The organism is Occultella gossypii (assembly GCF_019947135.1).
Lineage (GTDB): Bacteria > Actinomycetota > Actinomycetes > Actinomycetales > Beutenbergiaceae > Occultella > Occultella gossypii.
In genome coordinates, this window is record NZ_JAGSHT010000003.1 from 1 (window position 1) to 115,343 (window position 115,343).

87 protein-coding genes and 4 pseudogenes (1 of these 91 running past the window's edge) are annotated in these 115,343 nt (G+C 71.1%); 62 read left to right on the forward strand and 29 right to left on the reverse strand.

The annotated features are described in order from the left end of the window. Positions 1-127: pseudogene (locus KCQ71_RS03330) on the forward strand (IS630 family transposase); the annotation flags it as partial. A 1,184-nt stretch (positions 128-1,311) separates the two neighbouring features. Here the strand turns inward: KCQ71_RS03330 and KCQ71_RS03335 are convergent. Next, positions 1,312-3,387 (reverse strand): HNH endonuclease signature motif containing protein, encoded by a 2,076-nt coding sequence (locus tag KCQ71_RS03335; RefSeq protein ID WP_372453912.1) that lies wholly within the window; start codon positions 3,385-3,387, stop codon positions 1,312-1,314. A 753-nt stretch (positions 3,388-4,140) separates the two neighbouring features. On the opposite strand from KCQ71_RS03335, the gene KCQ71_RS03340 reads away from it, so the two are divergent. From KCQ71_RS03340 to KCQ71_RS03350, 3 genes are read left to right on the forward strand one after another with little or no spacing between them, the layout of a single operon-like run. Further along, on the forward strand, positions 4,141-6,558 hold the full coding sequence (locus tag KCQ71_RS03340; protein ID WP_223402832.1) for a metallophosphoesterase family protein: 2,418 nt from the start codon (positions 4,141-4,143) through the stop codon (positions 6,556-6,558). A gap of 56 nt (positions 6,559-6,614) precedes the next feature. Then, positions 6,615-7,367, forward strand: coding sequence for a vitamin K epoxide reductase family protein (locus tag KCQ71_RS03345; protein ID WP_223402833.1), 753 nt, complete (start codon positions 6,615-6,617; stop codon positions 7,365-7,367). A gap of 10 nt (positions 7,368-7,377) precedes the next feature. Beyond that, complete coding sequence (locus KCQ71_RS03350) at positions 7,378-8,151, forward strand: metal-dependent transcriptional regulator (RefSeq protein ID WP_223402835.1); 774 nt, start codon at positions 7,378-7,380, stop codon at positions 8,149-8,151. 135 nt (positions 8,152-8,286) lie between these two features. Here KCQ71_RS03350 and KCQ71_RS03355 read toward each other — a convergent pair whose 3' ends face one another. The 7 genes from KCQ71_RS03355 to KCQ71_RS03385 all read right to left on the reverse strand — a co-directional run bounded on the left by KCQ71_RS03355 (position 8,287) and on the right by KCQ71_RS03385 (position 16,153). After that, the gene (locus tag KCQ71_RS03355; protein ID WP_223402836.1) at positions 8,287-9,333 is read right to left on the reverse strand and encodes a hemolysin family protein; all 1,047 of its coding nucleotides are present in this window, start codon (positions 9,331-9,333) and stop codon (positions 8,287-8,289) included. Beyond that, positions 9,330-10,751, reverse strand: coding sequence for a hemolysin family protein (locus KCQ71_RS03360; RefSeq protein ID WP_223402838.1), 1,422 nt, complete (start codon positions 10,749-10,751; stop codon positions 9,330-9,332). The genes KCQ71_RS03355 and KCQ71_RS03360 overlap by 4 nt, the downstream gene beginning before the upstream one ends. 227 nt (positions 10,752-10,978) lie before the next feature. Beyond that, positions 10,979-11,749 carry a nickel pincer cofactor biosynthesis protein LarB gene (larB, locus tag KCQ71_RS03365; RefSeq protein ID WP_223402840.1) on the reverse strand — a complete coding sequence of 257 codons (771 nt, stop codon included), beginning with the start codon at positions 11,747-11,749 and terminating at the stop codon, positions 10,979-10,981. Then, positions 11,742-12,608 (reverse strand): ATP-dependent sacrificial sulfur transferase LarE, encoded by an 867-nt coding sequence (gene larE / locus KCQ71_RS03370; protein ID WP_223402842.1) that lies wholly within the window; start codon positions 12,606-12,608, stop codon positions 11,742-11,744. The genes larB and larE overlap by 8 nt, the downstream gene beginning before the upstream one ends. 3 nt (positions 12,609-12,611) lie before the next feature. Continuing rightward, positions 12,612-14,057, reverse strand: coding sequence for an NADP-dependent phosphogluconate dehydrogenase (gene gnd, locus KCQ71_RS03375; protein WP_223402844.1), 1,446 nt, complete (start codon positions 14,055-14,057; stop codon positions 12,612-12,614). Between the two features lie 205 nt (positions 14,058-14,262). After that, on the reverse strand, positions 14,263-15,291 hold the full coding sequence (locus tag KCQ71_RS03380; RefSeq protein WP_223402846.1) for a Gfo/Idh/MocA family protein: 1,029 nt from the start codon (positions 15,289-15,291) through the stop codon (positions 14,263-14,265). Positions 15,292-15,325: 34 nt separating this feature from the next. After that, the gene (locus tag KCQ71_RS03385) at positions 15,326-16,153 is read right to left on the reverse strand and encodes a sugar phosphate isomerase/epimerase family protein (RefSeq protein ID WP_372453923.1); all 828 of its coding nucleotides are present in this window, start codon (positions 16,151-16,153) and stop codon (positions 15,326-15,328) included. Positions 16,154-16,297: 144 nt separating this feature from the next. Between KCQ71_RS03385 and KCQ71_RS03390 the strand changes: the two genes are divergently transcribed. From KCQ71_RS03390 to KCQ71_RS03430, 9 genes are all read left to right on the forward strand, one after another. Next, on the forward strand, positions 16,298-17,302 hold the full coding sequence (locus KCQ71_RS03390) for a LacI family DNA-binding transcriptional regulator (protein ID WP_223402851.1): 1,005 nt from the start codon (positions 16,298-16,300) through the stop codon (positions 17,300-17,302). Positions 17,303-17,367: 65 nt separating this feature from the next. Then, positions 17,368-18,786, forward strand: a complete 1,419-nt coding sequence (gene uxaC / locus KCQ71_RS03395; protein ID WP_223402853.1) for a glucuronate isomerase — start codon at positions 17,368-17,370, stop codon at positions 18,784-18,786. Continuing rightward, on the forward strand, positions 18,783-20,165 hold the full coding sequence (locus tag KCQ71_RS03400) for a mannitol dehydrogenase family protein (protein WP_223402855.1): 1,383 nt from the start codon (positions 18,783-18,785) through the stop codon (positions 20,163-20,165). The genes uxaC and KCQ71_RS03400 overlap by 4 nt, the downstream gene beginning before the upstream one ends. A gap of 5 nt (positions 20,166-20,170) precedes the next feature. Further along, positions 20,171-21,733: a gluconokinase gene (locus KCQ71_RS03405; RefSeq protein ID WP_223402857.1), complete on the forward strand. Its 1,563-nt coding sequence runs from the start codon at positions 20,171-20,173 to the stop codon at positions 21,731-21,733. 272 nt (positions 21,734-22,005) lie between these two features. Further along, a complete protein-coding gene (locus KCQ71_RS03410) occupies positions 22,006-23,142 on the forward strand; it encodes an LLM class flavin-dependent oxidoreductase (protein ID WP_223402859.1) in 1,137 nt (378 codons plus the stop codon). Beyond that, the gene (locus KCQ71_RS03415; protein ID WP_223402861.1) at positions 23,139-23,627 is read left to right on the forward strand and encodes a MarR family winged helix-turn-helix transcriptional regulator; all 489 of its coding nucleotides are present in this window, start codon (positions 23,139-23,141) and stop codon (positions 23,625-23,627) included. Before KCQ71_RS03410 ends, KCQ71_RS03415 begins: the two co-directional genes overlap by 4 nt. Continuing rightward, positions 23,624-24,199, forward strand: coding sequence for a CE1759 family FMN reductase (locus tag KCQ71_RS03420; protein ID WP_223402863.1), 576 nt, complete (start codon positions 23,624-23,626; stop codon positions 24,197-24,199). The genes KCQ71_RS03415 and KCQ71_RS03420 overlap by 4 nt, the downstream gene beginning before the upstream one ends. 314 nt (positions 24,200-24,513) lie before the next feature. Beyond that, positions 24,514-27,468 (forward strand): leucine--tRNA ligase, encoded by a 2,955-nt coding sequence (gene leuS / locus KCQ71_RS03425; RefSeq protein ID WP_223402865.1) that lies wholly within the window; start codon positions 24,514-24,516, stop codon positions 27,466-27,468. Between the two features lie 439 nt (positions 27,469-27,907). Next, entirely contained in the window at positions 27,908-29,281 is a 1,374-nt protein-coding gene (locus tag KCQ71_RS03430; RefSeq protein WP_223402867.1) for an MFS transporter, read from the forward strand. Positions 29,282-29,344: 63 nt separating this feature from the next. Here the strand turns inward: KCQ71_RS03430 and KCQ71_RS03435 are convergent, their stop codons facing one another. Next, the gene (locus tag KCQ71_RS03435) at positions 29,345-31,306 is read right to left on the reverse strand and encodes a helicase HerA-like domain-containing protein (protein ID WP_223402869.1); all 1,962 of its coding nucleotides are present in this window, start codon (positions 31,304-31,306) and stop codon (positions 29,345-29,347) included. A 154-nt stretch (positions 31,307-31,460) separates the two neighbouring features. Here KCQ71_RS03435 and KCQ71_RS27525 point away from each other — a divergent pair, with 154 nt between their 5' ends. From KCQ71_RS27525 to KCQ71_RS03460, 5 genes are all read left to right on the forward strand, one after another. Beyond that, positions 31,461-32,519, forward strand: coding sequence for a helix-hairpin-helix domain-containing protein (locus tag KCQ71_RS27525; RefSeq protein ID WP_223402871.1), 1,059 nt, complete (start codon positions 31,461-31,463; stop codon positions 32,517-32,519). Further along, positions 32,516-34,018 carry a ComEC/Rec2 family competence protein gene (locus KCQ71_RS03445; protein WP_223402873.1) on the forward strand — a complete coding sequence of 501 codons (1,503 nt, stop codon included), beginning with the start codon at positions 32,516-32,518 and terminating at the stop codon, positions 34,016-34,018. Before KCQ71_RS27525 ends, KCQ71_RS03445 begins: the two co-directional genes overlap by 4 nt. Before the next feature lie 86 nt (positions 34,019-34,104). Beyond that, positions 34,105-35,118 carry a DNA polymerase III subunit delta gene (gene holA / locus KCQ71_RS03450; protein WP_223402875.1) on the forward strand — a complete coding sequence of 338 codons (1,014 nt, stop codon included), beginning with the start codon at positions 34,105-34,107 and terminating at the stop codon, positions 35,116-35,118. A 165-nt stretch (positions 35,119-35,283) separates the two neighbouring features. Beyond that, complete coding sequence (locus tag KCQ71_RS03455; RefSeq protein ID WP_223402877.1) at positions 35,284-36,255, forward strand: phosphotransferase enzyme family protein; 972 nt, start codon at positions 35,284-35,286, stop codon at positions 36,253-36,255. A 178-nt stretch (positions 36,256-36,433) separates the two neighbouring features. Next, positions 36,434-37,558, forward strand: a complete 1,125-nt coding sequence (locus tag KCQ71_RS03460) for a glycosyltransferase family 4 protein (protein WP_223402879.1) — start codon at positions 36,434-36,436, stop codon at positions 37,556-37,558. A 155-nt stretch (positions 37,559-37,713) separates the two neighbouring features. Here KCQ71_RS03460 and rpsT read toward each other — a convergent pair whose 3' ends face one another. From rpsT to KCQ71_RS03475, 3 genes are all read right to left on the reverse strand, one after another. Then, positions 37,714-37,974: a 30S ribosomal protein S20 gene (gene rpsT, locus KCQ71_RS03465; protein ID WP_154794706.1), complete on the reverse strand. Its 261-nt coding sequence runs from the start codon at positions 37,972-37,974 to the stop codon at positions 37,714-37,716. A gap of 158 nt (positions 37,975-38,132) precedes the next feature. Beyond that, positions 38,133-38,774 carry a type II toxin-antitoxin system PemK/MazF family toxin gene (locus tag KCQ71_RS03470; protein WP_223402881.1) on the reverse strand — a complete coding sequence of 214 codons (642 nt, stop codon included), beginning with the start codon at positions 38,772-38,774 and terminating at the stop codon, positions 38,133-38,135. A gap of 52 nt (positions 38,775-38,826) precedes the next feature. Then, positions 38,827-40,014 (reverse strand): acetyl-CoA C-acyltransferase, encoded by a 1,188-nt coding sequence (locus tag KCQ71_RS03475; protein ID WP_223402883.1) that lies wholly within the window; start codon positions 40,012-40,014, stop codon positions 38,827-38,829. A 270-nt stretch (positions 40,015-40,284) separates the two neighbouring features. On the opposite strand from KCQ71_RS03475, the gene KCQ71_RS03480 reads away from it, so the two are divergent. Both KCQ71_RS03480 and KCQ71_RS03485 read left to right on the forward strand, forming a co-directional pair. Beyond that, positions 40,285-41,049: a CoA transferase subunit A gene (locus KCQ71_RS03480; RefSeq protein WP_223402885.1), complete on the forward strand. Its 765-nt coding sequence runs from the start codon at positions 40,285-40,287 to the stop codon at positions 41,047-41,049. A gap of 3 nt (positions 41,050-41,052) precedes the next feature. Continuing rightward, complete coding sequence (locus tag KCQ71_RS03485; protein ID WP_223402887.1) at positions 41,053-41,697, forward strand: CoA transferase subunit B; 645 nt, start codon at positions 41,053-41,055, stop codon at positions 41,695-41,697. A gap of 4 nt (positions 41,698-41,701) precedes the next feature. Here KCQ71_RS03485 and KCQ71_RS03490 read toward each other — a convergent pair whose 3' ends face one another. Further along, positions 41,702-42,628: a LysR family transcriptional regulator gene (locus KCQ71_RS03490; protein ID WP_223402889.1), complete on the reverse strand. Its 927-nt coding sequence runs from the start codon at positions 42,626-42,628 to the stop codon at positions 41,702-41,704. 116 nt (positions 42,629-42,744) lie between these two features. On the opposite strand from KCQ71_RS03490, the gene KCQ71_RS03495 reads away from it, so the two are divergent. Next, positions 42,745-43,959, forward strand: coding sequence for an MFS transporter (locus tag KCQ71_RS03495; RefSeq protein ID WP_223402891.1), 1,215 nt, complete (start codon positions 42,745-42,747; stop codon positions 43,957-43,959). Here KCQ71_RS03495 and KCQ71_RS03500 read toward each other — a convergent pair. Beyond that, the gene (locus tag KCQ71_RS03500) at positions 43,946-44,287 is read right to left on the reverse strand and encodes a DUF1801 domain-containing protein (protein ID WP_223402893.1); all 342 of its coding nucleotides are present in this window, start codon (positions 44,285-44,287) and stop codon (positions 43,946-43,948) included. The genes KCQ71_RS03495 and KCQ71_RS03500 overlap by 14 nt on opposite strands. A gap of 139 nt (positions 44,288-44,426) precedes the next feature. On the opposite strand from KCQ71_RS03500, the gene KCQ71_RS03505 reads away from it, so the two are divergent. Genes KCQ71_RS03505 through KCQ71_RS03515 form a run of 3 tightly spaced genes read left to right on the forward strand, consistent with a single transcriptional unit; the run spans position 44,427 to position 47,811 of the window. Next, on the forward strand, positions 44,427-46,046 hold the full coding sequence (locus KCQ71_RS03505) for a circularly permuted type 2 ATP-grasp protein (protein WP_223402895.1): 1,620 nt from the start codon (positions 44,427-44,429) through the stop codon (positions 46,044-46,046). Next, entirely contained in the window at positions 46,040-46,972 is a 933-nt protein-coding gene (locus KCQ71_RS03510) for an alpha-E domain-containing protein (RefSeq protein WP_223402897.1), read from the forward strand. Before KCQ71_RS03505 ends, KCQ71_RS03510 begins: the two co-directional genes overlap by 7 nt. Continuing rightward, the gene (locus KCQ71_RS03515) at positions 46,969-47,811 is read left to right on the forward strand and encodes a transglutaminase family protein (protein ID WP_223402899.1); all 843 of its coding nucleotides are present in this window, start codon (positions 46,969-46,971) and stop codon (positions 47,809-47,811) included. The genes KCQ71_RS03510 and KCQ71_RS03515 overlap by 4 nt, the downstream gene beginning before the upstream one ends. Positions 47,812-47,892: 81 nt before the next feature. Here the strand turns inward: KCQ71_RS03515 and KCQ71_RS03520 are convergent, their stop codons facing one another. Further along, positions 47,893-48,558, reverse strand: a complete 666-nt coding sequence (locus KCQ71_RS03520; RefSeq protein WP_223402901.1) for a hypothetical protein — start codon at positions 48,556-48,558, stop codon at positions 47,893-47,895. 114 nt (positions 48,559-48,672) lie between these two features. Here KCQ71_RS03520 and lepA point away from each other — a divergent pair, with 114 nt between their 5' ends. The 3 genes from lepA (at position 48,673) to KCQ71_RS03535 (ending at position 52,888) form a co-directional block, all read left to right on the forward strand. Continuing rightward, on the forward strand, positions 48,673-50,529 hold the full coding sequence (gene lepA, locus KCQ71_RS03525; protein WP_308116601.1) for a translation elongation factor 4: 1,857 nt from the start codon (positions 48,673-48,675) through the stop codon (positions 50,527-50,529). Then, positions 50,526-51,710 (forward strand): radical SAM family heme chaperone HemW, encoded by a 1,185-nt coding sequence (gene hemW, locus KCQ71_RS03530; RefSeq protein WP_223402903.1) that lies wholly within the window; start codon positions 50,526-50,528, stop codon positions 51,708-51,710. Before lepA ends, hemW begins: the two co-directional genes overlap by 4 nt. A gap of 116 nt (positions 51,711-51,826) precedes the next feature. Next, positions 51,827-52,888, forward strand: a complete 1,062-nt coding sequence (locus KCQ71_RS03535) for a Yip1 family protein (RefSeq protein ID WP_223402905.1) — start codon at positions 51,827-51,829, stop codon at positions 52,886-52,888. Positions 52,889-53,112: 224 nt separating this feature from the next. On the opposite strand, the gene KCQ71_RS03540 is transcribed toward KCQ71_RS03535, so the two are convergent. Beyond that, entirely contained in the window at positions 53,113-53,967 is an 855-nt protein-coding gene (locus KCQ71_RS03540) for a DUF3097 domain-containing protein (protein WP_223402907.1), read from the reverse strand. Between the two features lie 150 nt (positions 53,968-54,117). Between KCQ71_RS03540 and hrcA the strand changes: the two genes are divergently transcribed. Both hrcA and dnaJ read left to right on the forward strand, forming a co-directional pair. Further along, positions 54,118-55,146 carry a heat-inducible transcriptional repressor HrcA gene (gene hrcA / locus KCQ71_RS03545; protein ID WP_223402909.1) on the forward strand — a complete coding sequence of 343 codons (1,029 nt, stop codon included), beginning with the start codon at positions 54,118-54,120 and terminating at the stop codon, positions 55,144-55,146. A gap of 63 nt (positions 55,147-55,209) precedes the next feature. Then, positions 55,210-56,334, forward strand: a complete 1,125-nt coding sequence (gene dnaJ, locus KCQ71_RS03550) for a molecular chaperone DnaJ (RefSeq protein WP_223402911.1) — start codon at positions 55,210-55,212, stop codon at positions 56,332-56,334. A 175-nt stretch (positions 56,335-56,509) separates the two neighbouring features. Here the strand turns inward: dnaJ and KCQ71_RS03555 are convergent, their stop codons facing one another. Then, complete coding sequence (locus tag KCQ71_RS03555) at positions 56,510-56,923, reverse strand: DUF2809 domain-containing protein (protein ID WP_223402913.1); 414 nt, start codon at positions 56,921-56,923, stop codon at positions 56,510-56,512. A 301-nt stretch (positions 56,924-57,224) separates the two neighbouring features. On the opposite strand from KCQ71_RS03555, the gene KCQ71_RS03560 reads away from it, so the two are divergent. Next, positions 57,225-58,505: a hypothetical protein gene (locus tag KCQ71_RS03560; protein ID WP_223402915.1), complete on the forward strand. Its 1,281-nt coding sequence runs from the start codon at positions 57,225-57,227 to the stop codon at positions 58,503-58,505. 1 nt (position 58,506) lies between these two features. On the opposite strand, the gene KCQ71_RS03565 is transcribed toward KCQ71_RS03560, so the two are convergent. Next, a complete protein-coding gene (locus KCQ71_RS03565) occupies positions 58,507-60,060 on the reverse strand; it encodes a phytoene desaturase family protein (RefSeq protein WP_223402917.1) in 1,554 nt (517 codons plus the stop codon). A gap of 51 nt (positions 60,061-60,111) precedes the next feature. Continuing rightward, positions 60,112-60,912, reverse strand: coding sequence for a GNAT family N-acetyltransferase (locus KCQ71_RS03570; RefSeq protein ID WP_223402919.1), 801 nt, complete (start codon positions 60,910-60,912; stop codon positions 60,112-60,114). 198 nt (positions 60,913-61,110) lie between these two features. On the opposite strand from KCQ71_RS03570, the gene KCQ71_RS03575 reads away from it, so the two are divergent. From KCQ71_RS03575 to KCQ71_RS27855, 17 genes are all read left to right on the forward strand, one after another. Then, entirely contained in the window at positions 61,111-62,172 is a 1,062-nt protein-coding gene (locus KCQ71_RS03575) for a PhoH family protein (RefSeq protein ID WP_223402921.1), read from the forward strand. Further along, positions 62,169-62,621, forward strand: coding sequence for an rRNA maturation RNase YbeY (gene ybeY, locus KCQ71_RS03580; protein WP_223402929.1), 453 nt, complete (start codon positions 62,169-62,171; stop codon positions 62,619-62,621). Before KCQ71_RS03575 ends, ybeY begins: the two co-directional genes overlap by 4 nt. Next, positions 62,618-63,955, forward strand: coding sequence for a hemolysin family protein (locus KCQ71_RS03585; protein WP_223402931.1), 1,338 nt, complete (start codon positions 62,618-62,620; stop codon positions 63,953-63,955). The genes ybeY and KCQ71_RS03585 overlap by 4 nt, the downstream gene beginning before the upstream one ends. After that, complete coding sequence (gene era / locus KCQ71_RS03590) at positions 63,952-64,863, forward strand: GTPase Era (protein ID WP_223402933.1); 912 nt, start codon at positions 63,952-63,954, stop codon at positions 64,861-64,863. The genes KCQ71_RS03585 and era overlap by 4 nt, the downstream gene beginning before the upstream one ends. Before the next feature lie 61 nt (positions 64,864-64,924). Next, positions 64,925-66,412, forward strand: a complete 1,488-nt coding sequence (locus KCQ71_RS03595; RefSeq protein WP_223402935.1) for an alpha/beta hydrolase family protein — start codon at positions 64,925-64,927, stop codon at positions 66,410-66,412. Positions 66,413-66,538: 126 nt separating this feature from the next. Next, complete coding sequence (locus KCQ71_RS03600; protein ID WP_223402937.1) at positions 66,539-67,402, forward strand: PP2C family protein-serine/threonine phosphatase; 864 nt, start codon at positions 66,539-66,541, stop codon at positions 67,400-67,402. Continuing rightward, a complete protein-coding gene (locus tag KCQ71_RS27530) occupies positions 67,399-69,501 on the forward strand; it encodes an FHA domain-containing protein (RefSeq protein WP_223402939.1) in 2,103 nt (700 codons plus the stop codon). The genes KCQ71_RS03600 and KCQ71_RS27530 overlap by 4 nt, the downstream gene beginning before the upstream one ends. After that, positions 69,502-71,142 carry a serine/threonine-protein kinase gene (locus tag KCQ71_RS03610; RefSeq protein WP_223402941.1) on the forward strand — a complete coding sequence of 547 codons (1,641 nt, stop codon included), beginning with the start codon at positions 69,502-69,504 and terminating at the stop codon, positions 71,140-71,142. It abuts the gene before it with no gap. Between the two features lie 31 nt (positions 71,143-71,173). Beyond that, positions 71,174-71,920, forward strand: coding sequence for an FHA domain-containing protein (locus KCQ71_RS03615; protein ID WP_223403274.1), 747 nt, complete (start codon positions 71,174-71,176; stop codon positions 71,918-71,920). A 165-nt stretch (positions 71,921-72,085) separates the two neighbouring features. Then, positions 72,086-78,220, forward strand: coding sequence for an Ig-like domain-containing protein (locus KCQ71_RS03620; RefSeq protein ID WP_223402943.1), 6,135 nt, complete (start codon positions 72,086-72,088; stop codon positions 78,218-78,220). A 14-nt stretch (positions 78,221-78,234) separates the two neighbouring features. After that, positions 78,235-79,233, forward strand: a complete 999-nt coding sequence (locus tag KCQ71_RS03625; RefSeq protein WP_223402945.1) for an AAA family ATPase — start codon at positions 78,235-78,237, stop codon at positions 79,231-79,233. A gap of 1 nt (position 79,234) precedes the next feature. Further along, on the forward strand, positions 79,235-80,491 hold the full coding sequence (locus KCQ71_RS27535; protein WP_223402947.1) for a DUF58 domain-containing protein: 1,257 nt from the start codon (positions 79,235-79,237) through the stop codon (positions 80,489-80,491). Then, positions 80,488-82,758 carry a transglutaminase TgpA family protein gene (locus KCQ71_RS03635; RefSeq protein WP_223402949.1) on the forward strand — a complete coding sequence of 757 codons (2,271 nt, stop codon included), beginning with the start codon at positions 80,488-80,490 and terminating at the stop codon, positions 82,756-82,758. Before KCQ71_RS27535 ends, KCQ71_RS03635 begins: the two co-directional genes overlap by 4 nt. 47 nt (positions 82,759-82,805) lie before the next feature. Further along, positions 82,806-84,122 (forward strand): nickel-dependent putative hexonate epimerase, encoded by a 1,317-nt coding sequence (locus KCQ71_RS03640; RefSeq protein WP_223402951.1) that lies wholly within the window; start codon positions 82,806-82,808, stop codon positions 84,120-84,122. Further along, positions 84,068-85,852, forward strand: a complete 1,785-nt coding sequence (locus tag KCQ71_RS27195) for an FHA domain-containing protein (protein WP_283248593.1) — start codon at positions 84,068-84,070, stop codon at positions 85,850-85,852. The genes KCQ71_RS03640 and KCQ71_RS27195 overlap by 55 nt, the downstream gene beginning before the upstream one ends. 159 nt (positions 85,853-86,011) lie before the next feature. Next, positions 86,012-87,751, forward strand: a complete 1,740-nt coding sequence (gene leuA / locus KCQ71_RS03655; RefSeq protein ID WP_223402953.1) for a 2-isopropylmalate synthase — start codon at positions 86,012-86,014, stop codon at positions 87,749-87,751. A 291-nt stretch (positions 87,752-88,042) separates the two neighbouring features. Beyond that, positions 88,043-88,495: an RNA polymerase sigma factor gene (locus KCQ71_RS27855; RefSeq protein WP_372453924.1), complete on the forward strand. Its 453-nt coding sequence runs from the start codon at positions 88,043-88,045 to the stop codon at positions 88,493-88,495. Here KCQ71_RS27855 and KCQ71_RS03665 read toward each other — a convergent pair. Both KCQ71_RS03665 and KCQ71_RS27860 read right to left on the reverse strand, forming a co-directional pair. Beyond that, positions 88,429-88,631, reverse strand: a pseudogene (locus tag KCQ71_RS03665) (transposase); the annotation flags it as partial. The gene KCQ71_RS27855 and the pseudogene KCQ71_RS03665 sit on opposite strands and share 67 nt — an antisense overlap. Before the next feature lie 200 nt (positions 88,632-88,831). Then, a pseudogene (locus KCQ71_RS27860) lies at positions 88,832-89,995 on the reverse strand (DUF2515 family protein); the annotation flags it as partial. A 1,089-nt stretch (positions 89,996-91,084) separates the two neighbouring features. Here KCQ71_RS27860 and KCQ71_RS03675 point away from each other — a divergent pair. Continuing rightward, positions 91,085-92,491: an NAD(P)/FAD-dependent oxidoreductase gene (locus KCQ71_RS03675; RefSeq protein WP_154794662.1), complete on the forward strand. Its 1,407-nt coding sequence runs from the start codon at positions 91,085-91,087 to the stop codon at positions 92,489-92,491. A 487-nt stretch (positions 92,492-92,978) separates the two neighbouring features. Here KCQ71_RS03675 and sigJ read toward each other — a convergent pair whose 3' ends face one another. Beyond that, positions 92,979-93,914: an RNA polymerase sigma factor SigJ gene (gene sigJ / locus KCQ71_RS03680; protein WP_223402957.1), complete on the reverse strand. Its 936-nt coding sequence runs from the start codon at positions 93,912-93,914 to the stop codon at positions 92,979-92,981. Positions 93,915-94,065: 151 nt separating this feature from the next. Between sigJ and KCQ71_RS03685 the strand changes: the two genes are divergently transcribed. Next, positions 94,066-94,905 (forward strand): NAD-dependent epimerase/dehydratase family protein, encoded by an 840-nt coding sequence (locus KCQ71_RS03685; protein ID WP_223402959.1) that lies wholly within the window; start codon positions 94,066-94,068, stop codon positions 94,903-94,905. 96 nt (positions 94,906-95,001) lie between these two features. Here KCQ71_RS03685 and KCQ71_RS03690 read toward each other — a convergent pair whose 3' ends face one another. Continuing rightward, positions 95,002-95,331, reverse strand: a complete 330-nt coding sequence (locus KCQ71_RS03690; RefSeq protein WP_223402961.1) for a hypothetical protein — start codon at positions 95,329-95,331, stop codon at positions 95,002-95,004. A 62-nt stretch (positions 95,332-95,393) separates the two neighbouring features. Between KCQ71_RS03690 and KCQ71_RS03695 the strand changes: the two are divergent. From KCQ71_RS03695 to KCQ71_RS03705, 3 genes and pseudogenes are all read left to right on the forward strand, one after another. Continuing rightward, positions 95,394-95,522, forward strand: a pseudogene (locus tag KCQ71_RS03695) (IS481 family transposase); the annotation flags it as partial. A gap of 122 nt (positions 95,523-95,644) precedes the next feature. Beyond that, positions 95,645-96,376: a DNA repair protein RecO gene (gene recO, locus KCQ71_RS03700; RefSeq protein WP_223402963.1), complete on the forward strand. Its 732-nt coding sequence runs from the start codon at positions 95,645-95,647 to the stop codon at positions 96,374-96,376. Beyond that, positions 96,325-97,182, forward strand: coding sequence for an isoprenyl transferase (locus tag KCQ71_RS03705; protein WP_154794658.1), 858 nt, complete (start codon positions 96,325-96,327; stop codon positions 97,180-97,182). Before recO ends, KCQ71_RS03705 begins: the two co-directional genes overlap by 52 nt. Positions 97,183-97,286: 104 nt before the next feature. Here KCQ71_RS03705 and KCQ71_RS03710 read toward each other — a convergent pair whose 3' ends face one another. Genes KCQ71_RS03710 through KCQ71_RS03730 form a run of 5 tightly spaced genes read right to left on the reverse strand, consistent with a single transcriptional unit; the run spans position 97,287 to position 101,091 of the window. After that, complete coding sequence (locus tag KCQ71_RS03710) at positions 97,287-97,910, reverse strand: DedA family protein (protein WP_154794657.1); 624 nt, start codon at positions 97,908-97,910, stop codon at positions 97,287-97,289. Continuing rightward, entirely contained in the window at positions 97,903-98,313 is a 411-nt protein-coding gene (locus tag KCQ71_RS03715; protein ID WP_154794656.1) for a Fur family transcriptional regulator, read from the reverse strand. Before KCQ71_RS03715 ends, KCQ71_RS03710 begins: the two co-directional genes overlap by 8 nt. Positions 98,314-98,315: 2 nt before the next feature. Continuing rightward, the gene (locus tag KCQ71_RS03720; protein WP_223402965.1) at positions 98,316-99,242 is read right to left on the reverse strand and encodes a metal ABC transporter permease; all 927 of its coding nucleotides are present in this window, start codon (positions 99,240-99,242) and stop codon (positions 98,316-98,318) included. Then, complete coding sequence (locus tag KCQ71_RS03725; RefSeq protein ID WP_223402967.1) at positions 99,239-100,024, reverse strand: metal ABC transporter ATP-binding protein; 786 nt, start codon at positions 100,022-100,024, stop codon at positions 99,239-99,241. Before KCQ71_RS03725 ends, KCQ71_RS03720 begins: the two co-directional genes overlap by 4 nt. Continuing rightward, on the reverse strand, positions 100,021-101,091 hold the full coding sequence (locus KCQ71_RS03730; protein ID WP_223402969.1) for a metal ABC transporter substrate-binding protein: 1,071 nt from the start codon (positions 101,089-101,091) through the stop codon (positions 100,021-100,023). The genes KCQ71_RS03725 and KCQ71_RS03730 overlap by 4 nt, the downstream gene beginning before the upstream one ends. A gap of 326 nt (positions 101,092-101,417) precedes the next feature. On the opposite strand from KCQ71_RS03730, the gene KCQ71_RS03735 reads away from it, so the two are divergent. From KCQ71_RS03735 to dusB, 10 genes are all read left to right on the forward strand, one after another. Next, positions 101,418-102,485 (forward strand): hypothetical protein, encoded by a 1,068-nt coding sequence (locus tag KCQ71_RS03735; protein ID WP_223402971.1) that lies wholly within the window; start codon positions 101,418-101,420, stop codon positions 102,483-102,485. A gap of 261 nt (positions 102,486-102,746) precedes the next feature. Further along, complete coding sequence (locus tag KCQ71_RS03740) at positions 102,747-104,135, forward strand: glycine--tRNA ligase (RefSeq protein WP_223403280.1); 1,389 nt, start codon at positions 102,747-102,749, stop codon at positions 104,133-104,135. 13 nt (positions 104,136-104,148) lie between these two features. Then, on the forward strand, positions 104,149-105,546 hold the full coding sequence (locus KCQ71_RS03745; RefSeq protein ID WP_223402973.1) for a YibE/F family protein: 1,398 nt from the start codon (positions 104,149-104,151) through the stop codon (positions 105,544-105,546). A gap of 172 nt (positions 105,547-105,718) precedes the next feature. Next, entirely contained in the window at positions 105,719-106,744 is a 1,026-nt protein-coding gene (locus KCQ71_RS03750; RefSeq protein WP_223402975.1) for a LacI family DNA-binding transcriptional regulator, read from the forward strand. Further along, the gene (locus tag KCQ71_RS03755; RefSeq protein WP_223402977.1) at positions 106,741-108,027 is read left to right on the forward strand and encodes an extracellular solute-binding protein; all 1,287 of its coding nucleotides are present in this window, start codon (positions 106,741-106,743) and stop codon (positions 108,025-108,027) included. Before KCQ71_RS03750 ends, KCQ71_RS03755 begins: the two co-directional genes overlap by 4 nt. Before the next feature lies 1 nt (position 108,028). Next, the gene (locus KCQ71_RS03760) at positions 108,029-108,937 is read left to right on the forward strand and encodes a carbohydrate ABC transporter permease (RefSeq protein ID WP_223402979.1); all 909 of its coding nucleotides are present in this window, start codon (positions 108,029-108,031) and stop codon (positions 108,935-108,937) included. Position 108,938: 1 nt separating this feature from the next. Next, positions 108,939-109,769, forward strand: coding sequence for a carbohydrate ABC transporter permease (locus KCQ71_RS03765; protein ID WP_223402981.1), 831 nt, complete (start codon positions 108,939-108,941; stop codon positions 109,767-109,769). 9 nt (positions 109,770-109,778) lie between these two features. Next, positions 109,779-110,777, forward strand: coding sequence for a glycoside hydrolase family 130 protein (locus KCQ71_RS03770; protein ID WP_223402983.1), 999 nt, complete (start codon positions 109,779-109,781; stop codon positions 110,775-110,777). Continuing rightward, positions 110,774-112,771 carry a twin-arginine translocation signal domain-containing protein gene (locus KCQ71_RS03775; protein ID WP_223402985.1) on the forward strand — a complete coding sequence of 666 codons (1,998 nt, stop codon included), beginning with the start codon at positions 110,774-110,776 and terminating at the stop codon, positions 112,769-112,771. Before KCQ71_RS03770 ends, KCQ71_RS03775 begins: the two co-directional genes overlap by 4 nt. Before the next feature lie 139 nt (positions 112,772-112,910). Then, entirely contained in the window at positions 112,911-114,104 is a 1,194-nt protein-coding gene (dusB, locus tag KCQ71_RS03780) for a tRNA dihydrouridine synthase DusB (protein WP_223402987.1), read from the forward strand. 226 nt (positions 114,105-114,330) lie between these two features. Here the strand turns inward: dusB and KCQ71_RS03785 are convergent, their stop codons facing one another. Continuing rightward, positions 114,331-115,343 carry the 3' portion of a LacI family DNA-binding transcriptional regulator gene (locus tag KCQ71_RS03785; RefSeq protein WP_223402989.1) on the reverse strand. It continues 10 nt past the right edge of the window, so the window shows 1,013 of its 1,023 coding nt (coding positions 11-1,023); its start codon lies beyond the right edge, outside the window; it ends in the stop codon at positions 114,331-114,333.

A 115,343-nucleotide genomic window follows, 5' to 3' on the forward strand; every position in this document is an offset into this window, starting at 1 on the left:
CAACGGCAAGCTCCGCGCCTACATCGAGGGCTGGAACAAACGCGCCCACCCATTCGTGTGGACCAAGACCGCAGACGAGATCCTCAAGAAGGCCAACCGTCCAACAACTTCAAATCCGCGCCACTAGCAACGGGACTTCTTGCTGCGGGCGCAATTCCGGCGTCGGCGGGATCGCCGTACTTCGACCTCGGGGCTGAGGCATTGCCGCTCTACACCGGCGCCCCTCTGTCCTCTGAGACCATCCAGCAGTCGTTCGCCTTCGAGCCCGACCATGGCAGGCTCTTCGTCGCCCAACTGCTTGCGGGCTCCGCCGGGAAGGCCGGCGACCTACGGATCACCGAGATGGATCGGCGCGGGCGGATCCGCGGCTGGATGACGATGCTCGGGTACGGGCATGCGGTCTCCTTCGCGGTGCACCGCGGCCGCCGTGGACTCGACCTGTGGATCGAGGGCCGAGTGAACGACAACGGGTATGGCACCGTGCTCAAACAGGTGCGCTGGCAGCACGGCGCGACGATGGACCAGAACGATCCACGCGCGACTGATCACCGGCCGGTGCCGGGCGCACAGGAATACACGTGCGCAATCGATCACCGCTGGGGCCGGATGGCCATCTGCTACTGGAGCGGGGTCGACAAGCGGGTGGCGATCCTGCCGCTGCGGGAAGTTCTGCTCGGTCGGGTGCCGGACCCGGTCGCCGACTTCGCCCGGCCGGAGGGCCTGGGCACCTTCCAGGGTTACGCGCTCGACGGCGACTCCATGTACACAATCGACGGGAACAGCTATAGCGACACCAACCCTGTGCCCGGGAACACCCACGTGGGACGTATTGACTGGCGCACCGGCGCGCTGGTGGAGCGGGTCCACAACGTCACCGGGGCCGAGTTGGACTTCCGCGAGCCCGAAGGCCTGGCGATCGAATACCGTCAAGGACGGCCCCGCCTCTACCTCGGCTTCGCCTCCGGCGTCGTCGGCGATCGCCGCTCGAACATCTACTACTTGGAGCGGTCCTGACAGACCAGGTCGTTCAGAATGACCAGCGTGGAGCTCGTTCGTCGGCTGGGCCAACGTGTGAGGGAAAACGCATCGCGACAGCGCTGGCGGGCCTGAACGGCTCCGCGACCGACGCCCGTGTCAGCCTGCGCTCAGCGCTGTCTCTCCTCGTACGTGCTGACGAGTGACCTTTCCCGCGTACGCCCTCTGCTCAGGCGATGCTGAGCCAGACGCGACTGGCCGGAACGATCGTTCCGGCCAGTCTCGGCGGCTCACCGGTTGGGCCTGACCCTCCGACCCAGGCTTTCATCGATGCGATCAGTTCCAGGGGTTTCGGGTGGGGAGGATTTCGGTGCCGTCTGGCTTGTAGAAGTGCCATTTTCCGTGGCGTCTGGTCATGGTGATGTTGTGGGTGTGGACCCAGTGGTGGTGGTGGTAGCAGAGCAGGGCTGCGTCGTGGAGGTCGGTGTTGCCGCCGTTGGCCCAGTGGGTGCTGTGGTGTGATTCGCAGCGTTCGGGTGGGACGGTGCAGTCGGGGTGGACGCAGTGGCGGTCGCGGGCGACGTGGGCTCGGCGTTGGGCGGCGGTGAAGAGGCGGTGGGCGCGGCCGTGGTTGAGGATTTCGTTGTCGGGTCCGAAGATGATGCGGTAGATCTCGCCGGCGCAGCCGATGATCCGGTCGAGCAGGTCGCGGGGGACGGGGCCGGTGTTGTCGATGAAGGTCGCCGGTCCCGCGGCCAGCAGGGCGGCCCAGTCCCGTCCGGTGCTGGGCAGGGCGGTGCCGTCGGCACCGGGCACGGTGGTGCCGTTGAGACCGGGCCCAGTGGCGCCGTTGAGACCGGGCGCAGCGGTCGCGTTGGCACCGGGCGCAGCGGTCGCGTTGGCACCGGGCGCAGCGGTCCCGTTGGCACCGGGCAGGGCGGTGCCGTTGACACCGGGCACAGCGGTGCCGTTGACACCGGGCAGGGCGGTGCCGGTGGTGGGTTGGCCCAGCGGTCCGACGGCCGGCGACTGGCAGTCGGGCACACCGGTCCTGTCCGGCGTGCTTGATGGGGCTTGCGCGGAAGCGTCCGGCTCGCCTGCCAGGTCCACAGGCGCCCCTGGGCGCGGCAGGGTGGGTGCTTCGGCAGGTGTGCTCGTGTCGCTCGTCGGCCCGGTGGCATCGGCCGTGTTGGGCCCGGTCGGCGTGGCGGGTGCTGGCGTGGGAGAGCCGGGCTCGTTCGCCGGGGCCGGGGTGGCCGCCTTGCCAGCTGCGGCCGGGCCGCTCGGGCTGCCGTCGCTGCTGTGGGGGCTGGGTTCGGTCGGGTCGGTGGTGTCCAGGCCGGGCAGGGGGTCGGTGATCGGCCGCGGGGGTGCCGTCGGGCTGGCCACATCCGCTCCGCCGGGTACCTCGTCAGCTACTGCTTCCTCGGCGGCTTCCGCAGCTGCTTCCGCGGACTCGGCTGCTTCCTCGGCCTCGGCTGCGTTGGCGGCTTCGGCTGCGTTGGCGGCTTCGGCTGCGTTGGCGGCTTCGGTGGTGTTGATGGCGTCGAGGAATTCGGGGTAGCTGATCAGGACGCCGAGGTGGGGGCGGACGGATCCGGAGGTGCCGACTTTGCCTTGGTCCAACATCATGTGGGCGAGGTCGCTGAGGGCTTGGGCGCGGCGTTGACCGGAGGTGCGGGTCTCACCTGCGGCGGGCTTGCCCATGATCGCTTCGAGGGCGGTGCGGATGTACTGGCCGTGTTCGAGGGTGAGGAACCCGGCCACGTGGTAGCCGTCCATGGTCCGGTCGATGTTCAAGAACTCACGGTCGGCCGCAGCCCGGTGAGCCTTATTGGTGGCGTCGGGGTCGGCGATCGCGACGAAGTGATCGACCAGCCTGCGCAGGTCCTCCGGAGACCGGGTGGCGGCATTACTCAGGAGGAACTCCTCCACCGTCTGCACCCGACCAGCACCCGCGGGGGCGCCGGTGGTGTCGGTGCCACCCACGGCGTCGGAGGACGTGGGGTCGGTCCCGTCGCCGGCGTCGGAGGACGTGGGGTCGGTCCCGTCGCCGGCGTCGCCGGTGCCGGTCGCACCCTCGCCTGCCGGGTCGGTCCCCTCGGCCGTGTCAGGACCGTCGGTGGCGTCAGCGCCGTCGGTGGTGTCGGTGACCGTGGTCGGGTCCGTGTCGCCCGAGCTGGCGTCGCCCGAGCCGTCGTCCCCGGCGAGGTCGGTGGGGGTGGCGGGGTACTGGAGGCCGTCGACCGCGGCTTGGGTGGTGGTGGCCTTGAGCAGGATCTGGGCCTGGTCGAGGCCGATCTGCCCGGTCCGCAACCACGTCCGGGTCGCGGGCAGGCTGTTACGGAGACCGGTGGCCAGGGTGGACATGCGGCGGGCGTTGGCACCGGAGATGCCGTAGGTCTTGGCCACGTAGTGCGGGTAGGTACGAACCCCTTGCTGGTGTCCCAGGTCCCGGCCTCGGCCTCGGCGCCCATCCAGTCCAGCTGGGCACCGGTCAACGCCTGCGTGATCAGGTGGGTCCGTAGTGCTGCGTGGCCCAGGAACCGGGACCCGTACCGGTCGGACTCGGTGATGGGGTCGGCAGTAGCGATGGACTGCGTGATGGCCTCGATCGCGATGAGCTGGTCATCCAACGACCCGGCCATCAACTCCGCCAGGGACAGGTGCATCCGGGAGGCGAGCGCCACACCCGCACCCGACGGGCCACCGCCGGTGCCCGCGCCACCGCCACTGCTGCCAGGGGTACCGGGGCCACCGGTGGTGGTTGTGGTGTCGTCCATGTGTGCTCACCTCCCCATCGAAGTTCCGGGTCCGAAACGCCTGCCGGTTTCGAACGTCTGTTTGACTGCTTGACCTCCACTCTAGGACGCCCCACCGACAGCGCAAGATCCCCGATTTCCGTTGTGGATACAGGGACATCAGCCCGTCGTGACAGCCCAGAATCGGCCTCCGAGACGCCCCGATGCCAGTCCATCCACAGCGCTGAACGCGAGCCTGCGCGGATGTCGTAGCCGTGTCCTTCGGCTACGTCTCGATGGTCGCCTTGATGACAGGATTCGACGATCGATCGGCATGGGCTTGGATGGGTTCGATGGCTGGGATGCTGGACCGACTGGCGGGCCGGGTGCGCGGGAAGTCCCGGGTCAGTGTGAAGATCGACGTATGAGCGACAAGCCCAATGAGTCTGACGACGAACGGAACCCGGGCGACGTCAACGAGCCCAGCGCCGCTGCCGACCCCGACGGCATAGGCGCGCAGGACAGTGACTCGAGCGGACCGGACGCCGCCGGCACGGCGGACAGGGCTGATCGGGTCACGGGTGAGCTGCCGGAAGGTGACGCCAGCGTGGCGGAGGACTCGGACCAGTCAGTGGCCCGTCAAGGGGACCGTGACGCCGCCGCGGAGGTTGAGCGCGACGTCGCCGCCGCAGGACCGACTGGCGACGACGCCGGCACGGCGGCGGATGCTGCTGTCGCCGGGGCTGACGGGATCGACGACGACGCCGGCACGGCGGCGGATGCTGCTGTCGCCGGGGCTGACGCGATCGACGACGAGGCCGGCACGGCAGCTGATGCTGCTGTCGCAGGGACTGACGCGACTGACGACGCAGCCATCGCGACTGCCGGCGCGGGCGCACCGACGAAGGCCGACGGGGCGAGCGACACGGACGGTGCGGCAGCGCCCCCTCGGCACCGCTTCGAGTGGTGGCACCGTCAGCGCCCACGCACGCGCCGCACCATCCGGGCCGTGGTTGCCTTCGTGCTCACCGGATTGCTCTCCCTCCTCGCAGGGGTCATGACGGCCGACTATGAGGGGTCCCTGGGCCCACACCGGGCCGACTACAGCGTGCGCCTCAACGGGGAGGTCACGGTGGACATGGGCCCGCTGGGGGCGCTGATCGTCGACTCGCCGCTGCCGCTGAACCTCGGCGTGGACGTGCTCGTCAAAGAGATCCCGATCGAGCTGAGCACCCCGCAGACCGACCCGGTGGTGGGTCTCACGTCCGACCTCACCAGCTACAGCCAGTTCCTGGCCAACCCGGAGGCCGCGATCTCCGATGCCGCGTACGGTCTCGTTCTGGACGTCGTGTCCCGATGGATCCTGTACTGGAGTGTGCTGTTGGTCGGCGCCGCCCTCGGCCGGCTGGCGGCGCACGGTGTGCTCCGCGACGCTGTCAAGAGCGCATGGGCCCGGCAAGGCGTGCCGGCCGTGAGCGTCGCGTTGGCAGTGGTCCTCGTAGGGCTGCCTCTGGTGGAGGCCACCCAGACCTCGGGTGGGGTGGGGCGAACCTCTCGCATCCTGGCCGACACACCGTTGGCCGAGGCACGGATCACCGGCAGGCTGGCGACCCTCGTGGACCACTACGGCGGGTACGTGGTGGACGCGATCGATGACAACACCGAGTTCTACGCCCGGGCGCAGACGAACCTCGAGGCCGCCTACGCCGCCGAGGCGGACCCGATTGCCCCCGCCGAGGGCGAGACGCCGCAGGAGAGCCCGTCCGGGGAGTCCGGGACCGAGCCGACCGATCTGGCGAGCGACGCGAGCACGGACGGCGGCGATGCCACGGACCAGGGTGGGAGCACCGGTACCGACGGCGCGACCAGCGGCGACGGTTCGGCCGAACCCGGCGATTCGCCGTCGGGCGCCGATGCCGAGTCCACCGACGGCCCGGGCGCCGATGCGGACGCGACCGGCGCCGCCGCGGACGCGACCGACGGCACTGACGACTCAGCCACTGACGACTCAGCCACCGACGACGCCGATGCCACCGAGAGCGAACCCGAACTCGTCACGATGCTGCTCGTCAGCGACCTGCACTGCAACGTCGGGATGGCACCGGTGGTCGGGGCCGCGGTGACTGCCTCGGAGTCCTCGCTGGTGCTGAACGCGGGCGACACGGTGATGGGTGGCACGTCGGTCGAGTCCTACTGTGTGAACGCGTTTGCCCGGGGCGTCCCCGACGGCGTCCCGGTCGTCGTCTCGGACGGTAACCACGACTCGGTCACCACGGCTGACCAGGAGGCGAACGCCGGCTGGACCGTGTTGCACGGCGAGCCGGTCGACGTGCAGGGCATCAGGATCCTCGGCGACACCGATCCCACCCTCACCTCCCTCGGGGCGCCGACCCGCCCGGAGCGGGAGGAGACGATCAACCAGATGGGCAACCGGATCAGCCAGCTCGCGTGCCAACTCCAGGAGGACGACGAGCCTGTGGACATCGTGCTCATCCACAGCCCGTTCGCCGGCCGGCAGTCCGTGGAGGCCGGCTGTGCGACGCTGAGCATCTCCGGGCACCTGCACCGTCAGGTGGGTCCGCGCCAGCTCGGGCTCGGGCTGCAGTACACGTCGGCGAGCACCGCCGGCGCGGGCAGCGGCACGCCCACGATCGGGCCGCTGCAGAACCCGTCCGTGATGACCGTGATCCGCTGGGACCCGGAGGCGGGCCTGCCCGTGGACTACCGGCTCATCACGATCGACCCGGACGCGAGCGTTGACATCTCCGAGTGGTTCGCGTTCCCGGAGACGCCCGAGACGTTCGTGTCCGGGGACGCCGAGGGCGACCCGGCCGATGGGTGAGCGGCCAGCATGTCCCATACTGGAGTCAGGATTCCCGACGTGACGGAGCCAAGACCTTGAGCCTGGATCAACCGACCAGCGCGAGTGCTGACCTGCCGGCCGGCGCAGTTGCGGACGACCCCGACGCGCCCGCCACCACCGACCTCGCCGATGACGAGGAGTTCGACGACGAGTTGGAGCCGATCCCGCCCGCGGGTGCGCGGAGCCTGCCGAGCGAGCACGAGCGCCTCGGCGGCTCCCGTCGCGAGTTCGCGATCCTCACGATCATCGCGGGCTTGGCCGGCCTGTGGGCGTCCATCCGGCTGAACCTGGACTACCTCGCGACCCTCGCCGACCCCAACTTCACGCCCGCCTGCGATATCAACCCGCTGATCGGGTGCGGCGTGTTCCTGGCCAGCGAGCAGTCCAATGCGTTCGGCTTCCCGAACGTGTGGATCGGTCTGGCCACGTTCCCGGTGGTCATCATCACGGGTGTGCTACTGCTGGTCGGGGTGCGCCTCCCGCGCTGGTACTGGCGCGGGTTCTTCGCCGGCACCGTGTTCGCGATCGCCTTCGTGACCTGGTTGCAGGTGCAGGCCCTCACCCAGATCGGGGCGCTGTGCCCGTACTGCCTGGTCGTCTGGGCGGTGATCATCCCGCTGTTCGTGCACACCACGGCGCGCTCGGTGCAGAACGGCGCGTTGCCCGGCGGGCCCGGCCTGCGCTCGTTCCTGGTCGGGAACCGCTGGATCATCACGGCGCTCTGGTACCTGCTCGTCGTCGCGGCCGCGGTGCTCGCGTTCGGCGAGAAGTGGCTGCTGGTGTTCTGAGGTGGTCACCATGAACGAGCCGGCGACGGCGCAGCAACAGTTCTGCGCAGGTCTCACCCTGGCGCCGGGGGTGCGTTGTGAGCATCCGGATGCGGGTGTGGCCGGCGCGCTCGCCCCGTCGGCGGCCGAGGCGAGCGTCGACGGCGGGTCGCTGCGCGTCGACGACGTCGAGCTGCCCACCTCCAACGTCACGCAGGACTACCTCAAGGCGATCTACAACATCGGCGAGTGGGGGCCCGACGGCGCCAGCACCTCCGAGCTCGCCGCCCGCCTCGGTGTGGGCGCACCGACGGTCTCGGAGAACGTGCAGCGGCTCGCCGGCGCAGGGCTCGTCCACTACCGGCCGTACCGCCGCGTCACGCTGACCGTGCAGGGACGCCGGGTGGCCCTGGCGATGGTGCGCCGGCACCGCCTGATGGAGACCTACCTGGCCCTCCAGCTCGGGTACGGCTGGGACGAGGTCCACGACGACGCCGAGCAGCTCGAGCACTCCGTCTCGGACCGGCTGCTCGGCCGGATGGACGACGTGCTCGGTCACCCGGTCCGGGATCCGCACGGGGACCCGATCCCGCAACCGGACGGCACCGTGGCGCTGCCGCGGGCGCACCGCCTGGATGACGTCACGCCCGGGCAGCCGGTGCGGATCGCCAGGATCAGCGACGCCGAACCGGAGCTGCTCCGCGAGATCTCCGACCACGATCTGGACCTCGACACCGAGATCGAGGCCGGCGCGGTGGACCTGAGCACCGAGGCGACCGCCGCCATCTGGGTCACCCGGGCCTGACGCCCGAGGCGACCCGGACCCGGCCGCCGCCCTCGCGACGCGGGCGACCGGCCGCCGTCGGGCCCGTTCGGACTCAGGGCAACCGGCCGCCGTCGGGCCCGTTCGGACCCAGGGCAACCGGCCGCCGTCGGGGCGTCAGCGCGCCGGCAACCGCCGGGAGTCGTCCCGGATCACGCCGACCAGCTCCTCGAGCACGTCCTCCAGCGTGACCACGCCGAGCGGGGTGCCGTCGGTGTCCAGGACCTGGGCCAGGTGCGCCCCGCTGGCCTGCATCGCGGCGAGCACCGACCGCAGCGAGTCGGTGGCCCGCACGTCCGGCAGGGTCCGCACCACGTCGGCCGGCACCGGGCGCTCCCGGAGCACTGGATCGGTCTCGAGGAGGTCCTTGATGTGCACGTAGCCGCTCAGGGTGCCGTCCGCGCGGCGCAGTGGGAACCGGGAGAAGCCCTCCGCGGAGACCGACTCGGCCCCCGCCGGGCTGACCCCCTCGGGCAGCGTCCGCAGCGTTGCCATGGACAGCAGCACCGAACGCACGTCCCGGTCCGAGAACTGCAGTGCGCCCATGAGCAGGCGTTCGTCGTTGAGCTCGATCAGCCCGCCGGAGCGGGACTCCGACACCAGCGACGCCACCTCGTCCCGCGTGAACGTGCTCGCCACCTCGTCGCGGGGCTGCACCCGCATCATCCGCAGGACCAGGTTCGCGAGCGTGTTCAGGACCCACAGCAGCGGGTACAGCACGCGCACGATCACGGTCAGCGGCGGCGCGAGCGCCATCGCCATCCGCTCCGGGCCGGCCAGGGCGATGTTCTTGGGCACCATCTCTCCAAGCACGACGTGCAGATAGGTGACGAGGGAGAGCGCGATCGCGAACGAGATCGGGTGGACCAGAGCATCCGGAACCCCGATCGCGTCGAACGGCACCTCGAGCAGGTGCGCGATCACCGGCTCGCTGATCGACCCCAGCGCGAGCGAGGCGATGGTGATGCCCAACTGTGCGCCGGCCATCATCATGGACACCCGCTCCATCGCCCCCAGCGTGATCCGGGCGCGGCGGCTCCCTTCGAGGGCGAGCGGTTCGATCTTGGTACGCCGAGCCGAGATGAGTGCGAACTCCGCGCCCACGAAGAACGCGTTCAGGGCCAGCAGGGCGAGGGTCAGGGGGATCCCGACGGCGGCGCTCACCGGTGGTCCTCCCGCTCGCTCGCGTGGTCGGTCCGGTGGGCAGTGCTCGCGTGCTCGCCGTCCTCGGGCTCGACCGGCCCGAGCACGGCGATCCGCACGGACTCCACGCGGTGTCCGTCGAGGTCGAGCACGTCCAGCCGGAGCCGCTGCTGGTCCTCACCGGGCACCTGCGCGCTGACCAGCTCGATGCTGTCGCCGACGGCGGCCAGGCGGCCGAGCTCGTCGGCGACCAGCCCACCGAGGGTGTCGTAGGCCTCGTCCTCGGGCAGTTCGACGCCGAGGCGTTCGCTCGCCTCGTCGACCCGCATCAGGCCGGGCAGGTGCCAGCTCCCGTCCGCACCGGCGGCCGGGACGAACTCGTCGGTGTCGTGCTCGTCGCGGACCTCTCCGACGATCTCCTCGACCAGGTCCTCGAGGGTGACCAGCCCAGCCAGCGAGCCGAACTCGTCGATGAGCAGCGCCATCTGCAGGCCGCCGGCGCGCAAGTCGTCGAGCAGTTCGTCCAGCTCCAGGGAGTCGGGCACCAGGGTCGCATCGGTGACCACGGTGGCGACCGGGGTGTGGGCGCGCTGCTCGAACGGCACCGCCAGGGCGCCGCGCACGTGCGCCAGGCCGAGCACGTCGATCTCGGTGTGCCCGTTCTCCTGGATCACCTCGATCACGGGGAACCGGGAGTGCCCGGACTCCTTCGCGGTGGTGATGAGGTCGTCGAGGCTGTCCTGCGGGCGCAGGCTGACCATCTGGGAGAGGGGGGTCATCGCGTCCCGGGCCCGCCGGTCGCCGAAGGCGAGGGAGCGCTCGACGAGCTCGGCGGTGTCCTCGGCGAGGGTGCCGGAGTTCGCGGAGTGGCGCACCAGCGCGGAGAGCTCCTCGGCGGACCGGGCCGAGGCCAGTTCCTCCTGCGGCTCGATGCCGAGGCGGCGCAGGATCGCGTTGGCGGTGCCGTTGAAGAACCGGATCGGCCAGGCGGTCGCCTTCGTGAAGCCGCGCTGGAACCCGGCCACGGCGCGGGCCGTCGCCAACGGGGTCGCGATCGCGAGGTTCTTCGGCACCAGTTCCCCGAAGATCATCGTGATCGCGGTGGCCAGCACGAGCGCGATCGTGAGCGCCACTGAGGAAGCGGCGGACGCGCTCAGCCCGGCGTCCTCGAGGCCGGGGCCGACCAGGTTGGCGATGGCGGGCTCGGCGAGGAAGCCGATGCCCAGGTTCGTGACGGTGATCCCGAGCTGAGCGCCGGACAGTTGTGTGGACAGGGTCCGCAGGGAGGTCAGGACACCCTGGGACTTGCGGTCACCGGCAGCGGCCTCGCGCTCGACGGTCGACCGGGGCACGGTGACCAGGGCGAACTCCGCGGCGACGAACGCGCCGCAGGCCGCCACAAGCACCATGGCCAGCAGGAGCAGTGCGACCTCCGTCATCGGATGGCCGCCTCGCGGTTGAACGGGCCGCGAGGCCCGGGTTGATGGCCCTCCGGATCGTCATCGTCCGGTTGGGGCCAGGGTCTGTGACTCTCCGTATCGGAGGCTGGCGTCTCGGCGCCGGACCCGGTGTCGTCGGTACTGTCATAGTCGCCGGTGGCGCCCATGTTCTCCATCCTGGGTGTGCGTCAGCCCCCGCGGTTCGCGAGGGCCTCGGATCATGCTACCTATGGTTCGGGCCGGAGCTCACGTTCGTCGGCCGCGGTGGCCGCGATCTGGGCGGCAAGGTGACCACCGCCATACCCGTTGTCGATGTTGACCACGCCCACGCCGGGGGCACACGCGTTCAGCATCGACAGCAGCGGGGCCAGGCCCGAGAAGGCCGCGCCGTAGCCGACAGACGTGGGCACCGCGACCACCGGGGCGCTGACCAGGCCGGCGACGACGGCCGGCAGCGCGCCGTCCATGCCGGCCACCACCACGATCGCCGCGGCTGAGCGGAGCAGGTCGAGCCGGGCCAGGACGCGGTGCAACCCGGCCACGCCGACGTCCATCACCAGTTCGGTGCGCCGGCCCAGGTAGCGCGCCGTGAGCTCGGCCTCTCGTGCCACGGGCAGGTCGGACGTGCCGGCTGCGGCCACCACGACCAGGCCGCCGGTGGGCTCGGGCGGCGTCGGCGGCCAGGCCACGAGCCGCGCTTCGCGGTCGTCGACGGCGTCCGGCAACTCGGCGAGGATCGCTTCGGCGTGCTCGGCGCTCGCCCGGGTGAACAGCACGGCCGACGGCGGTGAGAGAGCGGAAGTGGCTGCCACTTCAGCACTCTCGACCGGCCGGGCAGGCCGGTGCCGAGCCGCGTAGGCGGCCGCGATCAGGGCGACCTGCGCGGTGCTCTTGCCCTCGCAGTAGACGGCTTCGGGGTAGCCGCGGCGGGCGCCCCGGTCATGGTCGAGGTCGACGAGCCGGCTCAGCTCGGGTGGGGGAGTCCAGCCCTCAGGCACCGCGGCCCTCGACAAGTGCCATCGTGAACGCGCCGGACTGGATCCCCTTGAGGTCCACGGCGGCGAAAGCGAACCCGGCACCGGTGACGAGCTCCTGGATCTGTTCGCGCAGCCCGGGCTGCGCGGCCCGCGGGATGTCCTCGGCGAGCAGCTCGAGCCGGGCGATCTCGCCGTGGTGGCGCACCCGGGAGTCGGTGAACCCGAGCCGGCGCAGGCCGGCCTCGACGGTCTCGACCTGCCCCAGCTTGGCCGGGGTGACCTCCTGGTGGTGCGGGATCCGCGACGCCAGGCACGGAGCCGCGGGCTTGTCCGCATTCGGCAGGCCGAGGGACCGGGCGATCGCCCGCACCATCGCCTTGTCCACGCCGGCCTCGGCGAGCGGACGCAGCACCCGGTGGTTCGTCGCCGCCTGGGCGCCGGGCCGGTCCGGCCGCTTCGCGTCGTCGGCGTTCTCGCCGTACGCGACGCTCACCAGGCCCTGCTCGGCGACCACCTCGTCCGAGATCCGGTTGAACAACTCGTCCTTGCAGAAGAAGCAACGGTCCACGTCGTTGCGCTGGTAGTCGGGGTTCTCACCCTCGTGGGTGTGCACCTCGACCACGCGCGCACCGATGACGTCCGCCACCTCATGGGCCGCCGTCCGCTCGTCGGCCGCGAGGCTCGGCGAGATGCCGAGGATCGCGACCACGTCGTCGGCCCCGAGGGCCTGCACCGCGAGGGCGAGCAGCACCGTGGAGTCGACGCCGCCGGAGTAGGCGACCCCGAGCGGCCCGGTGCCCGCCATCAGGGCACGGACCCGCTGCGCGCCGGCCTCGATCTGGCCCGGCGTGAGGATGCTCAGCGTGGGCCCGTGCCCCATGGGTCAGGCTTCCTTGGTCTCCGAGCGGTCCGCGGACCACTCGGTGTGGAACGTGCCCTCGACGTCGACGCGCTGGTAGGTGTGCGCACCGAAGAAGTCCCGCAGTCCCTGGATCAGGGACGCGGGCAGGCGCTCCGCCCGGACCGAGTCGTAGTAGGACACGGCACTCGCGAAGCCCGGCACCGGCACCCCGGCCAGCGTCGCGTCGGCGACCACCCGGCGCCAGCCGTTCTGGGCGTTCGCCAGGCCCTCGCTGATGCTCGGCGCGGCGAGCAGCGTGGGCAGGTTCCCGGCGGCGTACTCGGAGCGGATGCGCTCGAGCAGACGGGCCCGGATGATGCAGCCGGCGCGCCAGATCTTGGCGACCTCGGCCACGTCGATGTCCCAGTCGTACTGCAGGCTGCCGGTGCGGATGAGGTCAAGGCCCTGCGCGTACGCGATCACCTTGGACGCCCACAGCGCCTGGCGCACGTCCTCGATCAGGGCGGCGACGTCGTCGGGCGTGAACTTCTGGTCCGGGCCGGACAGGTGCGCCTGCCCGGCGGCGCGCAGGTCCGCGTGCCCGGAGACGGACCTCGCGAACACGGACTCGGCGATCGTGTTCACCGGCACCCCGAGCTCGAGGGCGTTCTGCACGGTCCAGCGGCCGGTGCCCTTCTGCCCGGCGGCGTCCTTGATGACGTCGACGAGCGCCTTGCCGGTGCTCGCATCCACCTGGTCGAGCACCTCGGAAGTGATCTCGATCAGGAACGAGTCGAGGTCACCAGTGTTCCACTCGCGGAACGCGTCCGAGATCGCCTTCGTGTCCAGGCCGGCCGCGCGGAGCACGTCGTAGGCCTCGGCGATGAACTGCATGTCGGCGTACTCGATGCCGTTGTGCACCATCTTGACGAAGTGACCGGCGCCGTCCGGGCCGATGTAGGCGCAGCAGGGCTCGCCGTCGTACTTGGCGGAGATGTCCTCCAGGAGCGGCCCGATCTGGGCGTAGCCCTCCTTGGAGCCACCCGGCATGATCGAGGGGCCGTTCAGGGCGCCCTCCTCGCCGCCGGAGATGCCGACGCCGAAGAAGTGCAGGCCGCGTGCGCGCAGCTTCTCCTCGCGGACCCGGGTGTCCTCGTAGTTGGCGTTGCCGCCGTCGACGACGATGTCGCCCTCCTCGAGGTGGGGCAGCAGCGAGTCGATGGAGGCGTCGGTGCCGGCGCCGGCCTGGACCATCAGGATGATCCGGCGCGGGCGCTCCAGGCTGGCCACGAACTCCTCGACGGAGGTGGCGGGGACGAAGTTGCCGTCGCTGCCATGGGCCGCGATCAGGTCGTCGGTGCGCGCCTGGGTTCGGTTGTACAGGGCCACGGTGTGTCCGTGGTTGGCGAAGTTGCGCGCCAGGTTGCGGCCCATGACCGCCAGTCCGACGACGCCGACCTGTGCGGTGGCGGTGGGGGACGAGCTCATCTTGGTGTCCTTCCGGATGGATGTGGTTGAGGTTCGGACCGGCCCGGCGCGGCGGGCTCGGCAGTTGGTCTAGATCGTGCCACGACGCCGGAACCTGGGCGCGGCCGTCTCAGGTTCGCAGGGCTGCTCTCTGTCGGGCCGGGCCGACAGCGGGGCCGGCGGCTGGGCGGTCGGCGTCACGTCGGGCGCGGGGTGGCGGTCGGCGTCAGCGCGCGCCCACGGGCAGCGCGACGGACTCGGCGGGCGCGCCGAGGTTCGGGGACTGCGCGTAGATGCTCTTCAGGATCGCCAGGGACTTCGCGGCTTCGGCCGGCGAGATCCAGAACGGCTCCGGGTCGTCGAGCTTGTCGTAGAAGTCGCCGATGAGCAGCTCGTGGGAGATGCCCCAGTAGGCACGACCGCTCGAGGTGGCGACGCGTTCGGCGACATGCTCGGTGCGACCGTCGGTGTACTGCACCCGCAGGTCGCCGCGCATCGTCAGGGTCGCACGCTCGGTGAGTACCTCGACGAACACGGGGGCGTTTACCGAGTGCGCGTTCGTGGCGAACATGACGGACCGGGCGCCACCGGAGTGGTCCAGGATCAGCTCTGCGGTGTCCTCGACCTCGATCGCGTCACCGAGCACATGGGTGGCGGCGTGGCCGCGCACCTGCTCGACGTCGCCGAGCAGCCACTGGAGCAGGTCCACGGTGTGGATGGCCTGGTTGATCAGCAGGCCGCCGCCGCTGCGCGCCCAGGTGGCCCGCCACGGCTTGGCCTCGTAGTAGGCGGCATTGCGGTGCCAGTAGACACCCGCGGAGGCACCCTGCACGGCGCCGAGCTCACCGGAGTTGAGCAGTTCCTTCATGCGGGCGTTCGGGGCGTTGTACCGGTTCTGGAGGCAGACGGCCACCTTGACCGGGGCGCCCTCGGCTGCGGCGACGAGCCGCTCGCCCTCGGCGATCGTGTGTGCCAGCGGCTTCTCGGTGATCACGTGCACGCCCGCCTCGATCGCGTCGAGGGCCACGCTCACATGCTGGTCGTGCGGGGTGCACACGTGCACCACGTCAGGGCGGACCTCGGCCAGCAGCTGCCGGTGGTCGGTGTAGGCCGGCACGCCGAGGCGGGCGCCGGTGGCCCGGGCCAGCTCGGGATCGGTGTCCGCGACGGCGACGAGGTCGGCACCGAGGGAGGAGATGGCTTCGAGATGGACGATCGAGATGTCACCACAGCCGATGACTGCCGCCGTTGGCACAGGGGTTCTCCTGACGAGTATTGGTATGCCGGGCTCAGGCGAAGGGGATCTCTTCGGCCTTGAGCATGTCCGTGAAAGCCTGCCATGCCTCGGTGAAGAGTTCGGGACCCGAGAAGCCGCCGAGGCTGTGCGTCACGCTCAGGTGCGGCTCGAGGGAGAAGAACCCGTCGAAGCCGTCGCTCCGCAGCGCGCGGACGGTGTCGAGGAGCTCACCGTCGCCATGACCGGCCGGCACCACCTGCCCGTCGGCGAGGTGGGCGTCCTTGATCTGGATGTAGGCCAGGTGCGGGCGCAGCATCGCGTAACCCTCGCTGAACGGGCGCACGCCCACCTGCACGAAGTTCGCGGAGTCCCAGGCGAGGCGAAGGTTCGGCGAGTCCACGGACTCCACGATGTCGAGGCAGCGCTCCGGGGTGTCCCCGTAGATCTCCTTCTCGTTCTCGTGCAGCAGCACCACGTCGGCCGCGGCAGCCACCTCGGCCAGGGCGCGCATCCGGGTGATGACCTCGTCGCGCACGGCCGCTGGGTCGGTGTCCGGGCGCAGGAAGAACGAGAAGATCCGGATGTACGGCGCGCCGAAGTGCTTGGCGACGTCGGCCGCGTGGCGCATCCGGTCCAGGTGCGGCCCGAAGTCCTCGTCGATGAAGATCTTTCCGATCGGGGAGCCGATGCTGGAGACCTTGAGGCCGTGTGCGTCGAGGATCCGCTTCGCCTCGGCGAGCTGCTCGGCGTCCAGATCGAGGACGTTGGTGTTCCACGCGCTGCGGAACTCGATGTGCGTCAGGCCCAGGCCGTTCGCGGTCGAGGCCTGCAGTTCGAGGTCGGGTGAGATCTCATCGGAGAATCCGGACAGGGTCCACATGGTCATCGCTCCTGGTCGAGGTGGCGGTACGGGCGGGGGACGTCGACGTCGGGGCGCGTCTGCATCCGATTGCTCAATTCAGCCAGCGGGACAGCGGGACGGCAAGCGGTTGCCACTTGTTGCAGTTCCTCTTAGACTCGCCGCGTGGCAGCGCCGCCGGGAGGCAGATCCACAACGATCTATGACGTCGCGAAAGCCGCAGGGGTCGCGCCGTCCACCGTCTCACGTGCCTTCTCACGACCCGGCCGGGTGAACGCCGAGACCGCCGAGCGGATCCGCGCGGTCGCGGTCGAACTCGGGTACCGGGCGAACCCGCAGGCCCGCGCGTTGTCCACCACCCGCACGTCGATGATCGCCGTGATCCTCGCGGACGTGACCAACCCGGTGTTCTTCGAGGTGGTGCGCGGCGCCGAGCTCGCCGCCTACGAGGCCGGGTACACGATGCTGCTCGCCGAGACGCAGGAGTCCGCCGAGCGGGAACGGGCCGTGCTGGAGCGGGCTCTGTCCACGGTGGACGGGATCGTGCTGACGAGTTCGCGGATGTCGGACTCGGCGATCCGCCAGATCGCGAAGGTCAAGCCGGTGATCGTGCTGAACCGGGTGGTCACCGGGGTGCCCAGCGTGGTCACAGACAACCTGCGCGGGATGCGCCGTGCGGCCGAGCACCTCGGCGAGCTCGGCCACGAACAGATCTGCTACCTGGCCGGCCCGGAGGCCTCCTGGGCGGACGGGATGCGGTGGCGCAGCCTGCGTGAGGCCGCGATGGAGCTTGAGCTGCGGGTCCGGCGCGTCGGCCCGTTCGCGCCGACCGTCAACGGCGGCGTCGCGGCCGCGGCGGAGTGGGGCCGCCAGCGCACCACCGCGGTCGTCGCCTACAACGACCAGATGGCCATCGGCTTCATGCGTGGCGTGCGGGCCATGGGCGGTCAGGTGCCGCGGGACGTGAGTGTGGTCGGCTTCGACAACTCCAACATGGCCGAGCTCGTCACCCCCGCGCTGACCACGGTCGCCGCGCCGTTGCACTCGCTCGGCGTGACCGCGGCCCGCAATGTGCTGGCGATCTCGCGCGGTGCCCAGACCCGAGCAACGGAGGCCGTGGTGCTGCCCACCAAGCTCGTCGTGCGGGAGTCCACGAGCGCCCCTGAGTGAGCCCCTGCGGCAACACGTGGCAACGGGTTGCCAGTGCGGCCGGTCCGTCCGCGAGGATGGGGGCCATGTCAGCCACCGCCGCCCTTGACGTCCACCCCGACCGACTGCTCCCCGCGGACCCCTCGCTGCGGTCCGTCGCGCGCCGGCTCTACGAGTCGGTGAAGGACCTGTCGATCATCTCCCCGCACGGTCACGTGCCGCCGCAGTGGATCGCCGAGGACATCCCGTTCCGGGACCCGACCTCGTTGCTGATCACGCCCGACCACTACGTGAACCGGATGCTGCACGCGAACGGGGCGTCGCTGGCCGATCTAGGGGTCGGCCGTGGGCCGCTCTCGGACGCGGACGCCCGCGCCGCGTTCCGGATCCTCTGCACGAACTGGTCCGCCTTCCGCGGCACTCCGGTGCGGTACTGGTTCGAGGATGAGCTCGGTCCGATCTTCGGCGTCACCGAGCGCCCGAGCGCGGCGACCGCGGACGCGATCTACGACCAGATCGCCGCGAAGATCGCGACCCCCGAGTTCCGCCCGCGGGCCCTGATGGACACGTTCGACATCGCGGTCATGGCCACCACGGACGACCCGTGCGACGACCTGTCCGCGCACGAGCAGCTGGCCCAGGACTCGTCGTTCACCCGACGGGTGGTGCCGACGTTCCGCCCGGACAAGTACCTGGACGCCGCGCTGGCCACCTGGAACACGGATGTGGACCGCCTCGGCGAGGTCTCCGGGATCGACACCGGCGACTACGTCGGCTACATCGCCGCACTCGAGGACCGCCGTCGGTACTTCATCGCCCACGGTGCGGTCTCGGCCGACCATGGCGTCATCGACGCCCGCACCGACATCCTCAGCACCGAGGAGGCGACGCGGATCTTCGCCGCCGCTCGCTCCGGCTCGGTCACCGACGACGAGGCCACGGCGCTGCGCCGGCACATGATCTCGGAGATGGCCCGGATGTCCTGTGAGGACGGCCTGGTCATGACGATCCACCCGGGGGTCCGGCGCAACCACCACACGCCCACGTTCGAGACGTACGGCGCCGACGTCGGCTGCGACATCCCGATCGCGGTCGAGTACACCGACGCGCTGCGGCCGCTGCTGAACGCCTACGGCACCCACCCGAACCTGCACCTGGTGCTGTTCACCATCGACGAGACCGTCTACTCGCGCGAGATCGCGCCGCTGGCCGGGTTCTACCCGTCCGTGTACGTGGGCGTGCCGTGGTGGTTCATCGACGCCCCGGAGGCGATCCAGCGGTTCCGCGCGGCCGTGACCGAGACCGCCGGGTTCGCCCGCACGTCCGGCTTCATCGACGACACCCGCGCGTTCTGCTCCATCCCGGCCCGCCACGACATGAGCCGCCGCCTCGACGCCGGGTACATCGCGAAGTTGGTCGTCGAGCACCGGCTGCCCGAGGATGAGGCGTTCGAGGCCATCACCGACCTGGTGGCGAACAACCCGCGAAAGGTGTTCAAGCTGTGACTGCGACCCCTCGGCTGTCCCGATCCCTGCCCGATACGCCGGCCGCCGCGCCGGTGCGCATCGTGCACCTGGGAGTGGGCAACTTCCACCGCGCGCACCAGGCCTGGTACACCCACCACGCCCCGGACGCCTCCGAGTGGGGGATCGCGGCCTTCACCGGTCGCCGCCCCGATCAGGCGGAGGCGCTCAGCCCGCAGGACGGCCTGTACACGCTCGTCGTGCGTGGCCCCGAGGGCGACTCCTACGAACTGATCGGGTCGCTGTCCGCCGTGCACGCCGCGTCCGAGCAGGACGCCTACCTCGGCTACCTGGCCGACCCTGCGCTGGCCATCGTCACGATGACGGTCACCGAGCACGGCTACGTGCGCGGCGAGGGCGACCACCTCGACGCCCGGCGCCCCGAGGTGCTCACCGACGTCTCGGCGCTGCGCGAGGACCCGCGCTCGCCCGTGGCCACGATGCCGGCCAAGCTGGTCGCCGGGCTGCTCGCCCGCCGGGCCGCCGGCGCCGGTCCGCTGACCATCCTGTCCTGCGACAACCTGCCCGAGAACGGTTCGGTCACCCGCACCCTGGTCACCGAGCTCGCCGCGCTGGTCGACGAGTCACTGGTGGACTGGACCGAGGCGAACGTCGACTTCGCCACGTCCATGGTGGACCGGATCACCCCGGCCACCACCGCCGACGACCGCGCGCATGTGGCTGCCGAGCGTGGCTATGACGACGCGTCCCCGGTCCCGACCGAGCCCTTCAGCGAGTGGGTCATCTCGGGAGCGTTCCCGGCCGGCCGGCCCCGCTGGGAGGACGCCGGCGCGAAGGTCGTCGACGACGTCGCCCCGCACGAGCGGCGCAAGCTCTGGCTGCTCAACGGCTCGCACTCCCAGCTCGCCTACGTGGGCAGCGTGCGCGGACACACCACCATCGACCAGGCCATCGCGGACCCCAGGTGCCTGGCCTGGGTCGAGCAGTTCTGGGACGAGGCGCAGGCCAACCTCGGTCTGCCGGACGAGGACGTGAGCGCCTACCGCGCCGCCCTGCTGGACCGGTACCGCAACGAGCGGGTACGGCACCTGCTCGCCCAGATCGCCAGCGACGGCTCTCAGAAGCTGCCCGTGCGCACCCTGCCCACCCTGAACGCCGAGCGGGCCGCCGGGCGGGTCCCGGTCGGTGCGGCCACCACCCTCGCCGGGTGGGTGCTGCACCTGCGCGGCGTCGGTGCCCCGGTCAAGGACCCCGGCGCCGGCCCGGCACAGGAGGCCGCGAACGCCGGCGACCTGGCCGACGTCGTGCCCGCGGTGCTGAACACCCTCCAGGCGGACCTGGGATCGGACGCGGACCTGGTCGCGGCCGTCGTCGCCCAGGCTGCGGCGATCCAGGAGTAGACACGATGGTGGGCGCTCTCCCGGTGCTGATCGGCCTCGACGTCGGTACCACGGCCGCGAAGGTGGCCGCCTTCGAGGTGGCCGACGCGGCCGGGGAGGGCCGCTCCACCACCGCCGTCGGGGCCTCGGTCGCGGAGGCGCAGCGCGAATACCCGCTCGAGCAGCCCCACCCGGGCTGGCAGGTGCAGGACCCGGCCGCGATCCTCACCGGGATCGACGCGGCGCTCGCCGACGTCGTCGCCCAGCTGGGCGAGCGCCGGATCCTCGGCCTGTCGGTGTCCACCGCGATGCACGGACTCATCGGCCTCGGCGCCGACGGAGTGCCGCTCACCCCGCTGATCACGTGGGCGGACGCGCGCTCGGCCGCGCAGGCCCGCGAACTGCGTGCGGCCGGCCGCGGCGCGGAACTGCTCCGGCTGACCGGCACACCGGTCCACCCGATGAGCCCGCTGGTCAAGCTCATCTGGTTCGGCCGGCACGAGCCGGATCTGGCCGCGCGGGTGCGCCGGTGGATCGGCCTGAAGGACCTGGTCCTCGCCCACCTGACCGGACGCCTGGTCACCGAGCTGTCCAGCGCCTCGGCCACCGGGCTGCTCGACGTCCACACCCGCACCTGGTCCCCGCAGGCCCTCGACCTGGCCGGGATCAGCACCGACCAGCTCCCCGAGGTGCTGCCCACCACCGCCACCCTGCCCCTGACCGCCGACGTCGCGGACGCGACGGGCCTGACCGCCGGGCTGCCCGTGGCCGTCGGCGCGGCGGACGGCCCGCTCGGCAACCTGGGCACCGGCGCGATCACGCCCGGGATCGCCGGCCTGTCGCTGGGCACCAGCGGCGCGGTGCGGATGGCCGTGACCGGTCCGGTCACCGACGACGCCGGCCGGCTGTTCTGCTACGCCCTCACCGAGGAGCTGTGGGTCCTCGGCGGCGCCGTCAGCAACGGCGGCATCACACTGCGCTGGGCGGGGGAGACGTTCACGCCGGACCTGCTCACGCACGGCCACGCCGACACCGAGCTCCTCGCCCTCGCGACCCAGGTCCCGCCCGGTGCGGACGGACTCGTGATGCTCCCATACGTGCTCTCCGAGCGGGCGCCGCTGTGGGACCCGGACCTGACCGGCGCGTTCCTCGGGGTGCGCCACCACCACGGCCGGGCCCACTTCCTGCGGGCCGCGGTCGAGGGCGTCTGCCTGCAGGTCGCCACCATCGTGGACCTGCTGGACGCAGTGGCTCCCGTGCAGGCGGTACGTGCCACCGGGGGACCGTTCCGGGCCCAGCTGTGGCGCGAGGTCATGGCCGCCACGATCGGTCGCCCGTTCGCGATCGCCTCGGACGCCGGCGGCACCGCCCTCGGCGCCGCAGCACTCGGCTGGTACGCCCTCGACGGCGCCGCCGACCTGGCCACCGCGCTGCGGGCGGTCGGTGGTCCCGGGCCGGACGACGGCGGCACGCAGGTCCCCGTGTCCGCCGAGGTGGTCGCGGGCTACGACGCGCGCCGCGAGCGCCTGCCGGCGCTGATCCGATCGCTGGCCGAGGTGGCCGACGTCTTCGAGGCCGCCCGCCACTGACCGACCGACCGGCGGGCCGACCGACCGACCGACGGGCCGACCGCCCGACGTCGCGCTCGAACGCGAGGTCGTTGTCCTCTCTCGGCGGGTCGGAGCCAACAACCTCGCGTTCGAGCGGCGAGCCGACCGACGGAGCCGGCCCTGCGCCGTCGACGGCAGTTCGTGACGCACGCCACGACCGGGGCGAGCGATCCGCCGGGAATACCTGACGCCGTCGGGCGTTGACACCCTTAGGATCATGCAAACGCATGAAGATTTGAGGAGGAGTTCAGATGCAGTTCGGGATCTTCACCGTCGGGGACGTCACCACGGATCCGACCACGGGCCGCACGCCCACCGAGGGCGAGCGGATCAAGGCGATCCTGACGATCGCCAAGCACGCCGAGGATGTCGGCCTGGACGTGTTCGCGACGGGTGAGCACCACAACCCGCCGTTCATCCCCTCCTCCCCGACCACGATGCTCGGCTACATCGCCGCGCAGACGTCGAAGATCATCCTGTCCACCTCGACGACGCTGATCACCACGAGCGACCCGGTGAAGATCGCCGAGGACTTCGCGATGCTGCAGCACGTCTCCGACGGTCGCACCGACGTGATGCTCGGCCGCGGCAACACCGGCCCGGTGTACCCCTGGTTCGGCAAGGACATCCGCCAGGCGATCCCGCTGACCGTGGAGAACTACCAGCTCCTGCGCCAGCTGTGGGACTCCGAGGTCGTGGACTGGGAGGGCCGGTTCCGCACCCCGCTGCAGGGCTTCACGTCCACCCCGCGTCCGCTCGACGGCGTAGCGCCGTTCGTGTGGCACGGCTCGATCCGCTCCCCGCAGGTGGCCGAGCTCGCCGCGTTCTACGGCGACGGCTTCTTCGCGAACAACATCTTCTGGCCCAAGGAGCACTTCAAGCAGCTGATCGGCCTGTACCGCCAGCGCTTCGAGCACTACGGGCACGGCACCGCCGACCAGGCGATCGTCGGCCTCGGCGGGCAGGTGTTCATGCGCAAGAACTCCCAGGACGCGGTCCGTGAGTTCCGGCCGTACTTCGACAACGCGCCCGTCTACGGCGGTGGCCCCTCGCTCGAGGAGTTCACCGACGCGACCCCGCTGACCGTCGGCAGCCCGCAGGAGGTCATCGACTCCACCCTTGCCTTCCGGGACTCCTTCGGCGACTACCAGCGCCAGCTGTTCCTGATGGACCACGCCGGTCTACCGCTGAAGACCGTGCTCGAGCAGCTCGACCTGCTCGGCGGCGAGGTGGTGCCGGTGCTGCGTGCCGAGTTCGCGAAGAACCGGCCGGCGCACGTACCGGACGGTCCCACGCACGCCGCGCTCGTCGCCGCCAAGGGCGCCGAGGTCGACCTCACCCCGCGCGAGGTCGTCAAGGACACCGTCACCGGACGCACCGCATCATGACCACCAGGACGGCCGCGCTGGCCTGGGAGGCGCTGTTCCGGACGCAGGTCACGCTGATGCGGCGCTTCGAGGCCGCCCGTGACTTCGAACCGCTCAGCTCGCGTGAGTACGACGTGCTGTTCAACCTCTCCCGGATGCCCGACGGCGCGGCTCGGCTTCGCGACCTGAACGCCCAGTTGCTCATCTCGCAGCCGAGTCTGTCCCGCATGGTCGATCGCCTCGCCGGCGCCGGGCTGGTCGCCCGGCGCGAGGCCGACGACGACGGCCGCGGCGTGGTCGTCGCGCTCACGCCGGCCGGCGCCGAGCTGCAGAAGCAGATCGGTCGGCGGCACGTGCGGCACATCGGCGCACTCGTCGACAACGGTCTGGACGAGGCCGACCAGGCCGCCCTGGCCCGGATCTGCGAGAAGCTGCAGGCCGCCGTCACCGACGCTCCCACCCCCACGAACCGGATCCGCACCAGAACGGAGACCCCGAGCTCATGACCGAGCCCCTGAAGATCGTCGCCCTCAGCGGCGGCGTCGGCTTTCCCTCGACCACCCGCACCCTCACCGACGACCTGCTCTCCGCCGTCGCCGAGTCCGCGACCGCAGCCGGCGCGGAGGTGAGCCTGCGCACCGTCGAGGCGCGCGAGCATGCTGCGGACGTCGCGAACGCGACCGTGCTCGGGCTTCCGAGCCCCGCGCTCGACGCGGCCCTGCACGCGGTCGAGGGCGCGGACCTGCTGATCGCGGCGAGCCCGGTGTTCCGTGGCTCCTACGCGGGCATCTTCAAGGCCTTCATGGACCTCGTGGACCCGGTGGCGATGCGCGGCAAGACCGTGCTCCTTGGCGCCACCGGCGGCTCGTCACGGCACCAGCTCGCCATCGACCAGGCGATGCGGCCGCTGTTCGCCTACTTCGGCGCACTGATCGCACCGACGGCGGTCTACGCCTCCGCGGACGACTTCGGCGTCGCGGGGCGGGCCACGCCGATCCTGGCCGAACGGCTCAGCCGGGCCGGGGACGAGGCGCTCCGGCTCACCGTCGCCACCGCACGGGCCCGCGCGGGGGCCTGACCCCGACTGGTCCGGAGAGCACTGCCGGGATTCGCCCGTGCTGACCACGAAGCGGAGCAGGGCCGCGCAAGCGGAGCTCGCCAGGACATGGTCCCGGCCCGCGAAAAGCGGCAGGGGCGACGAGGTCGGCCTGCGGTAGGCTGATGGGATGTTCTCCACGGAGTTGTTGCTTACCCAGCCGCGCTGATCTGCAGCGGACGCCCACGCGGCGTCGCGTCAGCGCGGCCGACCTCCCACGTTCTGCGGGGGGTCGTTCTCATGTCAGCCTCCGTGACGCCGCCGCCTTGCCGGTGGCCCTGCCCAAGGAATCGCACATGTCTGAGCCCCACGCCGCCGTCACCGATACGGCCGCCACCGACGTCGCCATCCCGGCCCACCGCTACACCGCGGACCTGGCGGCGCACATCGAACTGTCCTGGCAGGAGCGGTGGGCCGCCGAGGGCACGTTCCACGCGCCGAACCCGACCGGTGACCTCGCCGGCGACGGCGAGGTCCCGGCCGAGAAGTTCTACGTGCTGGACATGTTCCCCTACCCCTCGGGCAAGGGCCTGCACGTGGGGCATCCGCTGGGCTACATCGCCACGGACGTGGTCGGCCGGTTCAAGCGGATGACCGGCGCGAACGTGCTGCACGCGCTGTCCTACGACGCGTTCGGGCTGCCGGCCGAGCAGTTCGCCGTGCAGACCGGGCAGCACCCGCGCATCACCACCGACGAGAACATCGACACGATGCGCCGCCAACTGCTGCGAATGGGCCTGGCGCACGACGAGCGTCGCTCGTTCGCGACCACCGACGCCGGCTACGTGCGCTGGACCCAGTGGATCTTCCTGCAGATCTTCAACTCCTGGTACGACCACGACGCGCCACGGCCCGGCGGCGGCGTCGGTGCCGCGCGCCCGATCGCCGAGCTGGAGGCCGCCTTCGCGTCGGGGGAGCGGGCCGCCCCGGACGGGCGCGCCTGGGCGGATCTGAGCGCGGCCGAGCGCGAGGACGTGCTGGGCACCTACCGCCTGGCCTACGTGGCCGACGTGCCGGTGAACTGGTGCCCCGGCCTGGGCACGGTGCTGGCCAACGAAGAGGTCACCGCCGAGGGTCGCTCCGAGCGCGGCAACTTCCCGGTCTTCAAGCGCAACCTGCGCCAGTGGATGATGCGGATCACCGCCTACGGCGACCGCCTGGTCGACGACCTGGACCGGCTGGACTGGCCGGAGAAGGTCAAGACCATGCAGCGCAACTGGATCGGGCGCTCCGAGGGCGCGCGGGTGACGTTCGCGGTCGCGGGGGGCGACGGCGACGCTTCCGCTGGCGAGTCCAGCGCTGCCGGCGGATCCGCAGCTATCGAGGTGTTCACCACCCGCCCGGACACCCTGTTCGGTGCGACGTTCATGGTGCTGGCCCCCGAGCACCCGCTGCTGGACGCGGGCGTGCCCGCCGAGTGGCCCGAGGGGACCCACTCGGCGTGGACCGGCGGGCACACGGCCCCCGTGGACGCCGTCGCCGCCTATCGCGCCGCGGCCGCGGCGAAGACGGACATCGAGCGCCAGGCCGAGGGCCGCGAGAAGTCCGGTGTGTTCACCGGCCTGTTCGCGGTCAACCCAGTCAACGCCGCCCCGCTGCCGGTGTTCATCGCGGACTACGTGCTGATCGGCTACGGCACCGGCGCGATCATGGCCGTGCCCGGCGGGGACGCCCGCGACCACGACTTCGCCACCGCCTACCAGTTACCGATCGTGCACACGGTAGCGCCGCCGTCGGGTTTCGACGGCGGTGCGTACGGGGGCGACGGCGTCATCATCAACTCCGCGAACGACGAGGTCAGCCTGAACGGGCTGGACGTGGCCGAGGCCAAGCGCACGATCACCGCCTGGCTGGAGGGCAAGGGACTGGGCACCACCACGGTCACCTACCGGCTGCGGGACTGGCTGTTCTCCCGGCAGCGGTACTGGGGCGAGCCGTTCCCGGTGGTCTACGACTCCGACGGCCGCGTGATCGCGCTGCCGGACGAGATGCTGCCGGTCGAGCTGCCGGAGGTCCCGGACTTCTCGCCGCGCACGTACGCCGACGACGATGCAGAGTCCTCCCCGGAGCCCCCGCTGGCCCGGGGCGAGGCCTGGGTGAACGTCGAGCTGGACCTGGGCGACGGGCCGAAGATCTACCGCCGCGACACGAACACGATGCCCAACTGGGCCGGCTCATGCTGGTACGAGCTGCGCTACCTGGACCCGACGAACACGTCCGCGGCCGTGGACCCGGAGATCGAGAAGTACTGGATGGGTCCGCGCACCGGCCCGGACGGCAAGCCGACCACCGGTGGCGCCGACCTGTACGTCGGCGGCGTGGAGCATGCCGTGCTGCACCTGCTGTATGCGCGGTTCTGGCACAAGGTGCTGTTCGACCTGGGCCACATCTCGAGCGTCGAGCCGTTCCACAAGCTGTTCAACCAGGGCTACATCCAGGCCTACGCCTACACCGACGCCCGAGGCGTGCACGTGCCCGCCGAGGAGGTCACCGAGGAGGTCGGCTCCGACGGCGACCCGATCTGGACCTGGAACGGCCAGGTGGTGAACCGTGAGTACGGCAAGATGGGCAAGTCCCTGAAGAACATGGTCACCCCGGACGAGATGTACGCCGCCTACGGCGCGGACACGTTCCGGGTGTACGAGATGAGCATGGGACCGCTGGACCTGTCCCGGCCGTGGGACACCCGCGCGGTCGTCGGGGCGCAACGGTTCCTGCAGCGGCTGTGGCGCAACGCGGTCGACGAGGAGACCGGCGAGCTGACCGTCACGGACGCCCCGGCCGACGCCGAGACCCGCCGCGTGGTGGCCCGGACGATCGCGGACGTGCGCACCGAGATGTCTGCGATGCGCCCGAACACCGCCATCGCGAAGCTGATCGTGCTGAACAACCACCTGACCTCCCAGGCCAATGTGTCCCGCGAGGCCATCGAGCCGCTGGTGCTGATGACCGCACCCGTGGCACCGCACATCGCCGAGGAGCTGTGGGAGCGGCTGGGCCACACCGAGTCGCTGACCTACCACGCCTTCCCGAAGGCGGACGAGGCACTGCTGGTCGCCGACACCGTCACGTGCGTGGTGCAGGTGCAGGGCAAGGTGCGGGACCGGCTCGAGGTGCCGCCGACGATCGGCGAGGACGAGCTGCAGGAACTGGCGCTGGCCGCCCCCGCCGTGCAGCGCGCCCTGGACGGCCGCGGCATCCGCAAGGTGATCGTGCGGGCGCCGAAGCTGGTCAACATCGTTCCTGCCTGACGGCGCGACCGCCCGGCGGCCCGGGCGTGCGGCCCGCGCAGCCGGGGCGCCGGCACCTGCACGAGGCGCCGGGCCGGCGGCTCTACTGTTCCACCTGCAGCGCCGGCCGGGCGAAGCGGGCCGAGTCCGCGGACGCCGGAGCAGTTGCGACCGGCTGACCGACGATCGGCCCCGCCGTGACCGGATCGCGTCGATAGCGGGCCGGACTGCGACCACGCGAACGAGATCCTCGAGTCCGGTGACGTAGCAACGTGCGCCACCCGGTGCTACGCAGCCGAGGGCCGAAGGCAACGGACGGCAACCACCGAACAACTCCTGGCAACCGCCCGGCAACGGCTGGCAACAGCTGCCGGGTGGTTGCCGTGCTCTGTCTCAATGGGATCCATACCACCAACACCCATGGCCGTCGGTCCGTCCGGCGGCTGCAGAGAGGCAGATCATGAGTGTGCTCGACGAAGTGAAGGTCGCCGCCGCGGCGTCGACCGCGGCCGCCCCCGGCGAGGTCGCCGCGGCATCCGTGGCCGGTTCCGCCACCAGCGAGGCCCCGGAGACGAAGGGCCGCGGCAAGGCCGTCGGCGCCCTGTCGATCGCCGGCGCGATCGACAACTCCGAGAACTCGCTCATCAACACGTTCTTCCCGCTGATCCGGGACGCGTTCGGGCTCTCGCTCGGCGCGCTCGGCATCCTGGCCAGCCTGGCCCGGTTCGCTCGGATGATCTTCGGCCCGGCTTGGGCGCTCGCCGCCGACCGGTTCGGTCGCAAGAAGGTCCTGTTCATCGTCACCGGCGTCTGGGGCCTATGGACCGCCGCCGGCGGCCTCGCGCCGAACTTCACGTGGCTCGTGATCCTGTACGGCATCGGTGTCATCGGCACGGTGGCCTCCGAGCCCATCGTGAACGGCCTGCTCGGCGACATGTTCGACGACAAGACCCGGGGCCGCGCGTTCGGCACCGTCCGCGGCATCGGGTCCGTCCTGGGCATGGCCCTCGGCCCGGCCATCGCCCTGTTCGCGAACGACCCGAACGGCTGGCGCTACGGCATGTTCACCATGGGTGGCCTGAGTGTGCTGTCCGGCGTCCTGATCCTGCTGTTCGTCAAGGAACCGGAGCGCAAGAGCTCGATCTCGGACGACCCCGACGTGGGCCGGTTCAAGATCACCGACGCGGCCAAGCTGTTCAAGATCCCGACGATCGGCCTGCTCGCCGGCATGCTCCCCCTGGTCACCTCGCTCGTCCTGTTCTCCTTCTTCGTGACCTACATGGTGGACGTGCGCGGCTGGGACATCCCCGGCGCGGCGATCCTGTGGTCGGTGTTCGCAGCCGGCATGGCGGTCTCGGCGTTCGTCGGCGGACTCCTCGGTGACCTCTTCGTCCGCAAGTTCGGGGCCAAGGGCCGGATCATCCTCATGCAGATCTACCTGGTCGCGATGGCCGGCATGTCCTACGTGGCGCTCCAGATGGACTGGGGCAAGGGGGTCGCCGTGTATGCGGTGATCTTCACGTTCGGCCTGATCGCCTCGGTCGGCTTCTCCGCCTGCGTGCTCCCGATGGTCTCCACGGTGGCCCCGAAGCAGCTTTCGGCGACGGCGTTCGCCGTGCTGTTCTCACTGATCCAGGGCGCCATCAGCGCGCTGATGACCCTCGCCATGGGCTTCCTGTCCGACGTCCTCGGGCTGCAGCAGGTGATGCTCTACCTGGTCACCGTCCCGTACCTGATCAACGCCGGCTACTGGTTCCTGTTCTACCGCGTGTATCCCAAGGACGCGGCCAAGCAGGCCGAGCGCACCGCCGCGATCGAGGCGGGCACGTTCTGATCGGACGCTGACCTGCCACACGATCCCTCGCCGAACCGCTGACCGCGGACCGGCGGGGGATCGTCAGCGTCTGCGGGTGCCGAAGATCGACCGGGTGATCTCCCGGCCCAGCACCGAGCCCGCGCTGCGCAGGAACGAGTCGAGTCCGGCGCGGCTGGTGCGGGCGGCCGCGGTCTGCTGCTTCTCGGCCTCCCGCTGCGCCCGCTCGGCCTCCTTCGCCGCGTCCCGGCGCAGCTTCTCCTGCATCTTCTCCAGGTCCGCCTGCTCCTTGGCCCGGTCCTTCTCCGCCTGCTTCTCGCTCTCCGACCGGGCCTTCGCCTCCGCCTCAGCCTTCGTCGCGGCCTCGGCGGCGGCGCGGTCGGAGTCGATCCGCCGGGTCAGCATCTCGTAGGCGGACTCATTGTCGACGGCGGTGCCGTACTTCGCGTTCGACGGCGACGCGGTCACGATCGCGGTGAGCGTCGCCTCGGGCGCGGGGTCCATCGAGGCCTGCGGTGCCCGCAGCCGGGTCCACGCCACGGGCGTCGGTGCCCCCTTCTCGGTGAGGACCGTGACGACGGCCTCGCCGGTGCCGAGGGCGGTGAGCAGTTCCTCGAGGTCGTAGCCGGACTTAGGGAACGTGCGCACGGTGGCCCGCAGTGCCGTCTGGTCGTCCGGGGTGAACGCACGCAGCGCGTGCTGCACGCGGTTGCCGAGCTGCGCGAGCACGTCGGCCGGCACGTCCTTCGGCGTCTGGGTGACGAAGAAGATCCCGACCCCCTTCGAGCGGATCAGCCGCACGGTCTGGACCACCTGGGTCAGGAAGTCCTTGGACGCGCCGTTGAACAGCAGGTGCGCTTCGTCGAAGAAGAACACCAGCTTCGGCTTGTCCGCGTCACCGACCTCCGGCAGGTCGGTGAACAGGTCCGCGAGCAGCCACATCAGGAAGGTGGAGAACAGGGCGGGCCGGTCCTGCACGGACGGCAGTTCCAGGGCGGAGATCACGCCGCGTCCGTCCGAGGCGAGCCGGATCAGGTCGGAGGTGACGAACGCGGGCTCGCCGAAGAACACGTCCGCGCCCTGGGCCTGGAGCGCGACGATCTCCCGCAGGATCACGCCGGCGGTGGCCGTGGAGATCCCGCCGATGCCCTTCAGTTCGCCCTTGCCGTCGTCCGAGGTGAGGTAGGCGATGGTGGACTTCAGGTCCTTGAGGTCGAGCAGCGCCAGGCCCTGGGAGTCGGCCCAGTGGAAGATCAGCCCGAGCGAGGACTCCTGGGTGTCGTTCAGTCCGAGGACCTTGGCCAGCAGCAGCGGACCGAAATCGGTCACGGTGGTGCGGATCGGCACGCCATGGCCCATCCCGCCGAGGGAGTAGAACTCCACCGGGTAGGAGGCGCTGTGCCAGTCCTGGCCGAGGCTCGTGGTGCGCGCGAGGAGCTTCTCGTTGCCCTCCCCGGGCACGGCGAGGCCGGACAGGTCGCCCTTGATGTCGGCGAGGAACACCGGCACCCCGGCCTCCGAGAGACCCTCCGCCATGCCCTGCAGCGTCCGCGTCTTGCCGGTACCGGTGGCGCCGGCGACGAGCCCGTGCCGGTTCATCATCGACAGTGGGAGGCCGATCTGGGCTCCGGCGATCGCTGCGTCGTCCTCGACGAGCGCGCCCAGCTGCAGCATGCCGCCCTCGAACCGGTAGCCGGCCACGATGGCGGCTGCGGCCTCGGACAGGTCGCTGCCCGACGGCGGTGCCGTGGGTTCGGCGGGCTCGGTCGCCGCTGCCGGCGCTGCTTCGGGTTCCGGCGCAGGTTCCGGCGCGGGTTCTGCCTCGGGTTCTGGCGCGCCCTCGGCCTGGGGCGCCGGCACGGGTTCCGGCGCGCGCTCTGCCTCGGGCACCGGCTCCGCCGCGTCACCTCCCGCCCGGGACGATGCGGCCTCGGCCGCCTCGAGGGCGGCGCGTGCAGCTGCCGCGCGGGCCTCGGCAGCCTCCGCCTCTGCCTGGGCGGCCGCGGCCCGGAGGGCGGCCAGGTCCGGTGTCGCGTTGTCGCTCATGGGAACACAGACTAGGGCGCCCCCCGCGGCGCCGACACCGCTCCCACCGTCGGGCCCGACGCCGCGGTCCACAGCTGCGCCGCGATGCCGGAATCTCCCCAGGTCGCCGCGCAGCTGTAGTGCCCCGGTCGAGCCGCATCTAGCGTCGGGAGGTGTGGAGCGTCGAGGAACCGAGCCGCGGGACCGGCTACGGCGCGTGCTCAGGGTGGCCTACGCCGTGCCGGACGCCGTGCCCGCCGATCGGCCGGACCACGCCGGCGCGCCGGGGGAGGGCTGGCCGGAGGGCCTGGCGGACCCCTGGGCCGAGGATCCTGCCGGGACCAGCGGTGGTGCGACGGCGCCATGGCGGTCGGACGAGGCCGGTACGCCACGGTGGCCCGACGAGGCGGGCGCGCGGCTGCGTTCCGACGACGCCGGCACACCGCGGCGGGCCGACGAGGCGGGCGCGCGGCTGCGGTCCGACGACGCCGACGCGCCACGGCGGCCCGGCCAGGCCCGCGCGCCACGGCGGCACGCCAACGGGTCCCGACGCCGGTGGGGCATGCCCGCGTCGATGGCGGCCCGGGTCGGGATCGCGGTGGTCGTTCTGGCCGGGATCGCGCTCGCCATCGTCTGGCCCAGGGGTGAACCGGTGCAGGCGCCCCAGCCACCGCTGGCCACTCCCGGTGCGCCCGTCGTGACCGCTCCGGCCGGCCAGGCCGGTCCGCCCGAACCGGGCCGGTCCACATCGCCGACGCCATTCGAGCCGCCGCCCGAGGAGAACTCCGCGGTCGTCGTCCACGTGGCCGGTTCCGTCGTGATCCCCGGCGTGTACGAACTACCTGCGGGCTCCAGGGTCGACGACGCGGTCCTGGCCGCAGGCGGCCCCGCCGCCGACGCCGACCTCGATGCCGTGAACCTGGCCGGCTCGCTGCAGGACGGGCAGCAGGTCTATCTGCCGGCGGTCGGCGAGGCCGGGCCGCCCGCGGCGGTCCCCGGTGCACCGTCCGGGACCGGCACGGGAGCGGGCGGGGACGGCGGCGAGTTGGTCGACCTGAACGCGGCAACCGCAGCCGACCTCGAGGAACTCCCAGGGATCGGGCCCGCGCTCGCCGAGCGGATCCTCGACTGGCGCACCGAGAACGGCGGCTTCACCAGCGTCGATCAGCTCGATGACGTCTCCGGGATCGGGCCGGCGACCATGGATCGACTGCGCGACCTGGTGACGGTGTGAGGACGCCGCTCGACCTGCGCCTGCTGCCGGCCGCCGCCCTCGCCTGGGCCGGGAGCTGGCTGGTGCTGGTGGTGCCACCCGTGGTCGCGACCGCCGTCGTGCTCGGCCTGCTCGTGCTCACCGCGGTGTGTCTGCACCTGCTCGGGCGCCGGCACCGGGCACGGCACCGGTTCGCGCCCCGGGAACGGGTCCTGGCCGCCTTGGCTCTCGGCGCCCTGGTCGGTGCGGCGGTCATCGCGCTCGCGGCACCCAGGGTCGCGGAACGAGCCGCCGCGGTGGCGCCGCTGGCGGGCGAGCGGGCCGTCGCCACGCTCGTGGTCGGCGGGGAGGCGCAGTCGCTCCCGGGCTGGTCGGGGGCGACGCTGCGGATCCCGGCCACCCTCGTCGCCGCCGACGTCTCCGGGACCACGCACCGGCTCGCGGTTCCGGTGATGGTCATCGCGGGGGAGGGCTGGGACGACCTGCCCGTCGGCGGCCGGATCCGCGCCGAGGCCCGGCTCGCTGCTACCGACCCAGGGGACAGCGCGGCGCTGCTCGTGATCGCCGACGGCGCAGTGGAGACCGAACGCGGACCGCCCTGGTGGCAGGCCCGGGTGGGCGACCTGCGCGCGGGGCTCGTCACGGCCAGTGCCGGCCTCGCCCCACAGGCCCGCGGACTCGTGCCGGGCATCACCGTGGGCGACGTCCGAGCCCTCCCGGCGACCCTCGAGGAGGACCTGCGCACCGTCGCGCTCACCCACGTCACCGCGGTCTCCGGCGCCCACGTGGCGATCATCCTCGGTGCGGTGATGCTCGCCGTCTGGTGGGCACCGCCGTGGCTCCGGGTGGGCGTCGGAGCGGCGACGCTGCTCGCGTTCGTTGCCCTCGTGTACCCGAGCGGCAGCGTGCTGCGTGCCGCCACGATGGGCTCGGTGATGCTGCTCGGGCTCGCGTTGCGGCGCCCCCGGGCCGCGCTGCCGGCGCTCTGGGTGGCGATCCTCGCGCTGCTGGTCGCCGACCCGTGGATCTCGCGCTCCTACGGGTTCGTGCTGTCCGCCGTGGCCACCGCCGGGCTGTTGCTCGGAGCCGGCCCGATCGCGGGCGTGCTCGGCCGGTACCTGCCCCGGCCGCTCGCCCTCGGCGTCGCCGTCCCCCTTGCGGCCCAGGCGGCCTGCGCACCGATCATCGTGCTCCTGCAGCCAGGGGTGGCCATGTATGCGGTCCCGGCGAACCTGCTGGCGGCGCCGGCGGTCCCGCCGGCCACCGTGCTCGGCGTGCTGGCCACCCTGATCGCGCCGGTGAGTCCGGACCTCGCCGCCGTGCTCGCGTCCTGGGCGGGCTGGTGCACCGCCTGGATCGCTGCCGTCGCAACCTCGACGGCGGCCCTTCCGCTGGCCACGGTGCCCTGGCCGGGCGGGGTGGGCGGAGCACTCCTGCTCGCGGTGCTCACGGTCCTGGTGCTCACCGTGCTCGGCATGCTCGTCCACCGACTTCGCGGGCGAGCCACCCGCCCTCAGTGAGCCCGGACCCCATGAACCCGGACGGGACGGTGCTGGTCCCTCGTCGGCGTTCGGTGGGTGTCCGGCCCTCGTGGCAGGCTGGACCCGTGCCTCCCGCTCGTCGTCGCCCCAGTGCTCCCGCCGGCCCCACCTGGCAGGACGTCCCCCTCGCTCCCGTGGTGCTGGTGCGCGGCCAGGAGACAGTTCTGGCCGACCGTGCCGTCGCCCGCGTCGCGTCGCTCGTGCGCGAGTACGGAGGCGACTACGAGCAGACCGTCCTCGAGGCCGCCACCTACGAGCGTGGCCAGCTCGAGACCATCGCCAGCCCGTCACTGTTCGGAGAGCACCGGCACATCGTCGTGAACGGCCTCGAGGCGATGTCGGATGCGTTCCTCGACGACGCCCTCACCTTCGTGGGCACGGCCGGCGGCGAGGTCACCGACGTCACGCTGGTGCTGCGTCACGAGAAGGGCGTCCGCGGCAAGAAGCTGCTCGACGCGATCACCAAGGCCGGCTACCCGGTGGTCACCTGCGAGGTGATCAAGCGGGACGCGGACAAGGTCGCGTTCGCTGCCGCGGAGTTCCGCGCCGCCGGTCGCAAGGCGACGAACACCGCCGTCCAGGCTCTCGTCGAGGCACTCGGCTCCGACCTGCGCGAGCTGGCGTCCGCCTGCCAGCAGCTCATCGCGGACACCACCACGACGATCACCCCGGACGTCGTGCAGCAGTACTACGGCGGCCGCGTCGAGGCCACCGGGTTCCGGGTGGCCGACACGGCGATCGCCGGGCACAGCGCCGAGGCCGTCACCCTGCTGCGGCACGCCCTGGAGACCGGGGTGGACCCGGTCCCACTGGTCGCGGCCCTGGCGGTCAAGCTCCGCACGCTCGCGAAGGTCGCCGCGATGCGTGGCCGTGGCGGGGCCAGTGCCGCCGACCTCGGCCTCGCCCCGTGGCAGGTGGACCGGGCCCGTCGGGAATTGAGCGGCTGGACCCCCGAAGGGCTCGCCACGGCGATCACCGCCGTGGCCGACGCCGACGCCGAGGTCAAGGGAGAGGGCCGGGACGCGGAGTTCTCCGTCGAGCGGGCCGTCCTGCGCGTCGCGGCGGCACGCGGGCACTAGTTTCATCGTCGCGATGGTCGGACCCGTCGCGATAGGTCGGACCCGTCCCGATGCGCGGCACTCGCGCTGGTCGCGCTCGTGGTGCTCGCCGCGAGGAACGGCCGATCGCGCCGTGGGCGGCGCGGTGGGTCGGCGCTCGGGCGGCGACCTGCCTACGATGCGGCAATGTTTCCGTCCGGACTGTCCATGTTGTGGGAACGCGACCATGCGCCCGACGCGCTGCACGCCCGCTTCGGCTTCACCGACGTCGACGAGGCGACCGGCTGGCTGACGGGCACCCTCCGCCGTGAGTGGGGCCTGTCCGTCGTGGACTGCGAACGCGTCCTGATCAGCGACCACAATGCGATCGCGTGGGTCCGCACCGACGCGAGCAGGCTGGTGGTGAAGGTCGGCTCGAACGCGTCCGCCTTCGAGCGTCTCGCCGCGATCGCGGACGTCCTCGGTGATCTCGACGCGGCCGGCCTACCCGTGGCCGCGCCGCTTCCCTCGATCGGTGGCGCGCGGCGCGTGGTGGACCACACCGACCGGCCGCTGTCCGTGGTGGTGCAACCGTTCGTCGAGGGCGACCTGCTGGACACCACCGACGCCGCAGCCGTGCGGGCCGCCGGGACCGCGCTCGCGCACCTGCACGAAGCCACCGCCGGCCTGCCCACGGCAGGGGTCACGGTCAACCGGAGCGTACCGGAGCCGGACCTGCGCCGTCGGCTCCTGACCGGGATCGACACAGCCCGGTCCGAAAGGGCGCCGCGCGCCGGCGCACGGCTGGCTCAGCTGCTCGTGGAGCTCCCCGACATCGACACTGCGCCACAACTCATCCACAGCGACTACCGGGGCACGAACATCGTGATGTCCGGGGCGCGCGTGGCCGCGATCCTGGACTTCGACGAGATGACCGTCGACCACCGCGTCTACGACGTGGCTCGCGCCGCCGTCAACCTGGCCACCCGGTTCCGGAGCTGGCGACCCACGACTCCCGACGTGCGGGCGCAGTTCCTGGCCGGCTACCGTTCCGGCGGCGTGCTCACCGATCGCGAGGAGGGCTGGCTCGAGGCGTTCATCCTCTGGATGGGCGTGGGTTCCGTGCCACCCGGAGACGACCCGGATGGGTGGGCGGACGCCGTGGAGCACGGCCTCTGAGCCCTTTCGCCGCGTCGTACCCGACCGGCAGCCCACGGTCCGCGGCGGCGCACTGTCAACCACGGCTGACACGGCGTTCCTGGCGGCTCGGTAGGGACGCCGATCCGCCACCTGTTCGTCACCTTCCGGCCGTGGCGTCTTGGGACGATCGTCACCCGTGCCGTGGACCGTGGAAGTCGTGAGAGTCGCAGTTGTCACGGAGTCCTTCCTGCCGAGCGTCAACGGCGTCACGACCAGCGTCCTACGGGTGCTGGATCATCTGGCCGCTCGCGGCCACCAGGCGGTGGTCGTCTGTCCCGGCCCCGCACCGTCCACCTATGCCGGGTTCCAGGTCCGCGAGTGCGCGGGCGTGGACTTCCAGGGGTTCCGAGCGGCGGTGCCGAGCCGACGCTTGGTCAAGGCCGTCATCGACCTGGCGCCGGACGTGCTGCACGCCGCGGCCCCGTTCGGGATCGGTGCCCAGGCACTGACCCTGGCCAAGCGCCAGGGGATCCCGAGCGTCGCCGTGTTCCAGACCGACGTGGCCGGGTACACCCGCCGGTACGGCCTGTCGCTGACGGCCCCAGCCGCGTGGCGGTGGCTTCGCCGCGTGCACAACACGGCCGATCTCACCCTGGCGCCGTCCAGCGACACTCTCGCCGACCTGGCTGCGGCCGGGTTCGAGCGCACCCGGTGGTGGGGCCGTGGCGTGGACGCCCAGACCTACCACCCGAACCGGCGCAACCTCGCCGAGGTCAGGGCGCTGCGCGCCCGGCTCGCGCCCGACGGCCAGGTGCTCGTCGGCTACGTGGGCCGGCTTGCCCCCGAGAAGCAGGTGGAACGACTCGCCGCCGCGGCCCGGACGCCCGGGGTCCGGCTCGTCCTGGTCGGAGACGGACCGAGCCGTCCGCTGGTCGAGCGGGCCCTGGCCGGCACGGACGCGGTTCTGCTCGGCCGCCTCGACGGCGCGGCGCTCGCGAACGCCTACGCCGCCATGGACGTGTTCGTGCACGCCGGCACCCAGGAGACGTTCGGGCAGACCCTGCAGGAGGCGGCGGCCGCGGGCCTGCCCGTCGTGGCGCCCGCGAGCGGGGGGCCGAAGGACATCGTCAAGCACGGCCACACCGGTTTCCTCGTGCGGCCGGACGACGATCGCGCGATCGCCGACGCCGTCGCCCGGCTCGCCGCTGATCCCGGCCTGCGAGCCCGGATGGGCGAGGCCGGCCGACGCGACGTGCTACCGCGGTCCTGGACGGCGCTGGGCGACGCCCTGCTCGGACACTACGAGGACGTCATCCACGCCCGCCAGCTGCAGCCTGCCTGACGCACTCGGGTGCTCTCGTCGAGCACCGGGCACGATGTCGAGCACCGGGCACGATCGGCGCGTCGTCGCGGCACCGGCCCCATGACGAACGGCGCCACACCCCGGGAGGGGAGTGGCGCCGTCGGCGTCCGTGCCCGCGGTGCGGGCGGTGCGACTCAGAGAGCCGCGACCTGCTTCGCCAGGGACGACTTGCGGTTCGCGGCCTGGTTCTGGTGGATGACACCCTTGCTGACGGCCTTGTCGAGCTTGCGGGAGGCGTTCTTCAGCGCGTCGCCGGCCGCCTCCTTGTCGCCTGCGTCGACGGCCTCGCGAACCCGACGCACGTGCGTCTTGAGCTCGGACTTCACGGCCTTGTTGCGAAGGCGTGCCTTCTCGTTGGTGCCGATCCGCTTGATCTGGGACTTGATGTTTGCCACGTGGACTCTCTTGTGTATTCGCTCGCGCGATCTGACGTCGGTGAGGGCTCTGGCCTGACCGGGACTGAGGCGTGGGGATACCTGCGACGGTCAGAGGTAAGCCGCATGCCGTGGGGTGGCCGCAGACTCAACGTCCGAGTTTACACGGAATCGGCGGATCAGCGGCCATGGAGAGCGTGGAGCGCGTCACTCACCTGGTCGTACGTGCGCCGGTCGACCGCGGCACCCTCGCGCCGCACGGCATCCGCGGGCAGGAACAGCACCCGGTCCAGGCGCACCTCGGACGGGCGGCCCTTGGAGTCCCAGTCGCCCGAACCGATGTCCAACCAGCGCCGGCCCCAGCGGGCCTCGTCCTCGGCGTCCCGGTCGTGGTCCTTCGACGTCAGCTGGAGACCGAGGAAACCCCTGTTGTGGCGCGCCATGATCAGGACCGGTCGGTCCTTGCCCCGGCCGTCGTTCTCGTCGTAGGGAACCCAGGCCCAGACGACCTCGCCGGGATCGGCGTCGCCGTCGTCGCTGGGGGAGTAGGTCAGCGGCGGTAGGCCCCGGCCGATCTCGAACTCACGGGTCGTCTGCGGGTGCTCGGTCCGCTGGTCGCCTCCGCCGGCCGGGGGCCGGCCGGTGTCGGAACCCGACGTGGGCCGCCCCGCATCGGAGCCCGACGGTCCCCGGCCGCCCGAGCCCGGCTTGGGCTTCGACCGCCCACCCGAGGGGCGGGAACCGGAGTTCCGGTCGGTGGAGCGGAGCAGGTCACGGGCGACGGTCCCGGCCACCCTGAGGGCGCGATCGAGCAGGCTCATGGTCGGTGAGCCTAACGTCCGGGCCCGGGATGGCGGCCCGGGGCGGGGCTGGTCAGGCGCGCAGCAGCAGGGCCTCGCCCTGGCCGCCTCCGCCACAGAGCCCGACGGCGGCCCGTCCGCCGCCGCGACGGGCCAGTTCGTGGGCGGCGTGCACCACCAGTCGGGCGCCGGAGGAGCCGATCGGGTGCCCCATCGCGATCGCCCCGCCGTGGATGTTGACCCGTTCGGGGTCGACGCCGAGCTCGGCCTGCGAGCGGCACACCACGGCCGCGAACGCCTCGTTGATCTCCACCAGATCGAGGTCGCCGACTGTCCACCCGGCCCGGGTCAGCGCCGCACCGATCGCGCGGGCGGGCTGGGAGTGCAGCGAGTTGTCCGGGCCGGCCACCTGACCGGCCGCGTCGACGACGGCGAGCACCGGTGCACCGCGCCGCTCCGCCTCGGCGCGGGAGGTCAGCACCACGGCAGCGGCTCCGTCGGAGAGCTGGGAGGAGTTGCCGGCAGTGATGGTGCCGTCGGCCGCGAACGCCGGCCGGAGCCCGGCCAGGGTCTCCTCCGTGGTGTCCGGACGCACGCCCTCGTCCGCGTCGACGATCGTGTCCCCCTTGCGACCGTGCACCGTGACCGGGGCGATCTCGGCGGCGAGCACGCCGTCGGCCCGGGCTGCCGCGGCGAGCCGGTGCGAGCGGGCCGCCACGGCGTCCTGCTCGGCCCTGGTCAGCGCGAACGCGGCGTTCCCGCGCTCGGTGAGCGCGCCCATGGCGTCCCCGTCGACGGCGTCCGTGAGGCCGTCGTAGGCAAGGTGGTCCAGGGCGGTCCGATCGCCGTACGCCCAGCCGGCGCGGGTTCCGGCGAGCAGGTGCGGCGCCTGCGACATCGACTCCATCCCGCCGGCCACGGCGACGACTGCCTCGCCGGTACGGATCAGCCGCGCCGCGTCGATCACGGCGGTGAGGCCGGACAGGCAGACCTTGTTCAGGGCGATGGCGTGCGCACTCGGTGCGATGCCGGCCGCGAGAGCAGCCTGGCGGGCCGGGTTCTGGCCGGCGCCGGCCTGCAGCACCTGGCCGAGCACCACCACCTCGACGTCCGCGCCGGGGACGCCGGCCGCGGCCAGGGCCGCCGTGATGGCGTGCGCGCCGAGCGCGGTGCCGGGCAGGCTTGCCAGGCCGCCGTTGATCCGGCCGTACGGGGTGCGTGCCGCACCCACGATGACGACGTCGTCGGGGGAGGTGGACATCTGTAGCTCCTTCGCCTGATTCCTGGCTTCCATTGTCACCCCATGCACCGGCCGGGTCCGATCGCGGGCTGTTGGCGGCGCCCGGGCCGGCGATGCGACGGCTCGCCATGACGTTCCCGACCCCGGGGCCTACGGTGAGTCCTGGCGGGTGCACCCGGCATTCGCGTTGTGCAACGACGTCATCGAGGACAACGTGGACCACGACATCTTCGGCTTCGACCAGCCCTCTAGCCGAGCGCGCCCGGCCCCGACCGCTGCGGAGGCGACGGCATGAACGGACTGGACAAGGTGGTACCCGACGCGGCCGAAGCGGTGGCGGACATCGGCGACCGGGCCTCGCTCGCCGTCGGGGGCTTCGGCCTGAGCGGCAACCCGATGGTGCTGATCGAGGCATTGCTGGCCCAGGGCGCGAGCGGCCTGTCGGTCGTCTCGAACAACTGTGGCGTCGACGACTGGGGCCTCGGCCTCCTCCTCGGCGCCGGGCGGCTGGCGAAGATGACCTCCTCCTACGTGGGGGAGAACAAGGAGTTCGAACGGCAGTTCCTCTCCGGTGAGCTCGAGGTCGAACTGACCCCGCAGGGCACGCTCGCCGAGAAGCTGCGCGCCGGGGGCTCCGGGATCGCCGCGTTCTTCACCCAGACCGGGGTCGGCACCCAGGTGGCCGAGGGCGGCCTGCCCCGCAGGTACCACCCCGACGGCACCGTGGCGGTCGCGTCGCCGGTCAAGGAGACCCGCACCTTCGACGGCGAGGAGTACGTCCTCGAGGACGCGATCCGCACCGATTTCGCGCTCGTGCACGCCCTGCGCGGGGACCGCACCGGCAACCTCGTGTTCAACAAGAGCGCCCGCAACTTCAACCCGCTCGCGGCCATGGCCGGCCGGGTCTGCATCGCGCAGGTCGAGGAGCTGGTGGAGCCCGGCGAGCTGGACCCGGACCAGATCCATCTGCCCGGGGTGTTCGTGCACCGGGTGGTGGCCGTGGGCACGGATATCGAGAAGCGCATCGAGCGTCGGACGACCCGGACGGAGGGCTGAGGCATGGCACTGACCCGGCAGGAGATGGCCGCGCGCGCCGCGCAGGAACTGCCCGACGGCGCGTATGTGAACCTGGGCATCGGGTTGCCGACCCTGGTTCCGAACTATGTCCCGGCGGGCCGCACCGTGGTGCTGCAGTCCGAGAACGGGATCCTCGGCGTCGGTCCCTACCCACTCGAGCAGGACGTGGACCCGGACCTGATCAACGCAGGCAAGGAGACCGTCACGCTGCTGCCGGGCGCGTCGTTCTTCGACTCCGCGACGAGTTTCGCGATGATCCGCGGCGGCAAGATCGACGCCGCCATCCTCGGCGCCATGCAGGTCTCCGCGGGCGGGGACCTCGCGAACTGGATGATCCCGGGAAAGATGGTCAAGGGCCCCGGCGGCGCGATGGACCTCGTGCACGGGGCGAAGCGCCTGATCATCCTGATGGAGCACACCGCCAAGGACGGCAGCCCGAAGATCGTGACCGAGTGCAGCCTGCCGCTGACCGGGCGGGGCGTCGTGGACCGGATCATCACCGACCTCGCAGTTCTCGACGTCACGCCCGAGGGACTGGTGCTCGTGGAGCTCTCGCCCGGGGTCACGGTGGACGAGGTGGTCGCCGCGACCGAGCCGCCGGTGCGGGTGGCCCTGGCGGCGGGCTGAGCCGTCAGTGCCCGACGGCGGGGGTTCGGTCCGGTGGTCGCGGCCAGGACCGCTCCAGCTCGCTCAGGACGAGCAGGGTGGCCGGGCTCCGGTACCGGCGCGGGTGCGAGGCCACGTGGACCTCGCAGTCCGGCAGGTCGGGGCCGGCCAGGACCGCGAGCTCGCCGGTGCCGACCTCGGCCTCGACCGAGAGCCGCGGCAGGGCCGTCCAGCCCAGGCCGACCCCGACGCACCGCTTGATCGTCTCCACGCTGCCGAACCGTGCGCGGCGCCCACGTCGGCGGCCGGTCGCCGCGAGCCGGTCGGCCACGAGGTCGCCGTACCCGCAGCCCTCCTCGAGCAGCAGTGCGTCCCGGTCCGCCAGGTCCGGCCACGTCGCGGGCCCGGGCACGAGGCTCGGTGCGCTCGCGGCGTCCGGGTGTGGCCGGTCGACGAACACCAGCGGCTGACTCCCGAGGCGGGTCAGGGCGAGATCGGTGACCGGGGCACGCGGCTCCAGCGTGACGGCCAGGTCCACCGCCCCGCTGCCCACCGCCTCCAGGCCGTCGTGGCTTCCGCCCGCACTGACCCAGATCTGCACCTCGGGTGCGGTGCGGCGCAGCGCGCCGATGACGTCCGGGAGCCAGTAGGTGCACAGCGTCTCTGGGGCCATCAGACGGACGGTCCCGGCCGCACTTCGCTCGCCGCCGGCGGCCTGGATCCGCTCCTGCGCGGCGAGTAGGTCCTCGGCGGGACCGATCACCTCGGCGCCGACCGCGGTCACCGTGACGCGGCCGGGCAACCGGTCCAGGACCGGGCTGCCGAGCAGCCGTTCGAGACGCTGCACGTGCGCCGTCACGGTCGACTGGGTGAAGTTCAGTTCGTCGGCGGCGGCGGTGAAACTGCCGGTCCGCGCCACGGTCAGGAACGTTCGCAGCAGGCGGGTGTCCATTCGTCGTCCCGGTCTCGTCGGGGGATGGGGCTACCGCAACGCTATCGCGATGCGTGATGGACGGCATCGACACTCATCGTTTGACGCGATGAGGCGGACGGCGTGACGCTGGCTATATGGACGAGCGAACCGGGGCGAGGAGCGGGGCGGCGGCGATCCCGGCATCCCAGCGCGGGCACGGCACCCGCGACCTATGGGTCCTGCTGGCTGTGACGTTCCTCGCGTTCGTGAACTACGCGGCCCTGCTGGCCGTGGTGCCGCTCTGGGCGTCCGAGATCGGGGGGCACGGTGGTGCGGGCAGCGTCGCCGTCGGGGCCACGACCGGCGTGATGATGGCTGCCACCGTGCTCACCCAGCTCAGCATGCCCCGGCTGTTCCGGATCCTGCCGCTGCGCGCGATGATCATGCTCGGCGCCGCGATGCTCGGGCTGCCCGCGCCGCTCTACGCGGTCACGGACGCGATCGCACCGATCCTCGTGATCACCGCGATCCGCGGCATCGGCTTCGCGCTCGTCGTCGTCGCAGGTTCCACCCTGCTCGCCGACGTCGCCGGCGCCGGCCGGCTCGCGTCCGCCTCCTCCTACTACGGCGCGGCCGCGGCGCTGCCGAACCTCGCGGCCCTCGCGGGCGGGGTCTGGGTGGCCCGCACCTGGAGCTTCGACGTCGTCTTCGTGACCGCCGGCGCGGCCGGCGTGCTCGCGGCGATCGTCGCCGCGCCGCTCCCGAAACGGATCCGCGGCACGTTCCACCTCGCCTCGACGGCCCAGTTGCGCACGATCGCGAGCCCGGTCGGCCTGTTCCTACTGACCTCGGGTGCGTTCGGCGCGGTGACGACGTTCCTGCCGGTCGCCGGTCCCGCCGCGGGGACGACGGCGGTGGCGTTGTTCGGAGCGTCCGCCGCCCTGATCGTCGCTCGGCTCGGCGCCGGGGCGGTCGGGGACCGGCTGGGGACCGGGCGCGTGCTCGCCCCCGCGGCCGGTCTCGTGGCGCTCGGCGCCGTGACCCTGGCCGTGGCCCTGTCCCTGGACGGCCCGCCGAGCAGCATGCTGCTCGTGCTCGGCGCCACGCTGCTCGGCGGGGGCTTCGGCGCGGCCCAGAACGACTCCTTCGTGATCACCGTGGAGCGGCTCGGGGCCGGGCGCGGCGGGACAGGTGCCACGATCTGGAACATCGCCTACGACGGCGGACTGGGCCTTGGCGCCATGGGTCTCGGCCTGGTGGTCGGTCACCTGGGCTACGCGCACGCGTTCATCGTGCTGGGGGCCGTGATCGCGCTCTGCGCCCTACCCGCGCTCGTCTCGCGCTCGAGGAGCCCGCTCACGCCCGGTTGAGATCGACCGCCTCGCGGACCAGGTCGACGAACGCGCTCGGATCGATCCGATCGCCCTCGCGGAGGTCGATCGCCCGACGCGTGCCGGCGTCGAGGCTCGCGTTGAAGAGGGAGCCGGGATCGGCGAGCGCGGCGCCCTTGGCGAAGGTGAGCTTCACCTTGTCCCGGTACGTCTCGACGGTGCAGATGAGCCCCGAGCAGGAGAAGGTCGGCACGCCGGCCGGGTTCGAGGGCTTCACCCACTTCGCTTCCTCCTCGACGTCCGGCGCGGCCCCGAGGATGAGCGCCCGGACCTCCTTGACGGTGTCCGAACGCCAGTCAGTAGCCATGCGACGGACTGTACTCGGGTGCGTTCGCACCCGGCCGCCCCTGGTCGGCTGCTGCGCGCCTGCCGCCGGTGGTACTCGGCCCGCGCATCCCGACCGCCGTCGACACGCGCCAGACACATCCAGCGGGTAGTTTCCGGACATGGCCGACCTGTTCGAGGGATACCCCGCCGGCGTCGCGTGGGACGAGATGATCGAGAGCGGCGCCGTCCGCGCGCCCTACCGGCACGTGCACCGGACGGTGGGCACCCTCAATGCCGACGAGCTGCGGCTGCGCGCCGACGCCCTGGCCCGCTCCTACCTGGCGCAGGGCGTCACGTTCGACGTCGGTGGGGAGGAGCGACCGTTCCCGCTGGACTCGGTGCCGCGGGTCATCGACGCCGCGGAGTGGGACCTGCTGGCCCCGGGCGTCGCGCAGCGGGTGCGGGCCCTGGAGGCGCTGCTGGAGGACGTCTACGGCGGCCAGCGGGCGATCACCGACGGGGTGCTGCCCCGCTCCCTGATCGTCTCCTCGGCGAACTTCGTGCGTGCGGCTCGCGGGATCAACCCGCCGAACGGGGTGCGGGTGCACGTGGCCGGCATCGACGTGATCCGGGACAGCGCCGGCGGCTGGCGGGTCCTCGAGGACAACGTGCGGGTGCCCAGCGGCGTGAGCTACGTGCTCTCGAACCGGCGCGCGATGGCCCAGTCGTTCCCGGAACTGTTCTCCACGATGCGGATCCGCCCGGTCGCGGACTACCCGCGCCGGCTGCTCGCCGCCCTCAGCGCGGCCGCGCCGTCCGGCGTCGACGAACCCGTCGTGGTGGTGCTGACCCCGGGCGTCTACAACAGCGCCTACTTCGAGCACTCGCTGCTCGCCCGTCTGATGGGAGTGGAGCTGGTCGAGGGCCGGGACCTGATCTGTTCCGGCGGCAAGGTCTACATGCGCACCACCGAGGGCAGGCGCCGGGTGGACGTGATCTACCGGCGCGTCGACGACGACTTCGTGGACCCGGTGGTGTTCCGCCCCGACTCACTGCTCGGCTGCCCGGGACTGATCGGCGCGGCCCGCGCCGGCGCGGTGACGATCGCGAACGCCGTCGGCAACGGCGTCGCCGACGACAAGCTCGTCTACACCTACGTGCCGGACCTGATCCGCTACTACCTCGGCGAGGAGCCGGTCCTGAAGAACGTGGACACCTGGCGGCTGGAGGAGCCGGACGCGCTCACGGAGGTGCTGGACCGGCTCGACGAGCTCGTGGTCAAGCCCGTTGACGGCTCCGGTGGCAAGGGCATCATCATCGGCCCCGCGGCCGGCCGGAACGAGCTCGACGAGGCCCGGGTCCGCCTGCGCGCGGACCCTCGTGGCTGGATCGCGCAGCCGGTGGTGCAGCTGTCCACGGTGCCGACCCTCGCGGGTGACTCGTTGCGGCCCCGGCACGTGGACCTGCGACCGTTCGCGGTCAATGACGGCGAGCAGGTCTGGGTGCTGCCCGGCGGTCTGACCCGGGTGGCGCTCGCGGAGGGTCAGCTGGTCGTGAACTCCTCCCAGGGTGGCGGGTCCAAGGACACCTGGGTGCTCGGCGCGGAGCGCAGGTCACCCGAGCTGCATCCGCACCACGGGGCGACGGCGGCACCCGGCTCGGGCGCTCAGCCGCACCCGGTCCAGGGGGTCCGTCTGGACTCGAACCCCAGCGACGACCGCACCCTGAGCGAACAGACCCAGCAACAGCAGCAGGCACGGCCCGGTGCCTCCGACGCGGACGGAGCGCTCGCATGCTGAGCCGGATCGCCGAGTCCCTGTTCTGGATCGGCCGGTACGTGGAGCGGGCCGATGACACCGCCCGGATCCTCGACGCACACCTGCAGCACCAGCTGGAGGACCCGTGGATGGAGGAGGACCAGGCCTGCCGCTCGCTGCTCGGCGTGATGGGCGCCGCAGCGCCGCCGCCAGGGGTCGAGGTGACCCGGCAGACGGTGCTGCAGACGCTCGCCTACGACCGGACCTCGCCCGGCGCGATCGCCGGTGCGCTCGCGGCCGCCCGGGAGAATGCCCGCCGGGCCCGGGAGACGCTGTCCTCGGAGATGTGGGAGTGCCTGAACACCACCTGGAACTCGCTGCCGGGCCAGATCAGCGCCTCCACCCCGCACGACTTCTTCGCCTGGGTGCGGGAGCGGGCCGCGATCGTGGCCGGCCTGGTGCAGTCCTCGACCCGACGCGACGGCACGCAGCACTTCCTGCTCCTCGGGCGGGCACTGGAACGAGCGGACATGACCGCCCGGCTGATCGCGTCCCGGGCCGTGTCCGGGGCGAACGGCCCGGGGTGGACCACGATGCTGCGCTCGTGTGGTGCCCACGAGGCGTTCCTGCGCACCTACCGGGGCCGGGACTCGGACACCCTCGCCGCGGAGTTCCTGCTCATGGACCGGCTGTTCCCGCGGTCGGTGCTGTTCTGTCTGGAGGAGGCGGAGACGTGCCTGACCCGCCTGGAGCCGGCCGACCCGCGCGGACACTATCCGGGCGACGCGCGCATGATCATCGGCCGGATCCGGTCCGGTATCGAGTACCAGCCCCTGCTCACCCTGCTGGGCAACCTGGCCCCGGAGATGACCCGGCTCCAGCAGGGCTGCTCGGAGGCCAGCGACGCGATCCGGCTGCGGTACTTCCCCTCGGGCGCCACCGACGACTGGATCGGAGGTCGGATGTGAGCCGGCTGCACATCGTCCACACGACCCACTACACCTACGCCCGGACCGTCTCGGCGTCCTACAACGAAGCCCGGATGCGCCCGGCGAACCTGCCCGGCCAGACCGTCCTCGAGTCCCGCCTGACCGCCACCCCGAGCACGTTCAGCACGGAGTACCGGGACTACTGGGGGGCGACCGTGACGGCGTTCGAGACGCTGACCTCGCACGAGGAACTGCTGGTCGTCTCCGAGTCCCGGGTGGACGTGTCGCCGGTGCAGCTCGGCGGGGCGACGGCGGGCTGGGACACGCTGCACGCCCCAGACCTGGTCGACCGGATGTCGGAGTTCCTCGCTGTCACCAAGGCCACGGAACCGGACGAGGAGCTACGCGAGCTGGCCCGGTCCCACGCAGACGGCGCGACACCGCAGGACGCGGCCCTCGCCGTCTGCGGGGCGTTGCGGGAGGCGGTGGAGTACGTCCCCGGCGTGACCGGGGTGCACACCCGCGCCGTCGAGGCCTGGCAGGCGCGCAAGGGGGTGTGTCAGGACCTCGCCCACCTCGCGGCCGGCACCCTGCGCAGCGTCGGCATCCCGACCCGGTACGTGTCCGGCTACCTGCACCCGCGGACCACCTCCGCCGAGATCGGGGTCGCCGTGACGGGGGAGTCGCACGCCTGGATCGAGTACTGGTGCGGCGACTGGTTCGGCTACGACCCGACGAACCTGATCACACCGGAGGGACACCACGTGGTGGTGGGCCGCGGCCGCGAGTACGCCGACGTCACCCCGATCCGGGGCGTCTACGCCGGTGGCGGGGCCTCGACCCAGCAGGTCGAGGTGCGGATCACCCAGGAGACCTGAAGCCCGCCGCCGAGCGAGCACGACTCGGCCGACCGGGACCCGTGCCAGCGCCTGTGTCGCGCCGGCTCGCTCGACCCGGCGTCAGCGGGCGAGCAGCACCAGCGCGAGGATGATCGCCATCAGCGACCCGATCGGGATGGCCACGAACACCCCGAGAGCGGCGGCGAGCGTGACCCGCAGGTCGTCCTTGAGGTAGGGCGCAGCGACCGGCCCGCCGGCCGCGGCGAGCAGAGCGCGCTGGGCCTGGTCCACCCGGGCCAGGGCGCGGCCGATGACGCCGAGCCTGCCGACGCCGAGGATCCGGGTCAGTCGGGCACCGGCGCCCTTCGCCGAGCCGGTCACGGCGGCCTCGGTGAACGCGTCGAACACGGCGTTGACGTCGTCCTCGCCGGCGCGCCCGTGCATGTCCTCCTCGACCTGCTCCACCAGCGCGTCACCGGTGCTCAGACGTGTCCCGGGCTCGATCGAGACGACCCGATGCTCACCGAGCGACGCGACGGCACGCAACCACCGCCGTCGCCGGACCGCCAGGACGACCACCGGCACGGCGAGCAAGGCGGGCAGCGCGAGCAGCGCCACCGATCCGGCGACGCCGGGGCCACCCGGCGAGGTGAGGAGCACCACGTCGAGGATCAGCGCGAGGGTGAGCACCGCCGTCGCCGCGATGATCAGGAACCTGCTCGGGCCGCCGAGCAGCCGAGCCGTGAAGGCGGCCAGGTTCCCCATCGAGTCGCCGAGTGAGCCCATACCCACGATTGTGCCGCACGCCCGCCGATTCCCGGCTCGGAGCTCCGGCGTGGGACGATGGGAGGCGTCCCGTCCAGCAGTTCCCCCAACCATCAGACGTCGAGGTTCCCTGCCGTGCCACCCATCGCCACCCCGGCCGCAAACGCCCGCATCCAGCCGGCGTCCACGCCACCGGAGTTGCTGCGCAACTTCTGCATCATCGCGCACATCGACCACGGCAAGTCGACGCTGGCGGACCGGATGCTGCAGCTGACCGGCGTCGTGGACGCGCGGTCCATGCGGGCCCAGTACCTGGACCGGATGGACATCGAGCGTGAACGCGGCATCACGATCAAGTCGCAGGCCGTGCGGATGCCGTGGCAGGTCGGTGAGACCGCATTCGCGCTGAACATGATCGACACCCCCGGGCACGTCGACTTCACCTACGAGGTGTCCCGGTCCCTGGCCGCGTGCGAGGGCGCCGTGCTGCTCGTCGACGCCGCGCAGGGCATCGAGGCGCAGACCCTGGCGAACCTCTACCTCGCCATGGAGAACGACCTCGCGATCATCCCGGTCCTGAACAAGATCGACCTGCCCGCCGCCCAGCCGGAGAAGTTCGCGGAGGAGCTCGCGACGCTGATCGGCGGGGAGCCCGAGGACTGCCTGCAGGTCTCCGGGAAGACCGGCGTGGGCGTCGAGACGCTCCTGGACGCGATCGTCGCGCAGGTCCCGCCGCCCGTCGGGGACCCGGACGCGCCGGCCCGGGCCATGATCTTCGACTCCGTCTACGACACCTATCGCGGCGTGGTCACCTATGTCCGGGTGGTCGACGGCCAGCTGTCCCCGCGCGAGAAGATCCGGATGCTGTCCACGAACGCCACCCACGAGCTCCTCGAGATCGGCGTGAGCTCGCCCGAGCCGCACCCCACCCAGGGCATCGGCGTCGGCGAGGTGGGCTACCTGATCACCGGCGTGAAGGACGTGCGCCAGTCCCGCGTCGGTGACACGGTCACGAACGCGGCCAAGCCGGCGACCGAGTCCCTCGGTGGCTACCGGGACCCGCAGCCGATGGTGTACTCGGGCCTGTACCCGATCGACGGCTCCGACTACCCGGTGCTGCGCGACGCCCTCGACAAGCTCAAGCTCAACGATGCCGCCCTGGCGTACGAGCCGGAGACGTCCGTGGCGCTCGGGTTCGGGTTCCGGATCGGGTTCCTCGGGTTGCTCCACCTGGAGATCGTGCGCGAGCGGCTCGAGCGCGAGTTCAACCTCGACCTGATCTCCACCGCCCCGAACGTGATCTACCAGGTCACCATGGAGGACGGCACCGAGGTGACCGTACGCAACCCGAGCGAGTTCCCGACCGGCAAGGTCAAGACCGTCACCGAGCCGATCGTGAAGGCCACGCTGCTCGCCCCGAGTGAGTTCGTCGGCACGATCATGGAGCTCGCCCAGGGCCGGCGCGGCACCCTCCAGGGCATGGACTACCTCTCCGAGGAGCGCGTGGAGCTGCGCTACATCCTGCCGCTCGGGGAGATTATCTTCGACTTCTTCGACCAGCTGAAGTCCCGCACCCGCGGGTACGCCTCCCTGAACTACGAGATCAGCGGCGAGCAGGACGCGGACCTCGTCAAGGTGGACATCCTGCTGCAGGGCGAGCAGGTGGACGCGTTCTCCGCGGTCGTGCACCGGGAGAAGGCCTACGCCTACGGCGTGATGATGACCGGCAAGCTCAAGGAGCTGATCCCCCGGCAGCAGTTCGAGGTGCCGATCCAGGCGGCCATCGGCGCCCGGATCATCGCCCGCGAGACCATCCGCGCGATGCGCAAGGACGTCCTCGCCAAGTGCTACGGCGGTGACATCTCCCGTAAGCGCAAGCTCCTGGAGAAGCAGAAGGAGGGCAAGAAGCGGATGAAGAACATCGGCCGGGTGGAGGTCCCGCAGGAGGCGTTCGTGGCCGCGCTGTCCTCGGAGCCACCGTCGGGCAAGTGAGCACGGGGGCCCTGCCCGGCTCCGTCGTCGCCGGCTCGGGAGAGCGTGACTTCGGTGTGTATCTGCACGTCCCGTTCTGCTCGGTGCGGTGCGGGTACTGCGACTTCAACACCTACACCGCCACCGAGCTCGGCGGCGGCGCGTCGCAGGCGAACTACGCCACGACGGCGATCGGCGAGATCGAGCTGGCCGCGTCGGCCATGCGGGACGTCGGTCTGCCGCAGCGGAACGTCTCGACCGTGTTCCTCGGCGGCGGGACGCCCACCCTGCTGCCCGCAGCCGACCTGACCAGGCTGCTGGACGCCGTCGGGCAGGCCTGGGGACTGTCCGACGACGCCGAGGTGACCACCGAGGCCAACCCGGACTCGGTCACGGCCGCGGACCTGGCGGAACTCGCCGGGGCGGGGTTCACGCGGGTGTCCTTCGGGATGCAGTCCGCGGTGCCGTCCGTGCTGCACACGCTCGAACGCACCCACGATCCGCGGCGGATCCCGGACGTGGTCACCTGGGCGCGGGACGCCGGCCTGCGCGTCTCGCTCGACCTGATCTACGGCACGCCGGGGGAGACCCTGGACCACTGGCGGACCAGCCTGGACGCGGTCCTGGCCCTCGAACCGGACCACGTCTCCGCGTACGCCCTGACCGTGGAGCCGGGCACGAAGATGGGCGCCCAGGTGCGCCGCGGACTGTTGCCGATGCCCGATCCGGACGACGAGGCGACCAAGTACGAGATCGCCGCCGCGGCTCTCGCCGGCGCCGGCTACGACTGGTACGAGATCTCGAACTTCGCCCGCACCCCAGCAGACCGGTGCCGCCACAACATCGCCTACTGGCGCTCGCACGACTGGTGGGGTGTCGGACCCGGGGCGCACTCGCACGTCGGCGGGCACCGGTGGTGGAATGTCAAGCATCCCCGCCCGTACGCGGAGCGCGTCGACGCCGGGCAGCTGCCGGTCGCCGAGAGCGAGACGCTCACGCAGCGCCAGCGTGAGGACGAGCGGGTCCTGCTCGGCGTGCGCCTGGCCGACGGGCTCGACGTCGGCCCGGACCTGCGCGGGAGGCTGCCGACCCTCGTGGCCGACGGGCTGCTCGAGGGCGATCCCGCGAGTGCGGGGCGAGCCGTGCTCACCCTGCGCGGGCGCCTGCTCGCGGATACCGTGGTGCGTGCGCTGACCGACTGAGGCCGGCCCAGGTGTGACGATTTTCGGGAGAAACCGGGCAAGCCTTGTGCACGAGCGGGCCAGAAGTCGCTACGGTTACGCCGTCACACGTTTTCCAATCCCAGGCAGGGAGAACCATGAGTCAGCTTCCCCCCGACCCGAACAACCCGAACGGGCAGGGCGGCGTGCCCCCCGTCCCGTCCCAGCCGGGTCAGGGTCAGCCCGGCCCGGGCTACGGCCAGGGCCAGCCTGGACCGAACCAGGGACAGCCCGGCCAGCAGCCGCCGAACTACGGCCAGGGCCAGCCCGGACAGAACCCGGCTCAGCCCCCCGGCCAGCAGCCGCCAAACTACGGCCAGGCACCGCAGCCCCCGGGCGCGTACCCGAGCCCTCAGCAGGGTGGCTTCCCGCAGGCACCGCCCCCCGGCCCGGACCAGTACGGCCAGTACGGCGCCCCCGGCGCCGGCTACGGCGGCCCGCCGCAGGGCCAGGCATGGGGCGGCGACCCGTACGCCCAGCAGATGCAGCAGCGTCCGTTCGCCGTTGGTGACGCGATCGGCTACGCGTGGAAGTCCGTGACGGGCAACCTCGGTGGCTGGCTGCTGCTGATGCTGATCCTCATCGTGGCATCGGTCCTGCTCAGCTTCCTGAACCCGAACACCCGCTTCGTCTCCGAGGGTGGTTTCAACTACTCCACGATGACGGGCGGCGTGACCGTCCTCGGCATCATCGGCGCGATCCTGAGCGCCCTCGTCGCCGCGTTCATCAGCGGAATGATGTACACCGGCGCGCTCCACGAGACCGCGGGCCGCAAGCCGTCCGTGAGCGATTTCTTCTCGGTGAACAACTTCCAGAACATCGCGATCTTCGCGCTCGTCTGGGGCGTGGTGGCCGGTGTGATCCAGGGGCTGCTCCCCGCACTGAGCATCCTGGTGATCATCGCGGGCTTCCTGCTCTGGTTCACCTACGTGTTCATCATCGACCGGAATCTCGCCTGGCTCGACGGCATCAAGTCCTCCGCGCAGCTGGTCACCCAGAACCTCGGCGGCAACCTGCTGCTCGGGCTCGCGATCATCGGTATCAACATCCTCGGTGCGATCCCGTGTGGTCTGGGCCTGTTCATCACGGTCCCGATGACGTACGTCGCCGTCACGTACGCCTACAAGACGCAGACGAACCAGCCGGTCGCCCCGAAGTGACCCTGTCCTGACGAGCATCGCGGCCGCTGAGCCGGAACGCTCGCAGGACACCGAGGGCCCGCGCACCACCCAGGTGGTGCGCGGGCCCTCGCGTCTGCCTCGGCTCGCCTACTCCCAGCCGACAGCGCCGAAGTGGTTGCCATTTCAGCACTCTCGCCACGTGGGTTCACCGCCGAAAGTGCTGTGGTGGCTGCCCCTTCAGCACTCTCGCCCGCCCACCAGCCTCAGGGGGCGGTGACGAAGTCCACGAGCTCCTCCACCCGGCCGAGCAGGCTCGGCTCGAGGTCGCGGTAGTCGCGCACGGTGCCGAGGATCCGCTTCCAGCCGCGGGCGACGTCCGCCTGGTCCTGCGCCGGCCAGCCGAGCACGGCGAGGGTGCCGTACTTGATGTCGGTACCCCTGGGGATGTGCGGCCACTGCTCCAGACCCACGCGGGCCGGGCGGACCGCCTGCCACACGTCCACGTACGGGTGGCCCACCACGAGCACGTGCTCGGCGCCGTGGGGGCGCACCGCCTCCGCCGCGATCCGGGACTCCTTGCTGCCGCGGACCAGATGGTCCACGAGCACCCCGACCCGGCGCCCCGGCCCGGGCCCGAACTCGGCGAGCATCTCGACCAGGTGATCGACGCCGTCGAGCAGTTCCACGACCACGCCTTCCAGACGCAGGTCCTCGCCCCACACCTTCTCGACGAGCTCGGCGTCGTGTCGGCCCTCCACCCAGATCCGGGACGCCCGGGCCACGCGGGCCCGAGCACCGGGAACGGCGAGGGAACCACTCGCGGTGCGCTGCGCCGTCGGCGGCCCCTGCGGCTTGCGGTAGGGGACCAGGCGGACCGGCTTGCCGTCCACCCAGAACCCGGCCCCGAGCGGGAAGGTGCGGGTGCGGCCCCGGTTGTCCTCCAGCACCACCACGTGGGTGCCGCCGCTCTTCTCGACCCGCGCCACGGCCCCGACCCAGCCGGTCTCGACGTCCTCGACGACGAGGCCGGGCTCGGCGGGGGTGTCCACGGTGCGGGGGGTGCGGCCGGCGTGCGGGTCGCTGGACAGGACGTCGGTGCCATAACGATCGGAACTCACCCGAGTGAGGTTACGCACGCGCCGCCGGGAGTTGTCGGACCGACGCGTAGAATTAGCACTCATGGCACAGGAGTGCTGACGTCGGGGCCCAACGGGCCGCGCTGACGTAGGGTCGCGGACAATCGCGTGGAGATCGGGAGGAGGACCCGGATGAGCTCGGAGCGGCAGCTGGATGTGCTGCGTGCGATCGTGCAGGACTTCGTGCGTAGCCGGGAGCCGGTCGGATCGCGCAACCTCGTGGAGCGCCACAACCTCGGTGTGTCCCCTGCCACGATCCGCAACGACATGGCCGCGCTGGAGGACAGCGGGTACATCGCGCAGCCGCACACGTCGGCCGGGCGGATCCCCACGGACAAGGGCTACCGCCTGTTCGTCGACCAGATCTCGGTGATGAAGCCGCTCTCGGCCGCCGAGCGGCGAGCGATCACCGAGCTCCTCGAGGGTGCGGTGGACCTCGACGACGCCCTCGAGCGCACCGTGCGCCTGCTCGCCCAGCTCACCCAGCAGGTGGCCGTGGTGCAGTACCCGTCGCTGCGGCGGTCCACGCTGCGTCACGTCGAACTCGTGCCCACCGGGCAGCGGCGCCTGATGGTCGTGATCATCACGGACAACGGCCGGGTCGAGCAGCGCACGGTCGAGTCGCTCACCGACCTGGACCCGACGTTCATCGCGGAACTTCGGGCCCGCCTCAACGCCGTGGGCGCCGGCCGGCCGGCCGCCCGGCTGCCGAAGGTGCTCGGCGACCTGACCGAGGTGTTCGGCCCCGAGGACCGGCCGCTCGTGGACGCCGTCACGAACGCCGTGGTCGAGGAGGTCTCCCAGGGGACCGAGGAGCGCATCGTGATGGCCGGAACCGCGAACCTGGCTCGCGCCGACCTCGACTTCACCCGCACGATCGGCCCCGTCCTGGAGGCCCTCGAGGAGCAGGTGGTGCTGCTCCGGCTGCTGTCCGAGATGGCCGAGGAGGACGGCGAGCGCCCGCTCTCGGTCCGGATCGGACATGAGACACATCACGCCAACCTGGCCGAGACCTCCGTCATCGCCAGCGGTTACGGTGGGGAGGGTCCCGACGCGATCGCGCAGATCGGGATCGTCGGCCCCACCCGGATGGACTACCCAACCACGATGGCCTCGGTGCGAGCCGTGGCCCGTTACCTCACCCGGCTGCTGTCCGGCTGACCTTCCGGCGGCCCCGTGCCGCCCCCAGCACGTCTCCGATTCCCCAAGCGACGAAAGTGACCTGTGAGCGACTACTACGAGATCCTCGGCGTGTCCCGCGACGCGAGCACGGAGGAGATCAAGCGCGCGTACCGCAAGCTCGCCCGCCAGCATCACCCCGATGTGGCCGGCGTGGCGAGCGAGGAGAAGTTCAAGAACATCACCGCGGCGCATGACACGCTCTCCAACCCGGAGAAGCGCCGCGCGTATGACATGGGTGGCGGCATGCCCGGCATGGGCGGTGCCGGCGCCGCCGGATTCGGTGGCTTCTCCGACATCTTCGAGACGTTCTTCCAGGCGGCGGCCGGCGGCACCGGCCAGCGCGGCCCGGCGCCCCGCTCGCGCCGCGGTCAGGACGCCCTGCTCCGGGTGAGCATCGACCTGTCCGAGGCGGCGTTCGGCGTGGCCCGGGACCTCGAGGTGGAGACCGCCGTCGTCTGCACCACCTGCCAGGGCACCTGCTGCCAGCCGGGCACGCACCCGAAGACCTGTGACACCTGCCAGGGCCGTGGCTCGGTGCAGCGGGTGGCGCGCTCCTTCCTCGGCCAGGTGATGACCACGGCTGCCTGCGCGGTCTGCGGGGGCTACGGCACGATCATCACCGACCCGTGCACCGAATGCTCCGGTGAGGGCCGCGTCCGGACCCGCCGCACCGTACGCGTGAACATCCCCGCGGGCGTGGACGAGGGCACCCGGATCAAGCTGAGCGGGCAGAGCGAGGTCGGGCCGGCCGGCGGTCCCCCCGGGGACCTGTACGTGGAGATCCGGGAGAAGCCGCACCCCGTCTTCACCCGCCGCGGCGACGACATCCACTGCTCCACCGCGCTGCCCATGACAGCGGCCGCGCTGGGCACCATGCTGAACCTGGACACGCTCGACGGCCCTCAGGAGGTGGACATCCGCCCGGGCACCCAGCCGGAGGAGGTCGTCACCCTGCGCGGCCTCGGCGTCGGGCACCTGAACGGCACTGGCCGCGGCGATCTGCACGTGCACGTGGACGTGGAGGTCCCCACGAAGCTCGACGAGGCGCAGGAGGAGCTGCTGCGTCAGCTCGCGACGGCCCGCGGCGAGGAACGCCCCGAGGCCCGACTCTCGGCCGCGAACCCGGGCATGCTCCACCGGCTGCGGGAGAAGTTCGGCGGCCGCTGAGGCGTCCGCGGCGGTGCTCCTTGGCCCCGCTTGGTGAACTCCACACGCTCACCCTGGGCGGCTGGTACGCGCTGGTAGCGTCCGAGGCCCGCCACGCCGCCTCGCCCTCTCCCGTGAAGCGCGTGCGGACTTGCGGCGGATGGGCCCGATGCGCCGCCGAACCGCACCCTCGGCCTCAGCTCGGAACGGCGACCCGTCGCAGGCCGGCGAGCAGCAGCAGTCCGGTGAATCCGCCGGCGACGGCCAACACGATCAGGTCCACCGGATCGAAGTTCGCGCCGAGGAACAGCCGGGCCGCCGGGACCGCCTCGGAAATCGCGCCGGGCAGCGGCGTCAGCTGCGCCACCTCGACGGCGCACACCGCGCCGGTGCCCACGGCCGCCACGGCCCATACCGACCAGCCGGGCCGGACGAGGGCGACGGCGAGGACGGCGGCGACGGCATAGGCGGCCGTGCCCGCGATGTCCGAGCCGGGCAGGTGCCGCACCAACTGCAGTGCGAGCCCTGCGGCGATCACGACGACGAGCGCCACGGCCACGGCCGCCCGCCGTCGCGGCGCCCTCGCACGGGCCTCGGGTGGATGTTCCATGAGCACCATCGAACCCCGGGTGCCCCGGCCCCTGAGTACACGCCGGGCGAACTTCACCAGATCCGCCCAGCACCGGACCATCGCGCGCGCCGGGTGCGCACGCCCCGGCCTGCCGCTCGAGGTTGTCCCCAGGATGTCGAGCCCGCCGCTTCTGGTGGTCGGTTCGAGGCTGCCTTGACTACCTCGGTGGCGTGACGGACGTGGGCGGGCGCGGCGTCGCGAGTGCGCCGGCCGCTGGCGTGGGCAGAACTCACCTGCCGAGTTCCGACCGAGTCGGCCCGGTTGCGGCATCATCGCTTCGGTGAGCAACCCACCTGTCGGCCTGATCATTGTCCTCGTCGTCCTTGTCCTCGGCATCGGTATCGGCGTGTTCTTCTGGCGCCGCCGGGTGGGCTACATCAAGTCGCTCACCGACCGCGGCTGGGCGTTCGAGTCCAGCCCGGCGCTCGCGATCGCCGGCGGGCTGACGCTGCCCCCGTTCGGGCTCGGGTTCGACCGCAGCACCGACGAGCACATCTCCGGCGCCCGCCAAGGCGTCCCGTTCCAGGTGTTCGAGTACAAGAGTCAGGTCGGCAGGTTCCGCGTCGCCGCGATGCGCCTGCAACTGCCGCTGCCGGAACTGTTCCTGACCACCACTGGTGCCCGCCCCGGTGCCCAGGCCGCCCAGCAGCAGTCGACCGGACAGTGGCACGTGCTCAGCGACGACGCCGAGTTCGCCCGTGCGGTCCAGGCCGGCGCCGGCGCGGCGGTGACCGCGTTCGCGCAGGCCAACGGTGGCGTCGACCTCTCCATCGACGGTGACCAGCTCGTGGTGCTCGGTGCGCCGAAGGAGGCCGCGGAGCTCGACCGGTTCCTCGACGCCATGGTGGCCATCGCACGCTCCCTCGACCCCCGCGCGCTCGAGGAGTTCCGCCGCCCGGCACCGGAACGGTGGGTCGGCTTCTACCGGCGGCCGCACTGGCAGTTCCGCGACCGGGACGACCGCTTGATGAGCGTCGTCGACGTGACCCGCGGCGGCCAGAACCACAGGATCGTCAACGTGGTGAGCTGCGAGGTCGGCCCGCTGCCGTTCGTCGCGTTCAAGCACCACTGGCAGACCACCCGGACCGTGACCAGCACCGACTCCAACGGCAACACCACCACGCGCACGGAGACCGACAACCACGAGGAGTCCATCTTCGAAATGAGCCTCGGGATCCCCACCCCGTACCTGGAGGTGACCGGGAACCGTGCCCTGGGCAAGTGGTTCGGGCGCGGGGACCGGGTGGAGTCCGAGCTGGCCGCGTTCAACGACCGTTTCGACGTGCGCTCGGATGTGCCGAAGTTCGCCTCCGACGTGATCCACCCCCGTCAGATCGAGTACCTCATGCAGGTCCAACCGATCCCGTTCTCGATGGGTGGCGGGCGGATCCGCGTGGCGGTCCCGCAGCACGACCTGGCCGTGATCGACCACACCGTCGCATTCATGCACGGGTTCCTCGTGCGGATCCCCGAGTTCGTCTGGCAGGACCTCGGCGCGGGCGTGCCGGACTTCGACGGCGACGGCCGCCCCGGCCCGACGCTCTACTCCAGCGCCTCCTGAGTCAGAGCATCTCGAGCAGTGCGTGCGCGGCGTTGTGCCCGCCGATCCCGCTGACTGCGCCGCCACGCACCGCGCCGCTGCCCGCGATCAGCACCCTCGGGTGGTCCGTCGCCACGCCCCACCGGTGCGCCGGTGAGCCCGGCTCGCCCGCCCGGCCCGGTTCGAGCCAGGGCCAGCTCAGATCGCCGTGGAAGATGTTCCCGCCGGGCATGCCCAACTCCTCCTCGATCTGCCCGGGGCCACGGATCTCCACGCACTCACGGCCCGCGGAGTCGCGCAGCAGCAGCGGCTCCAAGGGTTCGGCCAGGTGCGGGGTGATGCTGCCCAGGAACCGGCGCCAGGCCCGCTCGCGCAACTCCTCGTCTGCGAGCCCCTCCTCGAGCTGATGCAGCCCGAAGTAGGTGAGGGTGTGCGCGCCGGTTGCGGCGAGCTCGGCACCAAGGATCGAGGGGTCGGTCAGGGTGTGGCAGTAGATCTCGCCCGGGCACGGGGTGCCGTCATCGCCGACGGCGGCGCGGGCGTCCGCGGCCATCGCCGCGTGGGCGGACTCCAGCTCGGTCATCGACTCGGCCAGGTGCAGCGTGCCGGCGAACGCGACGTCCGGGTCGATCCCCGACCGCAACCGCGGCAGCCGGGAGAGCACGAGGTTGATCTTCACCTGGGCGCCCTGCGGGCGTGGTCCGGGATGGTCGCCGAGCAGGCCGGCGAGCGTGTACGGGGCGACCCCGCCGAGCACCCAGTCCACGTCGAGAACTCCCGCGTCGGAGACCACCCGGGCTCCGCCGTCGCCGGCCTCGACGGACCCGACCGACGCACCGGTGACGATCCTGGCCCCGGCGGCCCGCGCGACCCGCTCCAGCTCGCCGGTGACGGCGCCCATGCCACCCACGGGCACCCGCCATTCACCGCCGATCACGTGGTAGAGCCAGCATCGGTTCTGCCGCAGGGACGGCGAGTGCAGCGAGGCGAACGTCCCGATCAACGCGTCGGTCGCGACCACGCCGCGGACCAGGTCGTCGGTGAACCGTCGCTCCAACGTCGCCCCGATGGGCGCCTGGGTCAGGTCAGCCCACCACTGGGGGCCGATCAGCGCCCGGGCGCGGTCCGCCGTCGGCAGCGGCTGCAGGAGCGTCGGCGCGAGCGCCGCGGCCAGGTCGTCCGCGCCGGCGTAGAACGCCCGCCACGCGTCGTACTCGGCGTCGGACCCGGTCCGGGCCCGGAACGAGGCGGCGGTGGCGGCACCGGCATGCGTCTCGACGAGTAGTCCACCGGGGCCGTCGGCGGTCGAGTACGGGGTGTACGACGCCGTCGGGCGCGACCGCAGGTCGAGGTCCAGTCCGAGGTCACTCGCCAGGGCCGGCGGCAGCAGGCTGACCAGGTAGGCGAACCGGGACAGCCGGGCGTCCACGCCCGGGAACGGGCGGCCGCTGACGGCGGCGCCGCCGACGTGGTCGCTGCGCTCGAGGATGGTGACCTCGACGCCCTCGCGGGCCAGGTAGGCGGCCGCCACCAGGGCGTTGTGGCCGCCGCCGACGATCGCCACCCGGGTTGCCATATCGGCAGCCTAATGCGGCGCCGGACGAGACAGACCGGTGACCCTGATCGGCTACTCGGACCGACCACTCCTGCGCCACTCGTACGGAGTCGTCGTGGACACCTTCACGAGGCCGGCCCGTTCCAGGATCGGCCGCGAGAACTCGGTGGAGTCGCTGTGGGCGAGCCGCTTGCCGCGGTCCAGGGCCGAGCGCGCGCGTGCGGCCGTGAGGGCTCGGTAGATGCCGCGGCCCCGCCACTGGGGCCGGGTCGCCCCGCCCCAGATGCCGGCGAAGTCGGTGGTTGCCACGGGCTCGAGCCGCCCGGCGCAGACGATCACGTCGTCGACCTCGGCCACCCACAGCTCCATGCCGTCGTCGAGTGCGAGGCGGCGGAGAATGGCCAGGGCGTTGCGCTCGGACGGTGGGTCGCCGAAGACCTCGTTCTGCATGGCGCACATGGCGCGCACGTCCGCCTCGCCGGTCACCCGGCGCAGCGTGACCCCGGCCGGGAGCGGCACGTCGGCGACGAGGTCGCGGAGTTCACCGAGCATGATCGACTCCGGGTCGGCGGGGACGAACCCGTGTCCGACCAGGGCCTCGTGGAGTCCGGGCGCGTGGTCGTGGCCGCGGGTCTTCCACTCGACCCGGGTGATCTCGGGGTCCGCGCGATAGTGGTCGAGGACCTCGCCGACGACGTCAGCGGTCGCGTCGGGGTCGATGCCCCCGAGGTCGCGGTAGGAGACGAAGCCCCGCCCGCCGACGAACGTCGCAAGTCGCAGCGGGCCGCGCCGCTCGACCGTGACCGCACTGGGCGTCTCGGCTTCGGTGCGCAACTGGTCGTCGTAGGCGCTGAGGAGTTCGGTAGGTGTCACCCAGGCATCCTGCCTGGACACATGGTCGGCTGGCGACGGGTGCGGGATCGGCGAAGCGGCCGCATCCCGCCACGGAACCGACGTCGCCCAGGTCCCATTCTCCAGGTCCGCGTCCGACCCGGCCCGGCTAGGATCGGGATCACTGTGTGCGCGCCGCGCACCGCGACCGGAAGGAAGCACGGGCTCCGAGCCCCGCTCATGGATCAGACCAGCGCAGCAGAACCCTCCGAAGCCGCCGGTGGCCCGGGCGCGGCCGGAGCGCAGGGAGCAGGGGCCCAGGTCCAGCACCAGATCACCATCCCCGACTCGATCCCCATGGTGGCGCTGCTCGGTCAACGCGACGAGGTGCTGCGCGCGATCGAGTCCGGCTTCCCGACCGTGGACGTGCACGTGCGCGGCAACCTGGTGACCCTCACCGGGCGGCCGGGTGAGGTGGCCCTCGCCGAGCGCCTCGTGGACGAGCTCAGCGAGATCGCCGCGTCCGCGCAGCCGCTGTCCGCGGACGCCGTCGAACGCGCCATCGCGATCCTGACCGCGTCCACCAACGAACGCCCCGCCCAGGTGCTCACGATGAACATCCTGTCCAACCGGGGCAAGACCATCCGGCCCAAGACGGTGGGGCAGAAGGAGTACGTCGAGGCGATCGACCGGAACACCGTGGTGTTCGGGATCGGCCCGGCCGGCACCGGGAAGACCTACCTGGCGATGGCCAAGGCGGTGCAGGCGCTGCAGTCCAAGCAGGTGAACCGGATCGTGCTGACCCGGCCGGCCGTGGAGGCCGGTGAGCGGCTCGGGTTCCTGCCGGGCACCCTGAACGACAAGATCGACCCGTACGTGCGCCCGCTCTACGACGCGTTGCACGACATGGTCGATCCGGAGTCGATCCCGCGGCTGCTGGCCGCCGGCACGATCGAGGTGGCCCCGCTTGCGTACATGCGCGGGCGCACCCTGAACGACGCGTTCATCATCCTCGATGAGGCCCAGAACACCTCCGCCGAGCAGATGAAGATGTTCCTGACCCGCCTCGGTTTCGGCTCCAAGGTCGTGGTCACTGGTGACGTCACCCAGATCGATCTGCCCGGGGGCACCCGGTCCGGCCTGAAGGTGGTGCAGGAGATCCTCGACGAGATCGACGACGTGGTCTTCTGCGAGCTCACCAGTGCCGACGTGGTGCGCCACCGCCTGGTCGCCGAGATCGTCGACGCGTACTCGCGGTTCGAGACCCGCTCTCCCGCACCGCGGGAGGGGTGGAGCCGATGAGCACCGAGGTCACCAACGAGTCCGGGTACGACCTGGACGAGGCGGAGTTCGCGGCGCTGTCCCGGTTCGTCATCGACGAGATGCATGTGCACCCGCAGGCGGAGCTGGAGATCCGGTTCGTGCCCACCGACGTCATGGCCGAGCTGCACGTGCGCTGGATGGAGGAGGAGGGCCCCACCGACGTGCTCTCCTTCCCGATGGACGAATTGCGTCCCGGGTCCGACGGCGAGCTCAGCGAGGAGGGCATGCTCGGTTCGATCGTGGTGTGCCCGGACGTCGCTGTCGAGCAGGCCCGCGTGGCCGGGCACTCGGCCGAGGAGGAGATGCTCCTGCTCACCACCCACGGCATCCTCCACCTGCTCGGGTACGACCACGCCGAGCCCGAGGAGGAGAAGGAGATGTTCGACCTGCAGCGCCGGCTGCTGCTGACGTTCCTGGCCCGGAGGTGAGCGACTCGGGGCCGTTGCCGCTCCTGATCCTGCTCACGCTGGCCGGCATCGGTCTTGCGGCGCTGCTGTCCGCCGGGGAGGCCGCCGCCGGGCGGATCACCCGCGCGGCCGCGCACGAGGCCGAGCAGTCCGGCGCCCGCGGCGCGGCCCGGGTGGTCCGGATCGCCGAGAACCACGGTGGCGTGGTCCGGGCGGCGACATTCACCCGCGTGCTCGCCGAGATGACGGCGGCCGTGTGCCTGACCCTGATCCTCGCCGGAGCGCTGCGCCAGTGGTGGCTGGTGCTGCTGTGCTCGGTGGTGGCCTCGGCGGTGCTCATGGTGATCGTGGTCGGGATCAGCCCGCGGACCATCGGCCGCCGCGAGCCCGTGCGGGTCCTGGCCTGGGTGGGTCCGCTGCTCCTCGGCCTCGAGACCCTCTACGCCCCGGTGGTGCGGCTCACCGACTCGCTCGGCGCGCGGGCCGGGCGCACCACCCTGGAGGAACGCGAGGCCGACGAGGACGACCTTCGTGACATGGTCGACCGGGTCAGCGAGAGCCACCAGATCGACGACGACGAGCGCGAGATGCTGCACTCGGTGTTCGAGCTCGGCCGCACCATGGTCCGGGAGGTCATGGTGCCCCGCACGGACATGGTCACCGTGGCCTCGGGCACCCCGCTGCAGAAGGCCATGACGCTGTTCGTGCGGTCCGGGTACTCCCGGGTGCCGGTGGTGGGGGAGTCCGTCGACGACCTGCTCGGCGTGCTCTACCTCAAGGACGCGCTGCGGTACCTCACGAAGAAGCCCGAACGGGCCACGGCGCCCGTCGACCGGATCATGCGCGAGGCCGTCTTCGTGCCCGAGACGAAGCCCGTGGACGACCTCCTCGACGAGATGCGGGACGCCGTCGTCCATATTGCGATGGTGTTCGACGAGTACGGCGGCATCGCGGGCCTGATCACGATCGAGGACATCCTCGAGGAGCTCGTCGGGGAGCTCGTGGACGAGCACGACGCCAGCGAGATGGAGGTCGTGGACGAGGGGAACGGGGTGTTCGTGGTGCCCGCGCGGCTGCCGCTGGACGAGCTCGGTGACCTGTTCGACCTCGATGTGACCGATGATGAGGTGGACACCGTCGGCGGTCTGCTCGCCAAGGCACTCGGCAAGGTCCCGATCGCCGGTGCCCGCGCCGTGACCCACGGCGTCCAGATCCGGGCGTTGGATGCCACCGGCCGGCGCAAGCAGATCACCACCCTCCGGGTCCGCGCCGCGGCACCCGAACCGCCCGAGACCGACGAACCCGGCCGCAACGGCCGGAGCCACCAGCTTCCAGACGAAGGACACCGACCATGACCGCCACTCCCGAGTTCCGAGCGGGCTTCGTCTGCATCGTCGGCCGCCCCAACGCCGGCAAGTCCACGCTCACCAACGCCCTCGTCGGCCAGAAGGTCGCGATCACCTCCGGCCGCCCACAGACCACCCGGCACACCGTGCGCGGCATCGTGCACCGTCCCGACGGGCAGCTCATCCTCGTGGACACGCCGGGGCTGCACCGGCCCCGCACCCTGCTCGGCGAACGCCTCAACGAGCTGGTCATCGGCACGCTCGCCGAGGTGGACGCGATCGCGTTCTGCATGCCCGCCGATCAGGAGGTCGGCCCGGGGGACCGGTTCATCGCCCGGCAGCTGGCCGAGGCCCGGACCCCGGTGATCGCGATCGCGACGAAGGCGGACAAGGTCGCCCCGGAGCGGCTCGCCCAGCACCTGCTGGACATCTCCGAGCTCGGCGAGTGGGCCGACATCGTCCCGGTCTCCGCCACGAAGGACTACCAACTGGACGTGCTCATCAAGGTGCTGCTCGGTCACCTGCCCGAGTCCCCGCCGCTCTACCCCGACGGCGAGCTCACCGACGAGCCCGACGCCGTGATGGTCGCCGAGCTGGTGCGCGAGGCCGCCCTCGAGGGGGTCCGGGACGAGCTGCCGCACTCATTGGCCGTCGTGGTCGAGGAGATCGTGGAGCGGGACTCCCCGCACCGGGACGGTCGGCGCATGCTCGACGTGCGCGTCGAGCTGTACGTGGAGCGCGACTCCCAGAAGGCCATCGTGATCGGGGCGAAGGGCGCCCGGCTGCGGGACGTCGGCACCAAGGCCCGCCAGGGCATCGAGGCCCTGCTCGGCGCGGCCGTGTACCTGGACCTGCACGTCCGGGTCGCCAAGGACTGGCAGCGGGACCCGAAGTACCTGCACCGCCTCGGCTTCTGAGGAAGGGGCAGGGGCGCGCGTGGGCGACGGGGCAGTCGGTGGGACGAACTACCCTGGTCCGGTGATCTACCGGAAACTGGCTGTCGTCCTCGGGCTGGTCCTCATCTTCGGTCTGATCGGGTCCCTCTCCGGGCCGGGCTGGAGCCCCCAGCCGATGACCGAGGTCGTGGTGCCGGAGACGGCGGACGTGGCCATCGGCTCGGACGCCGTCACGGACCCGGTCGGCACGTATGAGACCGCCCAGGAGACGATCGAGGTCGAACTCGACGGCGCAACGGTGCTCGCCACGATCACCTACCCGGTGGACGCGCCGGACGGGCGTCCCGGGATGCTGTTCCTGCACGGCGCCGGCACCGCCACCAATCTGAACTTCGCCGATCAAGCCGAGGCGCTCGCGAGTGCCGGGGTGTACGCGATGGTGCCCGAGAAGCGGATGGACACCTACACCACCACCGACCGCGACTACGTGCAGATGGCCCGGGACTACCTGGTCTCGTGGCGCATCCTCACCGAGTGGCCGGGGGTGGACCCGACGGCGGTCGGTCTCTACGGCGAGAGCGAGGGTGCCTGGATCGCGCCGGTCGCCGCCGCCCAGGAACCGGACGTCGCGTTCGTCGTGTTCGTCTCGGCACCGGTGGTGCCGCCGCGGGAGCAGTTCGCGTTCGCCGCGGACTCCTATCTGCGCTCGGTCGGGGTGCCGCCCGCGCTGCTGCGCGCCATCCCGCGCGGCCTCGGCGCGAACATGCCCGGCGGCGGCTTCGAGTACGCCGACTTCGACGCGAGCCCGTACCAACAGCAGATGGAGCAGCCGGTGCTCCTGATGTACGGCACCGGGGACTCCTCGATGCCGACGGTGCAAGGCCCACTGCAACTCATCGACGACATCGCCGAGACCGGGAACACCCAGTACACGCTGCGCTACTTCGAGGGCGCGAACCACGGCATCCGGATCGACGACGCACTCGCTCCGGGCTTCAACGACGCCCTGGCCAGGTGGACGCTCGGTCTGCCGGACACGGCGACGGCGGAGCCTCGGATCGCCGGCGCCCAACCGGTGCAGCGGTTCCGGGCCGCGCCGGTCAGTCACCCGCGCTGGTACGCCGACGGCGACATGTTGGTCTGGTCCATCGTCGGCGCCTTCGCGCTGCTGCTGATCGGCCCGGTGGCCTGGGTGGGCAGCCGCCTGGTGCGCCGCCCGAGCCGCCGCCTGCCGCCGCCGCTGGCCCGGTACAGCGCCGCCACCGCGCTGGCCGCGACCGCGGTTCTGGTGGTGTTCGCCGCGTACATCGTGCAGGTCGCGAACCTGGCGCTGAACTACCGCACCGACGACCTCGCCGTGCAGGGCGGCTGGGTGCTCCTGCAGGCGGTCGGGATCTTCGCCGTCGCCGTCGGGGTCCGCTCGGTCGCGGCGGGCATCAACGCGCGCCGCACGCTCGGCGCGGACGTGAGCGGCGCCGTCGGGCGGATCACCTGGTGGGGGGTGCACCTCGGTGCCACCGTAGTGTTGCTGATCGCGGCGTACTGGGGCGTGTTCCCGAGCGTGTTGTGACGGCGCCGGACCGCCGATCTCGGTGGCCCCGGCGGGCGGCTGACCCGCCGTAGGTGTGACGGGCACCGGTGGGCTGCATAGGATCATGCTCAGATTTCCCTCCCAGGACGGATCGAGGAGTTGCGGGTGCAAGCTGTATGGGGCGTGGCCACCGATGCCGGTGGACGTCGCAAGGCGAACGAGGATTCCGTGCTGGCGACGCCGTCGGTGTTCCTCGTCGCCGACGGCATGGGCGGGCACGTCCATGGCGCGATGGCCTCGGGGGCGGTGGTGGCGGAGTTCTCCCGCTACGCCGACAGCGTCCGGCCCGACGTCGAGGTGCAGCCCACCGACATCCAGGCCGTGGTGCGTGCCGCCCAGCAGCGGATCAGGGCCTCCCTGGCCGACGTCCAGGATTCCGTGGGTGATCATCCGGTCACCGCCGGGAGCACCGCTGCGGGCGTCATCCTCACCCGACACGAGGACTCCCCGTACTGGCTGGTGTTCAATGTCGGCGACTCCCGGGTGTACCGGTTCGCCGAAGGGGCGCTGACCCGGATCAGCGTGGACCACTCCGTGGTCCAGGAGCTGGTGGACTCCGGCGCCATCACCGACGAGCAGGCCCGCAGCCACCCGCAGCGGAACGTGATCACGCGGGCCGTCGGCAGCGGTGCCGACGTGGAGCCCGACTTCTGGATGCTCTACGCGGGCGCGACCGAGCGGCTCCTGCTCTGCTCCGACGGCCTCATCAACGAACTCACCGAGGACCGGATCGCCGGGGTGCTCGGCGCCGGCCTCGGCCCGCAGGACGCGGCGTCGGCGCTGCTCGGGGAGGCCATCGCCGACGGTGCCCGGGACAACGTCTCGGTGATCGTCATCGACCTCCTGCCCGATCACGAGGCCCTCGCGACCACCGCACCGCGCGAGGGCGTCGGCGAGCCCGGCGGCGCGGAGGACACCGTCCCCCGCGAGCAGGGAGCGGCCGCGGACCGGAACTGGTGGTGGGCGTGAGCCTCGAATACGTGCCGGGGGAGTGGACCGGTCTCGCCACCGAGACCGGTGTGGTGCTCCTCGCGCCGACGGTGCCGTCGGCAACGGTGCGCGCCGTGTGGGATGCGCTCGCGGCCGGTCGGCCGATCACGCAGTGGTTGGAGATCATCGCAGGTGGCGGGATCTCGTCGCTTCCCGCGTTCGCCCTCGTCGAACGCACGGCCGACGGCGTCCGGGTGCTTCTGCGCGGTGACGTGGTCGTCGACGTGGACGGCACCGAGGTGGCCGCCCGCGGTATGAGTACGTGGCGCGAGGTGCTGGTCGAGGCGGCCACGGACATCGTGGTGCGCACCCCTGGCGCGGTCGGCACTGCCGGCCCGGTCGATGACTCCTGGCCCCTGGTCGGCGGCGTGGTGCGGGCGGCACGAATCCGCGTGGACCTCGCCGACGCGGCGCCGGCCGAGCCTGCCGCCGGGGCGGGCGCTTCCGCGGAAGCGTCTGCGGCCCCCGCCGAGGCGCCCGCGGCCGGCGTGGATGCGCCTGCGAGTTCGGTGGATGTGCCCGCAGCACCCGAGGCGGCGCCTGTGCTGCCCATCGGCGCGCTCGCGCCCATGGCTGACGCCGATGTGCCGACGCCCGCCGCAGACGCCGTGGACGAAGCGGTGGCTGGCGTTCCGGAGCACGCTGACGACGAGTCGGTGTCCATGGCCGAGCCGGTCGACGTCTTCGAAGAGGCCGGGTTCGGCGTTGCGGCCGATGTGGCTGACGCCGGCGCCGACGACGGCGTGGACGAGCTCGTGGACGCGGAACCGGACGATGCCGCCGCTTCCACAGAAGCACCGGTGCCTGCGTTCGGTGTGGATGCGTCCGCGGAAGAGCCGGTGCCTGCCTTCGGTGTGGACGTCTCCGCGGGAGCACGGGAGTCGGCGGCCGAGGCTGACGACGTTGCCGCGGATGAGCCGGTGCCGGCCTTCGGTGTGGATGCTTCCCCGGAAGCAGCGGTGCCTCCGTTCGGGATGGACACTTCTGCGGAAGCGGCGGTGCCCGCCTTCGGTGTGGACGCTGCAGCCGAATCGCCGGTCCCGGAGTTCGGCCTCGGCAAACACGCTGCTGCTGAACCGGAGGGTCCCGCGCTCGCGGATGACGAAGACGCCTCCGCGCAACCGCTATCGCCGTCCGACGGTGACGTCGACGACCTGGCTCATCACGAGACCTACGTCGGCCCGCTGCCCGACATCGCTACTCCTGGCGCCGAGGAGCCCGAGCAGGAGCAGCCCGACGAGCCGACCGCGTCCGACGCCGACGCTGACGCCGACGCGGACGCCGACACCGAGGCCGACGCGCCCGTGGCCGACGCCTACGTGGCCGGCGGCCAGGGCGACGGCGAGTCCCCGGTTCCACCGCGCCCGCCCGAGGGCACCCCGACCGCCGAGTACGAGCAGGTCGGCCCGGTCAGCAGTGGACTGATCGACTCCCTTCCGTGGAACATGCCGAACGCACGCGCGGCCGACGCGCAGCCCGCGGCGCCGAGCCCGGTGCCGGCCTTCGACCCACCCGCCGTGCACACGTCCGTCCCGACCGCGGCCACCGGCGCCGGGGACGCGGAGATCGAGGGCGATCACGACGGCGAGACGATCCTCGTCTCCCACCTGCGCACCGCCTACGCGCAGGACGCCGCCGACGCCGTACCCAACCAGCCGCCGTCGGCCACGATCGTGCCCGGCGTCGCCGACGACGCGCTGTACGACGAGCCGGGACCGGTGATCATGCTCGCCGTCTCCAGCGGCCCCCGGGTGCCGCTGGACCGCGTCGTGCTGATCGGCCGCGCGCCCGAGTCATCCCGGTTCGCGGGCGCCCTGATGCCGCGCCTGGTCACCGTGCCGAGCCCGCAGCAGGACATCTCCCGGACCCACGTCGAGGTCCGCCTCGAGGGCGACCACGTGGTGGTCACGGACCTGCGTTCCACGAACGGCACGATGGTCGCAGTGCCCGGCAACGACCCGCGCCGGCTGCACCCGGGCGAGGGTGTGCCGGTCCCGGTGGGCTCCCTGATCGACCTCGGCGACGGCATCACCATCGGCGTGGAGAGCTCCGGGTCGCCCCACGGGCAGGGCCACTAGGTGGCGGGCCGCCGGCCGCCGTCGCCACCTCCCGAGATCGCGGGCTACACCCACGAACGCCTGCTCGGCTCGGGTGGCTTCGCCGACGTCTTCCTCTACACCCAGCAGCTGCCGCGCCGGTCCGTCGCGGTGAAGGTCATGCTCGCGCACGCCACCAGCCCGCAGGCACGCGAGCAGTTCGTGGCCGAGGCGAACGTGATGGCGCAGCTGTCCACGCACCCGTCGATCGTCACGATCTACCACGCGGACACCGCCTCGGATGCGCGCCCGTTCCTGGTGATGGAGTACTGCCCGCGCCCGAACCTTTCCGTGCGGTACCGCACCGAGCGGATCGGGGTCGCCGAGGCACTGCGGATCGGAGTGCGGCTCGCCGGCGCCATCGAGACCGCGCACCGGGCCGGGATCCTGCACCGCGACATCAAGCCCGCGAACGTGCTCACCACCGACTACGGCTGGCCCGCCCTGACCGACTTCGGCATCTCCGTCGCCACGGACGCGGTCGAGGAGACGGACACCATCGGCCTGTCCATCCCGTGGGCGGCGCCCGAGTTCTTCTCCGAGGGCGCCGAGCGTGGCCCCGCGGGTGACATCTACTCGCTCAGCGCCACCATCTACACCCTGCTCGCCGGACGGTCGCCGTTCGAGCGTGAGGGCGGCCCCAACGGCGCACTGGACCTGATCACCAGGATCGAGCGGGACCCGGTGCCGGCGATCGGCCGCGACGATGTGCCCGAGTCCCTCGGCCAGGTGCTTGCCCGCGGCATGGCCAAGTCCGCTCGGGACCGGTTCGCCACTGCCGCGGACCTCGCCCGGGCGATCCAGCGCGTCGAGCAGGAGCTGCGCCTGTCGCAGACCACGCTGGACGTGCCGGACACGTCCTGGATCCACGTCCCGGACAACGTCGGCGAGGACCTGCGCACCCGGGCCCGTTCGGTCGTCACGGTCAACCCGCAGGCCCCGGCCACCACCGGCGATCCGCTCGCGGGGGAGCGCACCGTCTTGCGTCCGCAGGTGGTGCCGCAGACCCCGCCCGACGGCGGAGCGAGCCGCCCGCGGGACCCGCACCAGGGCGCGGGGCCGGGTGGGCACGCCCAGTCGGGCGCAGGTCAGGCGGGAGCGCCCGGACAACCCGGAGCCGGCCTGCGGCAGGCCGCGCCAAGCGACGGCGCCCCGGGTACGCCGGGCCAACCGGGCGCCGCGAACCCACCCAGCGCCCGCCGTCGTTGGCCGGTGTGGGCGGCGGTGGGCGGCGTCATCGCCGTCGTCGCCTCGGGCGTCATCATCGGCGCGCTCAACGCCCCCGATGCGCCGGAGCCGACCCCCACCGTGACGCCGACCCTGCCCCCGGACGAACCGAGCGCCGCGGCCCACCCGCCCGCGCCGGCGGATGTGGAGGGGACCCGCGAGGCGGACGGGACCGTCACGTTCAGCTGGGTAGGCGTCGAGGACGACGCGGAGGTCACCTATGCCTGGATGTTCACCCGTGGCGCCCCTGCGGACGACAGCGGTGAGACGCGCGACACGTTCGGCGCGACGTCGGTGAGCGTGCCCGCAGCCGCGGACTATGTTTGTATCAGTGTGATCTCGATATACACCGAGACCCGAACCGTTTCGAACGAGAGTGTTGAGGGATGCGCGTAATGCAGCGCAACGATGGGGGCCCCAGATGAGCATGCAGGTCGAATTCTGCGGCGAATGGTTCGGCGTCGAGGAGGATGACACCTTCCAGATCGGCCGCGAGGGCAACCTCGAGATCGACGACAACCCGTACCTGCACCGCCGGTTCCTGACGATCTCCCACCACGACGATCTGTGGTGGCTGGAGAACGTCGGCAGCCGGCTCTCGGCGACCGTGTCCGACTCCGACGGCAACATGCAGGCCTGGCTCGCGCCCGGTGCGCGCCTGCCGCTGGTGTTCGCGCACACGACGGTGCTGTTCACGGCCGGACCGACCACCTACGAGCTTGGCATCGTCGGCGACTCGCCCACGTTCGAGTCCTCCACGCCCGAGCGGACGCAGGTCGGCGAGACCACCATCGGGCCGGTCACGCTCACCGAGTCGCAGAAGCTGCTCATCATCGCGCTCGCCGAACCGGTGCTGCGCGGACGCGGCTCGACGGCGTCCATCCCCACCTCCGCGCAGGCGGCGGCCCGGCTCGGCTGGGTGATCACCCGGTTCAACCGGAAGCTCGACAACGTCTGCGAGAAACTGTCCAGGCATGGGGTGCGCGGACTGCGCGGTGGGCAGCAGCAGCTGGCCGTGAACCGCCGGGCCCGGCTCGTCGAGCACGCGGTCGCGTCCCGGATCGTGGTGGCCGCCGACCTGGAGCTCCTCGAGGCCAATGCCGAGGCGCACGCCGCCGAGCAGGCCGAGAAGGCCGCAGCTGCCGAGAAGGAGAGCGCCGCAAGCGCCACCTGAGGCTGCGGGCGCCAGGCCGGGTCGATGGGCGCCGGTTCGACCCGTGTGACCGACATCGCGGCCGATGGTGAGGTCTCACCCTGGGCGCACTCAGCAGTGGCAGGTAGCCTATGCCCGGAGACTCGGCCAGTCTCCGACGAATCCGGTACCTGTGGGGGCACAACCTTGAGACTGACGTCACGCCTGGCGCGCAACAAGCGCCAGATCGCGAGCGCCACCGTGATCTCCTTGGTGGTCGGCACCGTGGTCGCACTCAGCCTCAACTACGAGGGTGTCGCCACGGCCGACGTCGAACTCAACGACGGCGGGGTCTGGGTCTCGAACAACAACAGTATCCTCGTCGGCCGGCTGAACTACCCGATCGAGGCGATCGATGCGAGCCTGGCGGCGCCGGGTTCCAACATCGACGTGCTGCAGCGCGAGGACGTCGTGTTCCTGCGCGACCTGAACTCGAACACCCTGCAGCGGGTGTCGACCGCGAACGTGGCCGTCGGCGGTGGCGTGGTCCAGTTGCCCTCCGGCTCGACCATCGGCTTGGGTGACGACACGCTCGGCGTGCTCATCGAGGAGACGGGGGAGTACCGGGTCCTCGGCCTGGACCAGCTCGGGGTGCTCGAGGAGTCGACCGAGGATCCGACCGCCGTGCTCGGTGAGGGCGCCGTGCAGGCCGTGGCCGACGACGGCACCGCCTTCGGTCTGGACGTCCTCGACGGCACCCTGCAGACGTTCACCCCACAGGGCCGGGCCGCCGGCGACGAGCCCGAGGTCGCCGAGATCGACCCGGAACTCCTCAGCGGCGCGGACGTGCAGATGACCGCGGTCGGCACCGACCCGGTGATCCTCGCCCACTCCGAGGAAGCGGACAGCCTGACCCTCCTGCAGCCCGGACGGGACGCCGTCGACCTGTCCGGCCTGGACATCGACGCAGCGTCCGCGACGCTGCAGAGCGTCAGCCCGAGCGGCGACTCGGTGGCCCTGGCCACCTCCGACGCACTCGTGCGGGTGCCGCTGCGGGGCGGCGACCCCGTCGTGCTGCCGGTCGAGACCCCGGGGGAGCCGGCCGCGCCGATGCAGATCGCCGGGTGTACCCACGGCGCCTGGGCCGGTGGCGCGGGCACCTACCTGCGGACCTGCGGCGACGCCGCTCCCGTCCAGCTCCCGATCGACGGGGCGACCGGTGGCGAACTGAAGTTCCGCACCAACCGCGGCCACGTGGTCCTCAACGAGCTCAGCACCGGCAACTCCTGGATGATCGAGGACGCCCTCATCCTCGTCGACAACTGGGAGGACGTCACCCCTCCGCAGGACCAGGAGGAGGAAGAGGAGGAGTCCCAGGACCTCGAGCAGCAGGAGGTACCACTGGACCGCGAGGCGGAGAACCGGCCGCCGTCGGCCGAGCCGGACTCGTTCGGGGTGCGCGCCGGCTCGACGGTCGTGCTGCCCGTCCTGGACAACGACTCCGACCCCGACGGTGACCTGCTGATCGCCTCCGCGTTCGACGCCGTCCCGGAGACGTTCGGCACCGTCGAGGCGATCCTCGGTGGGCGCGCTCTGCAGATCCGGGTGGCCGACGATGCCAGCGGCTCGGCCAGCTTCCAGTACACGGCCGACGACGGTCGCACCGGAGGGACCGACACCGCCACGGTCGACCTCACCGTGCAGCCGAACTCGGTGAACAACCCGCCGGAGCAGCTCCGCGAGATCACGGCCCGGGTGGCCGCCGGCCAGAGCGTCACCGTGAACGTCATGAACGACGTGCGCGACCCCGAGGGCGACTCGATGTTCGTCGATGGCACGCGGGAGGCCGCCGGACTCGTGGTGCTGGCCAGCCCGAACGGTTCGGTCACGATCACCGACCCGGGCCTGGCCACCGGCATCAAGCAGATCGTCGTGCTGGTCAGCGACGGCCGGGACGCGGCCGAGGTGACGATCGACCTCGAGGTGCTCCCGGACGCGCCGGCGCCCCCGCAGGCGGTCTTCGACTACGCCACGGCGTTCGTGGGCGAGACCATCACGGTCAAACCTCTCGCCAACGACCTGGACCCGAACAACCGCCCGCTGCGGATGTCGAACGTGACCGCGGACAACGGCGGTCCCGTCATCGTCCCGGACATGGACGGCGGGACGTTCACGTTCACCGCGGAGGCGGCGGGGGACTACTACCTGACCTACATCCTCGCCGACGACGACGGCCAGCAGTCCACCGGCCTGATCCGCGTGAATGTGCGGGCCACGCAGGAGACGCCGCCGGTCGCGGTCGCGGACACGGCGCTGCTGCCGCCGCTCGGCTCCGTGCTCGTGGACGTCCTGCAGAACGACTCCGACCCCAACGGTGGGGTGCTCGCCGTCCAGCAGATCGACGTCCCGAACATCCCGGGCCTGCAGGTCGCGGTGCTCGAGCACCGGATCCTGCGGATCACCGCGACCCGGACCGTGAGCGCGCCGTTCACCATCGGCTACACGGTCTCCAACGGTCTCGCGAGCTCGCCCGGCCAGGTGCAGGTGCTCCCGATGTCGGGCACCGACGTCTCCCAGCCGCCGGTCGCCGAGGAGGACGTCGCCCGGGTCCGCGCCGGGGACCACGTGACCATCCCGGTCCTGGCCAACGACACGCACCCGAACGGCCTCACCTTCGAACTCCTCCCCGAGCTGGAGGAGGCCCCGGCGGAGGGCCAGGGCCTGATGTTCGTGGCCGGTGACGTGGTCCGGTTCCAGGCACCGGCCGAGGCCGGCACCGTGACCGCCGTCTACACGATCGTGGACGAGGCCGGCCGGGTCGGTTCGGCCCGGATCACCATCTACGTGCAGGCCCGTTCCGACGACGCGAACGGCCCACCGGTCCCCGAACCGGTGGAGACCCGGGCGTTCTCCGGGGAGCGGATCCGGATCCCGATCAACACCTACGGGATCGATCCGGACGGCGACTCCGTGCAGCTGCTCGGCGTCAACGAGGGACCCCAGCTCGGCCGGATCGTGGCGAGTGGACCGACCTACCTGGACTACCAGCCCTACACCGACGCCGCCGGCACGGACACGTTCAGCTACACGGTCCGGGACCGGCTCGGCCTCGTCGCGACCGCACCGATCACGGTCGGTGTGATCCCGCCGCCGGACTCCAACCGGGATCCGGTGGCCGTGCCGGACGAGATCACGGTGCGACCCGGGCGTGCGATCCAGGCGGACCCGCTCGCGAACGACACCGACCCCGACGGCGACCAGCTGTATTTCGATGACCCGGCGTTCGCCGACATGGGCGGGCTCGAGCTGTCCCTCGCGGACGGCCGGGTCGCGTTCGACTCCCCGACGGAGCCCGGCACCTACATCGTCACCTACAACGTGACCGACCGGCACGGTGGTTCCGACACCGGTGCCCTCACCGTGATCGTCGACCCCGACCACGCCCCCCAGCCCCCGGTGGCGGTCGACGACGTGGTCCCGGCCAGCGCGATCCTCGGCGAGACCGTCGTGGACGTGATCGTGCTGGAGAACGACACCGACCCGGACGGCTCCGTCGAGGGCCTGGACGTCTCGATCCCGGCCGGCAACGACACCGCCCAGGCCGTCGGGAACAACGTCCGGATCCAGCTCGCGGACAGCCGTCAGGTGGTCACCTACCAGGTGACGGACGAGGACGGACTGAGTTCGTACGCGTTCATCGACGTGCCTGGACTGCTCGACACCGGCCCGGTGCTGCGGCCGGACGCGCCGCCGATCGAGGTGCTGGCGGGCGAACGCATCGACCTGCCGCTCGAGGACTACGTGGTCGCGCTCAGTGGTGACCCGGTGCAGCTCGCGGACACCACCAACGCCCGCGCCACGAACTCCGACGGGTCGAACCCGGTCGTGGACGCGACCACGCTGCAGTACACGTCGGACCCGAACTACGTGGGCGCCGCGTCGCTGACGTTCGAGGTCACCGACGCCGCTGACATCAACGCGGACGGCATCCTCACCTCGGTGCTCACTCTGGACATCACCGTCACCTCCGACGAGAACAAGCCGCCGCGGATGCGGGCCGGCTCCCTGTCCGCTGAGGTCGGCGGCGAGGAGGTCTCGCTGGACCTGTCCCGCCTGGCCGAGGACCCCGACGGCGACTCCGGACTCCTCGAGTACACGATCGTGGACCAGGTGGACGGGTTCGACGCCGAGATCTCAGACGGCGTGATCCTCACCGTCAGCGCCCACGACGACACCGCCAAGGGCGCCGTCGTGGACCTGATCATCAGCGTCACCGACGGCGAGAGCGAGCCCGTCACCGGCACCGTCACCCTGACGGCGACCGGGAGCACCCGCGAGCTGATCGTCGCCAACGACGACGACGCCAGCCAGATCCACCAGGGCGAGTCCACCAGCGTGGACGTGCTGGCGAACGACTCCAACCCGTTCCCGGACCAAGAGCGCACCATCCTGAGTGCGCAGGTGATCCAGGGCAGCGGGACGGCTACGGTCTCCGGCAACCAGGTGGTCATCACGCCGGCCCCCGAGTACAACGGGCGGCTGCTCGCCAGCTACACCGTGGTCGACGTGACCGGGGACCCCGACCGGGTGGTCGAGGCCCAGATCAGCGCCGCGGTGCTCGGCCGGCCCGACCCGCCGTACGTGCCACTCGTGGAGTCCGAGGGCAACCGTGAGGTGGTGCTCTCCTGGACCGCCCCGAACGACAACGGCGCACCCATCAGCGGCTACACCGTTTCCGGCGGCGGGGTGAGCCAGTCGTGCGCGACCACCACCTGCACCATCGGTGGCCTCACGAACGGCAACGTGTACTCGTTCACCGTGGTGGCGACCAACGAGGTGGGGGAGTCCGACCCGAGCCCCGCGTCCCGGGAGGCGATCCCGGACGTGCGGCCCGAGGCGCCCGCACCGCCGAGCCGCCCGGACTTCGGCGACGGCGAACTGATCGTGAGCTGGACCCCACCGGTGAACGAGGGCACCCCGATCACCAGCTACGACGTGCAGATCTCCCCGGCCACCGGCGGCACGAGCCAGCAGTCGGTGACCGGCACCTCGATGACCTGGGGCGGCCTGACGAACGGTCAGACCTACACGTTCCGGGTGCGCGCCATCAACGACGCTCCCGACCCGGGCGACTGGTCCGCGTGGTCCGAGGGGCAGTACCCCTCCGGCCCGCCGCTGCAGCCCGGGGCCCCGCAGGCGAACCGGGTCGACGACCCGGACGGGCGCCGACTCACGGTGAGCTGGACGCCGCCGAACAACAACGGCGACGCGATCAGCGCGTACTACCTGACTGTGCTCCAGGACGGGAACCCCGGCGCCCCGATCAGCCTGTCCGGGTCCGTCACCTCCCGCGAGGTGCAGGTGGACAACGGCCACGACTACACGTTCACCGTGGTCGCGGAGAACCGGTCGGGTCAGTCGCCGGCGTCCGCGCCGTCGAACCAGGTGCGCTCGTTCGGGCAGCCCGGCCAGGTCACCGGGGTGAGTGCGGCGCCGACCGGCCAGGACCAGCGGGCGACCGTGGCCCACACCGCGCCCGCGAGCAACGGGCAGGCCATCTCCCGGTACGAGTACAGCCTCTCCGGTGGTGGCGCGCAGTCGCTGCCGAGCAGCGGCGTCATCAGCACCCCGGGCGCGGACGGCACGTCGTACACGGTGCGGGTGCGCGCCTGCAACACCTACTGCGGCCCGTGGAGCGCGGCGTCGGCGTCGTTCTCGACGTACGGTCCACCGAGCACCACAGGCGTGAATATCACACCGTCCGCGAACGGGCAGCGCGTCTCGTTCTCCTGGACCGCCCCGGCCGACAGCAACGGCGCCAACATCTCTGCGACCCGGTACCGGATCGACGGCGGCGGCTGGACCGTGGTGAACGGTCGCACCGGGACTGCGTCGACGGGCGGCAACTGGGAGCAGAACCACACCATAGACGTGCAGGTGCAGAATCAGTACGGGCAGTGGAGTTCTGGCAGCGCCTCGCGCAGCCAGCGCGCCGAGGCTGACCCCACGCCACCGGTCAGCATCGGTGTCGATCGCGGCGGGCGGGAGACGTGTGAAGGTGGCGGCACGTGCTACCACGTCGTTCTGACCTACGCGAACCTTCCGGCGGTATCGGGCGGCTACGACGTGAGTTTCGTGGCGAGTCGTCCAGGCGGGGGTTGCAGCATGAGCAGACCTGATTCGGGCAGTGGCTCGGCCTACAACAACCTGAACCTGAGCGGGACCAGTAGTTGGTCGGCCCCAAGTTGGTACGGGGCCGGATGCGGCGGCGCGACAGTCACGTGGACCGTTCAGGGCGGCGGACAGACATATACAGGCAGCGGCACCTGGGTTGTGCCATGACGACAGAAGGATTCATGACCGCAACTGACACCCGCGCTGCCCTGACCGCCGAACAGGCGGGCTGGTTCGCGGAGACCTTCGAACGGCTCGTCGGCAACGTCTCCCAGGCGGTGCTCGGCAAGCCGCACGTGGTGCGCCTGGCGTTCACGTGCCTGCTCAGCGGCGGTCACCTGCTCCTGGAGGACTACCCGGGCACCGGCAAGACGTCCCTGGCTCGCGCCCTCGCGGCGACGGTGCAGGCCTCGCACAGCCGGATCCAGTTCACCCCGGACCTGCTGCCCTCCGACGTCACCGGCGTGACCATCTTCGACCAGGAGTCCCACAAGTTCCAGTTCCACAAGGGACCGATCTTCGCCTCCGTGGTGCTCGCGGACGAGATCAACCGGGCCTCCCCGAAGACGCAGTCCGCGCTCCTGGAGGTCATGGAGGAGGGCCGGGTCACGGTCGACGGCATCCCGCACGACGTCGGCCGCCCGTTCATCGTGCTCGCCACCCAGAACCCGATCGAGCAGGCCGGCACCTACCGGCTGCCCGAGGCCCAACTGGACCGGTTCCTGATGCGTTCCTCCATCGGCTACCCGGACTCCGACGCCACGATCGCGATCCTGGCCGGGAGCGCGATCCGAGACCGCTCGGCCACGCTGAGCCCGGTGATCACCGGCTCCGCCGTGGTGGACATGTCCGACCTCGCCGCGTCCGTGTACGTGGACCCGGCCGTGCTCTCCTACGTCACGCAGATCGCCGAGGCCACCCGCCGGGCCCCGGAGATCGCCCTCGGGGTGTCCGTGCGAGGGGCGCTCGCCCTGGTCCGCTCGTCGAAGACCTGGGCCGCCTCGCAGGGCCGTCACTACGTCATCCCGGACGACGTCAAGACGCTCGCCGAGCCGGTGCTCGCGCACCGGCTGGTCCTGGACGCCGAGGCCGAGTTCGAGGGTGCCCAGGCCGGCACCTCACTGACCCGCATCCTCGCCGAGGTGGCACCGCCGGCGCAGCGGGCATCGGTGACCTCCTGACGTGAGCGGATTCGGCACCGAGGGCGTCCCACGCTCGATCAACTCCACCACCAGCTCGGTCACCCGCGTGGTGGCCGGTCTGGTGACCCAGGTACGGCGGACCACGAGCGTCCTCACCTGGGTCACGCGGGCCGCGTGGGTGGTGCTCGGCGCCGGCGTCGTCGCGCTCGTGGCGGGGTTCTCGTTGAACTGGATCGAGCTGATCGTCCTCGGCGCCGGATTCGTCTTCGCGCTGCTGGGAGCCGCGATCTTCGCGATCGGTCGGCACCCGTACGCCATCAGTCTGCGCCTGCGCGAGGGGCGCGTGGTGGTCGGCGAACGGGCCATGGGCGGCATCGACATCCGCAACACGTCCACCTCGGCCGTGCTGCCGGCGCGCATCGAGCTGCCGGTCGGGACCACCCGGGCGAGCTTCGCCCTGCCCGCCCTGCCGCCTGAGGGTGAGCATGACGAGCTGTTCGCGATCCCGACCACCCGCCGCGGCGTCATCGTCGTGGGGCCGGTGTCCTCGGTGCGCGGCGACCCGCTCGGGCTGATCCGCCGCTCGGTGCTGTGGACCGAGCCGGAGGAGCTCTATGTCCACCCGCGCACCATCCGGATGGGCGGCTCCGCGGCCGGGTTCCTGCACGACCTCGAGGGCCGCGAGACCCGGGAGATCACGAACGCGGACCTGTCCTTCCACGCCCTGCGTGAGTACGTCCCCGGCGACGACCGCCGCTACGTGCACTGGCGGTCCTCGGCCCGCACCGGGACGCTCATGGTGCGCCAGTTCGAGGAGACCCGCCGCTCCCACCTGGTCCTCGCGATCTCCGCCCAGGAACGCGACTACGCGGACCCGGACGAGTTCGAGCTGGCGATCTCCGCCGTCGGGTCCTTGGGCCTGCAGGCCCTCAACAGCGAGAAGCAGCTCACCGCGATGACCTCACACGAGGTGCTCCGCACCTCCGCACCGCGGCTGTTCCTGGACGAGCTGACCCGGCTCGAGACCGTGAAGTCGCCCACCACCGTCGTGGAGATGGCCCGGACCATCACCCGGGACGTGCTCCGCGCCACGGTCGCCGTGCTGATCTGCGGCTCCAGCGTGTCCGCCCGGGACATCCGCGCTGCCGGCGCCGTGCTGCCCGTCGGTGTGCGCGCGCTGGCCATCCAGGCCCGCCTCGGCGCCGAGCCGTCGGTGCACCGGCTCGGGTCGGTCACCGTGCTCGAGCTCGGCGCCCTGGAGGACCTGCCCCGGGGTTTCCGGAAGCTGGAACGATGAGCGCCCCCGTCATGGCCATGGACCCGGTCCAGGCGGACGAGCCCACGCCGGGCCGTGGCCCGCTGCCGGTGTTCAACTGGTTCACCCGAGCCAGGGTGATCAACGCCGTCGTCCCGGTGGTGCTGCTCGCGATGGCGCTGGCGCCGCTGCAGCAGGTCTACCTGACCGGTCACCTGTACATCACGGTCATCGGGGGACTGGTGCTCGGCGGTGGCATCGCCGTCCTCGGTGCGATGCGCCGGCTGAGCACCCTGACCGTGCTGGCCGTGGCCCTGGTCGTGTTCTTCCTGTGCGGAGCGCTCGCCGCACCGACCACCGCGATCGCCGGAATCCTGCCCACCCCCACCACCTGGCGGGTGATGGGCCTGGGCATGGTCACCGTCTGGAAGTCCGTCCTCACGCTGGACCCGCCGCTGGGCACCGGGAGCGGGCTGCTCCTGCTGCCCTACGTGCTGGCCTTCTTCGGAGCCCTGATCTCGGTCACCATCTCGCTCCGCGCCAAGCACTACAGCCTCTCGCTGATCCCGCCGGCCCTGGTCCTGATCGCCTCGATCCTGTTCGGCACCCGGCTCTCGGTGCTGGCCGGAGTGCTCGGCGTGGCCGGGGTGCTGATCTCGCTGACCTGGGTCGCCTGGCGCGCGGACCGGCTGGAGCCGAACCGGGTTCTCGCGGCCTCCATCGTGCTCGGTCTGGCCGCGCTCGGCGGCACCAGCGCGTCGGTGTTCGCGGCCCCGACCACCCCCCGCGTGGTGCTGCGTGACTTCGTGGACCCGCCACCGGACCCGCAGGACTACTCCAGCCCCCTGGCCGGGTTCCGCAACTTCGTCGACGACCAGGCCGAGGACACCGTGTTCACGGTGGACGGTTTGCCCGGCGGCACCGAACGGATCCGCCTCGCCGCCCTGGACGCCTACAACGGCACCGTCTGGAACGTCGCCGGCGGGGACAGTGCGGGCACCGGCGCGTTCATGCGCACCGGTGAGCGGATCGCCGTCGACGTGCCTGAGAACGCCGTGAGCACCTCGGTGGACGTCGGTGAGTACCGCGGGGTGTGGCTGCCGAACGTGGGCAACACCCTGGACGTCGACTTCACCGCCGGCGACACCGACGCGCTCACCGACTCCTTCTACTACAACTCCGCCACGGACACCGGCCTGGTCACCGTCGGGCTGACAGAGGGCGACGCCTACGACCTGCTCTCCGCCCCCGCGGGTGCCGAGCCGGACGACGTCACCCAGCTCGTGGCGTCCCGGATCGCCCAGCCCGCGCCACGCAACGTGCCGGACATCATCGGGTCCCTCGCTGGTCAGTGGGCCGCGGACGCGAACTCCGACTACGCCAAGGTGGAGGCGATCGCCAGCGCGCTGAGCACGCAGGGCTTCTTCTCGCACGGGCTCGTCGGGGAGGTGCCATCGCGCCCCGGGCACGGTGCCGCACGGCTGCTGAGCATGTTCGAGGGCGAGCAGATGGTCGGCGACGACGAGCAGTACGCCGCCGTGATGGCCCTGATGATCCGCGAGCTCGGCTACCCGGCCCGGGTGGTGATGGGCTTCGAGGTCCCCACCGGGTCCGACGCCGGCTCCGTGGCGATCACCGGTGACGATGTGGCCGCCTGGGTGGAGGTGCCGTTCGACGGCGTCGGCTGGTTGCCGTTCTTCCCGACGCCGGACGAGGACCAGATCCCGCAGAGCGAGGACCCGGACCCGGTGGACCGGCCGCAGCCGCAGGTGCTCCAGCCGCCGCCGCCCCCGCAGGAACCGCCGGACGTGCCCCCGCAGGACCGCGACGACGCAGACGTCGAGGACCAGCAGATGAAGGACGAGGAGTCCTTCGTACGCTGGCTCCTGATCGGTGCCGCAGTCGGCGTGCCGATCCTGGTGCTGCTCAGCCCGTTGATGGTGATCGCTGCGCTCAAGGCCCGACGGCGGAAGCGCCGTCGGGTGCGCGGCGCGCCCGTGCAGCGCATCGCCGGGGGCTGGTCCGAGATCGAGGACCAGGCGGTCGACCTGGGCGTCACGCATGGGCCCGGGTCGACCCGGCGCGAGGCCGCGGCGAGCTTCGACGAGGCCTTCCCGGCCGCGGCCACGGTGGCGCTCGCCCGGCGCGCGGACGCGAGCGTGTTCGCGCCGGAGACGGCGGCGGACTCCGACGCCGTGGCGTACTGGCAGGACGTCGGCACGGCCACCGGCCGGCTCCGGCACGGCGTGAACCGGCGCCAGCGCCTGCGGGCCCGTTTCTCGGTACGTTCGCTGCGCCGTCGAACCTGATACTGGTCCGTCGGGACGAGCCCTGCCCGTCCGACTAAGGTGCTGCCATGGTGTGGTTCGAACTTCAGAAGCGGTGGATCTCCCGTCCCGAGATCGAGTCCCTCTGCGACAAGCTCCTGGCGGAGGCGAAGCAGCGGCTCGGCATCGATTCCTACCAGCGGGTCCTGCTGTTGCCGCCGGACATCACCCGCGCCCACGCGGGCGTCGGCTGGATGACGGAGTACCTCTACCACCGCCTCGACGAGGCCGGCGCCGAGGTCCACGTGATCCCCACGCTCGGCCAGCACGTGCCGCACACGCCGCAGGACAACACCTGGATGTTCGGGTCGATCCCCGAGGAGCGCATCCACGCCCACGACTGGAAGAACGGCGTCACGAACGTCGGCACGGTGCCGGCGGAGTTCGTCCGCGAACGCACCGGCGGTGCGGTGGACTGGGAGATCCCGGTCGACCTGAACACGATGACGGTCACCGAGAAGTGGGACCTGATCATTAACATCGGGCACGTGGTGCCGCACGAGGTGCTCGGCTTCGCGAACCACAACAAGAACTACTTCATCGGGCTCGGCGGCAAGCGCACCCTGGGCGCCTCGCACATGGCCTCCGCGGTGTACGGGATCGAGAACAACCTCGGCAATCTGCTCACCCCGGTGCGGGCGTGCTTCAACTACGCCGAGGAGAACTTCCTCCAGGACCTGCCGGACGTGTACCTGCAGGTCGTCATGGACTACGCCGAGGACGGCAAGCTGGCCCACTCCGGGGTGTTCGTCGGCGACGACGTCGAGACCTACTTCGCGGCCGCACGCTCCAGCCTGGGCCAGAACATCACCCAGTTCGACGAGCCCGTGGACAAGATCGTCGCCGTCATGCAGGAGGACGAGTTCCGGGCCACCTGGGTCGCGAACAAGGCGGTGTACCGCACCCGCATGGCGATGGCCGACGGCGGTGAGCTGCTCGTGATCGCGCCGGGCGTGGAGCGGTTCGGTGAGCAGCCCGAGGTCGATGCGCTGATCCGCAAGTACGGCTACCTGAGCAAGAGCGAGGTCCTGGAGCTGTACAAGACCGAGGCGGACATGCAGGACATCCCGCACGGCACCGCGCACCTGGTGCACGGCTCCTCCGAGGGCCGGTTCACGATCACCTACGCGCCCGGGCACCTGACCAAGGAGGAGATCGAGTCGGTCGGCTACGGCTATCTCGACCTGTCCGAGGCCCTGGCCCGGTACGACCCCGCGGTGATGCAGGACGGCTGGAACACGATGCCGGACGGCGAACGGGTCTTCTATATCTCGACGCCGTCGGCGGGCCTATGGGCCACGCGGGAGAAGTTGTCCCAGCGCGCCGAACACGAGCAGCACTCCTGAACGGCGGGCCGACCCTGCAACCCGCACCCGGAAACCCGCGCGCCCGCCTCAGCCTGACCGGTGGGGCGGCCGAGTACCTCGCCGCGCCCGCGGACCGCAGCCTGTGGCCGGACACCTGGACCCTGCAGCGGATCCGCCGGGACGCCCTCGGCGCCCTCGCGCGGGTGTACTGCGGGTGGCCCCGCACGGTGGCAGCGGCGGTGGCCATCCTGCTCGGGGCCGGTGGCGGGTTCCTCCTGGTTCTGGGACACGACGCCATCACCATGGGCGGGCTGGCCGAACGGATCATCGGGTTCGTGCTCGTCGTCGCGGCGATGGCCGCGGGCGGGTACGTGCTGCTGACCGGCGTGCGGCTGGTCGCGGCCATGTCCGCGTGGGGCCGGATCCGGCCCCAGGACCGGGTGCTCACGCCCGGCGCCCTGTTCACCCCGGCGTTCGCTGTCCGGGTGGTCGGTGCCGTGCTGGCCCTCGCCGGTGCGATCGTCCTGATCGTCCGGCAGGCCAACCTCGACACGAGCCTGCCGACCGTCGGTGCCGTCGCTCTGATCGCGACCGGGCTGATCGCCGGCCTCGGGGTGCTCGGCTCCCTGCTGGCGGTGCTGCTCGGGCAGCGTGCACCCGCGGCGCCGGTTGCAGCCGCGACCGGGGCCGGCCAGTTCGCGCCCGGTGGGTACGCCCCGGCGGGCCCGCCTGCCGCGGCCGACCCGCAGCAGTGGCAACCCGATGCTGGGCAGCCCGCTGGTCAGCTGGGCGCGGCCGCCGCGCCCGGGGCGGACCCCTGGGCGGCGCAGCAGCCGCAGCCAGGTCAGGCGGACGCGCAGCCGTGGGCCCAGCACGCGCAGCCGGGTCAGGCGGACGCGCAGCCGTGGGCCCAGCACGCGCAGCCAGGTCAGGCGGACGCGCAGCCGTGGGCCCAGCACGCGCAGCCAGGTCAGCCCGAGCCGGGGGCATGGCCGGCGCCACCAGCGCAGCAAGGGATGGCCGATCAGCAGTGGGCGCAGCTGCCGCAGCCGGGGCAGTCGCCACAGCCAGGTCAGCCGGACGCACAGCCGTGGGCCCAGCCTCCCGCCGAGCCTGGGCAGCCGGGTGCCGCGGCCTGGGCGCAGCCGACCGCCGAAGCTGGGGCCCCGCCCGCCGCGTGGACGGCGCAACCCGCCACGGACGGCCACGGCCCGGGCGCACCCGTGCCCCCGCCGTCGGCGGCTGTTCCGCCCGCCGGACCGACCACGGACCGCCACGACCCGGCCGCACCCGTGCCCCCGCCGTCGGTGGCCGTTCCGCCCGCCGGACCGACAACCGAAGACGACGACTTCGACGACGTCGAGCACACCCGCCTCGTGCACCGTCACGTGCCCGCCGCGGTCCGGGAGGACGCGACCCGCGCCGTGCGCGCTGCGCAGATCCAGGTGCTCCTCTCCGACGGCCGGCACCTGCCGCTGAACGCGACCACGCTGCTCGGCCGCGCACCGCAGTCGCGGTCGGGCGAGGAGGTGGAAGGGCTCCTCGAGGTCGACGATCCCGCCGTCTCCAAGACCCACCTGGCGGTGCGGGTCGAGGGCAACAAGGTCTGGGTCACCGACCGGGCGTCCACGAACGGGACCTCCGTCAAGGGCCCCGGGGGCGAGGAGTCCGATCTGGAACCGTGGCAGGAGACGCTCGTACCCGTCGGCGGCGAGGTGCGGTTCGGCCACGTGGTGCTGTCGGTGCTGCTGGACGAGACGGCGGGTTGAGACGTCCGGACTGCCCGCGCGCCGGGTGGGTTACACTGCCGAACATGCGCGCAGTTGTCCGCTTGCTCCTTCCCTGCCGCGGCGAGGCCCTCTAGGCCGATCCTCGTCGCGGAGTTGTGGTGCCCGGCCCCCACAGCCGAACGAGCGACAAGGACCATCATGAGCAAGCGCACCACCTACGGAATGCCCGTAGCGAAGTACATCCCGTTCCACGACACGAACGCTGTGGACCTGCCGGACCGCACCTGGCCGGGCAAGCGGATCCAGGTGGCCCCGCGGTGGCTGTCCACCGACCTGCGGGACGGCAACCAGGCGCTCATCGAGCCGATGGACCCCGAGCGCAAGCGGAAGATGTTCGACCTCCTGGTCCGGATGGGCTACAAGGAGATCGAGGTCGGGTTCCCGTCGGCGTCGCAGACGGACTTCGACTTCGTCCGGTCGATCATCGACGATGACGCGATCCCCGAGGACGTGACGATCTCCGTCCTGACCCAGGCCCGGCAGGAGCTGATCGAGCGGACCGTGCAGTCCGTGATCGGCGCCCACCATGCCACCGTGCACCTGTACAACGCGACCGCACCGGTGTTCCGGGACATCGTGTTCCGCAACGACAAGGACGCCACGAAGGAACTCGCGACGGCGGGCACCCAGCACGTCATGGACTACGCGGAGAAGCTGCTCGACCCGGGCACCGAGTTCGGGTACGAGTACTCCCCGGAGATCTTCATCGACACCGAGATCGAGTACGCGCTCGAGGTGTGCGAGGCCGTCATGGACGTGTGGGGGCCTGAGGACGGGCGGGAGATCATCCTGAACCTGCCGGCCACCGTGGAGCGTGCCACGCCGAACGTGTACGCCGACCAGATCGAGTGGATGAGCCGGCAGCTGAGCCGCCGCGAGAACGTGTCCCTGTCCGTGCACCCGCACAACGACCGGGGCACCGCCGTGGCCGCCGCCGAGCTGGCGGTCATGGCCGGCGCGGACCGGATCGAGGGCTGCCTGTTCGGCCAGGGCGAGCGCACCGGGAACGTGGACCTGGTCACCCTCGGCCTGAACCTGTACTCCCAGGGCGTGGACCCGCTCATCGACTTCTCCGACATCGACGAGATCCGCCGCACCGTCGAGTACTGCACCCGGATGGACGTCCACCCGCGCCACCCCTACGGCGGCGACCTCGTCTACACGGCGTTCTCCGGCTCCCACCAGGACGCGATCAAGAAGGGCTTCGCGGTCCGGGAGCAGGAGATCGAGAAGGCCGGCGGGGACGACGCGGACGTCGTCTGGACCGTGCCGTACCTGCCCGTGGACCCCCAGGACGTCGGCCGCAGCTACGAGGCCGTGATCCGGGTGAACTCCCAGTCCGGCAAGGGTGGCGTCGCGTACCTGCTGCAGAGCTCGCGGAACCTCGACCTGCCGCGCCGGCTCCAGATCGAGTTCTCCCGGATCGTGCAGCGGCACACCGACGCCTACGGCGGCGAGATGAGCGCAGAGCGGCTCTGGGAGATCTTCTCCGACGAGTACCTGCCGGCCACCGAGGAGAACGGCCTGACGGCGTGGGGCCGGTTCGCGCTGCACGCGACCCAGGTCTCCTCCGCCGGCGACGGCAGCGACGACGTGCTCACCGCCACCCTGCGCGACGGCGAGGACGAGGTCACCGTCCAGGCCCGCGGCAACGGTCCGGTCGCCGCGTTCGTCGCGGCCCTCGCGCAGCGCTCCGTGGAGCTCTCCGTGCTGGACTACGCCGAGCACGCGCTCTCCGAGGGCGGTGACGCCGCCGCAGCCGCGTACGTCGAGTGCGAGGTCGACGGACAGGTGATCTGGGGCGTCGGCATCGACCCCTCGATCACGACGGCGTCGTTCAAGGCGATCATCTCGGCGGTCAACCGCGCCGTGCGCTGAGCGCGCCTGAGCGCGCACGCGGGGCACGCGTGGTGACCGGCTCACGTCGGTCATCGTGACCACGCGCCGACCTCCACCTTCAGGCCGGCGTCACCAACCACCGGCACCCGCCGCACCGAGGCGGGTGACCGGTGCGGGTTCGGCGCGCGGCGGTCCACGACCCCAGGACCGCGCGCGATCAACCCGCGTGAGAGCGCCGTCCCGGCCCATCCGGCCACGGGGCGGCGCTCTCGCCATGGCTCGGGGTGGGCGCTGTGGGAGCGGCACGCAGCACGAGTTCACGCGTACGCGCTGCGCCAACCCGGACCAGATCGAGCACAGGAGATCGTTGCTGAGACGTTTCTCGTTGCGTGGCAGCGGCTCGCATATGTTCCCGGTCACGGCCTGCCGTGGCTGCTCGTCGTTGCTCGCAACACCATCCGACACAGCGATCGGTCTCGGTACCGGGATCGCCTTCTCACGGCAGAGCTCGGCCGACTCATAGAGCTGACCGACGAGCGGGCAAATGCCGGGGCAGTCGTCGCTGAGCGGGATCTCTTGCTGCGTGAGTTCGGTGCACTGCCGCGTCAGCAGCGTGAGGCTCTGCTGCTGGTGAGCTGGGATGGGCTGTCGGTCACCGACGCTGCCAGGTCGCTGGATGCTCGACCGGCACCTTCAAGGTCCGGCTGCAAAGAGCGTGGCGGCGCCTGCAGTGGGCTGGAGGTCAGTGTCCCGTCGGCCGCGGTCTTCTTGCCCGTCCCGTAGGCCTCGAGCCAATGGCGCAGCGTGCCTCGCACGATGCCCAGGTCCTCAGCGATGCCGCAGACCGTGGTCCCGGCGTGGACTCATACGAGTCGACGGCCTGACGACGGAACTCCTCGGAGTAGTTCTTCCTGGCCATGATCCTTGGATCATCTCCCTCACTCCCTGCCCATTACGGGTGCGGGATTCGGCGTGTCCATGAACCGGGGTCAGTCCCCGCGCTCCGGGGCACAACGGCGCCACGCGCCCCCAGGACGCTCGGTCTCTCCTGATCGGGGTGCCACACGGGGAAGAAGCGTGGTTGCGATCCTGGTCGAGGATGCGTCGCAGGATGGCTCGGACCACGTGCGGATCTGCATCGAGGCGTTGGAACCGGGGCACGACGCTCGACACCAGCCAACGCCACCGGTCGTCGTAGTTGGTAATGCGCGGCCACACCCGTCCGCCGAGGCCACGCGGGTTCGTACGGCCGAGGGTGTGGAAGTAGAACGATGTGAAGGACTCGATCGCCTGGCACGGTCCACGTGTCTCGAACGTCGTTGCCGACCCGATCGAGACGACCCGGGCGTACCCGTCGGAGAGGCGATCGAAGTTGGGTTGCACTACGACGCGCTGCTCGTGCTCGAGAAGGAGGAGATTGCCTTTCCAGACAAGATCCCGTGCTCTTTCTCGGGCCGCTGGCGACGTGTTCGCGTCCTCCAGTACCCGGCGGCCCTGGTCGAGTGCTTCGAATCCGGCCAGCACGGGTGCATAGCGACGCTCGTTTCGCAGGAGGGCGCGGAGCAGTTTGATCCCGTCTTCTGAGGTGACGTAAGCGAGGTGGACCCAGAACAGATCGTCGAAGATGTCGTTGTTCGTCGCCCGGATCGTGTTCGCGTCCTCCGTGAGCACCCGCCACCTCCTCGGTCTGTGAATTTGACCAGAGGAACCCCTGAAAGCGGTCTCGATGTGAAGTGGAAGGAGGGCAACGCGGACGTGGTGCGACGCGATCGCCGCCATCCCGGCCCACTTGAAGTACGTGGGCAGAGCCATGTAGGCCCAGGCATAGGACGACGAGATCTCCCGGTTGCGGTGGACGGCGCAGCGTTCGTCCACCAAGATCTCTTCGGCCAGGGCTTTCCAGCCGGCGATCGTGCGAGGAGGGCCCTGCTGCTGGATTTGATCAAGTGCAAGAAGAAGCCGTTCGCCGCCGAAGTCTCCCTCGGCCAACACTCTAGGAGCCCCCACAGGCATGGCCCGCGCCGGGTTGAGGCTGCGCGCCCTGCTCAGCGACCCTTGGCGGTGCTCGCGCCGGGGCAGGCGGGACGAGGGGCGTACCCCCACCGATTGAGCGGCGTTGGTCCCGGTCATTGCCGGGTTCCTCGGACCATGCTGCGGCGGTCGCACGGCGTCGAACCGCGCTCTACCCAAACTCGTCATGTGTGCCTCCTGGATGATGTGAGGGTGAACCCCCTCATGCATATGACCGTTGTCGGACATGGATCGTGAGGCTGTCAGCCGCATCGCGGCCGTGGTGAGAGTGTTTCCACAGCGCCACTTCGAGCGTGACCACACCGATGACACGTCCTTCGTCCCACATCACGAATCCGAGGCCATCCGACGTTTCCTGATCGTGGTCCACGCATCGGCGCCGATGCTCGTGATGGCCAGCTTGACGGCTGGGCCCATCCGGGCGGTGATCGAGACGTTCGCGCCGGCGCCCAGGACCGCCGAGACGAGGGTGGGGGAGTAGAACGCCTAGTCGCCACGCACCAGCACCGTGAGGCGACCGCGTCGCTCTGGCGGACGTGCCCGAACGGTGATCAGAGGTGCGGCCGTGGTCGCGTGAGTGTCTCGACGCGTGAAGCGGGCCGACCGAGCACGGCGGAGCAAGGCGCTCTAGCGCCGGGGTGCCTCGCGCTTCGGGAGATGGGCGGCCCCGATGGCTACCGAGACGATCCAAGGGACGAGCCGGAGCGGGTCGAACCGGTGGTCGGCTATGGGCCAGTAGACCACCGCAGCAAAGGTCAGGACGATCATGAGCAACAAAGCGACAGCCGCTGCCCGTACTGGCTCTGAAGTGACGAGAGGCCGTGACCCGTGCCGGCACGCCGGTTCGAGTGGCGCGAACGGCTCGACATCACGATGGCTCGACGCCGCACACCTTGGGCTTGCTCGCGAGATGTCGAGATCGGGGTCGTGCAGCACCTCGACCGCCTTGGCCGGTCGCGCAGGCACTCTCGGGTCGCACCTGGGGAACGCGACCCCGACCCCGAGCCCCCACCCGTGCATCGCAGACTCCTGCGTATGCGTTCCGGAACTTGACTTCTCCGCGACCCGGCTTTGGCTCGAGGGACGTCCTCGGTTCGGAGGTCTTCTCTGCCGTGGAGCTTAGCTGTCTTCATGATGCGATTCCTTTTCTCGACGGTCGCGCTTCCCTCCTTCGACCAGTACCGGTCACGCGGCGTGATGCGGCTGATCTCACTGCCTCTCGGGCACCGAGGCGCGCGGACGGGGTGGACATCTCCCCGCCCACACATCACATCCGGCCGCGCAGAGGTGTCTAGGCAGTGAGACCCCGTTCGGGATCGAAATCAGTCAGGAGAAGCATTCATGTTCCGTACTCCACACATCCTCATCGTCGGTGGCGGCTATGCCGGCTTCTACGCCGCGTGGCACCTCGAGAGGCGCCTCAAGCAGTCCGAGGCATCCGTGGCCATCCTCGATCCCCGTCCGTACATGACCTACCAGCCGTTCTTGCCGGAGGTAGTTGCGGGTTCGATCGAGGCACGGCATGTGGCCGTGTCGCTGCGCAGGCACCTGCGGCGAACCACCGTGCTGAGCGGACGCGCCACGTCTATCGACCATGTGAGCAAGTCCGTGCACGCGCGGATGAACGACGGGCGGGAGGTAGAGCTCGCGTACGACACCATCGTGGTCACGGCTGGGGCCGTCACTCGGACGCTGCCCGTGCCGGGCATCGCGGAGTCAGCCTTCGGCCTCAAGCACGTCGAGGAAGCCGTCGCGATCCGTGATGCGTTCCTCACAGCGCTCGACCGAGCCGCGGACATGCCGAAGGGACCGGCGCGCACCAGAGCACTGACCGTCACGTTCATCGGGGGTGGCTTCGCCGGTGTCGAAGGGTTCGGGGAACTGTTGAGCCTGTCGCGCGCCGCCCTGAAAAGGTATCCGGAAATCTCCCCGGACGAGCTCAACTTCCACCTGGTGGAGGCGAGCGAGCGCATCCTGCCCGAGGTTTCCGCCAAGACCGGCGCGTGGGTGGTGCGGTCATTTGAGCATAGAGGTGCCCGTGTGCACCTGAGGACAACCGTCACCTCGGCTTTAGGAGGCGAGGTCATCCTGTCCTCGGGCGAGCGCTTCGAGTCCGATCTGATCGTGTGGACAGCCGGGATTGCCGCCAACCCGACAATCTCCAAGCACACCGACCTGCCCATCAATCAGCGCGGCCTGCTCATCGTGCGCCCCGACCTCCGCATCGGCACGGACGACCACCCGGTGGTCGACGCGTGGGCGACGGGCCCCGCGTGCACGACGGGCGACGCGTGGGCGGCGGGCGACAACGCCGCAGTGCCGGACCTGACACGCACCGCGTCCCCGCCATACGCCTACACCGTGCCCAACGCACAGCACGCTGTTCGTCAGGGCAAACGACTTGCCCGCAACATCACGAAGACGCTGCGCGGCGGGGTGACCCGGCCGTACCGACACCGCAGCCTCGGAACCGTCGCGACGCTGGGACTTGGGACCGGAGTGTTCGAGGCCGGGCCCGTGGTCATCAAGGGATTTCTCGGGTGGCTGATCCATCGCGGTTACCAAGTCCTGGCCATCCCTACCTGGGAACGCAAGATTCGAGTCGCCTCCGTCTGGGTCACCGCACTCTTCCTGGGACGCGACGTCGTGTCGCTGGCCTCGGTCCAACGACCCCGACATGAGTTTGTCAGCGGCGGCCGTCTCGAGCTTCGCACCACGTCGGAGGAGGGTCTAGCGGATGCTGCTTGAGCGGTGGGCAACGCAGTGAGGCCGACGAGTCGTTCCCCACCGCTGGTCGCACACGTTCGGCGTCATCTCCATGGCGGCGATGGTGGTCCTCCTGGTGACGGGGGTGTACCTCGCGTTCTTCTACGAGCCGTCGGGCCCCACGTCACCTACGACGGCAGTACAAGCCGCCGACGGGCATGGAAGTGTCGCCGGCCTACACATCTACGCTTCACCTCAGCTTCGAGGTCCGGCGGTGGATACCGATCCGGCGCCAGTCCGCTTCGTCCTCTGCGACGCGCTGTGGGCGCCTGTGTCCTTGCCACCCGACACTCGTTGCTCCGGTGAGCTGATGCCCGTCATCGCAGGCTTTCCCGAACTACCCTGACCTGCGCGTGTACGCGTCACGCGTGCCTCCTCCGGTGAAGTGGGGGCGGATCCCTCATCACCTACGGCCGCGCGAGAGCGCGGGCTGTGAGGCTGGTTGATGGGGCAGCGCAGCGCAGGGGGCTCAGTTCCACAGCGTGAGCTTGTGCGGGTTCATGACCGTGCGGATCTCGGAGATGAGGCCGTCCACGACTTCGAGGGTGACCACACCGATGACACGTCCTTCGTCCCACATCACGAAGCCGAGTCCGTCCGGTGTCTCCTGCGGCTGAACCGTCCCGTACCGGTTGGTCGCCAGCACGTTCATGATGAAGGTTGCCACCTGACGTGCTCCGATCACGGGCTTGCGTGCGGCCGTGACGACACCGCCTCCGTCGGACCTCCAGGTGACCTCCGGATCCAGCACGGCGACCAGGCCGGCGATGTCCCCGCTTCGGACGGCCGCCGCGAAGGCGGTCACGACCTCGTCGTGCTCTGCACGAGTCACCTGACGTCCGCGCCCGTTCTGCACCCGCCGTCGGGCGGAGGTGGCGAGCTGTCGGCAGGCCGCTGGCGTCCGTCCGACGATATCTGCGATCTCGTTGAAGGGCATCGCGAAGATGTCGTGCAGCACGAACGAGACTCGTTCTGCGGGGGTCATGGATTCGAGGACGAGGAGCAGGGCCGTGCTCACTGTGTCGTCCAGCGTGACCTGCTCGAGCGGGTTGGTGGCCGCTACCGGCAAGCCGTTGGCTGCGTGAGCCGGTATGGGCTCTGGCAGCCACGGTCCGACGTAGGTCTCTCGCCTCCACCGCGCAGACTTGAGGACGTTGAGGCAGACACGGCTGGCCACGCGCGTCAGCCATGCCGCAGGGACCTCGATCACGTCCCGCTCCTCCTGGCTCAACCGGTACCAGCGGACGTAGGTCTCCTGGACCGCGTCCTCTGCTTCGGCCATGGTCCCGAGCATCCTGAACGCCAACGAGATGAGGTGCCGTCGCTCGGCGAGGACCTCGGCCCCCGGCTCCGCCTTGTCCGCTGTCTGCGCCTCAGGGCCCACTCCGCCTGCTGTGTCGTCCACCTGTGTACCTCCTCTGACCTTCTCGACCGGGTGAGGGACTGATATGTGAGGCGGCCCCCTCACATTCTCAGATCTTGGCAGGTCATACCTGTGACCCACCGAAACACGCTGCGGTCGCCGTCGTCATCGACGGCGCCGAGAACGGAGACCCATGCGCATCTTCCTCGCTGGCGGCACTGGGGTCATCGGCAGGAGACTTGTTCCCGCACTGATCGCCGCGGGGCACGAGGTCGTTGCCACGACTCGCCGGCTCGAGAACGTCGATCAGATCAACCGTTCGGGTGGGAAGGGCGTCGTCGTCGACGTCTACGACGCCGCGCGCCTCACCGAGCTGATCTGGACTGCGGCACCGGACCTGGTCATGCACCAGTTGTCCGACCTCCGCCATTTCGACACCGAGGCCACCGCGCGGATCAGGAGAGTGGGTACGAGGAATCTCGTGGCGGCCGCCCAGCAAGCCGGCGTCGGGCGAATCGTGGTGCAGAGCATCGCTTGGGCCTACGAAGACGGCTACGGGCTGGCCAGCGAGGACGAACCGATCGAGGAGGGGTCCGCCGTGGCAGCGATGGAGGAGCTCGTGGGACGCCTGGCCACTGCGACCATCCTCCGCTACGGCTGGTGGTACGGCCCAGGCACCTGGTACGCCGAGGGCGGTCGGGTTGCCGACGCGGTGGCAGAAGGCCTCCTTCCCGCGACTCGCACCGTCAACTCCCTCGTGCACGTCGATGACGCCGTCTCGGCGACCGTCCAGGCGATCGACTGGCCCGCGGGCGTCTACAACATCGCCGACGACGAGCCCGCGCCGGGCACGCAGTGGTTGCCCGTGTACGCGAATGCTATCGGTGCGCCCGCACCGACGTCACCGGTTTGGACCAACCGGTCCCCGGGTGGCCGGGGCGCGTCGAACGCCAAGGCAAGAGCTGCAGGCTGGAAGCCCAGCCACCCCACGTGGCGGTCGGGGTTCGCTGCGGCAGCGCTGGGAGACGAGTGAAACGTCCTGCTGCCGCGCCCTATGGGAATGCGACAGATGCCCGGTCCGCCGCGACGTCTCCCTGAGCCGTTCGCGAAGGCCCGGCAGACGGCCAGATCAGCGCTCCCAGGGGATGACAGTCCAGATCGGCGCCAGGTCCAGGTGCCAGTCGAGCAGGTCGTCGCTGGTGAGAGGCGGCAAAGCCGGGGCAACGTCGGCGGCAGGCAAAGACGGCTCGCTGAGAAACAGCGGCTCGATCCCGGCGAACAGCAGCATGACGACGATGTCTCCGACGATCCGCCACGAAATGGGCAGCTCGCACGACGGGCACGAGCACAGCAACTCAGCCTCGGCACGCGGTCTGACATCCATCCGCACGACGGCCGACGCCATGTCCACGCTGATCTCGGCATCGCACCGTGGGCAAATCATCGGTATCTCGATCACGACAACCTCCTCCACTGGTCAGGATGTACCTCTCCGACCGAGCAGCACCCAGTCTTGTGAGGCGACAGGCCTTCACCAGCAACGACGAGCGAGCCGCAGCCCTGGCGCCCTGGCTGGAGCACGACAACACTGAACGTCGCCATAGCGCACTCGGAGGCAAGCCAGCAATCAGCCGTCTGCCACCAACCTGATGGCCGGGTACAGCTATGCGGGGTGGTGCGGCCGGGCCCGGTGGGCCGGTCCCGGCGCCACGGGCGACCGCGGCTGCGCGTCGGGACCGCTCGTTGTCGGTGAGATGAGGGACAATGTCCGGGTGAAGCTCTACCGGGACGAGGCCGTGGTGCTGCGTACCCGCAAGCTCGGGGAAGCGGACCGGATCCTCACGCTGCTCACCCGCACGCACGGGCAGGTCCACGCCGTCGCGAAGGGGGTGCGCCGCACCTCCTCGAAGTTCGGTGCCCGCCTCGAGCCGTTCAGCGTGATCGACCTGCAGTTGTACAACGGGCGCAACCTGGATGTCGTCACGCAGGTGGACACGCTCGCCCCGCACGGCCGCGCGATCAGCGGGGACTACGGCCTGTTCACCACGGCGACGGCGATGGTCGAGACCGCGGAACGGCTCACCGAGATCGAGCGGGAGCCGGCCACCCAGCAGTACCTGCTGCTCGTCGGGGCGTTGCGCTCCCTGGCCGAGAAGGTGCACCCCTCCAGCCTGGTGCTCGACTCCTACCTGCTGCGCGCCCTCGCGATCGCCGGGTGGGCACCCACGTTCACCGAGTGCGCCCGCTGCGACGCCGCCGGCCCGCACCGGTCCTTCTCCGCGCCGCTGGGCGGCATCATCTGCACGAACTGCCGCCCGCCCGGTGCCGCGGCGCCCGCCCCGGAGACGGTGGGGCTGCTCGGTGCACTGCTCGCGGGGGACTGGGGCCACGCCGACGTCAGCCACGAGCGGCACCGCAAGGAGGCTTCCGGGCTGGTCGCGGTGTACACCCAATGGCACCTGGAGCGTCAGCTGAAGTCGTTGCGGCACGTGGAGCGCGCGTGAGGGCCGAGCCCGTCGCTCCACCGGCGCACCTCACCGGTGCTCGTCCGCCGGAGGTGCCCGCCGCTCTCGTCCCCAAGCACGTGGCCATCGTGATGGACGGCAACGGCCGGTGGGCCAACGCCCGCGGGCTGACCCGCAACGAGGGCCACGCCGCGGGGGAGGCGGTCCTGCTGGACGTCGTCGCCGGAGCGATCGAGATGGGCGTCACCCACATCAGCGCGTACGCGTTCTCCACCGAGAACTGGAAGCGGTCACCGTCCGAGGTCCGCTTCCTGATGGGCTTCAACCGGGACGTGCTGCGCCGGCGCCGGGACCTGATGAACTCCTGGGGCGTGCGGGTGCGCTGGGCGGGCCGCCGGCCGCGGCTGTGGCGGTCCGTCATCAACGAGCTCGAGGAGGCCGAGCGGCTCACAGACGGGAACTCCACCTGCACACTGACCATGTGCGTGAACTACGGCGGCCGGGCCGAGATCACCGACGCAGTGCGGGCCATCGGCCGCGAGGTGGCCGCCGGCCGGCTCGACCCCGAGCGGATCACCGAGCGCACCGTGGCCCGTCACCTGGACGAACCGGACATGCCGGACGTGGACCTGTTCCTGCGCACCTCGGGGGAGCAGCGGGCCTCGAACTTCCTGATCTGGCAGTCCGCCTACGCCGAGATGGTGTTCATCGACAAGCCCTGGCCGGACTGTGACCGCCGTGATCTCTGGGACGCCGTGGTGACCTACGCCCGCCGGGACCGGCGCTACGGCGGGGCCGTCGACAAGCCGGGTGCAGAGGGCGGATCGGACGAGCGCAGGGGCTGACGGCGGGCGGAAGGTTGCGTGCATCACCGCACGGATGCCGCCGACCGACGTTCCGGTCGCGCCGCCGGCCGTCAGGCGCGGTCCGCGGCGCTCTTCTCCGCGACCTACCCAGCGGGTCCTGCCGGCGCAGCCGGCGCCTGCGTCTCGGACTCGACCACCTCGGCGAAGGTATCGATGACGCCGTCGCCGGTTCCGCCGTCGGGAGCCTCGACGTGCGCCACCGGACCGGTGCCGCGCTGCGACCGGTGCCGGCGCCGCAGAACCACGGCCACCACGACGGCGACCACCAGCGCCGCGATCACGGCGAGCCCGAGCGGGCTACCCGCGGCGGCGGCGAGCGCCGCCTCCCAGACCGCGAAGCCGATCGTCGCGTAGATGGCCCCCCACGCGATCGCGCCGGGGATCTGCGCCAGCGTGTACTTCCACCACGTGATCCGCAGCACGCCGGCGCCGGCCTGCACCATCGACTGGAACCCGACGGTCAGGTAGCACACGGGTACCGCGAACAGGCCCCAGCGGCGGATCGCGCGGATGCCGGCGTCCGCGCCGCCACCCTGCAGCCAGGCATGCGCCCTGAGGGTCCAGCCCTGCGTCGGGTGGGTGCGCCGCAACGCCTGTTCCGTGACGATCCGGCCGGCCCAGTACATGCCCTGCCCACGCAACATCGCGCCGCAACTGAGCAGCAGCATGGTGAGCCAGAACGGCAGCTCAGCCAGGAAGTCAGGCATCCCGGGTGTCCACCGCCCCCGCAGCCATGCACTCGGCGCAGGTGCCGAACAGTTCGGCGGTGTGCTCGACGTCGACGAAGCCGTGCGACTGCCCGACGTCGGCGGCCCAGTGCTCCACGACGCCGGCGTCCAGCTCGACGGTCCGGCCGCAGATCCGGCAGACCAGGTGGTGGTGGTGCACCTGCTTGCGGCAACGGCGGAACAGCGACTCGCCCTCGGCGTTGCGCAGGACGTCCACGTCGCCGTTCTCGGCGAGGGTCTGCATGGTGCGGTAGACGGTCGCCAGGCCGACCGAGTGGCCGGCCTCGCGCAGCATGTCGTGCAGCTGCTGCGCGCTGCGGAAGTCCTCGGTGTCGGCGAGGACCTCGCTCACGGCCGCGCGCTGGCGGGTCATGCGTTGCATCGTCACTCCTGAGCACCGGCCTTGCTGACGTTGACGTCGTCATCCATGTCCGGATGAGGATCGGCGGCGCGCCCCCGCCCGGCGCCCAGCAGGGGGCGGACGGCCGCTATCACAGCGTAGACGCAGATCGCCAGGACAACGATCGTGGCGCCCGGCGCGAGGCGGTGGAAGAAGGTGATGACGAGGCCGATGACGCAGACGGCGGCGCCGCCTCCCATCGCCGTGAACATGGTGCGCCGGAACGAGGACGTGACCAGTTGCGCGATGGCGACCGGCACGATCATCAGCGCGCTCACCAGCAGCAGCCCGACCACGCGCATCGAGACCGTCACGGTCAGCGCGGCGACCACCGCGATCAGGATGTTCAGCACCTGCACCGGCAGACCGGTGGAGCGGGCGAACTCCTCGTCCTGGGAGACCGCGAACAGGGCGGTCCGGAGCCCGATACCGACGGCCATGATGACGGCGGCCATGATGACCGTCATGACCAGGTCGCCGGTGGTGATGGTGGCGAGGGACCCGAACAGGTAGGCGGTCAGGTTCGCGTTCGTGCCCCCGGCGAGGCTGATGATCACGACACCGCCGGCGATGCCGCCGTAGAAGAGCAGCGCGAGCGCCACGTCACCGCTGGTGCGTCCGCGCGAGCGGACCACCTCGATGAGGATGGCGCCGATCACGGCGGCGATGACGGCACCCAGGACCGCGTAGGCGTCGTTCGGTTCGGCGCCGGTCCACGAGCCGACGAGCCAACCCATGGCGACGCCCGTGAGCGCGACGTGACCCACGCCGTCGCCCAGCAGGGAGAGCCGCCGCTGCACCAGGTACGTACCGATCACGGGTGCGGCGAGACCGACCACCAGGGCGGCGATCAGGGACCGCTGCAGCATCGGGCTGGAGACGACGGAGATCAGGCTGTCGAGGAGGCTCATGGTAGGGACCTCGGGGTGACGGCCTCGCGCACGTCGGTCGGCTCGTGGCGGCCGTGGTCGAGGTGGACGTGCTCATGATCCGCGGCGCCGTGGCCGGGTGCGGGGGCCGGGGCGCCACCGTCGTGGGCGACGACGCCGTGGCGGAGCACTACGCACCGCTGGATCAGCGGGCGGATCGGGCCGAGCTCGTGGAGCACGATGCCTACGGTGGTGCCCTCGGACTGGAGCGTGGTCAGCAGCCTGGCGAACGTGGCCTGGGTGGGGCGGTCCACGCCCGCCATGGGCTCGTCGAGCAGGAGCAGCTCCGGCGCTCGCACGAGCGCGCGGGCGATCGCGACCCGTTGCTGCTGCCCGCCGGAGAGCTGGTGCAACGGGCTGTGCGCGCGGTCGGCCAGGTCCACCGACGCCAGGGCGTCGAGGGCCCGGGTGCGCCCGCCGCGGGGGACGTGCCAGCGGCGGTCGTGGAGCAGCCCGGTCAGGACCACCTCGAGGGCGGTGGCGGGGATGCCGGAACCGACCGAGGCGCGTTGCGGCACGTAGCCGATCCGCGGCCAGGGGACCTGCCGCCGCTGGTTGCGCACGGAGATCCCGAACAGGCTGGCGTCGCCGCCCGAGATCGGGACCAGGCCGAGCAGCGCGCGCATCAGCGTGGACTTACCGGACCCGTTCGCGCCGAGGAGGGCGACGACCTCACCCTCGCCGACGGTCAGGTCGATGCCGCGCAGGATGGTCGCCGAGCCCAGGTCGACCCGCAGATCGGTCACACTGATGAGGTCGCTCATGCGCAGCCGAGCGCCTCCGTGAGTTCGTCAAGGTTGATCCGCATCACCGAAAGATAGTCCTGTTCCGGATCGGTCAGGCCCTCGATCGGGTCCAGGACGCCGACGTCGATGCCGAGGTCCTCGGCCAGGACCTCCGCGACCTTCGGGCTGACCAGGGTCTCGGTGAAGATGGTGGTGACGCCCGCGTCCTCGACGATGTGACCGATCTCGGTCAGCCTGGCGGGGGCGGGCTCGCTCTCCGGGTCCAGGCCGGAGATGCCCACCTGGGTCAGGCCGTACTGGTCGGTGAGGTAGCCGAACGCGGCGTGGGAAACCACGATGACGTCGCGCTCGCAGGTGCCCAGCGCAGCCCTGTACTCCTCGTCCAGACCGGTCAGCTCGGCGGTCAGGGCCTGCGCGTTCGCGGTGTAGGCGTCGGCGTTGTCCGGGTCGGCCTCGCTGAACGTGTCCGCGACGGCGGCGGCGACGGCCGCGACGCGGGTCGGGTCGAGCCAGAAGTGCGGGTCCTCGCCCTCGAGGCCGTGGTCGTGGCCGTCGTCCTCGGTGTGGCCGTCCTCGGCTTCGTCGTGTTCGGCTTCGTCGTCCTCGGTGTGGCCGTCCTCGGCTTCGTCGTGTTCGGCTTCCTCGTGCTCGTCGTGCTCGTCGTGCTCGTCGTGCTCGTCGCCGGTGGCCGCCTCGGACTCGTCGCCGCCGTGGATCACGAGGTCGGCCGAGTCGGCCGTGTCCAGGATCAAGGGCCCGGACGTGTCGGCCAGCGCATCGTCGATGGCGGGCTGGAACCCGGACAGGAACACCACGACGTCCGCGTCCTCGAGAGCCAGCACGTCGACGGGGGAGAGCTCCAGGTCATGCGGCTCGGCGCCCGCCGGCGTCAGGTTGGACACCTCGACCAGGTCGCCACCGACCTGCTCCGCCACGAACTGCAGCGGGTAGAACGTGGTCAGCGCCGTCAGCTCACCGCCCGCCGAGCCCTCGTCCGCGTCCGACGAACCGGCACACCCGGCCAGTGCGAGGGCGGTCACGGCGGTCAGAGCGGTCAGGACGTACCCGCGGCGAAGTCTGTGCATGGGAACCATTCTCACTTGCAGGCCCGGATGCTGTCAAAGTGTCCGGTGCCCGCCACGAGTGGCCTTGGTCACGCCGGCCCGTGCCGCCCACGTCCTGGCGCCGGTTCGTGACCGGCCCGGAGGTGAGCCAGGGGGTTCCCGGTGAGCCAGAGGGTTCCGGTGCTCTGGGTCACCCGGAACCCTCTGGTTCAAGCCGGATATGGCGGCGGCAGGGACGGGTACCGAGGGTTCGGATCTGCTCATGGACAGATTCGCGTTATGCCAGGTTGTCCCCAGATCGGTCGGCGCAACTCGTTGCCGGGACCAATACCGTCGATGGTGGGGAGATGTCCACGCTGCCCGGCCCGCCTACTCCACCGGAAGTCATCCTGGCGCACGAGCGTGGTGCCGAGAATCTGGCGACGTTCCGCCGCGGCGGTGCTCACACGCGGGTACGGCGCGGAGCGCTCGTCCGGACGAGTGAGTCGGGGGCCCCATGGGAACGGGCTGATCACCTCACCCTCGCGCGCTGTGCGGCCGTGGCTGCGCAGCTGTCGTGTCGGTTCGCCTTCAGCCATGAGACCGCCGTCCTCCTCCACGGCGGCTGGATCGACCACCCTGACGATCTCGTACACATGAGCCAGTGGTCATCGCCCAACATCGTGAAGGGTTCCGACCTGCGCCGGCACCACGCGCCCTGGCTCAGGGGCGGTGACGTGATCGAGATCCATGGACTTCCGGTGACCAGTCTCGAACGGACGATGATCGATTGCGCGATGGCACTTCAGCCCGACCGTGCGCTCGCCGCCGTGGACAGCCTGCTCCGAATCCTGTTGAACCCGCGGCGGGACCACCCCGAACGTCATGCGATTCGGCTCGCGGCAGTCCGGGCCGGCCTCATCGAGCAACTGGAGGAGTCGCCGGGGCGTCGTGGGCTCGTGAGCGCACGCGCGATACTCGCTCACGCCGACCCCCTGAGCGAGTCCCCTGGTGAATCGAAGCTGCGATATATCGCTCTTGCCCACGGGCTTCCCGTGCCGACCACTCAGATGCGCGTGCCCACGGACGCAGGTGTGAAATACCTCGACCTCGGCTGGCTGATGCGGGTACAGGACGGCCCCGACGGGCGCAGGCTCGGGTACCGTGTCGGCGCCGAGTATGACGGCAGGGCCAAGTATCGCCCCGATCAGGGCTCGGAGCGCGGGCGCGAAGGGTACAGGGACGACGCCCTGTATGCCGAGAAGGTCAGAGCAGATGCCCTCGGTCGGGCGGGCGTCCACCCGGAGAGATTCGTGCACCATCACCTCATGGATCCAGCCGCGGCGGTGGCACGGATGCGGGCAGCGTTCCCGGCACCGGTTCGCCCTGACCTGCACCCGCGCCCCGCACTCATGCCGTCGCCCGGTCGACGGTGACATCCCGAGCACCGTGGCACAGAGCCTTCCGGGTGGGATAGAGGGATACACCCCTCTTCCTCACCCGCATCCCTCTTGCTCACCGGGGTTCGGTGGGTGCGCCCCTGCCGGGTGTCACCCGCGCCGCCCCGACCTGCCCGCAGACCAGACACTCGCTCACCGACAGGTAGCCTGTCCGGTGGGTCTCGCCCGGGCCAGCCAGGCTCGGGCCCGCACGTCCGGAACCAGCCAGGACCGGACACACATCCAGGAGTGAGTCAGTTGGCCAAGGAGCCGTCCCGTCTCGATGCCGTCGTCAATCTCGCGAAGCGCCGCGGGTTCGTGTTCCCGTCCGGTGAGATCTACGGCGGTACCAAGTCCGCGTGGGACTACGGGCCGCTCGGCGTCGAGCTGAAGGAGAACATCAAGCGGCAGTGGTGGCAGAACATGGTCCGCGGCCGCGATGACGTCGTGGGCCTCGACTCCATGGTGATCCTGCCCAAGCAGGTCTGGGTCGCCTCCGGCCACGTCGGCGTGTTTACCGACCCGCTCACCGAGTGCATGTCCTGTCACCGCCGGTTCCGCGCGGACCACCTCGAGGAGGAGTTCGAGGAGAAGAAGGGCCGCGCGCCGGAGAACGGCCTCGCGGACATCGCCTGCCCGAACTGCGGTACCCGCGGGCAGTGGACCGAGCCGCGCGACTTCAACATGATGCTCAAGACCTACCTCGGCCCCGTCGAGGAGGAGTCCGGGCTGCACTACCTGCGCCCCGAGACGGCTCAGGGCATCTTCGTGAACTTCGCGACCGTGATGGGCGCCGCCAGGAAGAAGCCGCCGTTCGGCATCGGCCAGATCGGCAAGTCCTTCCGCAATGAGATCACCCCCGGGAACTTCATCTTCCGCACCCGCGAGTTCGAGCAGATGGAGATGGAGTTCTTCGTCGCCCCCGGCACGGACGAGGAGTGGCACCAGTACTGGATCGACGCCCGCACCGACTGGTACACCGACCTGGGCATCGCCCGGGACAACCTGCGCCACTTCGAGCACCCGAAGGAGAAGCTCTCCCACTACTCCAAGCGGACCGTGGACATCGAGTACCGGTTCGGCTTCCAGGGCAGCGAATGGGGTGAGCTCGAGGGGATCGCGAACCGCACGGACTTCGACCTGACCACGCACACCGAGCATTCGGGCCAGGACCTGTCCTACTTCGACCAGACCACCGGCGAGCGCTGGGTGCCGTACGTGATCGAGCCCGCGGCCGGCCTGACCCGCTCGCTGATGGCGTTCCTGGTCGAGTCCTACTACGAGGACGAGGCCCCGAACGCGAAGGGTGGCGTGGACAAGCGCACGGTCCTGCGCCTGGACCCGCGCCTGGCGCCGGTCAAGGCTGCGGTGCTGCCGCTGTCCCGCAACGAGCAGCTCTCCCCGGTCGCCAAGGACCTTGCCGCGGAGCTGCGCAAGAACTGGAACGTCGACTTCGACGACGCCGGTGCCATCGGTCGCCGCTACCGCCGCCAGGACGAGGTCGGTACCCCGTTCTGCATCACGGTGGACTTCGACACCGCGGACGACCAGGCCGTGACCATCCGCGAGCGTGACTCCATGACGCAGGAGCGGGTCGCGCTCGACCAGGTCTCCGGCTACCTCGCCGCGCGCCTAGTCGGCGCCTGATCGCCCGGGCCCGATGAGCCACCAGCACACCGAACTCGATCCTGATCGCGACCTCGGCGTCGTCGGTGCTCGTCGGGCCCGCCGCATCCTCGCGGCGTGCGTCCTGCCGCTGCTGATCGCCACGATCGTCGGCCTGATCGCACTCTGGCCAGGCAGCGACACCCCGATCGGCTCCCTCGAGAACCCCGTCGAGGGCCCCAACTTCACCACTGCCACCGTGGTGGAGGTGACCGGGGTCGTCGGTGAGGAGGTCCGCGCCGAGCTGCACGACGGAACCGGCAGGATCGTCCCGGTCCAGGTGCCGCCGGAGATCGTCGAGTCCGGCATCGAGGTCGGCTCGCAGATGCGGATCTTCTTCACCGCCAGCGCGCTCGGCTCTGGGAGCCCGTACGTCTTCGTCGACTTCGTGCGCGACGTGCCACTGATCATCCTCGGCATCGTCTATGCGCTGGTGGTGCTCGCCGTCGCCCGGTTGCGCGGGTTCATGGCGATCGTCGGGCTGCTCGCGAGCCTGGGCGTGGTGGGCGTGTTCCTGATCCCGGCACTGATGGCCGGCGGCCCGCCGCTGCTGGTGACGCTCGTCGGCGCCAGCGCGATGATGTTCTTCGCCGTGTATCTCGCGCATGGGATCTCGATCCGGACCACGACCGCGCTGCTCGGCACCTTCATCGGCCTCGCCGCCACCGTTGCCCTGGCTGCCTGGGCCACCGGCGCAGCCAGCCTCACCGGCGCGAACTCCGACTCCTCGCTCGTGCTGAACTCGGTCCTGCCCGGCGTGAACCTGCGTGACATCCTGCTCTGCGGCATCGTGATCGCCGGCCTCGGTGCCCTCAACGACGTCACCATCACGCAGGCATCGGCCGTCTGGGAGCTGCGCGCCGCATCCCCGAACGCCCCGCTGCGCCAGGTGTTCGGCCGTGCCATGCGGATCGGTCGCGACCACATCGCCTCGACCGTCTACACGCTCGCGTTCGCCTACGTCGGCACGGCGCTGCCGGTCCTGATGATCGTCATGCTCTACGACCGATCGCTCGGCAGCACGCTGACCGCGGGGGAGATCGCCGAGGAGGTCGTCCGCACCCTGGTCTCATCGATCGGCCTGGTGCTCGCCATCCCCGCGACGACCGCGATCGCGACGCTGCTGGTCGCCTCGTCCAGGGCGCGCGACCGGTTCGCGGTGCTCGCAACGCCCGACGGCGGCGGTGCGGTTCCAGCGGAGCTCGCCGAAACCGGTGGTGCTGTTCGTGACAAGCCTGCCGACGGCGGTGGTGCCGTTCGTGACAAGCCTGCCGACGGCGGTGGTGGCGTTCGCGAGAGGCGTCGCGACGGCGGTGGTGCGCACCGTGCCGAGCCGACCGACGACGATGGCGGCGCCGAAAACCAACCCGGACCGGACGCCGTCGACCGGTAGTTCGCGGACTGGCTCGCCGAGACAGGGGCGGGCAGACGGACGGCGGCGAGCCGGCGTGGGGCGGCGATCGGACGCCGGCCATCACACTCTCATCGTCAAACCGGTTGACCTCCCATCGTCAAACCGGTTAACCTAGGGATCTCAGGTCGAGCTCACAGTCGAGGGAAACTAGATGGCGAAGCCGACGATCGGCGATGTGGCCCGTGTCGCGGGGGTCACACGTGCCACGGTCTCGCACGCCTACAGCGGCAAGCGCCCGATCTCGGCGCCGACGAAGGCCCGGGTCTACGAGGCGGCCGAGTCGCTCGGCTGGGTGCCCAGCCACAGTGCGCGTGCCCTCGCGACGCGACGTGCCAACGCCGTCGGAATGGTCATTGCGCGCGATCCGGGCGTGATCGCCTCGGACTCCTTCTTCCCGGCGTTCATCGCCGGCCTGGAGTCGGGCCTGGCCGATGCCGAGGTGGCCCTGCTGCTGCAGGTGGCGGCCTCGCGCTCCGCGGAGGAGCGGGCTTACCGGTCGATGGCGCACGGCAAGGCGGACGGCGTGATCGTCATCGACCTGCACCGCTCGGACTGGCGGGTGCCGTTCCTCGCCGAGCTCGGACTCACCGCGGTGCTCCTGGGCGCCTATGAGCAGGAGAGCCCGTTCTCGTGCGTGCGCAGCGACGACGCCGTGCAGATGCGGGAACTCATCACGCACCTGCGCGGTCTCGGGCACGAGCGGATCGCACACGTCTCCGGACCGCTCGGCTACGTGCATTCGCACGCCCGCGCTCGCGCCTACGTCGAGGAGATCGGATCGGAGGAGCTGCTCCGCGAGGGTGACTTCGGGGCGGCCAGCGGGCGCGACCTCACCGCGGAGCTGCTCGACGTGGCGGATCGGCCGACCGCGGTGCTGTACGCCAACGACACGATGGCGATCGCGGGCCTGTCCCTCGCGCGCAGCCGCGACTTCAAGGTGCCCGACGACCTGGCGCTCGCGGGCTTCGACGACGACCACCTGTCCGCGCACCTGTCCCCGGCCCTGACCTCCGTCGCGACCGACCCGTTCCGGCGGGGTCGGATCACGGCCGAGGTGCTCCTGGCCGACATCGGCGGGGCCACGCCCCGGTCCGTCGAACTCGACTGCAACGAACTGCGACTGCGCGCCAGCACAGCCGCGCCAGCACCATCAATCGCTCAAGGAGGAGACCGATGAAGACCACCACACGCACCCTCGCGGTGATCGGGGCCGTGGCCCTGCTCGCAGCCGGATGTTCCGGAGGAGGCGACGGCGGCGGTGAAGGCGGCGACGGAGCCGCCGGCGGCACCGGCCCCATCACCATTTGGACGTCGAACAACGAGGCTGAGCTCGCCTGGGCCACCGCAGTCGTGGACGCCTGGAACGCCGAGCACCCGGACGAACAGGTGACCGCCCAGGAGATCCCGGCCGGCGCCTCCTCGGAGGAAGCCATCACCGCCGCCATCACGGCCGGGACCGCACCCTGCCTCGTGTACAACATCGCGAACGCCGCAGTCTCGGGCTGGGTCCGCCAGGGTGGCCTGGTCAACCTGTCCGAGTTCGAGGACGGCGCTTCCTACATCGAGGACCGCAGTGGCGAGAACGTCACGAGCTACCAGACCGATGGTTCCTATTACCAGCTTCCATGGAAGTCCAACCCGGTGATGGTCATGTACAACAAGACCGTCTTCGCTGCGGCCGGGCTCGACCCGGAGAACCCCGGGATGGCGACCTTCGACGAGTTCCTCGAGGGCTCGCGGCAGATCGTCTCCTCCGGCGCGGCGGCCAGCGCGATCTGGCCCTCGCCGACGAGCGAGTTCTACCAGCCGTGGTTCGATTTCTATCCGCTCTTCCTGGCCGAGACCGGTGGCACGATGCTCGTCGAGGACGGTGCATCGACCTTCAACACCGACGAGGGCCGGGCGGTCGGGGAGTTCTGGGCGACGATGTACTCCGAGGGCCTCTCGCCCCAGGAGGCGTCCACTGACGACGCGATGTCCGCGGGCACCACCGCGATGCAGCTCGCCGGCCCGTGGGCGATCGCGTCCTACGCGGAGAGCGTCGATGTCGGATTCATGCCGGTGCCGTCGTCGAGCGGCGCCGACGAGGTCTTCACGTTCGCCGACTCCAAGAACATCTCCATGTTCACCTCGTGCGAGAACCAGGCCACGGCCTGGGAGTTCCTGAAGTTCACCACGAGCGAGGAGAACGACGGCCTGCTCCTGGAGAACACCGGGCAGATGCCGATCCGCACCGACCTGGCCACCACCTTCAGCGACTACTTCGCCGCCAACCCGATGTACGAGGCGTTCGCCAGCCAGACCGAGCGGGTGGCCGACGTGCCGAGCATCGACAACTCCGTCGAGGTCTGGCAGGTGTTCCGGGACGAATACTCCTCGGCCGTGATCTTCGGGAGCGAGTCCGTGGACGACTTCCTCACCAACGCCGAGACCGAGATCAACGGTCTCGTCGGAGAGTGACGTGACCACGACCGCTACTCGGCTGCGCACCCCACGCCGTCCGTGGTGGGGTGTGCAGCCGATCGGCACCCTGTTCGCGCTGCCGTACCTGGTGTTCGTTGCGGTGGTGTTCCTGTACCCGCTCTGTTTTGCGGTGTACATCGCCTTCCACGACTACATCTTCACGGCGCCGGGCGTCACGGTTCCCACGCCGTTCGTGGGGTTCGACAACTTCGTCGACGTCCTCACCGACCCGCAGGTCCTCCAGTCGTTCCGCAACACCGGGGTGTTCCTCGTCATCTTCGTGCCGCTCACCGTGGTGCTCTCCCTCGTCCTCGCGACCGCGCTGAACGCAGGGATCCGGTTCGCCTCGGCCTTCCGAGTGGCGTTCTACGTGCCGTACCTGACGGCGAGCGTGTCCCTGGTCGGCGTCTGGATGCTGCTGTTCGCTCAGAACGGCCTGATCAACACGATCCTCGGCCCGCTCGCCCCGAGCCCGTCCTGGCTCATCAACTCGGGCCTGGCGATGCCCACGATCGCGTTGTACGTCACCTGGAAACAACTGGGCTTCTACATCCTGCTGTACCTCGCGGCGCTGCAGAACATCCCGAAGGAGCTCTACGAGTCCGCGGAGACCGACGGCGCGAACGGGCGTCAACGGTTCCTGAACGTGACTGTGCCCGGGGTCCGCAGCACGACCACCCTGGTACTGATCCTGGCGATCATCCTCGGCGCGAACCTGTTCACCGAGCCGTACCTGCTCACCAACGGCGGTGGCCCGGACGGGGCCAGCGCCACGCCGGTGCTGCTCATCTACCAGCAGGGCATCCAACAGCAGAACCCGGACACCGCGTCCGCGATCGGGATGATCCTCGTCATCGTCGTCGGCCTGCTGTCGCTGGTTGCGAGCCGACTGAACCGGGAGACCTGAGATGAGGACGAAGATCCGCTGGTGGCGGTACGCGCTGCTCACCTTGGCCGCGCTGGCGTTCGCCTTTCCGTTCTACTTCATGGTGGTCGGCGCGTTCCAGGTCAGCCCCACGAACTCGCCGTCGTCGCTGTTCCCGACGGACGGCTGGACCACCCAGAACTTCACGAACGTCAACGCCCGGCTCGATCTGGCCGGCTCCCTGCTGAACTCGCTGATCTTCACCACGGGCGTGCTGCTGGGTACCGTCGTGTTCGGTCTGCTCGCCGGCTACGCGCTGGCCCGCCTGGACTTCCGGGGCAGGACCGCCACCTGGGTGCTGATGCTGCTCATCCAGATGGTGCCGTTCCAGTTGCTGATGATCCCGCTGTACGTGCAGGTCACCCGTACCTACGGGCTCGGGGACAGCTACCTCGGGATGATCGTGCCGTTCGCGATCAACACCACAGCCGTGTTCATCTTCACGCAGTTCTTCCGCGCCCTGCCACAGGAGGTGTTCGAGGCCGCCCGGATCGACGGCGCCAGCGAGATGCGCATCTTGCGCTCCGTCGCCGTCCCGCTCGTGCGGCCCGCCCTGGTCACCGTGCTCCTGGTGACGTTCATCGGGCCGTGGAACGAGTTCCTGTGGCCGTTCCTGATCACCAAGGACGTGACGATGCAGCCGTTGGCGGTCTCTCTCGCGAACTACATCAGCAACGTCGCCGGGTCCACCGCCAACGCGAACGGGGCGATCCTCGCCGGCGCCACCACGCTGGCGTTCCCCGTCGTCATCCTGTTCTGCATCTTCCAGCGCTACTTCAAAGCGTCCGAGATCGGCTCCGCCGTCAAGGGCTGAGAGGAACAAATGTTTACCGATGCCACCTTCCCGCTGGGACCGTTCGTCCCGTACGAGGGCAACCCGATCCTGCGTCCGAAGGGCAACAGCTGGGAATCGTCCAACCTGTACAACCCCGCTGCTCTCGTGGACGGCGACGAGGTGGTGCTCCTGTACCGGGCGCACGCCGAGGACATCGTGTCCCATATCGGCCTCGCCCGGAGCTCGGACGGTTACACGTTCGAACGCGAGGACGCCCCGGTGTTCTCCCCACAGGAGGACTACGAACGGTTCGGCGCCGAGGACCCCCGGATCGTCCTGATCGAGGGCGTCTACTACCTGACCTACACCGGCTGGGACCGCCACAGCGCGCAGTTGTGCCTGGCCACCTCGACCGACCTGCACACCTGGACGCGCCACGGCCCGATGTTCGACGACTTCGACACGTTCGCGACCGTCGACCCGCGCGGCCACAACTGGTCCAAGGCCGGCGTGATCGTCCCGATGCGGATGCAGGGCAAGTGGTGGATGTACTTCGGCGAGGGCGCGATCTACTGGGCGACCAGTGACGACCTGATCCACTGGACGCCCGGTACGCCCGACACCGAGCCGATGTATTCCCCCACGCCCGGCTCCTTCGACGCCGACCTGGTGGAGATCGGCACCTCCCCGGTCCTGACCACGAACGGCCTGCTCGTCATGCTCACCAACGGGGCGACCCGCACGGTGCACTCCGACGGCCGGGTGGAGGTCGACTACCGCTGCGGCCAGATCGCGATCGACCCGGACGACCCGACCACGGTCCTGGCCCGGATGCAGGTGCCCTGGCTGCGGCCGCAGACCTTCGAGGACCGGCACGGGCTCGTCTCGAACGTCACCTTCGTGGAGGGCCTGGTCTCCTTCCGCGGCAAGTGGTTCGCCTACTACGGGCAGTCGGACACCACGCTCGCCGTCGCCGTGCACGACCCCGCCCAGCCCTGGGGCGCGCAGGTGCGCGCCGCACTCGAGTCAAAGGAGACACGAAGATGAGAACCTCCCGCCGCGCGTTCCTGGGCGCGCTCGCCGCGGCCGGCGCCGTCGTGGCCACCGCCCCGACCGCCGTCGCCGACCCGGTCGCACCAGACGCCGGCCACGACCGGCTCGCCAACCTCGACCACCTGCGGTTCCTGCTCGGCGAGGTGCCGCTGACGCCGTCGACGGCGCACACCACCTATCGCATCGACGCCGAGCCGGTCGCGTTGGCGCCCTGGACCTACGCCGATGCCGACGGCGGATCGTTCCGTCGGTTGGGCGGCGGCACCTTCGACCCGGCGACCGGGTATTACGGCCAGGGTGCGTTCAATGCCGACGACATCTCCCGCGCCGCAGTCGTGTTCCTGCGGGACTGGCAGGCCTCGGGTGACGACCGCAGCCGCACCCACGCCTACGAGAACCTGCGGGCGCTGGCCTACCTGCAGACCGTCGACGGGCCGAACACCGGCAGGGTGGTGCTCTGGCAGCAGTTCGACGGCTCACTCAACCCGAGCGCGGAGCCGGTCGAGCTGCCCGACCCGTCGGACTCGGCCGAGTCGTACTGGCTGGCGCGCACCGTCTGGGCGCTCGGCGAGGGATACGCGGCCTTCAGTGGTGAGGACGACGCCTTCGCCGCGTTCCTGTCCGAACGCCTGCACCTGGCACTGGACGCCCTCGATGAGGAGTCGCTCTCGCGGTACGGCCAGTTCGTCACCAGCGACGGCGTCGACCTGCCCGCCTGGCTCATCGGCGGCGGCGCCGATGCCACCGCCGAGGCGGTGCTCGGCCTGGTCGCGGCGCAGACCGCTGCACCCGACGACCGGGTCGGCAGCGCCCTCGAACGCTACGTCGAGGGGATCGCCGCGATGGGGACCGCAACCGGCGGGTGGCCGTTCGGTGCCGTGCTGCCGTGGACCGGGTCACTCGGCTTCTGGCACGCGTGGGGTGGCGCCGCGCCGGAGGCCCTGGCCCGCGCGGGGCAGGCCCTGGGTCGCGATGACCTGGTCGACGTGGCGATCGCTGACGCCGGCACGTTCACCCCGCTGGTGCTCGCCTGCGGAGGGCCGAACAACGCGTGGGCGCCCCTGCCCGCGGAGGCCCAGATCGCCTACGGCGCGCACGGGCGGGTGGCCGCCGCCCTGGCCGCGGCCGACGCGGGCGGCGGACCAGGGCTCCGCGAGCTCGCCGGGCTGGCCGCCGGGTGGTTCTTCGGGGCGAACACGGCGGGCACCGCCGTCTACGACCCAGCCACAGGGGTCACCTTTGACGGGGTCGAGACGGACGGGCGGATCAACCGCAACTCCGGTGCGGAGTCCACGATCCACGGGCAGCTCACCATGCTCGCCCTGGACACCCGGCCCGACGTCGCCGCGCTCGCCCGCTCGATCACGTCCCTGCACGCGTTCGAAGGGCTCAGCGCCGTCGACGCCGAGACCGCCCGGTTCAGTGCCGGCTGCACGGTGGTGACCCCCAGCGATGGCGCGTGGATGGGCGAGGGAAACCTCTCCGGCGGCGCCTACCTGCAGGTCCCGGCAGGGGAGTGGGTCGAGTTCGACCTCGACGCCGAGCAGGCCGCGCTGGCGTATCCGATCGTGTGGCGCACGGACGCCGAGGCGGGCACCGCCAGGTGGAGTGTCGTCGGCGGTGCGGCACTCGGCGTCACGGCCAACGGCGGCACCGGGGCGGCTGGCCTGACCGAGGTTCCCGGCAGCCTCATCCCACAGGGCCTGGACGGGGCAGTCCCGGCGGGGGCCGTGACCGTCCGCTGCGAGAGCGACGGGGACCTGCGCCTCGACGCGCTGCTGCTGCGTCCCCTGGTGACGACCGCGCATTACGCCACCACGGGAGCCGACGCGGTGCTCTACGTCAACGCGGGTGACCGGGTCACCCTGACGCCCGCGCTCGCCAGCGGCACCGCTCGCGCGTACACGCACGCCGGGAAGCAGCGCGGCCTGATGCGAGCGGGTCGCAAGGTTCGGCTGGTCGAGGGCGGATTCACGATCAGCCGCTGAGACGTGCCCGGCGCGGTGACGGGCCGCGCCGGGCACAGCGCGTGCGCGGTGAGCCTCGACAAACCGCCTTGGCGAAGATCACAGCGCGAGCGAGCCACCGCCGTCGGGCATCGGCTGCGGCACCTGAGACAATCGTGCGGTGACGTCCCTACGTATCGGGCCCATCGAGGTGGGCACCCCGGTGATCCTCGCGCCCATGGCGGGGGTCACGAACGCGCCGTTCCGGACCCTGTGCCGGGACGCCGCGGCCGGTGCGCTGCCCCCTGAGCGGGCGGCCGAGCTCGAGGGCAATCTTGCGCCGGTGGGCCTGTACGTCGCGGAGATGGTGACCTCGCGGGCGCTCGTGGAGCGGACCCCGGAGTCGATGCGGATCATCTCCCACGACGAGGGCGAGGGCGTGCGCAGCGTGCAGCTGTACGGCGTGGACCCGGCGACCGTGCGGGCGGCCACCCGGATGCTGGTCACCGAGGACCGCGCCGACCACATCGACCTGAACTTCGGCTGCCCGGTGCCCAAGGTGACCCGCAAGGGCGGGGGAGCCGTGCTGCCCTGGAAGAGCGAGCTGTTCACCGCGATCGTCAGCGCCGCCGTGGAGGCGACTGCGGGCTCCGACGTGCCGGTCACCATCAAGATGCGGATGGGCATCGACGCGGACCACCTCACCTATCTCGATGCCGGGCGCCGTGCCCAGGACGCGGGCGTGGCCGCCGTCGCGCTGCACGCGCGCACCGCCGCCGACTACTACTCCGGCACCGCCCACTGGGACGCGATCGCCGCGCTCAAGGAAGCCGTCACCGACGTGCCGGTGCTCGGCAACGGGGACATCTGGTCCGCCGAGGACGCGCTCGCGATGGTCGCGCACACCGGCTGCGACGGCGTCGTTGTCGGGCGTGGCTGCCAGGGCCGGCCGTGGCTGTTCGCCGATCTGGTCTCCGCGTTCGCCGGCTCGGACGCGCGGATCCAGCCGGGCCTCGGCGAGGTCGCGTCGGTGATCCGCCGGCACGCGGACCTGATGGTGGCGCACTTCGGCGAGGAGCTGAAGGCGCTGCGGGAGCTGCGCAAGCACATGTCCTGGTACCTCAAGGGCTACGTGGTGGGCGGCGAGGCGCGAGCCGCGCTCGGCATGGTCTCCACGCTCGACGAACTCGACGAGCGGCTCGGCGCACTCGAGCTCGCGCAGCCTTATCCGGGCGAGGGCGCCGAGGGGCCACGCGGGCGCGCCGGCACCCCGAAGGTGCCGCACGTGCCCCAAGGTTGGCTGGACTCGAGGGCCATCGACGCCGGCTTGCGCGAGATGCTCGCCGAGGCCGAGCTCAGCGTCTCCGGCGGCTGACGCCGGGAGCGGCGCCCAGACCTCAGAACCCAGTCGAGAGAGTCATCGTGCGGCTCATCGGCTCCATCGGCCGCAGGATCGACCCTCGGCGGCTGCGACCTCCGCCGGACGTGGCTGAGGGTGTCATTGTGCGGCGGATCCGGGCCGTCCGCCGCAGGATCGCACCCTCGAGCGGGTCGAGCGGGGTCGAGCGGGTCGAGGGGGCAGTGGGGCAGCGGAGGCGTGGTCAGGATGGGCGCGGGCAGGCCGCCGTGGAGTCCCGGACGATCAGTTCCGGGCTGAACAGCAGTTCCGTGCGCGGCGGGTTCGCGCCGGCGATCTCGGCGAGCATGGTGTTCACCACGGCCATCGACATCGCGTCCACACTCTGGCGGATCGTGGTCAGCGGCGGGTCCGTGAACGCCATCAGCGGCGAGTCGTCGTAGCCGACCACGGAGACATCCTCGGGCACGGACAGGCCTCGCGAACGCACCGCCCGGATCGCGCCGAGCGCCATCAGGTCCGAGCCGCACACGATCGCGGTGTGACCGCTCTCGAGCAGCTCGGTGGCAGCGGCCTGGCCGCCCTCCACGCTGAACAGGCTGGTCGCGATGTGTGGTGAGGCGTCGGTGATGCCGAGTCGCTCGGACAGGGCGCGGCTGAACCCCTCCATCTTGCGGGTCGCCGGCAGGAACCGCTGCGGGCCGATCGCCAGGCCGATCTTGGCGTGGCCCTGGGAGATCAGATGCCGGACCGCCAGGTCCATGCTGCCGACGTCGTCGGAGGAGATCGAGGGCGCGTCCAGCTCGGCCACGAAGCCGTTCACGAGCACCAACGGGGTGCCGAGGCTGCGTAGCCGCTGGTAGCGGTCCGGCGCGGCCTGCGTGTCCGCGTGGAGTCCGGATACGAAGATGATCCCGTCCACCCCGTGGTCGAGAAGCATCTGGACATACTCGTCCTCGGTGGTGCCGCCGGGGGACTGCGTGCACAGCAAGGGGGTGTACCCGGCGTGGGCGAGTGCGGACTCGATCTTCTGGGCGAAGTTCGGGAACACCGGGTTCGTCAGTTCCGGGACCACCAGCCCGATCAGGCCGGCGGACCGGCGTCGCAGTTTCTCCGGGCGCTCGTAACCGAGCACGTCCAGCGCCGCGAGCACGGCCTGGCGGGTGTCCGCGGAGACGCCGGCCTTGCCGTTCAGCACCCGGGACACGGTGGCGGTGCTGACGCCGGCCTGTTCGGCCAGATCGGTGAGCGTGGTGC

Excerpts from the sequence above, each read along its gene's own strand:
- KCQ71_RS03340 (WP_223402832.1), top strand. The coding sequence starts at position 4,141 with ATGAGCGACAAGCCCAATGAGTCTGACGACGAACGGAACCCGGGCGAC.
- KCQ71_RS03350 (WP_223402835.1), top strand. The coding sequence starts at position 7,378 with ATGAACGAGCCGGCGACGGCGCAGCAACAGTTCTGCGCAGGTCTCACC.
- KCQ71_RS03360 (WP_223402838.1), bottom strand. The coding sequence starts at position 10,751 with ATGACGGAGGTCGCACTGCTCCTGCTGGCCATGGTGCTTGTGGCGGCC.
- larE (WP_223402842.1), bottom strand. The coding sequence starts at position 12,608 with ATGGGGCACGGGCCCACGCTGAGCATCCTCACGCCGGGCCAGATCGAG.
- gnd (WP_223402844.1), bottom strand. The coding sequence starts at position 14,057 with ATGAGCTCGTCCCCCACCGCCACCGCACAGGTCGGCGTCGTCGGACTG.
- KCQ71_RS03385 (WP_372453923.1), bottom strand. The coding sequence starts at position 16,153 with ATGTGGACCCTGTCCGGATTCTCCGATGAGATCTCACCCGACCTCGAA.
- uxaC (WP_223402853.1), top strand. The coding sequence starts at position 17,368 with ATGTCAGCCACCGCCGCCCTTGACGTCCACCCCGACCGACTGCTCCCC.
- KCQ71_RS03405 (WP_223402857.1), top strand. The coding sequence starts at position 20,171 with ATGGTGGGCGCTCTCCCGGTGCTGATCGGCCTCGACGTCGGTACCACG.
- KCQ71_RS03410 (WP_223402859.1), top strand. The coding sequence starts at position 22,006 with ATGCAGTTCGGGATCTTCACCGTCGGGGACGTCACCACGGATCCGACC.
- KCQ71_RS03415 (WP_223402861.1), top strand. The coding sequence starts at position 23,139 with ATGACCACCAGGACGGCCGCGCTGGCCTGGGAGGCGCTGTTCCGGACG.
- KCQ71_RS03420 (WP_223402863.1), top strand. The coding sequence starts at position 23,624 with ATGACCGAGCCCCTGAAGATCGTCGCCCTCAGCGGCGGCGTCGGCTTT.
- leuS (WP_223402865.1), top strand. The coding sequence starts at position 24,514 with ATGTCTGAGCCCCACGCCGCCGTCACCGATACGGCCGCCACCGACGTC.
- KCQ71_RS03430 (WP_223402867.1), top strand. The coding sequence starts at position 27,908 with ATGAGTGTGCTCGACGAAGTGAAGGTCGCCGCCGCGGCGTCGACCGCG.
- KCQ71_RS03435 (WP_223402869.1), bottom strand. The coding sequence starts at position 31,306 with ATGAGCGACAACGCGACACCGGACCTGGCCGCCCTCCGGGCCGCGGCC.
- KCQ71_RS03455 (WP_223402877.1), top strand. The coding sequence starts at position 35,284 with ATGTTTCCGTCCGGACTGTCCATGTTGTGGGAACGCGACCATGCGCCC.
- KCQ71_RS03470 (WP_223402881.1), bottom strand. The coding sequence starts at position 38,774 with ATGAGCCTGCTCGATCGCGCCCTCAGGGTGGCCGGGACCGTCGCCCGT.
- KCQ71_RS03475 (WP_223402883.1), bottom strand. The coding sequence starts at position 40,014 with ATGTCCACCTCCCCCGACGACGTCGTCATCGTGGGTGCGGCACGCACC.
- KCQ71_RS03480 (WP_223402885.1), top strand. The coding sequence starts at position 40,285 with ATGAACGGACTGGACAAGGTGGTACCCGACGCGGCCGAAGCGGTGGCG.
- KCQ71_RS03485 (WP_223402887.1), top strand. The coding sequence starts at position 41,053 with ATGGCACTGACCCGGCAGGAGATGGCCGCGCGCGCCGCGCAGGAACTG.
- KCQ71_RS03490 (WP_223402889.1), bottom strand. The coding sequence starts at position 42,628 with ATGGACACCCGCCTGCTGCGAACGTTCCTGACCGTGGCGCGGACCGGC.
- KCQ71_RS03495 (WP_223402891.1), top strand. The coding sequence starts at position 42,745 with ATGGACGAGCGAACCGGGGCGAGGAGCGGGGCGGCGGCGATCCCGGCA.
- KCQ71_RS03500 (WP_223402893.1), bottom strand. The coding sequence starts at position 44,287 with ATGGCTACTGACTGGCGTTCGGACACCGTCAAGGAGGTCCGGGCGCTC.
- KCQ71_RS03505 (WP_223402895.1), top strand. The coding sequence starts at position 44,427 with ATGGCCGACCTGTTCGAGGGATACCCCGCCGGCGTCGCGTGGGACGAG.
- KCQ71_RS03510 (WP_223402897.1), top strand. The coding sequence starts at position 46,040 with ATGCTGAGCCGGATCGCCGAGTCCCTGTTCTGGATCGGCCGGTACGTG.
- KCQ71_RS03520 (WP_223402901.1), bottom strand. The coding sequence starts at position 48,558 with ATGGGCTCACTCGGCGACTCGATGGGGAACCTGGCCGCCTTCACGGCT.
- KCQ71_RS03535 (WP_223402905.1), top strand. The coding sequence starts at position 51,827 with ATGAGTCAGCTTCCCCCCGACCCGAACAACCCGAACGGGCAGGGCGGC.
- hrcA (WP_223402909.1), top strand. The coding sequence starts at position 54,118 with ATGAGCTCGGAGCGGCAGCTGGATGTGCTGCGTGCGATCGTGCAGGAC.
- KCQ71_RS03555 (WP_223402913.1), bottom strand. The coding sequence starts at position 56,923 with ATGGAACATCCACCCGAGGCCCGTGCGAGGGCGCCGCGACGGCGGGCG.
- KCQ71_RS03565 (WP_223402917.1), bottom strand. The coding sequence starts at position 60,060 with ATGGCAACCCGGGTGGCGATCGTCGGCGGCGGCCACAACGCCCTGGTG.
- KCQ71_RS03575 (WP_223402921.1), top strand. The coding sequence starts at position 61,111 with ATGGATCAGACCAGCGCAGCAGAACCCTCCGAAGCCGCCGGTGGCCCG.
- ybeY (WP_223402929.1), top strand. The coding sequence starts at position 62,169 with ATGAGCACCGAGGTCACCAACGAGTCCGGGTACGACCTGGACGAGGCG.
- era (WP_223402933.1), top strand. The coding sequence starts at position 63,952 with ATGACCGCCACTCCCGAGTTCCGAGCGGGCTTCGTCTGCATCGTCGGC.
- KCQ71_RS03615 (WP_223403274.1), top strand. The coding sequence starts at position 71,174 with ATGCAGGTCGAATTCTGCGGCGAATGGTTCGGCGTCGAGGAGGATGAC.
- KCQ71_RS03625 (WP_223402945.1), top strand. The coding sequence starts at position 78,235 with ATGACCGCAACTGACACCCGCGCTGCCCTGACCGCCGAACAGGCGGGC.
- KCQ71_RS03635 (WP_223402949.1), top strand. The coding sequence starts at position 80,488 with ATGAGCGCCCCCGTCATGGCCATGGACCCGGTCCAGGCGGACGAGCCC.
- KCQ71_RS03640 (WP_223402951.1), top strand. The coding sequence starts at position 82,806 with ATGGTGTGGTTCGAACTTCAGAAGCGGTGGATCTCCCGTCCCGAGATC.
- KCQ71_RS27195 (WP_283248593.1), top strand. The coding sequence starts at position 84,068 with ATGGGCCACGCGGGAGAAGTTGTCCCAGCGCGCCGAACACGAGCAGCA.
- leuA (WP_223402953.1), top strand. The coding sequence starts at position 86,012 with ATGAGCAAGCGCACCACCTACGGAATGCCCGTAGCGAAGTACATCCCG.
- KCQ71_RS03675 (WP_154794662.1), top strand. The coding sequence starts at position 91,085 with ATGTTCCGTACTCCACACATCCTCATCGTCGGTGGCGGCTATGCCGGC.
- KCQ71_RS03685 (WP_223402959.1), top strand. The coding sequence starts at position 94,066 with ATGCGCATCTTCCTCGCTGGCGGCACTGGGGTCATCGGCAGGAGACTT.
- KCQ71_RS03705 (WP_154794658.1), top strand. The coding sequence starts at position 96,325 with ATGGCACCTGGAGCGTCAGCTGAAGTCGTTGCGGCACGTGGAGCGCGC.
- KCQ71_RS03710 (WP_154794657.1), bottom strand. The coding sequence starts at position 97,910 with ATGCCTGACTTCCTGGCTGAGCTGCCGTTCTGGCTCACCATGCTGCTG.
- KCQ71_RS03715 (WP_154794656.1), bottom strand. The coding sequence starts at position 98,313 with ATGCAACGCATGACCCGCCAGCGCGCGGCCGTGAGCGAGGTCCTCGCC.
- KCQ71_RS03720 (WP_223402965.1), bottom strand. The coding sequence starts at position 99,242 with ATGAGCCTCCTCGACAGCCTGATCTCCGTCGTCTCCAGCCCGATGCTG.
- KCQ71_RS03725 (WP_223402967.1), bottom strand. The coding sequence starts at position 100,024 with ATGAGCGACCTCATCAGTGTGACCGATCTGCGGGTCGACCTGGGCTCG.
- KCQ71_RS03730 (WP_223402969.1), bottom strand. The coding sequence starts at position 101,091 with ATGCACAGACTTCGCCGCGGGTACGTCCTGACCGCTCTGACCGCCGTG.
- KCQ71_RS03735 (WP_223402971.1), top strand. The coding sequence starts at position 101,418 with ATGTCCACGCTGCCCGGCCCGCCTACTCCACCGGAAGTCATCCTGGCG.
- KCQ71_RS03745 (WP_223402973.1), top strand. The coding sequence starts at position 104,149 with ATGAGCCACCAGCACACCGAACTCGATCCTGATCGCGACCTCGGCGTC.
- KCQ71_RS03750 (WP_223402975.1), top strand. The coding sequence starts at position 105,719 with ATGGCGAAGCCGACGATCGGCGATGTGGCCCGTGTCGCGGGGGTCACA.
- KCQ71_RS03755 (WP_223402977.1), top strand. The coding sequence starts at position 106,741 with ATGAAGACCACCACACGCACCCTCGCGGTGATCGGGGCCGTGGCCCTG.
- KCQ71_RS03765 (WP_223402981.1), top strand. The coding sequence starts at position 108,939 with ATGAGGACGAAGATCCGCTGGTGGCGGTACGCGCTGCTCACCTTGGCC.
- KCQ71_RS03770 (WP_223402983.1), top strand. The coding sequence starts at position 109,779 with ATGTTTACCGATGCCACCTTCCCGCTGGGACCGTTCGTCCCGTACGAG.
- KCQ71_RS03775 (WP_223402985.1), top strand. The coding sequence starts at position 110,774 with ATGAGAACCTCCCGCCGCGCGTTCCTGGGCGCGCTCGCCGCGGCCGGC.